This is a genomic window from Gilliamella sp. B3172, from assembly GCF_026536465.1.
In the GTDB taxonomy this organism is placed as follows: Bacteria; Pseudomonadota; Gammaproteobacteria; order Enterobacterales; family Orbaceae; genus Gilliamella.
The window spans coordinates 230,687-346,029 of sequence record NZ_JAFNOA010000001.1 but is presented as its reverse complement, the minus strand read 5'-3'; the positions used below and the strand labels follow the sequence as shown (position 1 = coordinate 346,029).

Here is a 115,343-nt window from a genome sequence, read left to right as displayed (position 1 = left end):
TCAAAAGTCTTAGCATACACGGCATTTAATAAGCCAGCCAGTGAAAATAATATCGAAGTAAGCAACAAGGTAAAAATAACAAAAAGCCATGAATAGACTTGATAACTAACAAAAAAGAGTGAAACGATTGTCACTAAAACGCCAGTTAAAATACCTCGCATTACTCCCCCACCCACATAGCCACAAATAATGATATGAGTCGGTACGGGCGCAACCAGTAATTCTTCAATATTACGCTGAAATTTAGCACTAAAAAAGGATGAACAAACATTGGTGTAAGAGTTAGTAATAACAGACATCATTATCAACCCCGGCACGATAAACGCCATATAACTAAAACCGCCCATATCACCAACGCGAGAACCAATTAAGTTACCAAAAATAATAAAATACAGTGACATGGTGATAACTGGTGGAATCAATGTTTGGATCCAGATCCGCAAAAAACGCGTTACTTCTTTACGCCAAATACTTTTTAAGGCGATCCAATATAAACTATTCATCCATGTCTCCTTTCTGTTTATTATCATTATGTAATAGATCAACAAATAGCTCTTCTAAACGGTTAGCTTTATTACGCACACTGATCACTTTAATATTTTGTTGATTCAATTGTTCAAATAATTGATTTAATCCATGTTGCTTATCAACTTTCACCTCTAACATACCGGATTCGACATCATGGTAACTATAACCTTGTAACTGGATTGGGTTAGAAGTTGGCACATAATCAATGATAATCGTCTCTGATTGGCTTTTGGCTAACAGATCACGCATTGAAGAGTTAGCAATTAATTGACCATGTTGAATAATACCAATATGCCGACATAACATTTCGGCCTCTTCTAAATAGTGAGTGGTTAAGATTATCGTGATTCCCTGACGATTAATTTCTCGCAAAAAATCCCACATAGAACGTCTTAACTCAATGTCTACCCCAGCAGTCGGCTCATCAAGAATTAACAATTTAGGCTCATGCACCAACGCTCGTGCAATCATTAATCGTCTTTTCATACCACCGGATAACATACAAGCCCGGCTATGGCGTTTATCCCATAAATCCAAAATTCGCAAATATTTTTCCGCTCGCTGTAACGCTAGTTTACGGGGTAAGCCATAATATCCACCTTGATTTGTCACAATTTGTAACACTTCTTCAAACTGATTAAAATTGAACTCTTGCGGAACAAGCCCTAATTGTCTTTTAGCATTAACAACATCGGTATCTAAGTCATAACCAAAGATTTTAACTTGCCCCGATGTTTTGGTCACTAACGAGCTGATAATACCGATTGTTGTTGATTTACCGGCACCATTTGGCCCAAGTAACGCATAAAAATCCCCAGCCTCAACGGTCAAATTAATACCTTTTAACGCTTCTACACCCGTTTTATAGATTTTTTTGAGTGCAATTAACTCAAGTGCAGGAATTGATGACATGAAATATCCTAAGTAAATAAATGGCTGATTAAGTGATATGATATCATGTTTAGCCAATCGACAATATTGGTAATATAATGAGCGGTTGTAAAGATAACTTTTAATACCAGTGGAATGTAAATTAGATCCTTCGCTATTATAGCCTTTATCGGGTTTAACTTTATGGGGTTTAAATAGTTTAGGTGTTTTTATTAAGGAATAATTATTATGATTAAAATTGGGTTAGTTTCGGTATCTGATAGAGCATCAAATGGCATTTATCAAGACGAAGGTATTCCATCTTTAATATCATGGTTACAATTGGCATTAAAAACGCCTTTTGCAACCGAAAGCCGAGTTATTCCGGATGAACAACCAATTATTGAGCAAACACTATGTGAACTGGTCGATAATTTGCATTGTGATCTCATTTTTACAACTGGTGGTACCGGCCCTGCTTTACGTGATCTCACGCCGGATGCAACTTTAGCAATTGCTGATCGGGTCATGCCCGGATTTGGTGAACAGATGCGACAAATCAGTTTGCACTTTGTGCCTACCGCTATTTTATCAAGACAAGTTGGGGTTATCCGTAAAAAATGCCTAATTTTAAATCTACCCGGTAGACCAAAATCAATCCAAGAAACCTTAGAAGGGGTAAAAGATAGTGAAGGAAATACGCTTGTTCATGGTATCTTTGCCAGTGTGCCCTATTGTATTGATCTGTTAGAAGGCCCCTATATAGAAACCCATGAACATATTGTTAAAGCATTTCGTCCGAAGCATGCAATAAAGTCTAACCTTTAATCTTATGCAAATTTCATGCATAATTATCACCATTACTTAGCAGTTTGAATTGCATCAAATCGATATTAGGTATTTTAAATTGCATAAAAAATGCATAAAATTCTAAAGGCAAGCTTAGCTTTAAAGAAAATATATGCTTTTATTTGGTATTCACACAGGGTGAAAAAATAAATATCAAGGAACAGTATGAAACAAAAAGATCTGACTAAAGCCTTTAAAGAGATGCTTTTACAAGAAAAATTCAGTTCACAAATTGAAATTGTACAAGCATTACAAGAACTGGGATTTGAAAATATTAATCAATCTAAAGTATCCCGAATGTTAAGCAAATTTGGGGCGGTGAGAACACGTAATGCAAAAGCGGAAATGGTTTACTGTTTGCCAGCTGAAATGAGTGTACCAACCACTAGTAGCCCATTAAAAAATTTAGTGATTGATATTGATTACAACAGTTCAATGGTGGTGATTCGAACCAGTCCGGGGGCTGCGCAACTTATTGCCCGACTGCTGGACTCAATTGGTAAATCAGAAGGGATTTTAGGTTCGATTGCCGGCGATGATACCATTTTTAGTACCCCTACCAAAGAATGCAGCGTAAAAAAACTTTATCAAACTATTATCGAACTGTTTGAACGAACGTTATAACGCAATCAATCTAAAAGGGTTAAAATTAGATAATTTTTAATGTTTAACCTATTGACACATTTGATTAAATCGTTAATTCTATATAACACTGATTTTGTAACCTATGTTACAAAAACGAAGAGGCGCATTACTCAGGTAGATCATTTTAGGGACTGGAACTGCTAACAAATGATTAAGGGGATGTAATGCCGAGGTTTGGTAACGTTCCAGAAAGTTATCAAATCGACTGCAAGGGCTGAATCCCTTGGGTTGTCACCTTAACAGGTGGAGCGCTTCGCGGTGTGTATTTGTTTAACGGTAAATAGAACATACCCCGCTCTATCTCTGTTAAAAATAATAAAATTTTTAATATGAGGAATCCATGGAAACATCATTTGTAATAGCTAAATTCGGTGGAACAAGTGTTGCAAACTATAGCGCAATGGTAAATAGCGCAAATATTGTTATCGCCAATCCCAGTGTTAGGGTTGTTGTATTATCGGCATCAGCAGGTATCACAAATTTACTGGTCGCACTCTCTGAAGGTCGTGATGCAGAAGTTAGAGCGCAACATATCGCAAAAATCCAATCTATTCAGTACGAAATTTTAGAACAACTACCGGAAAATCCTTCATTACGAGCTGAAATAGATCAAATTATCACAAATATTGCTTCATTATCTGAAGCAGCCAGTTTAGCCACTTCGCCGGCATTAACTGATGAGCTAGTCAGTCATGGCGAAATAATGTCATCTAAACTATTTGTCGAAATATTAAAACAAAAACAAAAAAATGCCTTATGGTTTGATGTACGTAAAGTGATGCGTACCGATGACAAGTTTGGTAAAGCCGTACCAAAAATTGAAGAGATTAAACAGCTATGCTGTGCGCATTTAAAATCATTAAATAGTAACAATGTTATTGTAACACAGGGCTTTATCGGTAGTGAAAGCACTGGTAAAACCACAACTTTAGGTCGAGGCGGTAGCGATTATACCGCGGCATTACTTGGCGAAGCATTAAATGCGACACAAATTGATATTTGGACAGATGTAGCTGGAATTTATACAACTGATCCACGGATCACTGACGGCGCTAAACGGATTGACGAAATCTCATTTGCTGAAGCGGCCGAAATGGCAACCTTTGGCGCAAAAGTTTTACACCCAGCCACATTAGTTCCGGCCGTTAGAAGTAATATTCCGGTATTTGTCGGATCGAGCAAAGCACCACAAGACGGTGGCACCATTGTGTATAATACCCATAGCATCAAATCCGAGCTGCCGTCTTTTAGAGCGTTAGCGCTTCGCCGTAGGCAGACATTGCTTACATTAACTAGCTTAAATATGTTACATGCTCAAGGCTTTTTAGCTAATGTATTTACGATTTTGGCCAAACATAATATTTCAGTGGATTTAGTCACAACTTCTGAAGTGAGCATTGCCTTAACTATCGATACGACCGGCACCAATACCAATGGCAATAGTTTATTAACCAAAGCACTGTTTGATGAACTCTCAACCCTGTGTCATGTCGATGTTGAAGAAGATTTAGCTTTAATTGCCATTATTGGTAACAATTTAACAACAACCAAAGGCATCGCAAAAGAGGTATTTGGTGCTTTAGATGATTTTGTTATCAGACTATGCTGTTATGGTGCAAGTACGCATAATCTATGTTTGTTAGCTAAAAGCCATGATGCAGAAAACATTGTAAAAATTCTTCATAAAACAATTTTTGAATAATCACACAGAGGCGAATGCCTCTTGTGCGCATTTAAACACTTTTAAACGCTAGCGCTAAATAAATTGCCTTATAAAAAATCTGGCATCTTGTCAAAAATAAAGGTAGACTTAGCGCTATATGCAACTATGCATATTGTTGTATGTCTAACTTAAAATGATTGTTAGTTTAATCATTCGATAAAATCATTATCTTCTTATTTGTTATTTTTCAAATGTCATAAATAGTTTATAGCTAAGTATTTTACGTTTTAGTAAATCGGTTACATCTATTACAGTCAATACTATCACTATCATCTGTTAATTTTTTAAAAACTTTGCAAGTAAAATAAATTTAAACTTAATCAAACAAAGGAAATCATTATGGGTATTTTGAGTTGGATTATTTTAGGATTAATCGCCGGTTGGATTGCCAAGTTTTTTATGCCATTAGGTCGTGTAGGTGTAATTAAAACCATGTTACTTGGTATTGCTGGTGCGTTAGTAGGTGGTTATATCAGTACTTTTTTCCATTGGGGAAGTGGTGTAACCGGTTTTAACTTTCCAAGTCTGTTAGTTTCAGTATTAGGCGCTATTTTACTTATCTATCTTTATCGCCTTATTAAGTAACTTTCCAAAAGGTGGGCAAGTGCTCACCTTTTTTAACTTCTCTCCTAACCTCACCACTTTTAAAATCAGCCTTAAGCTTTATCGATCTTGATGAATGCCTAGGTTAAAATCTTTAAGCTTAAAGGTTATAATAAATCATTCCGCCCTATCTTAATTTTTGCTATATTAACAGGCAAAGTTTAATTGAAAATACTGTAGAACATAATGCTAAAAATATTCAATACATTAACCAGAGAAAAAGAACCCTTTCAATCAATCACGCCAAATAAAATTGGTCTTTATGTTTGTGGTGTTACCATTTATGACCTATGTCACATTGGTCACGGGCGCACTTTTGTGGCGTTTGATGTTGTCACCCGTTACTTACGCTTTTTAGGTTATGATTTAACTTATGTTCGTAATATTACCGATGTTGACGATAAAATCATCAAAAGAGCACTTGAAAACGGTGAAACTTGTGAAGAGTTAACCGAACGAATGTTACAAGAGATGTATGCAGATTTTGATGCTCTGAATATTAAACGTCCGGACGTTGAGCCTAGAGCCACCCGCCACATGCCGCAAATTATTGCGCTGGTAGAAGAGTTAATTAAAAAAGATCATGCTTATATCGCCGATAATGGCGATGTGATGTTTTCGGTCGATAGCGATCCAAATTACGGTATTTTATCTCGCCAAAATTTAGAACAACTTCAAGCCGGAGCCCGTGTTGATGTGGTCGATGTGAAACGTAACCCAATGGACTTTGTACTATGGAAAATGTCAAAACCCAATGAGCCAAGTTGGGATTCACCATGGGGCAAAGGTCGACCGGGCTGGCATATTGAGTGTTCGGCAATGAATAGCTATCAATTAGGTCACCATTTTGATATTCATGGTGGTGGGTCGGATCTTATGTTCCCACATCACGAAAACGAAATTGCCCAATCAACTTGCGCCCATAATGGACAATATGTCAATTATTGGATGCATTCGGGTATGGTGATGATTGATCAGGAGAAAATGTCTAAATCACTGAATAATTTTTTCACTATTCGTGATGTATTAAAACATTATGATGCTGAAACAGTGCGTTACTTTTTACTTTCGGGTCACTATCGTAGTCAACTCAATTATAGTGAAGAAAACCTAAAACAGGCTAGAGTAGCGCTTGAGCGTTTATATACAGCACTGCGTGACACCGATCCTAATCATCCCCACACTACGCCTGACAGCAATTATTATCGCCAATTCTGTCAAGCAATGAATGATGATTTTAATACGCCGGAAGCCTATTCCACACTCTTTGATCTGGCGCGAGAAATCAATAAAGCAAAAGCAGAAAATGATATGGCACAAGCCAATGAGTTAGCTGCCGAATTGCGTTATTTATCATCAGTGTTAGGGCTATTAGAGCAAGATCCGGTTAAATTTTTACAGGGCGAACACCAAGATGACGTTGACAGTGAATTAATTGAATCTTTAATTAAACAACGTAATGAAGCAAGAGCAAGTAAAAACTGGGCGCTAGCCGACCAAGCTCGTGATCAACTGAGTGCAATGAATATTGTGCTTGAAGATAGCGCCAATGGCACCACGTGGCGTAAAAAGAGCTAAATACATCGTTAATCATCAAAAAAGGCATCGCTACATCGATGCCTTTTTTAGTCTTTATCCCAATTTTTTATCTATTGAGGTTAAAATACCGCGTAAAATATTCAACTCTTGTTGCTCGATACGCGCACGGGTAAATAACCGACGTAATCTTCCCATAATTTGACCGGGATGATTGGAATTAATAAAGCCAGTTTTAAGTAACGTTTGCTCTAGATGCTGATAAAAACGTTCAATATCTTCATCTTTTGGGAAGGTGATAGCGTCATCATTTTCCACAGGGTTTGATAAATCCGTTGGCAAATTTAACAGCGACATTCGAATCTCATAACACAGCACCTGCACCGACATTGCCAAATTTAACGAACTATAATCAGGATTAGCTGGGATACCGACATGATAATGACATTTTTGCAGTTCATCATTGGTTAGCCCGACCCGTTCACGCCCAAAAACTAACGCAACTTTCTCCGTTGCGGCTTCCTGGATAATTTTATCACCGCACTCTTTAGGGGTTAAGTTTGGCCACTGTAAACTGCGTGGTCTTGCACTGGTGCCAATAACCAAATGACAATCGGCGATCGCCTGTTCCAGCGAGGATAAAATCTGTGCATTTTTAATAATATCACTCGCCCCTGCGGCTAATGAAATCGATTGCGAATCGGGTTTGATAACTGGGTTAACTAAACAAAGATTCGTTAATCCCATGGTTTTCATTGCTCTAGCCACTGACCCCATATTGCCGGTATGGGAGGTTTCAACCAAAACAATTTTTATATTATCTAAATAACTCACAGCTTCCTCATTAAACTTTTGTGTTACATTTATCTTATAACTTAATGATAAACAGTATATCGTAAAAATGTATCTAAATGCAGTTTCAATGTCAGTTAACCAACAAATACAGACATCAGATTATTTTAGACAAAGCGCACAAAAATTAAGTTCATTACAAATAAGTTATTGACGAAACAAAAATAATTTGCCAATGTATTTATGGAAACACTCAATTGTGTTAGCTTTTTTTGTTAGTAAACATAATGGAGGTCATATATGACTTTAAGCATTACCAGTAAACAAATGGATATTACACCAGCCATCCGTAGCTATCTTGAAGATAAGTTTTCGAAATTAGACAAATGGAGAGCTCTGCTGATTAATCCACATTTTATTTTATCTAAAGAGCCTGACGGATTTATTGTTGATGCCACCATTGCCACCAAAGGAAGCCCATTAGTTGCCTCAGCTAAACACATTGATATGTATGCCGCAATCAATGATCTTGTGGCAAAACTGGAAAGACAGCTCAATAAAATACAACATAAAGGCGAGTCAAGACGAGCGTTTGACAGTATTAAAGGGACAGTAACTGAAGAAATTTAATAATTAATTTACGTTATTCATCTAATAAAAAAGGCACATTAATGGTGCCTTTATTTTTTTGCTTGCTATAATATTGTTCAAATTTTTTAAAAAAATATAATTGAAATGACTGTAAATCCTTTGTTGCCCTTACGTAATAAAATTAACCAACTAGATAGTAAAATACTAGAAATCCTCGCTGAGCGACGTGAAGTTTCAACTCAAATCATTGAAGCTAAAATAGAAGCTAACATACCTGTGCGTGATTTAGAGCGAGAGCGTTCACTAATAAAATCATTAATTGAGCAAGGTAAAAGTTATCATCTTGACGATATTTTTATTAAGCGGTTATATCAAATAATTTTTGAAGACTCAGTACTTTTACAACAAAAAATTCTGCAAGAAAAACTTAATTTGGGCACGATTACAACGGCTAAAGTAGCATTTTTAGGTCCGATAGGCTCATACTCGCATTCTGCAGCAAGACGCTATGCAAGCGCTCACCTTGAAAAAATGATCGAATCAAGCTGTAAAACATTCAAAGATGTTTTTGAACAGATCGAAAAAGAGGTTGTCGACTACGGTATTTTACCAATAGAGAACTCAAGTTCAGGCTCGATTAATGAAGTTTACGATCTATTGCAAAAAACCAATTTACACATTATAGGTGAGCTGTCACTACCGATTGATCACTGTGTGCTTGCCATTGCCGATGCCAAACTAGACCAAATCGATACGATCTATAGTCACCCGCAACCATTCCAGCAGTGCAGTAATTTTTTAGAGCGCTACCCTCATTGGAAGATTGTTTACTGTGATAGCACTTCATCAGCGATCGAAACCGTGGCTAAACTCAATAAGCCAAATATTGCCGCAATGGGCAACAAAGATGGCGGCGAACTTTATGGGCTACAAGTACTGGATCATGATTTTGCCAATCAAAAACAGAACATTACTCGCTTCATAGTCTTGTCTCGAAAACCGATTGATGTTTCATATCAAATCCCGGCTAAAACCACGATATTAATGAAAACAGGTCAACAAGCAGGTGCATTAGTTGATGCTTTATCGGTGCTACGTAACCATAATATAGTGATGACAAAACTCGAATCTCGACCAATACACGGCACCCCGTGGGAAGAGATGTTTTACATTGATTTGCAAGGTAATATCCATTCAGATGAAATGCAAACTGCGCTTAAAGAATTAGCGTCTATTACTTTGTATAGTAAAGTATTAGGTTGTTATCCAAGTGATTCCATTACAGCAGTAATGTAAATTTATCAATATGCAAAAATTTTCAACTGCCGTACTTAATTGGTATGAACAGTACGGCAGAAAAACACTACCATGGCAGATCGAAAAAAGCCCTTATCACGTTTGGTTGTCCGAAGTTATGTTACAGCAAACACAAGTGGCAACAGTTATTCCCTATTTTAAACGTTTTATCGAGCATTTTCCTCAGATCACAGATTTAGCGCTCGCCCCAATCGATGATGTATTACATCTTTGGACTGGCCTGGGCTACTATGCCCGTGCACGCAATTTACACAAAGCTGCGCAAGTAGTCAGTGAGAAATTCCATGGACAGTTTCCCACTCAATTTGATGATGTGGTTGCTTTACCGGGCGTTGGTCGATCGACAGCTGGAGCTATCTTGTCACTGTCACAAAACCAACACTATGCCATTTTAGACGGAAATGTTAAACGAGTATTAACCCGCTATTTTGCGATCGAAGGTTGGCCCGGCAATAAAGCAGTAGAAAACAAACTATGGCAACTGAGCGAGCAAGTCACACCCAAACAAGATGTGGCAAAGTTCAATCAAGCCATGATGGATATTGGTGCAATGGTGTGTACTCGCTCAAAACCTAAATGCAGTTTATGCCCATTACACCGTGATTGTATCGCTTACCAAACCGATAGTTGGCAACAATATCCAACTAAAAAATCCAAAACAACCATACCTGAAAAATCAGCCTATTTTTTAATGCTTGAAAATAATCATGCCATTTGGCTGGAAAAAAGACCGCCTTCGGGAATTTGGGGAGGGTTATACTGTTTACCCCAATTTGCAACCGAACAAGCTTTAGTCGATTGGCTTGTGGCACGAGGTATCACAACCACCCCGTTAAAACAGTTGGTGGCATTTCGGCACACCTTTAGCCATTTTCATCTCGATATTATCCCTATTTACGGCAAGATAACCAATATAACCTCATGTTTTGATGACGGCGCCGGCTATTGGTACAATCTTAAGGCTGAAAATAGTAAAATAGGTTTAGCAACGCCGATTTATAATTTATTACAACAAGCAAGGTAATAAAAACCGGTATATATCGATTATTTATTTTCTATAACATTGCTCATCATTTTAGATATTTAGATTTATGAACAGCACACATTCTCAAGGCTTATCTTTCTGGCTAGTTTTTCTAATGGCTTTTGCAATTGGCGTGACTATCGCCAGTAACTATTATGCGCAACCCTTATTACACTCAATCACCCATGATCTGCATATCGCTGTTGAACACGCCGGCTCAATTATCATGACCGCACAACTCAGTTATGCTGTTGGTTTACTGTTTATTACGCCGCTAGGCGATATGATAGAGCGTAAGCGGTTAATCCTAATTTTAATGCTGCTATCCACCTGCGGATTAGTCATCAGCGCCTCATCGCAAAATTTATGGATGCTTATTGTCGGAACGGCTATGACCGGACTATTTTCGACCGTTGCACAAGTATTGATTCCCTTTGCCGCCACCTTAGCCAAACCTGAGCACCGTGGCAAAATTGTTGGCACATTAATGAGTGGTATGCTACTTGGCATTTTATTAGGTCGAACTTTTGCCGGTGCCATTTCAACCATTGCTGATTGGCACTATGTTTATTGGATTGCAACCGGCATTATGCTTATTGTTACTTTCCTGCTTTGGTTATCTCTGCCTCGCTATTGTAATCATATCAGTATCAATTATCTGCAACTGCTATTATCAATTGGTGCGCTATACAGACAAGAGCCAGTATTAAAAATACGCTCTTTACTTGCCATTACCTCATTTTCACTATTTTCACTACTATGGACACCGCTAGCCTTTTTATTAACCGATGCGCCTTACCACTATTCAGATTTTATTATTGGGTTATTTGGATTAGCCGGTGCAGCAGGTGCTTTAGGCTCACCTATAGTCGGTAAATTATCTGATAAAGGAAAAGGCAAAACCGCAACCACTATCGGGTTAGCGCTTTTGTTAGCTTCATGGTTACCACTTTCATTGGCACAATATTCGATTATTGCTTTGATATTAGGTGTCATTTTATTAGACTTTGCGGTACAAGTGACGCACGTATCAAATATGAGCGCAATCTACCAAATCAGACCCGAAGCCAGAAGTCGAATCAATACCGGATATATGGTGAGTTACTTTACCGGAGGCATGCTGGGATCGGTTGGCTCAACTTATCTTTTTAGCCATTATGGTTGGATCGCCATTGTTATAGCCGGCACTATTTTAGGCATTTTAGGACTCATTATTTGGTATTTTTATACTAAAACATATACAATTTCTGAAACTTCTTGACAAGAATTAACCAAAGCGGGCTGATTTATTTCTCTTTTGCCGATCAAAATATAGGCATTTAGCTATTTAAAATAGCCAAACTCAGTGTACTATATCGATAGCAAGATTAAATAAGTTTTAGACAAAAAGATTAGAGAAGGAGTCAAAAATGGCTAAAATATCGTATCTTAATACTCCATTTACTATCAAAAATTTATCATTAAAAAACCGCATTGTCATGCCACCAATGTGCCAATATCAAGCAACCGACGGCCTACCTAATGATTGGCACTATGTCCACTACGTTTCCCGAGCTGTTGGTGGTGTGGGATTAATCATTGTTGAAATGACCAATGTTGCGCCTAATGGGCGAATCTCACCTTACTGCCTCGGTTTATGGAATGATGAGCAGCGTGATCAATTTAAACGGATTGTCGATGCAGTGCATGCACAAAATGGTAAAATTGCGATACAAATTGCCCATGCGGGTCGTAAAGCGCTGGGGAGTGATGATGTTGTTTCATGCTCAGCGGTGCGCTATGACGGCGCCAACGAAGCGCATAAACAGTGGGAATATCAAATGCCAAGAGAGCTTTCAAAGGATGAAATTATCGACATTATCGAAAAATTCAAACAGTCAACCAAACGCGCAGTTGAAGCTGGCTTTGATGCAATTGAAATCCACGGCGCTCACGGTTATTTGATTCATCAATTTAGCTCACCAAAAACCAACTTAAGAACCGATGAATATGGTCAAGACAAATTATTATTTGGTGAGCAAGTCATCAAAGCGGCCAAATCGGTGATGCCAAAAGATATGCCATTAATTATTCGCTTTTCGGCGCAGGAATATGGAAAAAATGGCTATGGTGTAGATTATGGATGCCAGATCGCCAAACGATTTTCGGAAGCCGGCGCTGATGTGCTCGATGTCAGTGGTGGTGGCGACGGACAGCTTGATCCGGCAAATACGCCAGATTTTCATGCCGGTTATCAAGTCTATTTAGCTCACGCAGTTCGACAAACCACAAATTTACCGATTATCTGCGTGGGAATGCTTGAAGATCCTTACTTAGCTGATTACGTATTAAGTACCGGCGATGCTGATCTGGTGGCAATTGGCCGGGGATTACTACGTGATCCTTATTGGCCATTACGAATCCCCGCATCACCATTTATTCCGTCATCTTATCAAGTGGCTTTTAAATAGTTTGATTTACCCCTGTAGCTTGCTAACTATGCTGCTTAGTATTATTTAGTTATAGACTACTAAGCTTAATAGTTGGCTACAGGATGTTAATTTTGAGACGATATTAAATATGCATTGCATATTTAATTAACTGTTTTTTCAGCGGTAAGCAGTTATCAATAGCATTCATTCCAACTGTTCTTAAAGCCTTTTTCAATAAATTATCGCCATTAAACATATCTTGAATGGTGCGCATTGCAGTTAACATAATCAACGTATCTTTACGGCGCTTGAACTGGAAAGCTTTTAAATTAGCGACTAAGCCAATATCTTGCCGGGCATCTTGCAATTGTTTAATGGTGGAAACTAATAACGCAGAATCTTGAAAACCTAAATTAACGCCCTGCCCGGCTAAAGGATGAATAGTATGCGCAGCATCACCAATTAACACTAATCGATGTTTAATAAATTGCTTAGCAAACCTTGCTCTTAATGGGAAAATCATTCTTGGATTAACCAACTGACATCTTCCAACCTTATCACCGGTTAAGCGAAACAGTTCATCAGCAAACACCGATTCTTGCATTGATTTCAATATTTCGGCATTTTCAGGTTTTGTTGACCAAACTAAACAACTTTTATTAGATTGCCACAATGGTAAAAAAGCAACAATGCCATTAGGGTAGAAAATTTGCCTTGCACACAATTGGTGTGGATATTCGGTTTCAACGGTTGTAATCAAAGCATGATGAAGATAATCCCGTTCAATTAATGAAATCTTCTCTTGTTTTCGAATCCATGAGTGCGCCCCGTCAGCTCCCACTACCAGTTTAGCTTGTATAACACTATTATCAGCTAATGTTAATAACGCATTATCCTGCTCAAAAACGCTGGCAACAGCTTCATCGGTATAAATTGCAATATTCGGGCAAGCTTTAGCATATTGATAAAGATAGTGACACATAACATGATTTTCGATGATGTAACCCAAATTAGGATAACCATAATCACTCGCATGCGCAGATAAGTGAGCTTGACCGTTTTTTTCCCATACGCCAATTTCAATAAATTCTTGAACACGATTACTGGCATACAACTGATCCCATATACCAATTTGAGCAAAATAGCGTTGGCTTGCACCATTAATAGCTGAAGCTCGAACACCCAAATTATCGGCAACCAGATGTTGGTATTGCTCAATTTTGCTATCAACGATAGCAATAGTTAAATCATAGTGGCTAAGGGCGCAAGCGGTGGCTAAACCAACTAAACCGCCACCGACAATAGCGACATCAAATTGTCTGTTCATAAACGGCAATATCGTTATTTATTATCAAGTTTATCATTACTTTTTACTTCGGTTTCATCATCATTTAATGCCTTTTTAAAGCCTTTTAATGCCGAACCTAAGTCAGTTCCTAAATTACGTAATTTTTTGGTACCAAAGATTAATACCACTACAGCAAGGAACACTAAAAGATGTGGGATACTAAATGACATAATAAAAACCTCTTATAAAGATATATCACTATTTTGCTTGAGTTTAGATTAGAAAAATAGATCTTCAATGAAGTGAATGATTATACTCTTTTTAGGGCAGGATTTCAGGAATAGTTAACACAGAATAAAAAAAAGACCTGTATAAAACTATACAGGCCAACATGAAATATAAGGAATATAAGGAAAGAAAACAATGAAAAATCCTTACCCTGCTTATTATCCATTTTTTTTCGCTTAAGTCAACGTTTTTTCTTTGATGTTTGTTATATTTAATAAAAACAGCCAAAATTCAAAATAAATTATTTAAAAACATATAGTTGCAAATATTTGATTTGATGTTTTATTCACCCAATATTATTTGATCAATGTCAAATAAATAGCAAAAATAGAATAAAAACCAATACAGTAACTTGAAAAGCACAGAAAAACACAATTTTATAAACGGAAAAAAATAATTCGATTTTTTTCTAAAAATACTCGGCACTTTTTATTTTTAAACGAAAATCACACCAAAACTCACAATATAAAACGAATTAATCACAGAAATTTAAGAAAAAACAGCGTATCTTTTAATTATTAATATAATCAAATATGTAAAAGTTCTAAAATTTGCACTATAATTAACGAACGGATGAGAAAAGAAAAACGAGATAGAAGTGAGTATGATTAAAAATAACAATGTCAAAACATTTAAAGATAGATTACACAGCTCAATGCAAGGTTTATCCGTTTCTGCCTTCGCAAAAAAATGTGATATGTCAGAAACTGTCATACGTGATTATTTATCTGGTAAAACCTACCCTTCGCTTACCCGTTTAGAGGTGATTGCTGAAAAATGCAATGTATCTTTTAACTGGCTTGCAACTGGCTATAAATTTGATTTATTAGATCCTAAACATGATGAAGATGTTCACAACGAAAATATCTATCGCATTCCAGTTTATAAAAAACAGTTACCCACCAAAGAAGAGGCTCAAAGTCAGCGCTATGTGCGTGAAACACCACCAGTTATGAATTATCCGGTTCTTGAAGGTTGGGCTTCTCACCGTGGCTTAGATATTAAAAAATTAATTATCTATTGGGCTAAAGGTGATTTAATGGCACCGGATATAGAAAATAACAATGGCTTGATTATTAATACTGAACTGACCGAAATTATTGACGGCGCCATTTATTTAATCGAGTATGAAAATTTTACTCTATTAAGAAAAATACGTTTAACCCTCGGAAAGTGGATTTTAATTTGTAATAACGATCAATATCCAACAATTGAAGTACCTAAAGCGCTTTTTGAAAAATATCATATCGTTGGTCGTGTGGTACAAATAATTAAAGACGTATATTAATAGAATAATTAGCAATCTATCGCCTTTGAATATATAATCAATTAAAGGGGAAAAATTAAACATTTTTCCTCGCTTAGCCATTAATTTTTCTTAATTTCAGTAATGATAGGTGTGTACTCAATTGATTTTTTTATTTAATTCATAATATTCATTAGTGCAAAAGTAAATTAGAAAAATATCTGCACTTTTCTCACGTTTTTATTTTATTGATGCTCTCATCAATATCTAACCTTTTTACTCATTAGGTCTTATATGTATCGATTTTTTGAAAAATTGGTGTCACCTTATCCAAAAGATGAACCGCAACCGACAGCTAACAGCTTTTTTAGTTTTATTTGGCAATCGACTAAAGGTATACGCCTTTTTATGCTGCTATTAATTATACTTAGCGGGTTAAGTGGCGCATTTGAAGCCTTTTTATTTGCCGTTCTGGGTAAAGTTGTTGACTGGTTATCTGAAATTGATCCAAGCCAATTTTGGCAACAAGAAAAAGCAACCTTGATATTAATTAGCTTAATCATTCTAGCCAGTACCGTCATAGTTGCATTACAAACCATTATTAAACATCAATCTTTAGCCGGTAACTTTCCGATGAGAATGCGCTGGAAGTTACACCGCTTAGTCCTTAACCAAAGTATGCGCTTTTTTCAGGATGAATTTGCCGGACGAATATCAGCAAAAGTGATGCAAACAGCGCTTGCAGTTAGGGATACCTGCTTTTTAGTTGCAGATATATTTGTCTACGTGCTGATCTCATTTATCACCATGGCCGCTATCATCGGTCAATTAGATCCGTGGCTATTGCTACCATTTTTAGTTTGGTGTGTGCTTTATGGTATTTCGATGTATTACTTTATTCCACGCTTAAGCAAAGTCGCCAGTATGCAAGCTGATGCACGCTCAACGATGACCGGGCGAGTAACTGATGCTTATACAAACATTATGACAGTAAAATTATTTTCCCACGCTGGCAATGAAGCCAAATATGCTCAAGAGTCAATGGATGAATTTCTCGTCACTGTCAATAAACAGATGCGACTGGTTAGCAGTTTTGAAATCGTCAACCATTTACTCTCAGTATTATTAATACTTGGCACAACAGGCGTGGCGCTTTGGCTTTGGACAAATCAAATTGTCGGCATTGGCGCAATCGCCATAACCACAGCCGTTGCACTGCGATTAAATGGCTTTTCACACTGGATCATGTGGGAAATGGCTTCACTATTTGAAAATATTGGCGTAGTGAAAGACGGCATTAACACCTTTTCAGCAGCGAAAACAGTGGTGGATGAGCCTAATGCCAAAGCACTTAAAGTCACTGAAGGTAAAATCGAATTTAAAGATATCTACTTTGCGTATGATAGCAAAGCTCAAAACTCCATTATTGATGATCTTAATTTGACAATCAGGTCCGGTGAAAAGATTGGCTTAGTCGGTCGTTCAGGTGCCGGTAAATCAACACTGATTAACTTATTGTTGCGTTTTTACGATCTACAAAAGGGACAAATTACCATTGACGGGCAAGATATCGCTTCGGTCACTCAAGAGAGCTTACGCTCACAAATTGGTATGGTTACCCAAGATACGTCATTACTACATCGCTCAGTGAGAGAAAATTTGCTATATGGCAATAATCAAGCCAGCGAAGAAGAGATGATCATCGCCGCGAAAAAAGCCCATGCCGATGACTTTATTCAAACCTTAGTCGATGCGAATGGCAGAACCGGTTATGATGCCTTTGTTGGAGAACGGGGGATCAAATTATCCGGTGGACAACGACAACGAATTGCCATAGCTCGGGTGATCTTAAAAAATGCGCCGATCTTACTTCTTGATGAAGCAACCAGTGCATTAGATTCAGAAATTGAACAAGCCATTCAAGAATCTCTATACACTTTAATGGAAGGGAAAACCGTGATTGCCATTGCTCATCGATTATCGACAATTGCGGCAATGGATAGATTGGTTGTACTTGATCAAGGTAAGATTATTGAACAAGGTACACATCAACAATTGCTCGATAAAAACGGACTTTATGCGCAACTTTGGAAACATCAAAGTGGTGGATTTTTAGCAGACAACATTTAATCATCTGCTTGACAAGAAGTTTCAGAAAACATATACGTTTTAGTAAAAAACAACTATGTTTTCTGAGTTATTCGCTAAGATTACTTGATAAAGTTTTTATAAAAATCTGACTCAAACTTCATAATCGCACCATTTTTAGGCTCACCTTTAGTATCAGCTTGATAGCCGGTTAGCAGTTGCACAAAAGCGACATATTTACCGTCTGATTTTTTAATAAATCCAGCTAAATTATAGCTCCCTTGTATATAACCGGTTTTAGCCATAATCGCCTCTTTGAAAGGTGACTGGTTAAAACTTTTACGATTTTGCAATGTGCCGTCAACGCCTGCAATTGGTAGTTTTTCAATCAAACCTAAGCTACTATTTTTCGCTAAAGTATATTGCAATACTTCCATTAATTTATCAGCGCTTACCAAATTGAGGCGTGATAAGCCCGAACCGTCGGCAAGAACCAGATTTTCCAGATCAATACCCGCTTTTTTGTGTAAGATTTGTTTCACCGCATCACCACCATTGCGCCATGTACCCGGCACATTATAGTAATGAGCGCCTAATGTTCTAAAAATAGTATCAGCATATAAGTTATTAGACTTTTTAAGCATCACGGTTAACAGTTCAGATAGCGGCGCTGATTGGCTTGAAGCTAATAAGGTAAGTTTTGCATTACTCTTTTGGTTTCTTTCAATGATTTGCCCGCTGTAGCTTATTTTTTGCTTTTGAAGCTCGCTTTTTAAAACAGCGCTAAAGTAATCAACTGTATCGATGACAGCAAACTTTAACGCGGTTTTATCAGAGCTTGAAGCAATACATCCTTTTAAATGATAGCGATTTTTATCAGCATATTTTACGTCAAGCTCACAATATTTATCTTGTAAATCTTTACTTTTTGCCGCAATGGTTTTAACTTCACTTGTCACAATAACCGGAATACCTGACGATACCGAAACCGAAGCTGTCGCACCGACTTTATTTGGCGTGACAGTTGCATAAAAACAGTTATCATCGATTATCGCCGCTGAAGGCGGTGCATTAAAGCAAGCGGTTAAATTGTTCCACGACCAACCTTCTGCTTTATCGTGACTGGTAAAGATTGATGTGTCTAAAATCACTTTCCCTGAAATTTTTTCAATTCCCTTTTGACGTAATTGCCCAATCATTGCTTTCAATCTTTCTCGGTTAAACGTTGGATCACCACTTAATTGCACAATCAGATCGCCGTTAAGTTGCTTATTGCTAATACTGCCGGCCGTTTGCATTTTAGTCACAAAACGATAATCGTTGCCTAATTCAAGTACAGCAGCTAAAGCGGTTATCACTTTTTGGGTGCTTGCCGGTTGCTTAAATTGGTCGCTTTTATATTTTGCCAATGTTTTAGGTTTGCTATCCACTGTTTGCACTAAGATTGACAGATCACTTCCCTTAGGTAATGTGGAAATATACGGCTCGACTGATTGAGCCAGGCAGAGATTAGAAAAGAATAAAACCAGGAATAAAATAAAGACTTTGAAATTTGTCATTACAATATGCTCGAATAGTTTATTAAATGAAACAATGGAATAGGGACAATAAATATATCTTTTTTTGATATGCCTATCAATATATACTCAACCACTTTTAAAATTATATTTAATTAAATATTATCCGTTACCTCAACGTGCTAAATTATTACAAAAAAGAATTCAAAATTAGGTGATAAAACTATGATTCTACACTCATTAGGGTTTCCAATAGAAACGGTTGTTATATTTATTGTGCTTGCCTTAACTGCAATCATTATTGATTTATATGCTCACCATAAAGACAAACCGATCAGCTTAAGCAATGCGATTTTATGGTCACTATTTTGGGTAGCGGTTGCTTTCGTGTTTGCGCTTTATTTATATCTTCATCATGGCGGTGAAGTGGCAAGTCTATTTATCACAGGCTACGTACTTGAAAAAGCCCTTTCGGTGGATAATCTTTTTGTGATCATGGCGCTTTTTTCATGGTTTACTGTGCCAACTAATTATCGCCACCGTTTACTTTACTGGGGGGTGATTGGTGCAATTATCTTCCGTGCTATTTTGGTTATAATCGGTACCGGTTTATTATCATTAGGGCCATGGATGGAAATTGTGTTTTCTGTCATTGTCGCTTTCACGGGCTTTATGATGCTGAAAAATCAAGGCAATGATGAACAGATAAAAGATTACTCCAACCATTTTGCTTATCGCATTGCCAAACGCCTGTTCCCTGCTTTTCCTAAAATTGTTGGGCATCACTTTTTTTTAACACGCGAGCAAGTCAAGGTTGAACTGGCAAAACCTGAAAATAGCCAATTAAAAGATAAACTGCCGAAAAGCCGTTTTTATGCAACGCCTCTATTTCTCTGTATTGTGGTTATCGAACTGAGCGATGTCATGTTTGCCTTTGATTCGGTACCTGCCGTTATAGCCGTTAGCCAAGAACCTTTAATTGTTTACAGTGCCATGATATTTGCTATTTTAGGGCTTAGAACGATGTATTTTGTTCTCGAAGCAATGCAGCAATATTTAGTGCATTTGGGTAAAGCGGTTGTCTGTCTACTGTTTTTTATTGCAATTAAATTAGCGCTAAATGCCAGCAATCATCTTTTCGGATATGGTATAGATATTAGCCCAACTGTCAGCCTTTATGTTGTATTGGCAATATTAGCCATGGGTATTGTTGCAAGCTTTATCTTTCCACAAAAAACACATAAAACAGATAAATGATAATTGATAACTTATTGAAGGCGATCGGCAGCTAAGCTGCCGATACAAAAGAGGCTTATTGACGTTTCAATGAACGAATAAAGTAACTTACCCCAAGAATAACAAACCAAATAGGGGTTGCAATTAGCGCATGGCGAGTATCCGCTTCTAACGTCAGTAACACAATAACAAATGCAAAAAATGCCAGACAGATAAGACACATCAAAATCCCACCGGGCATCTTAAACGATGACTGTTGATGCAAATCGGCTTTTTTGCGGCGATAAGCAATATAAGAAATAAGAATCATCGACCAAATAAACATAAACAATATAGCTGAAATAGTGGTCACAATAGTGAACGCTTCCATTACATTCGGTACCAGATAGATAAGTACGACGCCACCTAATAAGCACATGCACGAGAATAGCAATCCATTTGCCGGTACTGAACGACGTGATAACTTACCAAAAGGCTCAGGCGCATCTTGTTTTTTAGCCAATCCAAACAGCATCCGACTAGTTGAATAAATACCACTATTTGCTGAGGAGGCGGCTGATGTGAGCACAACAAAATTGATAATACTTGCCGCAGCAGGTAGACCGATCAACGTAAATAACTCAACAAATGGGCTTTTATTTGGTGAAATAAATGTCCACGGCGTTACGCTCATTATAATAATTAATGCAAAAACATAGAAAAAGATGATACGTGCCGGAACAGAATTAATAGCACGAGGAAGATTCTTGTTAGGATCTACGGTTTCAGCAGCAGTAGTACCAACCAATTCAATTCCAACAAATGCAAAAATGGCTATTTGGAAGCCGGCAAAAAAGCCCATAGTGCCGTGAGGAAAAAATCCACCATAATCCCAAAGATTAGAAAACGCCGCTGTCGTATTGGTCTGTTCTGAATGATAAGCGGTAATAATTAAAACCAAACCAATTGCAATCAACGCTAAGATCGCCACAATTTTAATCATCGAGAACCAAAATTCCGTTTCGCCAAACATTTTTACTGTTAATAAATTCAAGGTTAATAATAAAATAACCGTTAACAGCATCGGGATCCAAGATTGTAATTGCGGGAACCAATGTTGAGCATAGCCAGCGATGGCAACCACATCGGCAATGCCGGTAATCACCCAGCAAAACCAGTAAGTCCATCCAGTAAAAAATCCAGCCCATGGCCCTAATAGATCATTGGCAAAATCACTGAATGATTTATATTTTAAGTTAGATAGAAGAATCTCTCCCATAGCCCGCATAACAAAAAATAGAATAAAGCCGATAATCATATAGACAAAAATAATCGATGGCCCCGCTAAGCTAATGGTCTTACCAGAACCCATAAACAAGCCGGTACCAATTGCACCACTAATTGCGATCAGCTGAATATGCCGATTAGAGAGATTACGCTTAAGATCATTGTTTGTGGATGTGATACTCATTGCTTTGATTACCTTTCGTTTTACAATTTTCGAATTTTTGGGAGTATAGGACTATAAAGTCTATGGCGCCAGATCGCAAGCTGAAATGTTATGAAAACTTTTTATGGATCAATGATAATTATTGGTAGTTTCTTATAATGGAATTGTGTAGCATAGCTAACTATGATTAATAACTGACTAAAAATAATGGCTAAGATGAAAGAAAACAACCACTATTACCGTATTTATACCGTATGTCTTTTACTTGTATTATCACTTCTGACCGGTTGCCAAAGCGGTTCAGGTAAACAAACAAAGCAGTATCAAGACGGTCAATTACCGTTAGCTTTGAACATTAGTCATCCCAAATTAGATACGCCAGTTAATATTTCCGATTATATTATTCAAGTTGAAAAAATAAAGTTAACCTCGCCTTCTTTATACCGAAAAAATGAACATATTTATAAAGCGGTTGATGCATGGATTAACCGATCATTAGGTGCACATGAATTTGATAAAATTGGGCTAAACAGTTACGAAATGGGCGGACAAGACGGCTATGGGAATGTTCATTTAACCGGCTATTACACACCGGTTATCAAAGCCCGACACAAACCTACAGGCAGATTTAAATACCCAATCTATAAAATGCCAGCCAGCACTAGTTTTAAAGGACAATTACCTAGCCGTGAGCAGATCTATAATGGTGCTTTAAATGGCAAAGGATTAGAAATTGCCTACAGCGACTCGCTAATGGATAACTTTATTATGGAAGTGCAAGGCAGTGCTTATATTGATTTTGAAGATGGCACACCTTTAGTATTTTTCTGCTTTGGTGGCAAAAATGGGCATGGCTACTCAAGTATTGGGCGATTACTGGTTGAACAAGGCGAAATTGATAAAGATAAGATGTCAATTCAAGCAATTAAAAATTGGGCAAAAACCAAAAATGAAAAACAGCTTAAGGCGCTATTAATTCAAAACCGATCTTTTGTGTTCTTTAAACCACAATACAACGCCGAAGTTAAAGGGGCTGCTGCTGTGCCTTTAATTGCTAATGCGTCAGTTGCATCAGATAAATCATTAATTCCAACTGGATCTGTGGTGTTAGTCGATGTACCGTTACTCGATAGCGACGGGCAATATCGTGGAAGACGTGAAGTGCGTTTAATGGTGGCACTGGATGTCGGCGGAGCGATTAAAGGACACCATTTTGATCTCTATCTAGGAATTGGCGACAAAGCAGGCAAACTTGCAGGATTTTATAACCATTATGGTCGTGCATGGGTAATAAAACCTTAAACTATCGGCATCGACGCCAATTAAAGAACCTGCTAAAATAGACCAAAAAGTAGATTTAAGGATAATTCATGAGATTATGCGATCGAGATATCGAAGCGTATTTACAAAGTGGTAAATTAAAAATTACGCCACAACCAGCTGCAAGCTGTATAAATGGTGCAACGGTTGATGTGCGCTTAGGCAATCAATTTCGTACTTTTAGGGAACATACCACCCCTTTTATCGATTTAAGTGGTCCAAAGGAGGAAGTATCCGCCGTACTAGAACGTGTAATGAGCGAAGAAATGATATTACCGGAAGGTGATGCCTTTTATCTTCACCCCGGTGAACTTGCATTAGCGGTAACTTTAGAATCGGTGACGATCCCCGATGATTTAGTCGGTTGGCTCGACGGCCGTTCATCATTGGCAAGATTAGGATTAATGGTGCACGTCACGGCTCATCGGATCGATCCCGGTTGGCAAGGACAAATCGTATTAGAGTTTTACAATTCAGGAAAATTACCATTAGCGCTAAGACCCGGCATGACCATTGGCGCATTAAGTTTTGAAACATTAACAGGCCCCTCAGCAAGACCATACAATCGTAGAGAAGATGCAAAATATAAAGACCAACATGGCGCAGTCGCCAGTCGTATTGATAAAGACTAATACAGTTTATAACCTTACTATAGGAACATTAATATGATCAAAAAGATATTGGTTATTTTATTAATTTTAATTCTGGTTGTTGTAATCAGTATTGCTTCACTGATAGTTTTTGTTGATCCTAACAATTTCCGTGGGTTTATTTCAAACACAATAAAAGATAAAACAGGTTATGAGTTAACTATTGAAGGCGATCTGCGTTGGCATATCTGGCCTCAAGTAAGTATATTAACCGATTCGGTAAAATTGTCTGATCATGGTGCACAAAAACCTATTTTAACTGCGGATAATATGCGGTTAGATGTTGAACTCATGCCGCTTTTTTCTAAGAAATTAGAAATTAAAAACGTTTTTATTAAATCAGCAATGATCAACATTACCGATGAAAGTAAAGGCGATATGGCCAAAAATCGTGAGCAAAGCACATCGAATAATTCAACCGATCAATCATCAACAACTAATAACGAAAAAAGTGCGTCAAACTGGAAATTTGCCTTTAATAAATTTGAAGTTGCAGATAGTACAATCGCGCTCCAACGCAATGATGATTTGATAAACTTTAGAAATATCAATCTTACAGTTGAGCAATCCAACGATAAGAATATTTCAATAGATTTAACCGGGAACGTTGATAAAAATCAACAAGATTTATATTATTCCATTAACGCTAACGTGGAGATGAGCCAATTTCCACAAAAGGCAACGATTAAATTAAATCGATTTGATTACACCTATAAAGGCGTAACCAGCTCAGACCAAGTGTTTAAAGGTAATTTGAATGCGGTTATCAATTATCAAAAAGAGCCTATGCAACTGAGCAGTCAAAATATTGCTTTTTCTGTCAATGACAACCATTTTGCCGGAGCACTAATCGCAAAATTAGAGAGTAAACCTTATATCGATTTACAACTCAATTCTAACAAGCTCGATGTCGCTTCCTTTTCACAGCAAAAACAAAAATCGAAGGATAATGTAGCCGTCCAACAAACCCCACCGGTTGTATCGCAAGTTACAAAATCCAGTAATGAGTTAGACTTTCTTAATAGTTTTAATGCCAAAGCACAACTTAATATTAAGCAAGTTATCGCTGATAAGATTACACTAAATAATCTTAAAGTTGATATGGTAAATAACGACGGGATTGCAACTATTAAAGATATCGATTTCGACTTTGCCAAAGGTCATGTTTCGGCAAATGGTGTTGCTAACGGTAAACAGAAAAATACGTTGATCAAACTCAACACTAAAGCGACTAATATTGATCTCAATACCTTTTTTAATCAAATTCAAACCGCTTATGATCTTGAAGGTTCAGTCAACGCTAATGGGGTATTAGAAGCCAGCACACTTTCAAGCGCAAAAGTACTCAGCTCTTTAGCAGGTAATATTGATATTAGTGTTAACAATGCTCGGCTTAATAATCTTAATATCCAAAGCATTATCGAAAATGCCGCAGCGGCATATAATAAAGATGCAATCACGCCTGAAAATCAGAAAAAATATACTGAGTTTCATAATATTTCAACCAGCGCATCGATAAGCAATGGTAATATTCAACTAAATACCGTCAATGCAAATTCTGAAACACTTGATATCGTTAATGGATCGGGTCGAATTGGCATTATGGCAAAAGATTTAGATGTGAATTTAAATATCAAAATGTTAGGTGGCTGGAACAGTAAAAGTGATACGATAGCCAAGCTACAAAAAATAACAATACCATTACGTATTTATGGTCAATTTGCTAATTTACGTTATCAACTCGATATCGCCAAAGTGCTTACTGAGGTATTTAGCGATAAATTACAAGATCGTTTAGAAAAACTACGCAATAAAATTGAGAATGGTGGATCTAAAGATAAATCAAATACAAAATCAAAAGCGCTTGATATTTTAGGTGGTTTACTTAAAAAGTAACGTTTTGATATAACCAAGTAAACGTTGAAGATAATATTAAATAGACGTTTATCAGATATAAAAAAAGGTGAGTTTAACTCACCTTTTTTATGACTGACAAATCAGGTTTTATAGAATAAATTTGCTTAGATCTTCATCCGCAACAAGTTTATCTAAGTGATCACTGACGTACTTAGCATCAATGGTAATTGTTTGCCCACCAAGTTCACTGGCGTCAAAAGAGACCTCTTCCATTAAACGCTCTAATACAGTATGTAATCGACGTGCCCCAATGTTTTCATTTTGTTCATTAACCTGCCATGCTGATTCAGCGATTTTTGCAATACCATCTGCAGTAAACTCAATATTAACACCTTCAGTGGCTAACAATGCTTTGTATTGCGCAGTAAGTGAGGCATTTGGCTCAGTTAAAATTCGCTCAAAGTCTTTACTGGTTAATGCTTGCAATTCTACCCGAATCGGTAAACGACCTTGCAACTCAGGAATCAGATCCGACGGACTGGCAGTTTGGAAAGCACCGGAAGCAATAAATAAAATATGATCAGTTTTTACCGAACCATGTTTAGTTGAAACAGTACAACCCTCAACTAAAGGCAGTAAATCACGTTGTACCCCTTCACGTGATACATCCGGCCCAGATGAGTTGCCACGTTTACAAACTTTGTCGATCTCATCAATAAAGACAATACCGTTTTGCTCAACCGCTTCAATCGCTTCATGTTTAAGATCGTCAGGATTAACCAATTTAGCAGCTTCTTCTTCAATCAATTGCTTAAATGCATCTTTAATTTTCATTTTACGTGGTTTAGTTTTTTGTCCACCTAAATTTTGAAACATTGATTGTAATTGGTTAGTCATCTCTTCCATTCCCGGAGGCGCCATAATTTCTACGCCAATATTCACGCCGGCAACTTCAATTTCAATCTCTTTATCATCAAGCGCACCTTCACGTAATTTTTTACGGAACGCTTGTCTTGCAGTTGAATCGTTATTGTTTTCAACTTGTCCCCAACCATCTTTAGCCGGTGGCACTAAGACATCTAAAATACGATCTTCAGCTAATTCTTCAGCTCGGTTACGATTTTTTTCAATCGCATCTTGTCGAATCATTTTGACTGCTGAATCAGTTAGATCACGAATAATAGAATCAACTTCCTTACCGACATAGCCAACTTCGGTAAATTTTGTTGCTTCAACTTTTATAAATGGTGCATGGGCTAATTTTGCCAATCTTCTTGCTATTTCAGTTTTACCAACACCTGTTGGACCAATCATTAATATATTCTTTGGTGTCACTTCATGGCGTAATGCTTCATCAAGTTGCATACGGCGCCAACGATTACGCAGTGCAATAGCGACAGAGCGTTTAGCTTTATCTTGTCCAATAATATGTTGGTTTAATTCGCTTACAATTTCGCGAGGAGTCATTTCAGACATAATAGTAGTTCTCTTAAATCAGATTAATTAATAATTGAGTTCTTCAATAGTTTGGAAATTATTAGTATAAACACAAATATCACCAGCTATCGATAATGATTTTTGCACAATATCATGCGCTGAAAGTGAAGTGTTATCCAATAATGCGCGTGCTGCGGCTTGTGCATAAGGACCGCCAGAACCAATTGCGATTAAATCATCTTCCGGTTGAATAACATCACCCGTACCGGTAATAATTAATGATGCAGTTTCATCAGCAACGGCAAGTAAAGCTTCTAATTTGCGTAACATTCTATCTGTTCGCCAATCCTTCGCTAACTCAACGGCAGCTTTAGTTAAGTGCCCTTGGTGCATCTCTAATTTGCGTTCAAATAGTTCAAATAGTGTAAAAGCATCGGCAGTCCCACCAGCAAATCCTGCAATTACTTTGTTATTGTATAAACGACGAACTTTTCTGGCATTACCTTTCATGATAATACGTTCACCTAATGTTACCTGCCCATCGCCACCAATAACTACTTGCCCATTACGACGAACACTGACAATTGTTGTCATATTCTGCTCCTTCTTTTACATAAAAACTTAATTTGGAATGAATAGCGTATATATTGGGATGATTAATCGTTTTTCAACATCTGTTAATCAAGATGTTGAATTTTATTGTTTGACAAGAACTTTCAGAAATACTCTACGTTTAAGTAAAAAATCACAACTATTTAGGTTGGAAATCGATTGTCATTGTTTTTACTTGATTATATAGCGCACTGGTTGGTTTGGGGATCACGGCTAATTTTGTTGCTGTCAATGCTTCCCGACAAAGGGCATCATCTCCACCTTTAGCATTGACATTAAGAAGTAAGCCGTCAGGGGCAATTTGAATTTCTAAAATACAATTTTTACCGCTATAGAGCCCATTAGGATTATTAAAATTATTACGGATAGCAGTTTGTACTAACGATATATACTTACCTAATTCCCCGTTCGAAACCCCTCTACGATTAGGCGTTCCACTGGACGAGTTTGAAGATCCCGAAGTTAGGCCGCCTAAAAGTTGATTAAGCTCCTTATCTCTTTTAGCTTGTTCTGCTCTTGCTCTGGCCGCTTTTTCTTTGGCTGCCTTTTCTGCTGCCTCTTTAGCGGCCTTTTCTTTTGCTTCTTTTTCGGCCTTTTCTTTCGCTTCTTTTTCGGCTTTTTCTTTTGCTTCTTTTTCAGCCCTTTCTTTCGCTTCTTTTTCGGCCCTTTCTTTCGCTTCTTTTTCAGCCCTTTCTTTCGCTTCTTTTTCAGCCCTTTCTTTCGCTTCTTTTTCGGCCTTTTCTTTTGCTTCTTGAGCGATTCTTTCTGCTTCTCTGGCAGCCCTTTCTTTTGCTTCTTGAACTGCTTTTTCTGCTTCTTTGACGGCTCTTTCCGCTTCTTTGGCGGCCTCATTGGCAGCGATTTGTTCAAGCCTTTGTTTCTCAGCAAGCTCTTGACGCTCTTTTTCTAACTGTTTCAGCTGCTCTTGCTGTTCGAATTGTTTTTGCAAAAATTCGTCAGTCTGACTATTAATTTGTTCTTGTCGTTGATTATGAGCGCTTTGCTGATTAATCTGTGATTGTAATTGCCTTTGATATTGCTCATTTAAGACCGAAGGATCGACCATAATTGCATCAATAGAATTTCCATTAATGCTACCAAAGTTAGCATCGCTGTCTTGCATAAAACGGTAACCTAAAATAACAATGATAATTCCATGCAAAATAATCGATATTAAAACCGGCACACTTAATTTTGAGTTTAACTTATTAGACATCGCTGACACTTTTTATATGTTTGTGTTTATTTAAATTGGGTTAGTCATCAATCCAACAGATTTGACACCAGCAGATTGCAATAGATTCAACGCTTTGATGATCTCTTCATAAGGAACATTTTTAGCCCCACCAACTAAAAAAACAGCTTTGTCATTAAGTGACATTTGTTGTTTAACTTCAGCAACAATCTGTTCTTCCGGTAGGTTTGATAGCCGATCTTGATCAATGATTAATGTGTAAATCCCAACACCTGACACTTCGATAATAATCGGTTTATTCTCAGTAGGTGAAACTGTTTTAGATTCAGATGCTTCCGGTAGATCAACTTCAACACTTTGGCTGATAATTGGGGCAGTTGCCATAAAAATAAGTACTAAAACTAATAATACATCCAATAGCGGAACAATATTAATTTCAGACTTAGTTGTATAACGTGAACGTCTACTCATAATTATTTCCTAACTGCCACTGCTTGGCGTTGCAAAATTGCTGAAAACTCATCGATAAAGTTAAGATAATTTTGTTCCATTCGACTAACGCTAAGTGATAATCGATTATAAGCTAAAACAGCAGGAATTGCGGCAAATAAACCGATAGCGGTGGCAATTAGCGCCTCAGCAATACCTGGTGCAACCATTTGTAACGTTGCTTGTTTTACTGCACCAAGAGAGATAAACGCATGCATAATCCCCCAAACGGTACCAAATAAACCGATATATGGGCTGATAGAACCAACCGTTCCTAAGAAAGGAATATGTAACTCTAAATTATCCAATTCTCTGTTCATTGCTAAACGCATTGAACGTGATGCGCCATCTAAAGCGGCTTCCGGCATATTAGGATTAATTTGATATAAACGAGAAAACTCTTTAAAGCCTGAATAAAAGATATGTTCTGTACCACAAATATCTTCTTTGTGTAATTTTGCTCTGTCAAATAAAACATTTAGATCATCAGCAGACCAAAAGCTATTATCAAATTGCTCTACTTGTTTTTTAGCTTTGTTTAATATTTTACTTCGCTGAAAAATAATAGCCCAAGACATTACCGAGAACAGAAGCAACAGTAACATTACACATTGTACTAATAAACCTGCTTGTAAAAATAGATCAATAATATTAAGATTTTCCACTTATATAAACTCCAAAACTAATGACTTAGGAAGCGCACATGGCTTCATTTTTGTCATGTCGACACAAGCAATAACCACATCAGCGGTGCTGATAGCCTGCTTATTTTGATTAAAAATAGTCTGCTTAAAAATAATAGACGCCTTGCGAATTAGCTCAACTTTACTGCTGATAGTTAGCATGTCATCTAAACGAGCTGGAAAGTCGTAGCTAATATCCAACTTTTTAACCACAAAAGCAATACCTTCTTGTAATAACTTTTGCTGACTGATACCGATCGCTCTTAACATTTCTGTTCTGGCGCGTTCAAAAAAAGCGAGATATCGAGCATGATAAACCACGCCCCCCGCATCGGTATCTTCATAATAGACTCTTGCATTCCAGTCGAACTGTTTCATATTTAATATTTGAACCCGTAAAATTTAGCGCTCATTATATATGAATATAAAATTTGCTGCACTATGATATAAAAATAGTTAAATGAAAACAATTATCATTTATAACTTATTCTCATCTTACCTCAGTTAAAAATTAAAAAGGTGACAAAATGCCACCTTTCAACTGATTAATGAATGTTTATTTATCGTCAGCTTCTTTTTCATTACTATTGCGTTCAACCCACAGGCCGGTTACAACAGCAAGCATACAAGCAGCAATAAGACCTACAAACCATAATACATAATACATAATTGCTCCTTAATAAAGTGAATGCTTGTTATTTTCAATATGATTTTTATCAAGTCGTCCAAACATCTTGATATAACACCAAGTGGTATAGAGCAGAATTATTGGTAAAAATATTAAAACAACAACTAACATAATATTAAGTGTTAACTGACTTGATGAAGCATCCCAAATCGTTAAACTAGCATTTGGCATGATGCTCGATGGCATGATAAACGGAAACGTTGCAATACCATAAGTAAATAACACACAAGCGATAGTTAATGCTGATAATAAAAACACTAAACCATTTTTATTTAATCCGGAGCATAAAATCGTTAATAATGGTAAAACAATACCTAAAATAGGCACGATCCATAAGATCGGATAATTCATATAGTTGGTTAACCATGAACCATCGGTCGATACGGTTTTACTTAAAGGATGAGAAGTGCCATTGTAATCAATCACACTGGTAATTTCATAACCATTGATACCAAATATTACCCATACCCCAGCTAATATAAATGCCACTATCATAATAAGGCTGGCAATTTGTGTAGCTTTACGTGCTCTTAAATAGAGCTCACCGGATGTTTTCATTTGTAACCATGCACCACCATGAGCAACAAATAGCATTAAGCTGACAATACCGGTCAAGATAGCAAATGGATTAAGTAAACCGAAGAAATTGCCGTCATAAAATACTCGATAAGAGTTATCAAATCTAAACGGCACACCTTCTAATAAATTACCAAAAGCCACACCAAAAACTAATGCCGGTACAAAGCTACCAAGAAAAATAGCAATGTCCCACATGTTTCGCCACTTCGAATTTTCTAATTTACTGCGATAATCAAAACCAATTGGTCTGAAAAATAACGCACAAAGCACTAATATCATCGCAATATAAAAACCAGAAAACGAAGCCGCATATGCCATTGGCCAAGCGGCAAAAATGCCGGCACCAGCGGTGATCAACCACACTTGGTTACCGTCCCAATGGGGAGCAATAGCATTTATCATAATTCGGCGTTCAGTATCCGTTTTACCGATAAAAGGTAATAAGATACCCACGCCCATATCAAATCCATCTGTGATAACAAAACCGATTAAAACAACACTAATCAGCACCCACCAGATGACGCGTACAATTTCGTAATCAATCATTGTGTATACTCCTATGTCCTATTCTGTTACTGATTGTGTTTTTTCATAATGATAGTTACCCGTTCCTAAAGAGCTAGGCCCTAAACGAGCAAACTTAAACATTAAGAACATTTCAGCAACTAAAAATAGCGTGTAAAGTCCACAAATAAGTACCATAGTAAATAACACTTCACCCGGTGTTAAGGATGAATTTGCCACCCCAGTTGGTAAAATATCTTGAATTGCCCATGGTTGACGACCGTATTCAGCCACAAACCAACCGCATTCACAAGCTAACCATGGTAATGGTAAAAATAGTACTAACATACGAGATAACCAACGTTTTTCGCCAATCTTGTTTTTATACGTTGTCCATAATGCCAGACCTGTTCCTAAAATCATCAGCAAGCCAAAGCCAACCATTCCTCTAAATGCCCAGAATAAAGGCCAAACGGTCGGAATTGAGTCTTCAGTAGCCGCTTTAATATGCGCTTCGGTTGCTTGCGGAATGGTTAAGTTATCACGATCGGTAAATCGCTTGACTAAGTAACCATAACCTAAGTCAGCTTTATAAGTTTCAAATGCTTTTAAAACCTCAGGATCTTGGCTACCTTGTTGGATTTTCTCCAGATTGGTATAAGCTAAAATACCATTACGAATTCTTGTTTCATTACTTGCTAAGATATCTTTTAAACCAATAACTTGCGTATCTACTGAACGTGTCGTCATTAAGCCCATTACATATGGGATCTCAATAGCAAATAAATTTTCTTTATTTTTTTGTGAAGGAAAAGCAATCACATTAAATGATGCTGGTGCGGGTTGAGTTTCCCATTCAGCTTCAATTGCAGCTAGTTTTGCTGGCTGAACGGTCGTCATTTCGTGACCGGCTTCATCGCCCATAACAGCAACAACAATTGAGGTGATAAAACCAAATGTGGCGGCCACAGCAAACGAACGCTTAGCAAATCCAACATCCCGTTTTTTCAATAAATAATAGGCGCTAATACTTAATACAAAAATAGCCCCTGTTAAGTAACCGGCTGCCACAGTATGAACGAATTTATATTGCGCAACTGAATTGGTAATGAGCTCATAAAAGTTCGCCATTTCCATACGAGAGTTGATCGGGTTGAAATCTGAACCGATTGGAAATTGCATCCAACCATTTGCAACCAAAATCCAAAGTGCAGATAAATTTGAGCCAAATGCCACACACCAAGTGACCATAAGATGTTTACCACGGCTTAATCTGTCCCAACCAAAAAAGAACAAACCAACCATAGTTGACTCTAGGAAAAATGCCATTAAACCTTCGATAGCTAATGGTGCGCCAAAAATATCCCCAACGTAGTGTGAATAATAAGACCAATTGGTACCAAACTGAAATTCCATGGTTAAACCGGTTGCCACACCAACAGCAAAGTTGATAGCAAAAAGTTTACCCCAGAATTTAGTCATATCTTTCCAGACTTGCTTTCCACTAACAACGTAGACGGTTTCCATAATTGCAAGCATAAACGCTAGACCTAGCGTCAATGGTACAAAAATAAAATGATACATTGCTGTGAGTGCAAACTGAAGGCGTGATAGTTCTACGATATCTAACATAGGTGCTCCCTAATCCTTTAAATGCCCACAAAATTTATAACGTTATTTACGCTTATTGTACAACAATATTTAGAGAATAAAAATTGATAAATATCAAAAATTGATCATTTAATACGTTTTTTTACTGCTTCACCAATATCTGCTAGACTACTAACAACCGTGATACCTGCTGCTTGTAATGCTTTCGTTTTTTCTTCTGCCGTGCCTTTGTTACCCGATATAATAGCGCCTGCATGTCCCATACGTTTACCGGCAGGTGCCGATACGCCAGCAATGTATGCAACAACAGGTTTAGTAACATTGTGTTTGATATATTGCGCCGCTTCTTCTTCAGCGCTACCACCAATCTCACCAATCATGACAATTGCTTGAGTTTTAGGGTCTTGTTCAAGTAATTTTAAAATAGAAATAAAATCACTTCCCGGGATTGGGTCTCCACCGATGCCAACGCAAACCGATTGCCCTAATCCAATATCTGTTGTTTGTTTAACTGCTTCATACGTTAACGTTCCGGAGCGAGAAACAATGCCAACTTTACCGGCTAAATGAATATGTCCCGGCATGATGCCAATTTTACACTCATCCGGAACAATAATGCCCGGGCAGTTTGGACCAATCATTGTGACATTTTTTTGAATGAGTTTTTCTTTTACCACTAGCATATCTAAAGTAGGAATGCCTTCGGTAATACAGACTATCAACTCAATGCCGGCATCAATTGCTTCTAAAATAGAATCTTTACCAAATGCCGCAGGAACATAAATAACACTAGCAGTTGCGCCGGTCGCTAAAACGGCTTCTTTAACGGTATTAAACACTGGCAAACCTAAATGCGTGGTTCCACCTTTACCTGGTGTAACACCACCAACTAATTTTGTTCCATAAGCTAACGCTTGCTCTGAATGAAAAGTGCCTTGACTGCCGGTAAAACCCTGACAAATAACTTTGGTATCTTTATTGATTAAAATTGACATAATTATTGTTCTCCACTCTTCCTTTATTGTGCAACCGTCACGATTTTTTGTGCCGCATCGGTTAAGCTTTCTGCGGTAATAACATTTAATTTGCTATCAGCTAAAATCTCTCTGGCAAGCTGCGCATTATTACCCTCAAGCCGAACAACAACAGGAACAGTCAGACCAATTTCTTTAATTGCACTGATAATACCGTCAGCAATTAAATCACAACGAACAATACCACCAAAAATATTGACTAAAATAGCCTTCACATTTTGGTCAGATAAAATCAGTTTAAAGGCTTCAGCAACACGCTCTTTAGTGGTGCCGCCACCAACATCAAGAAAATTAGCCGGTGCACCGCCATACAGTTTGATCATGTCCATAGTCGCCATTGCCAAACCCGCACCGTTCACCATACAGCCAATATTGCCGTCAAGTGATACATAGCTAATGCCTTGCTTTGCCGCAATCGATTCACGTTCATCTTCTTGAGTCGTATCACGTAAAATGCTTAAATCGGGGTGTCTGTACATAGCATTATCATCTAAGACCACTTTAGCATCTAAACAAATTAACTGCTCACAACCAGTAATCACCAGCGGATTAACTTCGGCCAGTGAAACATCATTTTCTAAAAATAGATTAGCAAAATTGACAAAAAGTTTAGCAAATTGGTTAATAAGTTTACCTCTTAAGCCCAATTTAAAAGCCAACTCACGACCTTGAAAAGCGTTTGCGCCAGTGAGTGGATCGAGGGAGACTTTATGAATTAAATGCGGGGATTTTTCAGCAACACTTTCAATATCAACCCCGCCTTCAGTTGATGCCATAATCACAACTCGTTTGGTACTACGATCAATAACGGCACCTAAATAGAGTTCTTTCACAATTTCAGACGCTTTTTCAATTAAGATTTTATTTACCGGTTGCCCTTTTGCGGTTGTTTGATAAGTTACCAAATGTTGGCCTAACCATTTTTCAGCAAAAATTCTGATTTGGTTAAAATCTTCGGTACATATTACGCCACCGGATTTACCTCTTCCCCCGGCATGAACCTGACATTTAGCCACCCAAGCACCTTTCTGCGTTTGTGATGACAATTCAGCTAATGTATCTTGAATTTCATCAATTGAGTTACAAACGTACCCTTCAGGTACAGGTAAATTGTATTGTTTAAAAAGATGTTTGGATTGATACTCATGCAAGTTCATAAATAAATTCCGCAACTTAGATTGATATAAAATTGTAATAATTCTAATCCAAGATGAATAAATTGTGTAGTAAATAATAACTCTTGTTTATTGTAATTGAGAATTATTGCTGATAAGAAGTGACAATGATATACTCAAAAGCATATTTTCATAGCGTAATAAAAGTAAAGGTAAAAATATGGCAAAAGTAGGTATTTTTTTTGGTAGTGATACTGGCAATACAGAAAAGGTAGCTCAGCGAATTCAAGAAATATTAGGTAGTGATAACGCAGATCTTTTCGATATTGCAAAAACCACTAAAGAACATATTGAAAAATACGATTATCTATTTTTTGGCATCCCGACTTGGTATTATGGTGAGTCACAAGCTGATTGGGATGATTTTTTTCCGAGTTTAGAACAAATTGATTTTAAGGGTAAAACTGTTGCTATCTTTGGTTGTGGTGATCAAGAAGATTACGCCGAATATTTCTGTGATGCAATGGGTACTATCCGTGATGTTATTGAACCGAAAGAAGCTAAAATTGTCGGTCACTGGCCTACTGAAGGCTACAGTTTTGAAGCGTCTAAAAGTCTTGTTGATGATAACCACTTTATTGGGTTAGCTATCGATGAAGATCGTCAACCAGAATTAACTCAAGACCGTATTAATAATTGGGTAAATCAAGTTAAAACTGAAATGAATATTTAATCTATTGCAATGATTTCTTTTATTTCCTGTACATATACTTATAATGTGTCCCTTTAATTAACAAAACTGGAATGTAATATGACAAATCATGATAATGATAATAATGCTGCGTTAAAAAGCGCAGGTTTAAAGGTTACGTTACCGCGATTAAAAATTTTAGAATTATTACGTGATCCTTCATGCCAACATATCACGGTCGAAGATCTTTATAAAAAGTTACTGGATATGGGTGAAGAAATCGGGCTTGCGACCGTTTACCGTGTATTAAATCAGTTTGATGATGCCGGGATCGTAACTCGCCATAACTTCGAAGGCGGAAGAGCAGTTTTTGAGCTTGCAACACAACAACATCATGATCATTTAATTTGTCTTGATTGTGGTGAAGTATTTGAATTTCGTGATGAGATTATCAATAAAAGACAAAAAGAGATAGCTGAACAATATGGTGTTAAATTAACTTTCCACAGTTTATATCTTTATGGTCACTGTCAATCTGGTAATTGTAAAGCACACCCTGAACTTCATCAAAAAAAATAAGCCTATTTTAATAGGCTTTTTATTTATATAAATATCGTGATTTCTCTGTTAGGTTAATTAACATAATGAAACAACTTCTCAATTTTATACCGCTAGTTATCTTTTTTATTTTTTTATCGATATATGATATTTTCGTCGGCGTTCAAGCTTTGATGATCGCTTCAACGGTAAGTTTTCTTACCATACTGATAATGTATAGAAAAATTGATAAAATTGAACTTATCTCTTATTTAATGGTTATGGTTTTTGGTGGTTTTACGCTCTTTACCCGAGAGCCAAATATCATTAAGTGGAAAGTGACAATCATCAACTTTTTATTCGCATCAGCACTACTAGTTAGCCAATATTTTTTCAAAAAAAATCTATTGCAAAAAATGTTAGGTAAAGAGTTACAACTCGATAACCATATTTGGAATAGACTAAATTTATTATGGATAAGCTTTTTTGTAGTTTTCGGTATCATAAGCTTAGTAGCAACTTACTATGCGACAGATTATGTCTTCTGGATTTTTAAAGTATTTGTCTTACCCGGCGCATCATTACTCTTATCCTTAATTTCAGGTATTTACATTTATAAAAATATGAATAAAAATGCAGATAGTGAGTAAAAGTTATTAGCAGGAGTACGTACAAATGAAACAAGACGCAACCAAACCTAATGGACAACTAGTTCTAAGAACCCTTGCAATGCCTGCTGATACAAACCCTCATGGTCATATTTTCGGGGGGTGGATAATGTCGCAAATGGATCTTGCTGGCGGTATTTTAGCCAAAGAGATAGCCAAAAGAAGAGTTGTTACAGTTAATGCTAGTAGTATCACTTTTCATAAACCCGCTATGGTTGGGGATGTGGTTTGCTGTTATGCTCGTTGCCTTAAAACGGGTAAAACGTCAATTACCATCGCAATTGAAGTTTGGATAAAAAAACTGACCGATTCTGATGATGCAACGCAGCGATTTTGTATTACTGATGCAACATTCACTTATGTGTCAGTAGATAAACACAACAACCCAAAACCATTGCCTGAAATATTTCAGCATTATGACTGTAACAAAGATCCGATTAGCAAATTAAACTTGAGTCACAGTTAACAACTATGCAATTTACTTCATTTCATGCATTAATTAGCACAATGATCTTACTTGGTTATTGGTTGATAATTGTTGCGACAACATTACGTATCGTCTTTAAACGTAGACCGACGACGTATGTCGTTGCATGGATGTTAGTTATCTATATCTTACCTATCCTGGGCGTCATTCTCTATTTTGCGCTCGGTGAAGCGCATCTAGGGCAGCAACGGGTCAAACGAGCGCAAAAAATGCGCCCAACCATTGCTAACTTTATTAATAAGATTAGTGAATTGCAAGGCATTTTCACTGGCAATGTCAGTCAAGTCAGTAAACCAATTTTTCAACTTTGCAAACATCAAACCGGACTTGAAGGAATTAACGGCAATCATATAGAACTATTGAGCGATACCGATGCCATTTTTGATCGCCTTATCGAAGATATTAATCAAGCCACCTCTAATATTGAAATGGTCTTTTATATCTGGAATGAAGGTGGAAGAGCCGATGATGTTGAAGCGGCATTAATTCAAGCAACCAAACGTGGGGTAGTATGCCGTTTGATGCTCGATTCAGCCGGTAGCCGACACTTTATTAGGACAGATGCCAGCAAAAGGATGCGTGAAGCTGGCATTATTATTGTTGAAGCTCTGAAAGTAAACCTACTAAGATTCATGTTCAGACGACTTGATTTACGTCAACACCGAAAAGTCGCCATAATTGATAATTACATCTCTTATACTGGCAGTATGAATATTGTCGATCCAAGATTCTTCAAACAAAATAAGCATGTTGGGGAATGGGTTGATGTTATGGTAAGAATGCGAGGACCTGTCACAACCTTAATGGGCGCTATTTATGCCAGTGATTGGGAACTTGAAACCGGCGATTACCTTGCTTTACCAAAAATTACCGATTTTGCCGAACCACCGGAAGAGAAAAAGCACATTATGCAGCTTATTGCTTCAGGTCCGGGTTATATGGAAAATATGATCCACCAAGTACTACTTACCGCTATCTATTCTGCACAAGAACAGATAATTTTCACAACGCCTTACTTAGTCCCTAGTGATGATATCTTGCATGCAGTATGTACTGCTGCGCAGCGTGGCGTGGAAGTGATTATTATCATTCCGAAGAAAAATGATTCACTAATGGTAAAATGGGCAAGCCGGGCTTTCTTTTCTGAATTATTAGACGGCGGTGTGAAACTTTATCAATTCAATGATAATTTGCTACACACGAAAAGCGTTTTAATCGACAACCAATTGAGTTTAGTCGGTACCGTAAACTTAGATATGCGGAGTTTATGGCTTAACTTTGAAATTACAACGGTTATTGACGATGCTGAATTTGCTAAGTCCTTATCGTTGCTATTACAACAATATTTATCTCAATCAGAAGAAGTTAATGTTGAAGAATGGAAAAAACGCCCATTTTGGCAACATGTATTTGAACGGCTATTTTACTTCTTCGCCCCGTTGTTATAAAACAACGCAATCAAAATCACTTATTATCTAAAATCGGTAAAAGATGATATGTCATCGATAACAGCTAGGATTAATAGCCATTTTGTGACAAATCGGGGGCAAATGGATTATTGGCTAATCGATAAACTTCGGTTGTGAGACTACCGTCAAGGTGTAACGTTATTTCTCGCCAACCGGGTGCATCGTCATTCGATAATTGAAAATCATAACAAGCCGGTTTAAATTGAAAACAGGTCGACGGCGTTGAAAACGCTAAACAATGGTGCCAACGATGATCTTGCTGCTGATGAATATGTCCCCAACCTACTGCCTTTATCTGAGTATGGCGCTGAATAATTTTCTCCAGCGCTTCACTATTTTTTAAAGTATGTTGATCGAGCCAATGACAACCGGACTGAATCGGATGATGATGCAAAAAGACCAAGGCATGTCTGTCAGCGTGCTGCAACAAAGCATGTTGTAAAAATGTCAGTTCTGACTCAGGTAAAAAACCATGAGCATGACCCACAACTTGACTATTTAATAAAACGATAAGCCACTTGTCGCCAAACAAAACAATTTTGTTATCGGCAAGCTGATAATGGGCAAACACATCTTGCATAAAAGTATAATTATCGTGATTTCCGGCTAACCAAACACATGGAGTATTAAACTTAATTATTTGCTCAGCAAAACGAGCGTAAGCTTTTTGGGAGCCATCTTGTACAAAATCACCAGTAGCCACAATCAAATCAAACTTTTTCTTACTTTTTTTAATTTCGTCGATGACCGATAAAAAACTTTTGTTTGAGTTTATGCCAAGTAGGCAACCTTCCTCATCCGAAAAAAGATGAGTATCGGTAATATGCAAAATTTTTCCGTAATTTTTTCTACTTACTTGAAGCTTCAAATGTGACTCCAAAATTTACCTCAATAATTTATAAGTCTATAATTATGCTCAATAATGTTGGCAGATGAAATATCATTGTAACTATTGCTGCAATTTTTATTTTAAATCATAGCGTTATATTAAATTGTAAAGTAGATCACATTTTTATGAAAGAAATAAAATAGTAATGTTCGTGAAAATAAACTATTTCCATTCATTCTTTAACTTTATATGATTTAATTGTAACCACTGAAGTGCAATAATCGATGCGGCATTATTAATTATACCCTTCTCCACCCAATCATACGCTTGTTCACGGCTAACCACATGAACCTTAATATCTTCGTTCTCGTCCGCTAGTCCATGCACGCCTTTTGCGGTTGATGCATCGACTTCACCGACTAGAATATGCAGTTGCTCGGTTAATCCGCCCGGTGAAGCTAAATAACTGATAATGGGTTTACATCGACCGATACTTATTCCAGCTTCTTCCATAGCTTCACGCCGTGCGACTTGTTCAAAAGACTCATTTTCGTGATCCATCATACCTGCAATCAACTCAAGTATCCATGGGCTATCTTGCGTTTCAATGGCTGCAATTCGAATCTGTTCAATAAGTACCACTTCATCACGTTTTGCATCAAAAGCCAATAATACCACCGCATGCCCACGCTCCAAAATTTCACGGGTTACCTCTTGGCTAATTGAACCGTCAAATTTTCGATATTTAAAACGATATTCAAGTAACGAAAAAAAACCTTTATACAACACTTTTTTGGTTAAATTAAAGACATCTTTTTTACCAAACTCTACTGGCGTATTTTTAAATTTCATATCAAATCCCAATTTTAAGCTAAATTTTAATAAAAAGTGCGAATAACAAACTTGAATACTTACTATATGCTAATTATCTGTTAAAATTATGCAATTGAAAATAATATTATATTTTAATGCTTTTAAAGAGAAGATTGATGAAAAAAACTTTAACCTTTTTAATCGGCTTAGCATTAAGCCAATCTGTCTTTGCTGAAAATTTAATTCAAGTTTATGAACAAGCAAAACAAACCAATCCGGATCTACGGAGCTCTCTTGCTGAAAGAGATAAAGCATATTCAGCAATTTCTGGCTCTCGTGCAAGTTTATTACCACAAATTGGTTTAAATGCTTCTTATGGTGTGACTCATGGTCGCAGAGATACTAGCGGTGTAAAACAAAAAAGTGGTAACTTATACCAAGTTTCACTATCACAAAGTATTTTTAATTTCTCCAATTGGAAAGCTTTAGATATTACTAAAAAACAAGCGACTATTGCTGATATTGCTTATCAATATCAAGGTCAAACCTTAATTTTAAATACATCGGTTGCTTATTTTAATGTGCTTAAATCACTTGATGCACTAAGTTTTATTGAAGCGCAGAAAAAGGCTATTGGTCGTCAATTAGAACAAACTCGCCAACAAGTTAATGCCGGTATAAAAGCGCCTGTTGATATTGAAAATGCAAAAGCTAACTACGACTCAACTGTCGCTCAAGAAGTTAGCGCTTTAAATGATTTAAATAATGCTATCGAAAATCTACGTCAGGTCAGTGGACGTTTTTACTCTAATTTAGCTAGCATTGATACTAAAAATTTCAAAACTGAAATGCCAGCTCAAGTGAATCTTTTAGTAAAACAATCTGAGCAATCAAATCTCAATTTGTTAACAATGAAATTAAACCAAGAAATCGCCCGTGATCAGATTAAACTATCACAAGCCGGACATTTACCAACTGCAAGTTTAGATGCTTCAACCAATCTTAATAAAACCGATAGATATGGTAATAATTATGCGGCAAACGGCGGTCATGGCAAAACTTATTCAGGTAGTAATTATGTTGGGGTAAGTGTTAACCTCCCTATCTTCTCCGGTGGTGCGACTCAATCTAAAGTCAATCAGGCACAACATAACTATGTCAGCTTTAGCGAAAAATTAGAGAGCACTAATCGCAGCGTGAATAATCAAGTTCGTTCATCGTACAATAATATTTCATCATCAATCAGCGCAATCAAAGCTTATCAACAAGCAGTTGTATCAGCTCAAACTTCGTTAGAAGCAACAACTACAGGCTATGATGTAGGTATGCGAACTGTTGTGGACGTATTAAATGCCACCACTCAGCTTTACAGCTCTAAACGCAATTTATCGGATGCTAAATATAACTACTTAATCAGTTTATTACAGTTAAAATACGCTGTTGGTACCTTAACGGCTGATGATTTAGTTTACCTTAACAATATGTTAGGTAAAGAAGTGAGCACATTAGCCACAATAAAATAATAGATGATATAACGATATCCAAATAAATAAGGCGATTTTATTATCGCCTTATTTATTTAAAAATAGCCCACCCTGTCATTTCTCAGTTACATCACCAATAAACTTTGATTTTCACATCGTTATCAAATTAAGACATCGCATTAACCACAAATTCAATAAACATCTTCATTTTAGGTAACCGCTGCCTATCGGCAGTATAAAGCATATGCACCGGTCTAGCCGGTGGTAAAAAGTTTTGTAATATCGGTAATAGCTTATTTTGTTTGATAGACTCCGCTAACATCGATTGCGGTAACATTGTTATCCCTACCCCCTCAACAGCAGCAACCGCTAAAGCAGCAGTATCATTGGTTTGTAAGGAGCCGGATATCGAGATATTAATAACCTTGCCATTTACCGTAAATGGCCAAACATAATCGTTTTTACTTCGATTAACATACTGATAGATCAAACACTGGTGATGTTTCAAGTCTTCCGGTACCGCAGGAATACCATTTTGCGCCAAATAAGCGGGGGAAGCGGCAAAAATAAGTTGATAGTCATTGAGTTTTCGCCCTATCAAACCAGAATCATTTAACTGACCAATACGAAACACCATATCAAAATCTTCTTTTACCATATCAACGTAACGATCATTTAATTGAAGATCGATATTAATTTTAGGATAGCGTTTCATAAAACGGCTAATTACCGGAATCAAATTATAGTGTCCAAAGCTAACCGGAGCACTTATCCTTAATCGCCCGTTTGGTTCGTCAATAAACTGTTGGGCTAATATTTTAGTCTCATTTATTTCAGATAGAATTAACAAGCAGCGTTGATAATACTGTTTGCCAAACTCAGTAAGATGTTGTGAACGTGTTGTTCGATTAAGAAGTTTTAAGCCTAAATGCTTCTCTAAAAAAGCGATATATTTGGTCACCATTTGTGGAGAGGTATTTAATGAAACCGACGTAGCCACAAAAGATCCGGTCTTCACAGCCAAGACAAATGCTTCCATACATTTTAGCAGATCCAAATTATCAACCCCCAGTTGTTAATCAATTAATTTTTATACCATTTATTATCCTTTATTTTATAAAGATAATAAAACGAATTTATTAAGAGTAAGGAAATAGTCATATGAAAAAGATAGGGATTATCGGCGCAGGATTTATTGGTCAAGCTTGTGCTAAATTATTTTTACAAGCTGGATATCAAGTGATGATAAGCAATTCAAGGGATAAAAAAACACTCTATAGTGTGGCAAGCCAATTAGGTTGCCAAATCGGCAACCAGCAAGAAGCTATCGCATTTAGTGATATGATATTAGTCGCTATTCCACTGGCTAATTACCAACAGTTACCAGCAGACCTATTAGGTAGCAAAATAATTATCGACACAATGAATTACTATCCGGATAGGGACGGAAATTTTCAGCAATTAGACAATCATCAAATCACCACCAGTGAACTTATCGCACAGCACCTTAATCAATCTAAAATAGTAAAAGCGTTTAATGCTATTTTAGCCAAAGATATCGTAAAAGATGCCAAACCGCATGACAAAGCTAATCGACGAGCGCTTCCGGTCGCAGGTAATGACATGGCAAGCAAACAGCAAATTTTCAACTTACTTAAGCTCATTGGATATGATTATGTTGATGTTGGCAATTTAGCTCAAAGCTGGCGATTTGAGCGAGCTAAGCCCGCTTATTGCGTCTATCTGAATCGAAGCCAGTTAATTGACGCATTAACCAACACATCAATAGACCAACAATTACCCCATAACTCATGGAAAAACTAACCTAATAATCATCGTGTAAAAAAATAAAAGGAGCTAAAATGGATAATCATGATAAAAAATACACAGCGATAACCGGCGCCAGCTCAGGTATTGGTTATGCAACCGCAATTGAATTTGCTAAGCGCAATAAAAACCTTATCTTAATTGCCAGAAGAGAAGCGCAATTGCAATCATTAAAACAAAAAATTGCCGAATTAAATCCTCATCTTGATATTGTTATCAAAGTGTGTGATTTATCCCAAGCCGCAGGTGTATATACGCTGTTTGCCGAGCTTGAGAGCTATAATATAGAAACATGGATAAACAATGCCGGTTTTGGTCATTACGGTAGTGTACAGGATCAGGATTTAACCAAAATACAAACCATGCTCCATGTAAATATTGAAGCATTAACCATTTTATCCACGCTTTATGTTCAGAAATATCAAAACCAATCTGGCGCACAACTTATTAATATTTCGTCAAGAGGTGGATATACCATTGTGCCTAATTCGGTAACCTATTGCGCCACTAAATTTTATGTAAGCGCTTTTACCGAAGGATTAGCACAGGAATTAAAACAAGCTAATGCCAAATTAACCGCAAAAGTATTGGCACCCGCGGCAACGCAAACGGAGTTTGGACAAAAAGCTAATAATGTCACCGAATATGACTATGATAAAAGTTTCAACCAATACCATAGCGCAACTCAAATGGCCGAATTTTTAATTGCACTATATGATAGTGACAAAATCATAGGTGAAATAAGCACTAAAGATTTTTCGTTTACACTAAAAGATAATATTTTACCTTATTCCGGTAATCCGGCAGAAAACCAAAAGAGGTGAATGAATAACATCTTATATCACTCTATAATCGTTGAGGTTTTTCGCTCAAAAGCAATCCACTAAAGCACAAGTAAGCAAAGATAAAGCATTAGCAATAACGCTCAGCTTTCTTGAAACTGATGCTCCGGATTGACTAAAAAACGATAAGAATAATTGGATAGATACCCATGATGAAGAGATTATCGTTGAGGGAAAAAAATGAATTTAACCGGTGTGAAAGTAAAATGCCGTGATCTAAACACCGGTCTTTACTTCTGGACAATTATTGCCCCCGATGAGACTATCATGGTGTTTGAATGAGATGTTGAACGGGGCTTTATTCGTGCTGGACGTCAAACGCAAAAGTGGTTGCATGATAGCGGGTTAAGTCAACATCTCTAATGAAACTGACCAAATTAGCTAAACACGAAAGCCAGTTTTATATTCAAATATCATCTTAAATACATCTTAACAAGTGTTTAACTTGTTAAGATGTCAATAATTTAGAGGAAAACCGATTACGAAATTCGCATGCCCGGTTTTGCCCCGCTATCTGGCGATAATAGGTAAACACCTTCACTATCATCTTTACCGCTTGCACAAAGCACCATACCTTCTGAGATACCAAAGCGCATTTTACGAGGCGCTAAGTTAGCGATCATAATAGTTAATTTACCCACTAAAACCGCAGGATCAGGATAGAACTGTTTGATACCGGAAAATACGTTGCGAATCTCATCACCAATATCAAGTGTTAACTGCAATAACTTATCCGACCCTTCAACCACCGTTGCATTTTTGATTAACGCAACTCGCATATCAACTTTGGCAAAGTCATCAAAATTGATAGTGTCAACAATTGGCTCTGCAACTTTTTCTTTGGCAGGGGTTGTTAAAGCGGCTTGTTGTTTAGTCTCTTCAATCATAGCAGTAATTTTATCCATATCAATACGGTTAAACAGGGCTTTAAATTGGTTAATCGTGTGCCCGGTTAATGGTTTATCAATCGTGTCCCAGGTTAATTGGCTGTTTAAAAACGCCTCACTGCGCTGCGCTAATGACGGCACGACAGGTTTTAAATAGGTCATTAAAATGCGGAAAAGATGAATGCCCATAGAACAAATATCTTGTAATGCTTGATCTTGTCCCTCTTGTTTAGCCACAACCCATGGCGCTTTTTCATCGATATAGCGATTCGCTTCATCAGCCAACGCCATAATTTCACGAATCGCTTTACCCGATTCACGTTGTTCAAAATAATCAGCAATTATTTTTGATTTTTCAACAAATGAAGCATAAAGTTCCGGCTCTGCGAGATTGTCGGATAATTTACCGCCAAAACGTTTACTGATAAAACCAGCCGAACGGGAAGCAATATTCACTACTTTATTAACTAAATCACTATTCACCCGTTGAACAAAATCTTCTAAATTTAAATCGATATCATCGATATGTGTCGAGAGTTTGGCTGCATAATAGTAACGCAAACAATCCGGATCTAAATGTTTCAAATAGGTACTTGCTTGAATAAAGGTGCCACGTGATTTTGACATCTTCGCCCCGTCGACAGTGACATAACCATGCACAAAAATATTAGAAGGTTTACGATGTTCGCTACCGTCTAACATTGCCGGCCAAAACAGGCTATGGAAGTAGACAATATCTTTACCAATAAAATGGTAAAGTTCAGTGGTTGAATCTTTATTCCAAAATTGATCAAAAATCGGTTTATTGTGTTTATTACAGTAATTAAGGAAAGACCCCATATAACCGATTGGCGCATCTAACCAAACATAAAAATATTTACCCGGTGCATCGGGAATTTCAAAACCAAAATATGGCGCATCACGGCTAATATCCCATGGTTGTAAGCCTGCTTCGAACCACTCCTGCATTTTATTGGCAACTTGATCTTGCAATGTTCCAGATCGGATCCACGCTTGTAACATATCGGAAAACGCAGGCAAGTCAAAAAAGAAGTGCTCTGAATCTTTCATGATCGGCGTTGCACCCGATACCACCGATTGCGGATTAATTAAATCAATCGGATTATAAGTTGCACCACAAACTTCACAGTTATCGCCATATTGGTCTGGTGATTTACAACGAGGGCAAGTCCCTTTAACAAAACGATCCGGTAAAAACATCTTTTTTTCGGGATCGAATAGCTGTGATATCACTTTGGTTTTAATATAGCCATTAGCCTTTAATCGTTTGTAGATCTTTTCAGATATTTCACGATTTTCGGGGCTATGGGTTGAGTGGTAATTATCATAACTAATATTGAAACCGGCAAAATCACGTTGATGCTCAATTTTAACTTCATCTATCATCTGTTCCGGGGTGATGCCTAATTGCTGCGCTTTGAGCATAATTGGCGTACCATGTGCATCATCAGCGCAAATAAAATAGATCTCATTGCCACGCATACGTTGATAGCGTACCCATACATCTGCTTGAATATGTTCGAGCATATGACCTAAGTGAATTGCACCATTTGCATAAGGAAGCGCACAAGTTACCAATATTTTGCGTTGAGTTGTCATATCGAATTAATACCTTTTATTACATAATGGCGGAAATAGTACATCAATCGTGGGATTATCGCCAGATTTATGCCATAATTTGATAAAAATTCTTTATAGACTTTGAGCGATATTGTGCACAGAATCGTTATCATTTTATCAGAGAGAAGAATCACTCTGACCAATAACAACCTAACACAATATCGATAATCATATCTATTTGATGCACTATGAGTATAAAACTCGTTAATAAAAGTTAAGGCTAATAACCATGGAAGCAAAAAAAATTCTAGAGAATTTTACTCATCCTACTTTATCTAAAAATTTGATTGAACTTGGCGCTGTAAAACGTTGTGAAATTGATAATCAGGTTTTATCGATTCATTTAACTTTACCGTTTGCCTGGCAAACGGCTTTTGATGCACTAAAACACCAAACAACGCCAATGCTCCTTAAACTTGACGGCGTTAACGAGGTTAAATGGCAAATTGACTATAATATCGCCACCTTAAAACGAGCAAACAACCAACATGCGATCAAAAATATTAAAAACATCATTGCCATTAGTTCCGGTAAAGGCGGCGTGGGTAAATCTTCAACCGCAATTAATCTAGCACTGGCCTTACAAACACAAGGAGCAAAAGTGGGGATTTTAGATGCTGATATTTATGGTCCGTCTATCCCGACCATGTTAGGCACTCAAAACGCACAGCCCTTGACGCCGGATAATAAGCATATGTCGCCAATTATGGCACATGGGCTTGCCAGCAACTCGATCGGCTATCTGGTTGAAGCCGACGGCGCCATGGTTTGGCGAGGACCTATGGCTAGTAAAGCGCTGTTGCAAATACTACAAGATACCCTTTGGCCGGAACTTGATTATTTAGTGATTGATATGCCACCGGGAACCGGCGATATTCAGCTAACGTTGGCGCAAAGTATCCCGGTAACCGCCGCGGTGATTGTCACCACCCCACAAGATATCGCCTTAATTGATGCTAAAAAAGGGATCGCTATGTTTAATAAAGTCAATGTGCCAACACTGGGTATTGTTGAAAATATGAGTTACCACATCTGCGAGAACTGCGGGCATCACGAAGCTATTTTTGGTGAAGGGGGAGCTAAGCAGTTAGCGCAGCAATATCACACTAAATTGTTAGGGCAAATACCACTACATAAAATGCTACGTCAGGATCTCGATACCGGTCAACCAACGGTTATCAGTCATCCCGACAGCGAATTTAGCCAGCTTTACCAACAAATAGCCGGACAGATTGCCAGCGAACTCTATTGGCAAAGCGAGGTGATTTTACCCGATATTTCATTCAAAGCGTTATAATAAGCAACATCAATATTGGCTGTTATAAACAGCCAATATGGTTAAATAATAATTCACGCATTTACGCTAATAACAGCAATACAAATTACATTTTTATCGGCAATAACAAGCTATTTTAACTGACTAAATTCAACTTTAGCTTTGGCTAATTGCGCCGTAAATTGAGCATTAGTGTGTAATTTGGCAACCACCGCAGCAGCCATGACTTTTGCTGCATCAACATCACTTTGCCAATGATAACCACAAATTACCCGACTTTCGCCAATATCATAACCTCGTTTTAAGATCTCATTTTGTCGTTCGGGGTTGATTTCTGCCAAAACCAGTGCGATCGCAAAGCCGATTGTGGTGTGACCGGAAGGATAAGAACCATTGGTGGATAACTCTTTTTCATCTTCTGGTCGGCAAGTTGATTCATTGAAAAAAGAAAATGGTCTAACTCGATTATAGTATTTTTTAGCTGAACGGGTTGCCAGATCGCCGGCATCTTCTTTCATGGTTGTGATAAGTTTATAAATTTCTGGTGTGCTGGTTGCTGAAATATCATGACCAAACGACGGTGAAAATTGCTTAGTGACATTATCCTTACTTGAATCAGCATCCAAATAAGCTTGATGTCCCCGTTCGGTTGAACGCATCGATTTACCCCAATCATACATTGCTTTGTCTCGCAAAAAATCGACGCTGGTAAAGTCGGGCGGTGCCGGTAATAGTTGTAAACTATTCGGCGCTTCGCTCTCTTTAAGGTAAAAACTTGTCGGATCTGTTGTCACATCTAGCACATCACTGGCATAAGCTTGAGCACAAAATAGACTACAAATAATAATACGCTTAACAAAATGTATAGGCATAATAACCTCCTTAAGAAAAGTAAATGAGTGAGCGCTTATTAGGTTTACGGCACTAAAACCGATAGCGTGAAAAATTTTCTAAGGAATCGTGGTGTTATTATAGGTTTATCTAGATCAATTTTTCATTTTTGCTGCAATAATACAATGATAATCATAAAGGATATAGCGCAATAAACAAACAATATATTGATTTAGCTGTGACTAGCGTCACATTAAAATTAAAGAATAAAGATTTACAATAAGATTTAAAAATAAGGTTTATAAATATAGCTTATCACAGAAAATATTCACAATTTGATTAATCGGTAAAATCATTGGCATCACGGCCCATTGTGCATTGCAGTATAATAAAACTCAGTCTATAGTAAAAAAACCTATTAACCGTAGCACAAGATTTATTTTACCTTAACTATTGCTAGCGATATTTGGGAGGGTCATATGCAAAAAATTACCAACCAAGTCACCATGCGAGGTGTACCGGTTACACTATTGGGCACGCATATTAAAGTGGGTGATAAGGCGCCAGATTTTACTGTTCAAGATTCAGCCATGAAGCCGGTTAAATTATCCGATTTTAAAGGTAAAGTGAGAATAATTAATTCCGTTCCCTCAATCGATACCTCGGTCTGTAGTGCCCAAGTTCATCGATTTAATACCCAAGCGGCGAAATTAAAAGATGTGGTGATATTTTCAGTCAGTGTCGATCTGCCTTTTGCACTTAATCGCTACTGTGCAGCAGAAGGTATTGATGCAGTTAAAGTAACGTCAGACCATAAAGACCTCGATTTCGGTTTAAAATATGGGGTAGTGATAGAACAGTTGCGATTACTTACGCGCGCCGTTTTTGTGGTGGATAAAAATGATAACATTGTTTATGTCCAATACGTTAAAGAGACATCCGAAGAGCCTGATTATGATAAAGTGTTAGCGGTGATAAACACCTTAAAATAAATCAGTCAAATCAATGCCGACTTTGCTGTTTAAGTTGGCATTTTAACTCTCGCTTGTAGTGGCAAACCATTTAACAACCCGAAATATTCAGTTATAATTATTTAATCATTTATCCCCACTTAATATAAATCATGAATACTGCCAATAAACGTTCCCGGATCTGGTCATCGATTCTTTGTCTGGCTTTTGCCGGATTTATTTTTAATACGACCGAATTTGTGCCAGTTGGATTACTTCCCAACATTGCCGAGAGCTTTTCAATGGATGTGGCACACACCGGATTGCTATTAACTATCTACGCCTGGGCGGTCTCGTTATTGTCACTTCCATTAACGGTTTTAACATCGAAAATGGAACGGCGAAAATTACTGATTTTTCTGTTCTGTTTATTTATTTCCAGCCATATTTTAGCTGGCTTTGCGTGGGATTTTTACAGTTTGATGACCGCCCGCATTGGTATTGCTTGTGCTCACGCCGTGTTTTGGGCCATTACCACGCCATTGGCGGTACGATTAGCCCCCAACGGTAAACGAGCGAAAGCCATGGGCTTTATTGTTGTCGGCACGTCAATGGCGACAGTATTAGGCATTCCAATTGGCACCATGATAGGACAATTAGTTGGCTGGCGAATCACCTTTTTATGTATTGCGGTACTGGCGTTTTGTATTATGGTTTTACTGCTCTATTTACTACCGAGCGTACCAAGCATGAACACCATTTCCCTTAAAGATATTCCAAAGGTGTTAAAGCGCCCGGTTTTAATTAATATCTATCTGTTAACGGCGATTATTATCACGGGTCATTTCACCGCCTACACCTATATCACCCCTTTTATGCTTAAAGTGGGCGGTTTTAGCCAACATATGGTGGTTATCTTATTACTGGCTGTCGGCTTTTCGGGCATGATTGGTAGTGTTATCTTTGCCAAATATGCTGAAAAACACCCGACCGCCATTTTAGTCATCCCAATGATACTTTTAATGCTGTGCTTATTATCGCTTTATGTTTGTGCGCTAAGCTTTTATACCGCAATTATTCAAGGCATGGTGTGGGGACTGGCGATCACGATTATTGGTATGGTGATGCAAAGCAAAGTGATTGATGTTGCGCCGGATGCGGCAGATATTGCTACATCGGTCTATTCAGGGATCTATAATATTGGAATAGGAGGCGGCGCCTTTGTGGGTAGTCAAGTTTTAGTGGTATTATCAACTCACTATATTGGCTTTATTGGCGCAATCTTTGTTGTCATCGCCCTACTGCTGTTTTTCGTTTTGACCAGAAAATCCTGGATAAAGCCATTATAAGCGCTGCTTAGCAAGCGCTTATTTGCTTAACGATTCAAGTTGTTCCCAACGTTCGAATACCGCTTCTAATTCGGCTTCCTTGTCAGTTAACGCTTGTAAAATGGGTCCGGTTACTTCGTGCGGTTGATTAAAAAAGTCACTTTGGCCAATTTGTGTTTGCAACTGATCAATCGCCGTTTCAAGCGCTTCAATCTTTTCCGGTAATTGCGCCAGTTCTCGTTGCTCATTATAACTAAGCTTCACTTTCTTTTTCGCAACCGATTCGCTGGCCGATACCCCGCCGTTGGATGCCGTTTTTTTAGCAGCATCACTATTATTTGCCGGTGTTGGTGCTGGAGCATTAACCGGTTTTGCCTGTTGCTGTTGTTGCAAAGCATCGCTATAACCGCCAGCATAAATACCAATTTTGCCGTTATCTTCAAAAAACCAACATTGGGTAACGACGTTATCGACAAATTGCCGATCGTGACTAACCAGCAATACCGTACCTTGATAATCATTAACCAACTCTTCTAACAGTTCTAGCGTTTCAATATCAAGATCATTGGTTGGCTCATCGAGCACTAATAAATTACTTGGCTTTAAAAATAGTTTAGCTAATAAAAGACGATTTCGCTCACCACCGGAGAGCGCTCTTACCGGCGTTCTTGCCCGTTTAGGCGGAAATAGAAAGTCTTGCAAATAACCCAGTACATGCCGAGACCTGCCATTGACCATGACTTCTTGCTTACCTTCCGCCAAATTATCCATGACTGTTTTTTCCGGATCGAGCTCTAAACGGTACTGATCAAAATAGGCGACTTCCAATTTGGTACCACAGTGAACGGTGCCAGAAGTTGGCGTTAAATTGCCTAGCATCAATTTTAATAACGTGGTTTTACCAATTCCGTTCGGCCCAATTAAAGCGATTTTATCACCCCGTAACACTTGCACGGAAAATTGATTAACCAGTAATTTATCTTCAATTTGATATGTCACATTATCGAGTTCAAAGACAATTTTTCCTGAACGTAGCGCCTCTTCAATTTGCATTTTAGCGCTTCCCATGACTTGACGACGCTGTGAATACTCTTGCCTCATCGCTTTTAGCGCTCGAACTCGTCCTTCATTTCGTGTTCGGCGGGCTTTAATGCCTTGACGGATCCAAACTTCTTCTTGTGCTAATTTTTTATCAAATTCAGCGTTTTGTAGCTCTTCGACCCGTAATGCTTCTTCTTTACCAAGCAAATAACTATCATAATCACCACCCCACGAAGCGACTTTGCCTCGATCGAGATCGATAATCCGTGTCGCCATTTGACGAATGAACGAACGGTCATGCGAAATAAATACAATACTGCCGTTAAAGCTTTTTAAAAACTCTTCTAACCATTTAATCGTCTGGATATCCAAATGGTTGGTCGGTTCATCAAGTAATAGCACTGTTGGTTGGCAAACGAGAGCTTTCGCTAAAGCCGCTTTACGTAACCAGCCACCTGACAGCGATGATAATAAATCATCGCCGTTTAAGGAAAGGGATGAAATGACATTTCGCACTCGATTATCGAGTTGCCAACCATTTTGTTGATCAAGCTGTTCTTGCATTTTAGCCAATTTGGCTAAGTTACTCTCACTCGGATCACGCTCAACTTGATGTGATAGCTCATAATAATCTTTTAATAACTGAGCTTGCTGTTGTAAACCTTCTGCAACAAAATCAAACACAGTGCCTTTAATATCTCGAGGTGGATCTTGTTGCAGGCGAGAAACGACAACATTATTTTCATAAATAATTTGCCCTTCGTCTAAAGGCACTTCTTTATTTAAAACTTTCAATAAGGTCGATTTACCGGCACCATTACGCCCAACAAGACAGACTCGCTCATTAGCTTCAATCGACATATCGATATGGTCAAGCAGTGGGGCATCACTAAATGATAGATAAGCGTTAGTAAGATTAATTAATGACATATTTGTGGTTTTTATTTGGATATTCAATCATAAGGCGTTATTCTATCACAAAGTTGTCGTAAGCAACTAAGATCAATTATCAAAGATACACTTTAAGTCCTCACAGAAGTGAGAATCCATTTTCTCTTCTTTTTAATAAAAAACATATACAGCTATATTGATTAATCTTTGAAAATATTAATAATATTTGGGTATGGAGGTTATTATGAGTCATATGTGGACATTTCAACGTGTCGGCGGATTAGATCAAGTTGTATTTAAAAATGCCGACGATATTATCAATTTACCTAATTTAGATCCCAAATTATGGGTAGCATTAAGTTGCCCAACAACCGGACTGGATTTTGATGAAAGAACGTTGGCACTATTGGACAGTGATAAGGACGGTCGGATCCGAATTCCCGATATATTAGATGCGATAAGTTGGACACAACAACGCATCGTCTCATTTAAAAGTATTTTAGCATCATCGCAAACCTTACCGATATCGCAAATCGATACATCGAGCGAACAAGGTAAAAAGCTATCGGTTACCGCACACAGTATTTTAGCCAGCTTAGGCAAAAGCCAATCTGACTATTTAACGCAAGAAGATGTGCAACAATCGATCAAGATCAATGCTGGTAAACTGTATAATGGTGATTTAATTTTCCCCCCTTCTGCCGAATTGTCATCAGAGATGCAAACGTTTATCCAAACAGCGATAAACACCACCGGTGCCAAAAAAGATATGAGCGGGCAAGACGGCATTGATTTGGACATCGCTAAAACGTTTGTTGAAAATTTAAAAACATGGCAAAAGTGGCAAACCGATATTAGTCACACACAAACGCCATTTGGTGAAAATCAAGCTGAAATATGGAAATTAGTCCAAACCTTAAAACCGAAAATCGATGACTATTTTCTTCGTGTAGCCTTGGCACAATACGCACCACAAGCACAAGGTGCTTTAAACGTGGATGAAAAATATATTGTCCCAACCGAAAACGGCTTATTATCTGATGAAGCCCTTGCTGAGTTACCTTTATCGAAGATTGATACCGTCAGCGCTCTCGATTTAGTGAACGGGCTTAATCCACTTTGGAAAGCAAAAATTAGCCGATTTAAAACGCTTGTTGCATCTGAGTTAGCAAATCCTGATCAGCTTACCCAACAAGAGTGGTTAAATATTCAAAACAGTCTTGAAGCTTACACCAGCTTAATTACCGCTAAACCGGAAATGGCGCAAGCGGATGTTACAACCAAACCAACTTCAAGTTTAGAAGATATCCCAAATAAGTTAATTAACTCTTTGGCATCAAGCGATTTATTAACTGCTTTTGAGCAAATGGTTGAACAAGATAATAAAACCCCTATTTCAGCATCCGATGTGCTTGTTTTAGAAAAGTTAGTGCTTTTTCACAAACACCTTTATCGCTTACTGGTTAACTTTGCCTCTTTTGCTGATTTCTTTTCGTTAGAAAAAAGAGCGGCTTTCCAACTAGGAAAACTTTATATCGACGGACGCTGTGCAACGCTTTGCGTAGCAGTTGATAATATTGCTAAACATTCCAATATGGCAAATTATTCAGAACTTTGCTTACTCTATTGTGAATGTACCCGACATGATCAAAAACAGCTCATTGCAGCTGCGATGACTGCCGGTCAAGGCGATTTATTAATTGAAGGACGTAATGGCGTATTTATCGATAATAACGGCAATGACTGGGATGCCAATGTTGTGAAGATGATCACTAAACCTATTAGTATTCAACAAGCTATTTGGGCACCTTATCAGCGTATTGGTCGCTTAATTACCGAACAAATTAATAAATGGGCAACCAGTAAAGATGCGGATATCGAAAAATCCAGCGCACAGGTACTACAATCGCCTGAAAATAAATTTGATATTGGTAAAAGCGTGGGTATTTTTGCGGCTATTGGCTTAGCCATTGGGGCAATTGGTACCGCCTTAGCAACACTGTTTCAAGCGATATTTTCCTTGTCATGGTGGCAATTCCCACTGGTCTTTATCGGGTTATTTCTGATTATTTCGGGGCCTTCGGTTATTTTGGCATGGTTGAAATTAAGACGAAGAACACTTGGTCCACTGCTTGAAGCTTCGGGTTGGGCGATTAACGGACAAGTTAAAATCAACTTCTTACTCGGTAAACTACTGACCAGTAAAGCTGAGCTACCGAAAAATGCTAAACGGAATTTACGTGATCCGTTAAAAAGCCAGAATAAAAAATCGATGATGATACTTTTATGTGCAATCGTATTTGGGATTGGCATTACTGCCGGTTGGTTATGGTATCAAGGTGATTTTCAGCGTTACTTTGAGCAGCCACAAGCACAATCAACCCAAAATGGCCAGCAGGAAGAAAATAATCAATATCGATAATGGTTTATACCTCACTTTCGCCGACCTTGCCGGCGAAAGTGATTAACATCAATGTTGATAAACCGGAAAACGATGACAAATCGCTAACACCTTTTGTTTAACTGATTGAATCGCTTGTTCATCATCAATATTATCTAATACATCACAAATCCAATTAGCCACTTCACGTGCCTGCTCTTCTTTAAATCCTCGGCGAGTGATAGCCGGTGTACCGATACGCACGCCGGATGTGACAAACGGGCTTTGTGGATCTTTAGGCACACTATTTTTATTAACCGTAATATTGGCACTGCCTAAAGCGGCGTCGGCCTCTTTACCGGTAATTTTTTTATCCACTAAATCAATTAAAAATAGATGATTATGTGTCTCGCCGGAAACCACTTTATAACCACGTTTTAAAATCACATCAACCATAGCTTGAGCATTTTTAACCACTTGCTGTTGATAAGCTTGATAAGCTGGCTCCATTGCTTCTTTTAATGCGACCGCTTTGGCAGCAATCACATGCATTAACGGCCCACCTTGAGCGCCTGGGAAGACCGCTGAATTTAATTTCTTATAAAGCTCATCACTGCCACCTTTCGCCAAAATCAGACCACCTCGTGGACCACCAAGCGTTTTATGCGTTGTGGTTGTTACCACATGTGCATGTGGAACAGGGTTAGGATAAACGCCCGCAGCCACTAAACCGGCAACATGCGCCATATCAACAAAAAAATAGGCGCCGACACTATCGGCAATTTCACGCATTCGTTTCCAATCGACGATGCCCGAATAAGCCGAAAATCCACCAATAATCATTTTGGGTTTTGACTCAGTTGCTATTTTCGCTAATTGGTCATAATCAATATGCCCTGTTTCATCCACGCCATAAGCGACAATATTATAAAACTTGCCGGAAAAACTAACCGGAGCACCGTGAGTCAAATGCCCGCCTTCGGATAAATTCATTCCAAGTACGGTATCACCAATATTTAATAATGCACTATAGACAGCAAAATTAGCCTGCGATCCGGAATGGGGTTGCACATTCGCATAATCGGCGCCAAATAGCGCTTTGGCTCGTTCAATAGCAAGTTGCTCAACAATATCAACATATTCACAACCACCGTAATAGCGCTTACCTGGATAGCCTTCAGCATATTTGTTAGTTAATTGAGTACCCTGTGCCTGCATCACTCTTGGGCTGGTATAGTTTTCGGAGGCAATTAATTCGAGATGATCTTCTTGACGTTGCTCTTCACCCTTAATGGCGTCCCATAATTCCTTATCATAATCGGCAATAGTCATTTCTTTACTAAACATATTGACTCCTTGTTTTTGGATTACATTGACTTTTTGACTTAATTATTGTTTTCAAGTATGGAAAACAGCATAACGAATATCCTTACTTAATCAGCCAACGATTTCAATCCTTTTTTTGAATTATAAAAAATATTTATAGTAAAGCAGAAGATCGCAATTATTGTTTTTTAGCCAGTTAATAAAAAATCAAACGACTAGTAAAAGTATCAGGACTAGACAAAAAAACGCTTTTTTTTTAATTAAATTTTTTGAATAATATTGAAAATTTGTCTTACCGAGTCTATTAACGTTATGAAAACGATTTGCCGCGTAATAAGTTTTATTATTTGTATTTTATTCAGTCAGATAGCTACTGCCTCTTTCCAAAATCTCTGTTTGCTAACCGGGACATTATTAGAAGATCCACAACACGGTATTTTTTCTATTGGCGAAGGCGAACAGGAACATGAAATAAGTGTATTTGATATCAAGGTGTTAATTACCAAATCGGAAAAGAGGGGGCGCGCAGATCATGGTTGTTTTTTACCCAATGATAAACCTTACGAGTTAGAAGTAGGATTAGAAAAAGCCTTTCAATTACGCAATTATAAAAAAGGTGATCAGGTCGAATTAATACAATATGAAAGAGATATCGAAGATTGGAAAGATGATAGTAAGGTAGAAACTGAAACATCTTATTTTCTAGCTACAGAAAAATAAAAAGATTAGATTACTCGTATAATTTTCTCAGTATTAAGCTTTGAAAATATTGCGATTCTAAAAATCATCAATAAAACTTATTACGGCATAATATGTTACACCACAGTGTTCGTTTCAAAACATCTTAAAGAAAAGCCGACTAAAGTTACGTCAATTGTATATAAAAATTTATCATCGGTTGAATTTAACTCATTCGCTTCGTAAAATAGGCAAAATTTTATTTTTGGCTGATTATGCAACTTCATTTAGTGGTCAATACGTTTGGTGCTGACCTGCAACGCCGTTATGGCGAAAAAATCTATAAACTCACCTTACATGGCGGTTTTAGCTGTCCTAATCGGGACGGAACTATCGGTGTAGGCGGTTGCACCTTTTGTAATGTCGCATCGATTATTGATGAGTCCATTCAAGTCAAAACCATTACACAGCAGCTTGCCCAACAAGCCAACCAGATGAAAAAATCCAAACGCTATCTTGCTTATTTTCAAGCCTATACCAGCACTTATGCCGAGGTTGAAATACTTAAAAATATGTATGAAGAAGCGCTCAATAGCGCCGATATTGTCGGGCTTTGTGTGGGTACTCGTCCGGATTGTGTGCCGGATGAAGCGTTGGATTTACTTGCCAGTTATCATGCCAAAGGCTTCGAAGTTTGGCTTGAGCTTGGCTTACAAACCGCTCACGATAAAACCTTACACGATATTAATCGTGGACATACGTTTGCTGCCTATCATCAAACTGTGCAAAAAGCGCGTAGGCTAGGCATAAAAGTTTGTACTCACTTAATTCTAGGCCTGCCTAAAGAAACCAAACAGGATAATTTAATTACGCTTGATAGCGTATTAAACAGCGGAGTAGATGGTTTAAAACTGCACCCGTTACATATCGTAGAAGGCAGCATCATGGCGAAGGCATGGCGTGCAGGCCGACTTGATATACTTTCTTTAGAGCAGTATGTCGATATCGCTGGCGATATAATCAGACAAACACCCGCCAATATTTTATACCACCGCATCTCCGCCAATGCCCGCAAACCCACCCTACTTGCCCCTGATTGGTGCGAAAACCATTGGCAATCAATGAATGCGGTCGATCACAATTTAAGACAATTTGGTGCGCAAGGTAGTGCAATCAATGATACTTATCACTTCCAATTATAATAACGTATTGAAATAGCTAAACTTAGCTATCAATCATTTATTAACAACTCGCTATCATCATTTAAAATAATGTAGATAATTAACAATCAAGATACCACCATTTTGTAGTGTATAAGCATTGACGTTGATAATTGATAAAACAATGCAAAGTCAATCGATTTGCTAAATCAAAAAATCAGTTACAACTTACCTTTTGTTAAAGTAACGATTTATTGATTATCTCTATTTTTATCGCTCTTTACCCACTTTTTAAAAACATTGACAGGTAATTTTGTTATAGCAAAACCACACAACATAATGATTGTACAAATAATGAAATTAGTTGAAATGATTTTATGCTCATAAATCGATGAAATAAAAATAGCGACAACTGGGAAAATAATGAAAATAAATGACAATACTACCGGACTCATTCGTTTTAATAAAAAGAAATAAGCAATAAAGCCAAATACTGAGGCAAAAATACCGAGATAAATTAATGCTAACCAGCTATTTAACGAGATAGTTTGAAAATTATTCTCTTCAAAAGAAAAACTCAACAAACAAAGTGCGATACCCGCAACGCCTATTGGCAGTGTGTTGAAGGTAAAGACATTTATACCTTCGCCAGCTTTTTTGGAGTAAACATATAAAAAACCATGCATCAATGCCGCTAAAAGTATTGATATTACGCCCCAAAAATCGCTATAGGAAAGAATAAAACCTTCAGAGATTAAAATGTACATCAAACATAAAAATCCCACTATAATACCTATAACCTGATTTATATATATTTTATCTTTTAAGATTATCTTAGCGAAAATAATTGAAAAAATCGGCATTGTGCTAAATAACAATGACGTTAAACCTGACGATACATATTGTTCACCAAAACTAATCAAATAATAAGGAATGGTAAAATAAAATAACGTTAAAAGTAGAAAAAAATGGAATGATTTTCGAGGAAACAATATTGGTGATTTAGCAACAATTGTAATTAATACTAAAAAAGGAAATGCAATAACAAAACGCAAACCAGCAGCTAAAAGTGGATTAACCGTTTCAACAGCAATTTTTATCCCAATCCATGTTGTTCCCCATGTAAAACACACAACCAGAAAGAGAAATAAAATAACATATTTGCTATTAAAAAAAATTTCCTTATTCATACTAATCTTCACTTATCCATTAATAAACACTAAGCTCGATAATATAATATAAAATAGATGTTTATGTCAGCTTATAAACATATTGAATAGTTGAATTATATCCGTAATGATAATCTTAGCGATGAATTAAGTTTGTAGTAAAACGCTTTGTAAGGTACTGCGTGGGGGGGTATAGGAAGATTTCGCTCAATATACACCTATTCGGACTCTGACATCGTAATGAAAAAACCACCAAACCCACAGCGCTCGAAACCTGCGGACTAAAAACCTACAACTTTCAATTAAGGTATAAAACCTTGTCAAGAAGTTTCAGAAAATATAGACGTTTAAGCAAAAAAATAAAGTTTTAACAAAAACTTTCAGAAAACACCTACGTTTTAGTATAAAAACAAAAGTTTAGGATATTTTAAAAATATCCTAAACCTTTCTGCAGCTGTAAATATGTTAGATAAAGCTTTTGGTAAAGGTTCTGATTTCTTAACGGCCTATGCGGCTGCAAAGTTAGTATGTTTGAGGCGTTATCTAATTTATTTTTTCTAAACAGCCTATGCGGCTGCAAAGATTTTAATCTTAATGTGGGTGGGTTAGTCGCGTTTCTAAACAGCCTATGCGGCTGCAAAGATCAGAATAAGCTAGGGCTACGGCCCTAATAATTTCTAAACAGCCTATGCGGCTGCAAAGTCCATTGCTAAACATATGTCCTTCTGTAAAGATTTCTAAACAGCCTATGCGGCTGCAAAGTAGAATCTTACATACTATAAACATCGTTTATAAAAACATAAAGGGCAATTTTAGGTTTAAAAACCCTTTTTTTTAACGCTTTTGCAATATATTGATTTTTAATGGTTTTATTTTTAGCTTAAAAAAAGGGTTAAAAAGTTTGTATTTTAAACTCCATTGCTATTTCTAAACGACTTACCATTAACTTTCTCAAAAACAAACAAGTGCACCAGATTGCGCCTTCACAAAGCGCCGACAACTGAGAGAGGTTAGCACGCCAAACAGGGATGTTTGGCGAGGCGCTGCTTTGTCCGGAACAAATCAGCGCAGGTGCGTTAAGACCGAACGAAGGCGGAGGGCAGTCGAAGACCGCTTTGGGTGGTGCTGCAAGGGGGTATAGGGGGATTTCGCATAAAATCCCCCTAATTCGGACGCTAACACCGAAAAGAAAATATCAACCAATTAACAGCGTCCGAAACCTGCGGATTAAAAACCCGCAACTTACAAAGAAAGTAAAAACCTTGTCAAAAACTTTCAGAAAATATAGGTGTTTAAGCAAAAACACAAACTCTTGCCAAAAACTTTCAGAAAACACCTACGTTTTAGTATAAAAACAAAAGTTTTGGATATTTAAAAATATCCTAAACCCTTTATGAAGCTGTAAAGTGATCATGATGTCTATGTGTTCGGCTTGACTATTTCTAAACAACTTATACAGCTTTAAAGGAAGAGAAAGATATTATTGTGAGAATAAGATATTTCTAAACAGCTTATGCAGCTTTAAAGACTCATCATTTAATCTTTGTTTAGGAAAATGTTTTCTAAACAGCCTATGCGGCTGCAAAGGTTGGATATTCAACAGTAGCAGCATTTGATTCATTTCTAAACAGCCTATGCGGCTGCAAAGTGATATTTGTAGTATTTATTTGTTCAACCCACTTTCTAAACAGCCTATGCGGCTGCAAAGCCCTGATTTATTACTGTATTTTCCGGTCCAGTTTTCTAAACAGCCTATGCGGCTGCAAAGTTGCTAAATGCTAGATTAGTAGAATCCATTAATTTCTAAACAGCCTATGCGGCTGCAAAGATAGCAATGAATAGAGTTAAAGATAGCGACAATTTCTAAACAGCCTATGCGGCTGCAAAGTGTATAAATGATATTGAGTCGAAGGAGATTTATTTCTAAACAGCCTATGCGGCTGCAAAGTAGAATCTTATATACTATAAACATCGTTTATAAAAACACAAAGGGCAATTTTAGGTTTAAAAACCCTTTTTTCTAACACTTTCGCAATATATTGATTTTTAATGGTTTTATTTTTAGCTAAAAAAAAGGGTTTAAAAAGTTTGTATTTTGAACTTCATTACTAATTCTAAACGATTAACCATTACCTCCCCACAAAAACAAACAAATGCACCAGACCGCACCTTCACAAAGCGCCGACAACTGAGAGAGGTCAGCACGCCAAACAGGGATGTTTGGCGTGGCGCTGCTTTGTCCGGAACAAATCAGCGCCGGTGCGTTAAAACCGAACGAAGGCGGAGGGCAGTCGAAGACCGCTTTGGGTGGTGCTGCGAGGGGGTTATTAGGGGGATTACGCACAAAATCCCCCTAATTCGGACGCTAACACCGTATTGAAAATATCGACTAATTCACAGCGTCCGAAACTTGCAGACAAAAAACCTACAACTTACAAAGAAAATAAAAAACCTTGTCAAAAAGTTTCAGAAAATATAGGTGTTTAAGTAAAAAACACAAACCCTTGCCAAAAACTTTCAGAAAATATAGGTGTTTAAGCAAAAACACAAAACCCCGACAAGAACTTTCAGAAAATCCCCATGTTTCAGTATAAAAACAAAAATTTAAGATATTTTTAAAATATCCAAATCCCCCTAATTCAGACGCAGACACCAAAATGAAAATATCAATTAATTAACAGTGTCCGAAACCTACAAACCAAAAACCTACAACTTCCAGTATAAGATCAAATCTATTTTTTGTACCTTGCGCAGCAACAAGTATATAATACTCCTTTCACACTTGAGGCAATGTGCATGCAACTAGCTTTTTGTATCTATAAATATTTTCCTTACGGCGGTTTGCAACGTGATTTCTTGCAAATTGCCCGAGCTTGTCACGCTAAAGGGCATAAAGTTCGTGTTTATGTTATGCAGTGGCAAGGCGATAAACCGACAGAGTTTGACATTATTTTAGTCCCGAAAAAGGGGCTATCAAATCATAGCCGGAATCTAGCTTATTACCATTGGATCAAAGATCATTTACAGACACATCCGGTTGATTGTGTCGTTGGCTTTAATAAAATGCCAGGATTAGATGTCTATTTTGCCGGCGATACGTGTTTTGCCGAGAAAGTCTCCCACAAAGGCTTTTTTTATAGATTGTCTAAACGCTGTAAACACTATCTGGCATTTGAAGATGCGGTATTTAATCCGCAGCATGACACCAAAATTATGGTGCTAACAAAGCAACAAATTACCGATTTTGAAAAATATTACCATACTCAAGCATCAAGATTTGTTTTACTGCCACCCGGTATTGCAAAAGATCGGCAATATCATATTGATTCACCCATTAAACGCCAGCAATTTAGGCAAGCCAATCACATTGCGCAAGATGCTTTTGTGATTGTACAAATTGGTTCTGACTTTAAACGAAAAGGCGTTGATCGCACATTAATTGCGATTGCCGCTTTGCCCGAAGCGTTAAAAAAACAGGTGTGCTATTTGGTTGTCGGGCAAGATAAACCCGACAATTACCAAAAAATGGCGAAACAGCTGGGTATTTTTAATCAAGTCCGTTTTTTCTCTGGGCGGGATGATATCCCCGATTTTCTCTTTAGCGCTGATCTACTACTGCACCCAGCTCGACAAGAAGCCGCTGGTATGGTTTTAATCGAGGCTCTAGCTGCTGGTGTGCCGGTGATTGTAACCGGGATAGCCGGTTATGCTTATCATATTACAGATGCAAATGCTGGTGTGGTACTTAGTGAGCCTTTTGATCAATCAGAATTAAATAGCACACTGGAAAATGCTATCACTAATCAAGCACAGCGAGCTGCATGGCATCATAATGCGATTGAATATGGGCAAAACGCCGATTTATATCACCTTGCTGAGCGTGCTGCCGATATTATATTAGGTTGTCATCATTATGAATGAAATTATACTCAAATCGCCTTTTGAGAATTTATGGAAAGGCAAAGATCCGTTTAGCGAAGTTGAGCAGATTTCCGGTGAAGTTTATCGGGCGGTTAAACAGCGAAAAACGTTAAATTTTAAACTTGATGATGAATCTTACTTTATTAAAATTCACCGTGGCATAACGGTAAAAGAGATCGTCAAAAATTTATTGTCCTTGAGATTACCGGTGTTAGACGCCAAACAAGAATGGACAGCCATTCACCGTTTAGCGCAAGTGGGAGTAAATACCATGGACGGGCGTGCTTTTGGTCGTAAGGGGTTAAACCCACTAACACGGCACTCGTTTATTATTACCAAAGATCTTAACCCGACAGTAAGTTTAGAGGATTTTACTCGCTCTTGGTTAACCACGCCACCTAGCTATCATCTGAAACGTTCTTTAATCATCTATCTGGCAAAAATGACCGCCAAAATGCATGCCGCTGGGGTCAATCACCGTGATTGTTATTTATGCCATTTTTTATTGGATTTACCGTTATTTGAACATCATCAGCAAATTAAATTATCCGTCATTGATCTGCATCGAGCGCAAACCCGAAAACGAGTGCCAACCCGTTGGCGTGATAAAGATTTGATTGGGCTATATTTTTCATCGACCAAAATCGGGTTAACTAAACGTGATATTTGGCTATTTTTAAAAACTTATTTCAATAAACCATTAAAAACGATTTTGCATGATGAACATAAACTGTTAACAACCGCGGAAAAAAAATCAGCGCGGATTGCAAAACGAACTGAAAAATATCAGCTTTAATAATAAGGAAATCCTATGTTTATTGAACAAATTGAGATTACCGGATTTAGAGGGATTAGTCAGTTATCTTTAACATTTAATCCGGAATCAAGTGTGCTTATTGGTGAAAACCGTTGGGGAAGATCGAGCTTAATTAGCGCTTTAAAGTTGTTATCACTCGATAACAAATTTTATCAATTTGTCGATAGCGATTTTTATCATGATAGAGATGAAAATTATGGCGATAAGATAAATATCGTCGTCACTTATTGCGAATCATATTCAACTGAGCTCGACAGTGAAGTGTATGCCCGCTTACGCCCAATGGCTTCGCCAAACGAATCGGATCATTTGTACCGTCTTTGTTACCAAATTAGCGCTGATAAACAAGATAATGGTATTTTCACTCAGCATCGATTAATCGACCCACACGGCAAGGCATTATCAACTGAACAATCGCAACCATTAATTGCGATTTTAATTAGCCTTAATCCGGTCATGGCGCTAAAAAACTCGATAAATACGGATAATTTACCGATCACCAATCAACCTTTGTCACAATACTATATCGACCAACTGTCCAATCAGTTAAAAACCCATAGTGCGCAATTGAGTCAAGATGAATTAAGTCGTGGGCTTAATGCTGCTCGTGCGTTATTAGAGTACTATTTTGCCGATTATCAGCATCGTTATCATTACAAACAAGCCAATAAACAAGCCAGTCCACGTATTGAGGACTGGAACTCGCTTGAGCGGATCAACAATATTTTAGATGATCTTGATAACAGCTATTTGCGTAGTGCGTTGTTAGGCATATTTGGCTCGATTATTGATGCCAAAGGCAATAATCCTTTGTCACAAAGTGCTGTGCCGATTTTGATACTGGAAGAGCCGGAAAGCCAACTTCATCCGATTATTTTAGCGGTCGGGTTTCGTTTGCTTAAAAACTTACCGACGCAAAAGATTATTACCTCTAATTCAAGTGATTTAGTCGCATTATTCCCACTGGAAAATATTTATCGATTGATTCGTATGCCCGATCAAATCGTGACAAAATATATTCCACCTAAATCATTGAGTGTTGATGATAGCCGACGAATTATGTTCCATATTTTTTATCGTCGAGCCAGTGCTATATTTGCTCGTAGTTGGTTATTAGTTGAAGGCGAAACCGAAGTTTGGTTGTTGCGAGAATTAGCCGAGCAAAGTGGCTATCACTTAAGCTCTGAAGGGGTACAATTTATTGAGTTTGCTCAGTGTGGCTTAAAACCGCTGATTAAATATGCCAATAAAATGGGCATCCATTGGTATGTCATCACCGACGGCGATATGGCGGGTAAAAAGTATGCCGATATTGTTAAATCACTGGCACCGCCTGATAAAGATCCGAGTGAGTACCTCACGGTCTTACCGGCACGGGATATTGAGAATTTTCTATTTAAACATGGCTTTAGTCATGTTTATAAACTCGCCGCTTACAATACTGTGCAACATATTGATATGTCAGTACCAAAAATCATTCAAAAAGCAATCCATCGACGTTCAAAACCCGATTTAGCCATTGCGGTTTGTGATGATGCTAAGTCACGGGGAGTGGGCGCCATTCCTCGGTTATTGATTGATACTTTTGCTAAAATTGTAAAATCTTCAATGCAATTAGTATCAAAATAAGGCAGGATTAATCGGAAATTTAACCTTAATCGGTTAGGTTTGAATTGAGTTTATAAGTTATCTTAACTCAATGTAAAATAGCTTGAACATGCAGGAGTTCCCGCCGTCTGTCACGGCGGGAATTATTATCATCAGCGCTATTTTGTGATTCTTTTGTATTTGGCACGCTTCGGCTCTACTGCTTCTGCGCCTAAAGTGCGTTTTTTCCACTCTTCATATTCGGTAAAGTTACCTTCAAAGAACTCAACATGTCCTTCGTCTTGATAATCGAGAATATGGGTTGCAATGCGGTCTAAGAACCAACGGTCATGCGAAATAACTAATGCACAGCCCGGGAACTCTAATAACGCATTTTCCAGCGCACGTAAGGTTTCGACATCAAGGTCATTGGTCGGTTCATCGAGTAATAGTACATTACCACCAACTTGAAGTAATTTAGCTAAATGCACCCGACCACGTTCACCACCAGACAATTCACCAACTCTTTTTTGTTGATCGACGCCTTTAAAATTAAAGCGACCAACATAGGCACGGCTTGGGATTTCAAAATTACCAATACGCATAATATCTTGTCCGTTGGATATTTCGTCCCACACGGTCTTTTTATCATCCATACTGTCACGGAACTGATCGACCGATGCCAATTGCACGGTATCTCCTAACGTAATCGTACCGCTATCGGGTTGCTCTTTGCCGGATAACATTCTAAATAGTGTTGATTTACCGGCACCATTTGGACCAATAATCCCGACAATTGCGCCTTTAGGAATACTAAATGAGAGATTATCGATCAACACCCGATCACCATATGACTTAGTTAAGTTATTCACTTCGATCACTTTATCGCCTAAACGTGGTCCAGGTGGAATAAATAGTTCATTGGTCTCATTACGTTTTTGGTAATCGTTGCTATTAAGCTCTTCAAAACGGGCTAAACGAGCTTTGCTTTTTGCTTGACGCCCTTTCGGATTTTGACGCACCCATTCAAGCTCTTTTTCAATCGACTTACGGCGAGCGGATTCGGTTGCCGCTTCTTGCGCTAATCGCTGATCTTTCTGTTCAAGCCAAGAAGAGTAATTACCTTCCCATGGAATACCTTCACCACGGTCTAGCTCTAAAATCCAACCAGCAACATTGTCTAAGAAGTAACGGTCATGGGTTACAGCGACCACCGTGCCTTCATAGTCATGTAAAAAGCGTTCTAACCATGCGACAGATTCAGCATCTAAATGGTTAGTTGGTTCGTCAATTAATAACATGTCCGGTTTTTCCAGCAATAACTGACAAATAGCAACACGACGGCGTTCACCACCGGATAAATTTTCGATTTTTGCATCCCAATCCGGTAGACGCAAGGCGTCAGCTGCTCGCTCTAGTTGGTTATCTAAATTATGCGCATCTTGCGATTGTATGATTGCTTCAAGTTCAGCTTGTTCTTTGGCTAATTTGTCAAAATCAGCATCTGGATCAGCATAAGCCGCATACACTTCATCTAAACGAGCCAATGCTTTTTTGGCATCACCAACGGCTTGCTCAATAGCTTCACGTACAGTTTGCTTAGGATCAAGTTTAGGTTCTTGCGGTAAATAACCTATTTTAATGTCCGGCTGTGGACGAGCTTCACCTTCAATTTCGGTATCCACTCCAGCCATAATTCGTAGTAATGTCGATTTACCTGCCCCATTTAAGCCAAGAACACCAATTTTGGCACCGGGGAAAAAACTTAATGAGATATCTTTTAAAATATAACGTTTAGGAGGAACAATCTTCCCAACACGATTCATGGTATAAACATATTGCGCCATAAAACATCATCCGTTTGTTAAATTAATCATAGCCAAGTTAATTTTACTTGCTATAAAAGTCATGCCGTATATTGTAACGTTTCTGTCAATGGGGTCTAGGGTTATTTGCCGAATTGATTAGATTTATTCACTGTCGGTTTTGTTTTTTACATGTAATTTAATCGGTTTCATATATAATCAATAACCTATTAAATTGACAGTATGAGTGATAAAGACCATTTTAGGAGCAAGTATGAATAACATCACCGTTCATTGCCATATTGATCGACAATATTTAGTCGATACTTATTACGCGCTGCAAGGTTGTTTGGATGATAATTTTACACAAAAATTAGATGATTCAATTGCTGATAATATGCGTAATTTTACCTTCACCTTCGATAATGAAAAACGTGTATATGCGTTTATTTGTCATCAATTTCGAAATTCAAGAAAAAGGATGTTTATTTTATCTACTATCCTTTTATTTTTGAGTTTGTTGCTATTTCCAAAAAATCCTACTTTATCAGTACTAATTTTCATACTGCCTATTTTATTACTTACCTTATTTTTGGCTAATTTTAAAAAACAATCAAAAAAGCAGGTTTTAACATTGAATGAACGCTTTGGCAGTATGACCTGTATTTTTTATGATGATCATCTAACCTTCAGTTACATAAAAAAAGTGGGAGTTTCTAATATCAACTATGCTGAATTTTATAAAATAGAGAAAACATCAAAAGGTTATGTGTTTTTCATACAAGAGAGTTCGGGGTATTACTTTTTTTATAACGAGTTTAGTTTAGAACAACAACAAGCGCTGGAAGAGAAACTGAAACACTATAGCAATTATTCACAGAAGTAATACCATACCCTTATTACTCATCCCACCTAATACGAGGTGGGATGTTAATCAGATTATAAAAAGGTGAAGATTTGATCTTTCGGCAGACGTGATTTTGGACGATGCGCATTACCATCATCTTGAGCACGATAACCTAACGTTGCAACCACAATGCTTTTCAATCCTTTGCTTTTAAGATCTAAGATTTCATCCATTTTAGCAGAATCGTAACCCTCTATTGCGGTAGAATCAACACCAATTGCCGCAGCGGCAAAAAGCAATTGCCCTAATGCAATATAGGCTTGTTTACCTTCCCAGCACTGTTGTGATTCAGGTGTTTTGCTGTTTAAATTTACAAAATAACGTCGTCCCTGATCTTGAGACGCCTTTAATTCCGCCGAAGGCAAACGGCCATCTTTCTCTTCTTGATTAAGGAGATTAACTAAATGGGCTTCATCCAATGGGGTTTTAATACAAAAAACAATAGTATGTGATGAGCCGGTGACACGTGGTTGATTAAAATCAGCTATTGCCGGCAAAATTTTATTTTTGGCTGCTTCATTATCAATGACATAAAAATGCCACGGTTGAGAGTTAACCGATGATGGACTGTTTCTTAGTACGGTTAACAGTTGTTCTATCACATCTGCCGGGATTTTTTTAGTTGGATCATAATGTTTAGTTGTATAGCGTTTTTGCGAAATATCAACAATATTCATCGTTATGCCCTCGTTAGCATTGATAAGTTATCGATTAATTATAGTAAGAATATACCTTAGCTCAACTTATTAATCTAATAGATTTACTATTACTCATAATAGTCAACTGAAAAAGCAGTTTTACACTAATGGCATCTCTTTTTTATTATTCATGATTTTAACAAAATAGCGACAACATGAGTAAATAATCGTTGACATAACAAACATCATTTGGTAAAAATATCAACAATTAAATCTGTAGTGTTAACTGGAATTAGAGTTTTTATGTTTACTAAATTTTTATCTCTCGACCTCAGCCTCCTCCTCGCATCAATTTGCGCGGATAGCTTGTGTGTGGAGTAAATAAGTAATTTAGTAAACAACTCGACAAAATAAACAAGAACCCGCGCAAAAGTGCGGGTTTTTTGTTTTCATAACTTGAAATACCGAGATAGCGCCAAAATATTAATAAGGAATAAACAATGAGCGATCAAGTCATTATTTTTGATACCACATTACGTGATGGTGAACAAGCTTTACAAGCAAGTTTAAGTGTCAAAGAAAAACTACAAATAGCGCTAGCTTTAGAAAGAATGCGTGTGGATGTAATGGAAGTTGGTTTTCCAATCTCATCACCGGGCGATTTCGAATCAGTCCAAACGATTGCTAAAACGATTAAAGATAGCCGGGTTTGTGCGTTATCTCGCTGTATAGATAAAGATATTGATGTTGCAGCTGAAGCGTTAAAGGTTGCTGACCAATTTCGTATTCATACTTTTATGGCAACATCAACCTTACATGTACAAGATAAATTAAAAATGACATTTGATGATGTCGTTGATAGGGCTGTGCACTGTATTAAACGTGCACGTAATTATACTAATGATGTGGAGTTTTCTTGTGAAGATGCAGGCCGTACCCCAATTGATAACCTATGTCGAATTGTTGAAGCAGCGATTAAAGCCGGGGCAAGTACGATCAATATCCCGGATACTGTCGGTTATACTGTTCCTTATCAATTTGGTGGCATTATTCATACCTTATTTGAACGTGTCCCGAACATTGATAAAGCGATTATCTCTGTTCATTGTCATGATGACTTGGGCATGTCGGTGGCTAACTCGATTAGCGCGATTCAAGAAGGTGCTCGTCAAATTGAAGGGGCGATGAATGGATTAGGTGAACGTGCAGGAAATACCGCTTTAGAAGAAGTGATTATGGCGATCAAAGTGCGCCAAAATATCTTAAATGTTCACACCAATATCAATCATCAGGAAATTTATCGTACCAGTCAAATTGTCAGCCAAATTACCAATATGCCAATACCGGCAAATAAAGCCGTTATTGGCAGTAACGCATTTGCCCACTCCTCTGGGATCCATCAAGACGGCATCCTAAAAAATCGTGAAACTTATGAAATTATGACGCCCGAGTCGATCGGTTTAAATCAGATCCAATTAAACCTAACTTCCCGCTCCGGTCGAGCAGCGGTAAAACATCGCTTAGAAGAGTTAGGTTATCAGGATAATGATTATAACTTAGATCAAGTCTATGAAGCGTTTTTAGCGCTGGCAGACAAAAAAGGGCAAGTGTTTGATTACGATCTAGAAGCCTTAATTTTTATTAATCAAATAAAAGATGAAAAAGAGCATTATGTTTTAGACTATTTTAATGTTCAATCCGGCTCAACGGTCGTTTCGACCGCATCGGTCAGTTTAATCATCGGCGATCAAAAATTTTCAGATGCAGCTACCGGTAATGGCCCGGTTGATGCAGTGTATCAAGCCATTAACCGTATCACTGGCGAGCCAATTTCAATTATTAAATATCAATTAGCTTCAAAAGGTCAAGGCGAGAACGCTTTAGGTCAAGTTGATATTGTGGCTGATTATAAAGGCCGTAAATTTCATGGTGTGGGGCTGGCAACCGATATTGTTCATTCATCAGCGTTAGCATTAATCAATGTATTAAATAATGTCTATAGAGCAAATCAAGTTGCGCAAGAAAAACAAAAATTACATCATGATTAAAAACCGAATATTGTTTTGTTCATCGGGAACAAAATAGCAAAATTAAATTAGATTGTTAAGGAATAAGAATATGTCACAAAACTACCATATTGCAGTATTACCGGGGGATGGGATTGGACCAGAAGTGATGAAACAAGCCTATAAAGTGCTTGAAGTGATTCGCCAAAAATATCAGCTTGCTATCACCACCAGTGAGTATGATGTCGGCGGTGCAGCTATCGATGTTCATGGTTGCCCGTTACCTAAAGAGACGCTCGAAGGTTGTGAAAAGGCTGATGCGATTCTATTTGGCTCTGTGGGTGGTCCAAAATGGAGCCACTTACCACCCGATGCGCAACCGGAACGAGGCGCACTATTACCACTTCGCAAACACTTTAAATTATTCGCCAACTTGCGCCCTGCTCGCTTATATCAAGGTTTAGAAGAGCTTTGCCCATTGCGTGCAGATATTGCCTCGCATGGTTTTGATATCTTATGTATGCGTGAATTAACCGGCGGTATCTATTTTGGCTTGCCAAAAGGTCGAGAAGGTAGCGGTGCACAAGAGCGAGCATTTGACACTGAAGTGTATCACCGTTTTGAAATCGAACGTATTGCCAAAATGGGCTTTGAAGCCGCTCGTTTGCGTCGCAAAAAAGTGACCTCAGTTGATAAAGCTAATGTGTTGCAAACCTCAATTTTATGGCGTGAAGTAGTTAGTCAAGTCGCAAAAGATTATCCGGATGTAGCGCTTGAACATATGTATATTGATAATGCCACTATGCAACTGGTTAAAGATCCTTCCCAATTTGATGTCATTTTATGTTCAAATTTATTCGGCGATATTTTATCTGATGAATGTGCCATGATCACCGGTTCAATGGGAATGTTACCTTCGGCAAGCCTTAACGAACAAGGCTTTGGTCTTTATGAGCCGGCTGGCGGCAGTGCACCGGATATCGCCGGTAAAAATATCGCAAATCCAGCAGCGCAAATTTTATCTTTGGCGTTATTAGTTCGTTATAGTTTAAAACGAGACGATATTGCTAACGCTATTGAAACAGCAGTAAATCAGGCATTAGAAAAGGGTTATCGTACAGCAGATCTTGCCCGTAATGTGCAACCTATATCGACTGATGAAATGGGCGATATTATCTGTAAATTTATTTCGTAAACCGTTTTATGTGACCAAGTTGTGTAGTTTTGATAGTTGGCAATCAGCCTTAAATACGCAATGTTGGTCACCTTAATCTAAGTAAATTAATACGATAAAACTATGTTTTAAGTACCGGTAGTGACAATAACAAGGAATATGCAATGTCGAAAACACTGTATCAAAAAATATATGATGCACACGTCGTTTATCAAGCGCCGAACGAAACACCGATTTTATATATCGATCGTCATTTAGTGCATGAAGTGACGTCTCCACAAGCTTTTGACGGTTTACGTGCCATGAATCGTAAAGTACGTCAGCCTCACAAAACGTTTGCCACCATGGATCATAATACTTCAACCAAAAGTAATGATTTAAATGCCTGTAGCGAAATGGCTCGCATTCAGTTAACCGAATTGGCAAAAAATGCCGAAGAGTTTGGCGTCTCCCTATATGGATTACAAAGCCCATTACGTGGTATTGTGCATGTGGTAGGACCAGAACAAGGTATGACTTTACCCGGTATGACAATTGTTTGTGGCGATTCACATACTGCAACTCATGGCGCATTTGGCGCACTTGCATTTGGTATCGGCACATCGGAAGTGGAACATGTATTAGCCACCCAAACGTTAAAACAGGGGCGAGCTAAAACCATGAAAATTGAAGTTAAAGGTCAGGTTGCCAACGGCATTACCGCTAAGGATATTATTTTAGCGATTATTGGTAAAACAACCAGTGCTGGCGGTACCGGACATGTGGTTGAGTTTTGCGGTGAAGCTATTAAATCTTTATCAATGGAAGGCCGTATGACATTATGTAATATGGCAATTGAAATGGGCGCTAAAGCCGGTTTGATTGCACCGGATGAAGTCACATTTGAATACTTAAAAGGTCGCCAATTCTCACCAAAAGGGGAGGATTTTGATAAAGCGGTGGCTTATTGGAAAACCTTAAAAACCGATGAGGGAGCGCATTTTGACAGTGTTGTGACCCTTGAGGGCAAAGACATTGCCCCACAAGTGACATGGGGAACGAATCCCGGTCAAGTTACATCGATTGATGCAACGGTACCAAATCCTGATGATTTTGCTGACCCAATTGAAAAACATTCGGCGCAGCGTGCTTTAACCTATATGGGATTATCTGCCGGTACTAAAATGAGTGATATTAAGATCAATAAAGTCTTTATTGGATCATGTACCAATTCACGTATAGAAGATTTGCGTGCAGCAGCCAAAATTGCTAAGGGGCGTAAAGTCGCCGAAGGCGTACAAGCACTAGTCGTTCCGGGTTCCGGCCCAGTAAAACAACAAGCGGAAGCGGAAGGGTTAGATAAAATTTTTATTGATGCCGGTTTTGAATGGCGATTACCGGGCTGCTCAATGTGCCTGGCGATGAATGATGACAAATTAGCACCGGGCGATCGCTGTGCCTCTACCAGTAATCGTAATTTTGAAGGACGACAAGGTCGTGATGCTCGCACCCATTTAGTCAGTCCGGCCATGGCTGCCGCTGCTGCCATTACCGGGCATTTTACTGATATTCGCAAACCATTTTAAGGAGACTGGTCATGGCTAAATTTACAAAACATACAGGACTGGTCGTTCCTTTAGATGCGGCTAATGTGGATACCGATGCCATTATCCCAAAACAATTTTTACAAAAAGTAACTCGCACCGGCTTTGGTAAACATGCTTTTCATGAATGGCGTTTTTTAGATGACCTAGGCGAACAACCTAATCCCGATTTCGTTTTAAATAAGCCACGTTATAAAGGCGCCAGTATTTTATTAGCACGTGAAAATTTTGGTTGCGGTTCATCTCGTGAGCATGCACCATGGGCGTTAGCAGATTATGGGTTTAAAACGATTATAGGATCGAGTTTTGCCGATATTTTTTATAACAACTCGTTTAACAATCAATTATTGTTAGTCAATCTTTCAGAGGAAGACATTGATGAACTTTTCAAAATTGTTGAAGCCAATGAAGGAATCGAATTTACAATCGATCTGGTTAACGAAGTTGTCATTGCAGGCGATAAGCAATATCCATTTAAAATTGATGCATTTAAACGCCATTGTTTGTTAAATGGATTAGATAATATTGGTTTAACGCTACAACATGAAGATGCCATTAGTGCATTTGAACATAACATCCCCTCTTTTTTAGCATAAGTGCTTAATTAAGATATCATCGCTTACTATTATTTAAGCGATGATATCTCACCTTTTTTCCACATCAGTTCTTCAGTTTAACTTCTATCAGATAACCACTTCAAGGTATACTACCACCACTGGCTTTTAGATCAGAAAAATACCAATATTAACTGTTTATAAGGAATAAGGAACATGCTACAAACTTTACAATTTCTATGGAATGATATCCAATACATATCAATTCCTATTGTTCTTCTGTTTCTCATTATTTTCATTATCTATTTGATACAGCGAAAAGGAAAAGAGGAATACAAAACGCAACTTGTTGAAATTCCGTCGTTAAACCAAAAAGTCATTATTGCCCAATCAAAATTCTTTCAGAAACAAACGAATAAACAAGATTCAATTTTTAAAAAACATTTTTGTATCGGTAAAACGCTTAATATTGAAGGCGAAATGCTGACAATCAGTAGAGTAAACAAGATTGCTCTGTTGCAAGAAAACAAGATAGTGTATAAATACATTGTCTACTTTAAAAAATATGAGAATATTGAGTGTCAAAATACAATTCACATTCAACGTCATCCAATCATTAGTAAAGTTGTTATTGACAATCAAACAATTCAACTAATGAAGCATGATCAGAGCATTGAAAATATTACTTTGTGTAATATTGAATATAATCATACTTATAACAGCATTTGCTTAATACAAAAAACAATCAATCAAGAATCAGATCGCTATAAATTAACTAAAGAGTGTTTTGATCATTTAGCTGATTATCAATATATTGAAGCAATGTTAGATAAGTATGCCAAACGGAATGAATCTGTTGATTTAGAACCAAAGAAAAAAGGGTGGGCAGATTTAGATGACAATGGCGGTCTTTATTTTATGAGGAATTGGCCAGCCTGGATAAGGTGGTTATGTGTTTTACCTGGTTTTATAATTGGCTGTGTAATCGGTTTTTTGAGCGTTTCAATATTCTTTTATATCTTTGCTAACCTAACACATACGCTAAGTAACCCAATAACAATATCTTTAAAAGCCATTTTAGGCTTAATGTTATCCTGTGGATTAGCTGTTTCAGTAGCGTCTTGTGTCGCTCCTGGTTATCGTTATTTAACCAGTATCCTATTCTCTTATTTGATAATGATATTACTGCTAATCTCAATCTATATACTTATTAATTTATTTGAAGCGGAATATGATATAGGTTTGATAATAGTTGGGGTTATATCGGCGATATTTGCTCTACTAATAGTAATAAATAATTACAAAAAATATAACAATAAAATATCACGATGACTGAATTTGATTAAACAATCTAGCGATCATTTTAAATGGTTTATAGGTTGTACTTATCACTTGCAAGTATAGCTATCACTCATAAAGTGATAGCTAAAAATAAATGATATCATTAAAGTTGTTTACGTTGACTGGACGGTGGAATGGATAATGCTTCACGATATTTGGCAACAGTTCGGCGTGCAATAATAATACCCTGCTCTTGAAGAATCGAGACCAGTTTACTATCGCTCAATGGTTTTTTACTATCTTCTGCCGAAATGTATTTTTTTATTAAAGCCCGAATTGCCGTTGATGAGGCTTCCCCACCTGATTGCGTATTAACATGGCTGGAAAAAAAGAATTTAAGTTCAAATATTCCGCTTGGACATTGCAAATATTTTTGCGTAGTAACACGGGAAATTGTCGATTCATGCATATCAATAGCTAACGCCACATCCGATAAAATCATCGGTTTCATATATTCCTGTCCATATTCAAAAAAAGCTTGTTGATGCTCAACAATAAATTGGCTGACTTTTAATAAAGTTTCATTACGATTTTCAATACTTTTTATAAACCAATTAGCATCTTGCAAATGTGACCGTATATATTGACTATCACTTTCACTGCTTACTTTTTCCATTGCGGCATATTGCTGGTTTATGCGTAAAGACGGTATGGTTTCGTTGTTTAAATCAACAACCCATTTACCTTCACTTTTTTTCACTATCACATCCGGTATAACATAATCGGGCGGCGTCGTGTTGACCGAATCACCGGGATAAGGGTGTAAGTGTTGAATAAAATTCACCGCTTCTTTTAATTGCTCATCACTGGCATTTAACACTTTTTTAAGGGTTCGATAATCCCGTGTGGCTAACAAGTCCAAATAGTTATCAATGATTTGTTTTACTAATGGTGGGGTCTCTAAATGCTGAATTTGAATGGCTAAGCATTCTTGTAAAGTTCTGGCGCCAACGCCAATAGGATCGAAATTCCAAATCCGCTTTAGCACAGCCTCAACTTCATCAAGTTCAATCTCGTCGTTGCCTTGCTCTTCTAAAATTTCTTCAGCGGAAACCGTTAAATATCCTCGGTCATCAATCGCTTCAATAATCGAGGTTGCAATAGCTCTATCTGTGTCACTAAATGGGGTTAAATCAAGTTGCCAATTCAAATAGTCATGTAATGTTTCGTGAGTTTCACCTTGGTATATCGGTAATTCATCGCTACGATAATCAGAGTTAGTGCCGGAGGGCGTTCCGGCAGTATAAATATCCTCGTAGGAAGCATCAAGCGGAATATCTTCCGGGATTTGTTCACTATCTAAAGCTTCTCTGGTATCGATATTTTCATTTAACTCTGCTGACTCTACATTAATTTCATCATATTGATCATCAACTTCAAGTAATGGATTATTTTCAAGTGCAGTTTGAATCTCTTGCCTTAATTCTAAAGTTGACAACTGTAACATCCGAATTGCTAATTGCAACTGTGGGGTCATCGATAATTGTTGAGAGACTTTCAGTTGTAAACCAGTTTTCATCATAATCTAAATTCATGCCCTAAGTATACGCGTTTGACATACTCGTTACTTAAAATACTATCTGGCGTACCTTCAGCAATCAAATGTCCTTTATTGACAATATAAGCTCGTTCACAAACATCAAGTGTTTCACGTACGTTATGATCAGTAATTAACACTCCTAAGCCGCGATCACGCAAATGCTTAATAATATTTTTAATATCGATAACTGAAATCGGATCAACGCCGGCAAAAGGCTCGTCAAGCAAGATAAATTTTGGGTTAGCTGCTAACGCTCGAGCAATTTCAACCCGGCGACGTTCACCACCGGATAAGGATTGTCCGATACTGTCTCGAATGTGGGTGATATGAAACTCTTCAAGTAACTCTTCTGCCCGATCGATTTTTTCATTTTTATCGATATCATTGCGGGTTTCCAAAATGGCCATGATATTGTCTATAACTGAGAGTTTTCTAAATATGGAGGCTTCTTGAGGCAAGTAGCCAATTCCTTTTTTAGCTCGTTCATGCAAAGGTAAAATACTAATATCATGGTCATCAAGATAAATTTTACCTGCATTTAACGTCACGATCCCCACTACCATGTAAAAAGTGGTGGTTTTACCGGCACCATTTGGCCCTAATAAGCCAACAATTTCACCTGAATTAACTGTCAGACTCACATCTTCGACAACACGTCGTTTTTTATAAACTTTTGCTAGATTAACTGCTCTTAATATTGACATATTATTTATTCATCCCTTTTACTTGGCTTGGGATTATAGTAGTTTTTACTCTATTATTTTTACCGGGCTCAGCTACTATCACTTGTTTGTTAACATCATAGGAAATAATAGAACTTTTTATATGATTGTCTTGCTGAATAATTTCGGCATCACCTTGTAAAACAACACTATTTTCTTTTACATTATAGATAATTTGATTAGAATGCCCGGTAACAATTCGGTTATTTTTCGGTAATATTTGTTTAAAGTTAACCGGATTACCGTAACCGGTAATTTTTTGTTTTGAGGTATCTTGCATATCAGTAATGGTGACTCTGTCGGCATTTATGGTTAAACCGTCTTGAACAATGCGAACATTACCACTAAATGTCAGAATATTTTTTTCAATATCAATTTGCTGATTATCAGCATCAATCGTTATAGGTTTGTTGGCAACAAATACTTTTTGATCATCTTTATTAACAGACGTTTGATTTTCGGATTCAACAGCCATAGATCCAAAAGAAACAAATAAAATTAAAAATAGTGAAGAAATAATCTGTTTTTGCGATCTCATGTTTTATTCGGCCTCAGTATGGTAATAGGTTTTGACATTCTCAAGTATTTTAGCTGTTTTTGCCTGCAAATCACCAGCCAACCCTAGCCCGGTTGAATAATATCCAACCCCTTTGATCGTTATTGGGTCTTTTGAGGTGACAAGTTGAGTTGTTAAATCAATAACAGCATTATCAGTTAGTACTTTCTGTAATTGCGCATCAGGTGTTAAGTTAGTTAATTGAACATCGCTATACAGATAGATTTTTTTATCATTAGTTAATGCTGCTCTTTGAGCAGTAATATGCCATGTAGCAGAATTTTCTTGATCATAAAGCGTAACATTGGGCAAATCAAATTCTGTCACTTCAGATGAGTCAAAGTGTTTAACCTTACCCGATTCTATTTTATAGACAATTTCACCCTCTAAATTGTAAACATTGGTTACCATGTTATCACTCTGATAAATTGGCGTGTCAGATAAATTTGCAGTAGATTGCAAAACTTTAGTTTCATCACCTTTCTGGTAATTATAATAAACTCCGATAACCACAATCAGAAGCAATAAACAGATTATATTTTTTTTATTCATGGCATAAGTTAATCACACAAAGAAGATAAATCAGTTTTTCGAAACATCTACAATTGGCTTATTTTACTTTATTTTTCACTAAATTAATATCGGACATTAAAAGAAGTTAAATCATTGAGTGATATTAATTCATCTATATTTATATTCCCTATCCGTGCAGAACGTGGTCCGCCACAGTTAAGCCATTGTATTAACTTTGCTATCTGGGTGGTATCCCCTTGCGCAATAATTTCGACATCACCATTATCTAGATTTTTAACATAACCGACTAAACCAAGTTTTTTGGCTTGTTGATAGGTACAGAATCGAAATCCGACGCCTTGAACTCTACCGCTTACTTGTAATTTAATTTGTTTTATCATGATATCGCCACTGCATCTACGTTTAATAAAAAGTTAACCACTGTTAGGTAGATTGTAAAACTAAAATCAATTTCAATCTAATAAAATAGTGCTAGTGTTTGAAGGTGAGATTATTGAAAAGTTAGTTTCGTTAAATGGATAAAAAAGATCCTAGTTTATTGCATTATGGTTCATGCAAACAGACTAGGATCTTACGATTATTTAATTAAAATTACTAAATAAAAATCTATTAAAATTAATTAGTTGGATTAGATAAATAAACGATATTACCTTTTATTTCACCTTTATTTGTATACTTTTTCACGTTAGCTGTAACAGTCTCTGTATCAACTTTACCTGGCTCTCGGTTAAAAAAACTGCCACCAGATACCCTTAAATGTTTATCAGATTTTAACAAGCCATCATTAATAATATCATCAGCATCGATATCGATTGCATGACCGGTTTGAATTAAACCATCATTTTGGATGATACCACCTGAAAAATCAGCTTGCCAACCTGCCGTAATTATACCTCGCTTCGCATTTTTGAATTTATTTGACTTAACAGTTAATAGGTAGTCAGAATTAAGTTTACCAATATTTACTGCCTCTGTTTCGTCAATTAGTAGCTCATTTTTAGCATTAGCTGAGCCATAATTCATGAATTTATTACCTGAAAGTTTGATATCATAACTTTCTAGATTACCAAACCAGTTATTAATAAAGTAATCGCTCTTCACTATAATTCTATCATAACCAGCCATTTTACCGTCATTACTTGCTCTATCAGTTTCAATATCAATCACTTTACTCTCCATAACACCATCAACTATCTTTTCTCGACCTCTGTTATAGAATTCTTTGCGAGCTTTGATTTTAATCAAATTAGGCGCCTCCATTACTCCAAAATTATCGACAAGATCTGCATCAATGTTAATTGTATTATCGGTTTCAATCTTCGAACCATATCCATTTTCAAAGTTGATGCCTTTTAGATTGAATGAGCCATTAGTGGAGACCAGAGACTTCCAATTTACAACCTGCTTAGTGTTAATTGTCAGATCATTTTTAACATTTATTGCTCCTTCATTATGCAAACTTTCTCCGGTGAAAGTGGCATGTTTATCTATTACCATTCTCCCATCTGCACCATTGTTAACATCAAATGCTTCAGATTCAAAATAGCCTTTAGATTTAATCAAACCGTAATTAATAAAGCTGATCCCTTTGATTATTTCACCTGTTAAGGAGTTATGTTTACCAACATTTTTTACCTGAGAAACATCAATGTTAATAAGATCACCCAGCACATTACCGTCTATTTCATTATTAAAAATATGACCTTCCAGATTCAATTTACCTTCGGTATATATCATTGCAATATTTGTCAGTTTTTCAAACTTCATATTTATACTGTCTGTTGCTTTGATGTTTTTATAATTTTCAATTGAATCAGCTAAAATGTCTAAATCCTTAGCAAATATTTGCCCATTTTCCCAACGATTGACAAATTTTTCTGAAGTGATTGACATCTTATTGCCACTTGTTAGCCCGCTAAGGTTTAACACATCCGTAATATTGATGTTTAAATTATTTTTCGCTATAACCTGACCTTGGTTATTGAACTCGTGGCCTTCTAAGTCAACATTCTCTCCTTCTATAATACCATGAGAGATAACAGCTAAATAATCAGAAAGAATATTTACTTTATCGGTTGCTTTAACTTTAAAATAGTTTTTAAATTCATTGGTCTTAATATCGATATCTTTTGCAAGTATATTACCGTTTTCCCAACGATTGATTAAACGATTTGCAACTATAGATACCTTATTGCCGGCAAATAATTGTCTATAATTTTCTGCATCATCGAACTTAATAGTTAATTGGTTTTTAGCATTAACACTGCCTTCATTTCGGAAAGTTACACCTTGTAAAAGAATATTTTCACTTTCGACTAAAGCAGGTTCGAAACTATTAAAAAACTCTTTGGCTAAGATAGAGACTTGTTTACCGGCAATGATTTTACCTTGGCTTGATAATGTATCAACATCAAATTTAATCTCATTATCAGCATACAAATCACCAGTATTTCTTGAAGTTACTGTTTTAACTTGAATATTTTTGGCTTTAGCTGTACCACCCAAACCGTTAGTAAAATTGTAACCTTGTGATGAAATTGTTTGTCCCGCTTCGATTAAACCATCGTTACCAGTCCATTCACCTGAGTTAAAATTAATATTCTCTCTTGCTTTAATTACTCCCTGAACATTATTTTTAATCTCTTCACTACTAGCAAAAGAAGCGCTGCCTTTTCGGCTACTGATATAATTTTGGTTTTCAACACCACTACTTACACTTTTTATAACTATATCGCCAGCTGCGTCAATTGAGCCTTGATTAAGTATTTGTCCTTCTGCAGAAATATTGACTTCACCAGCATTAGTCCAAATTTTTCCATTATTACGCACACCAACACCAAGCTCAGTACCTACCATTTTGATTTTATTGGCATACATTCCACCTAGCGCTGAGACATCAACGCCGAATTCTGGCTTACCGGAAACCGAATCAGCACCTTGTTTTTCGATTTTGCTTAAATCAGCACTGACTTTATTTTTACCAGTGACAACATTTAACTGATTATCAGTCCATAACTCAGCATTAATCGATACACTACGAGAGATAAGATCGGTATAATCTTGCCCAGATGCTCGGTAACCTTTACCATTGATTTCAATTTTACCACCTTGAACATCATAACCTTTCAGACTACCATTTTCGATTATTGGTTTACCAGTAGTTAACGTAGCACGGTCAGCGTTGATGAAACCACAACCATTACAGGTGATACCTGCTGTATTTGCGATAACAACTTGTGCTTTTTGACCGGCAACTTCAACATAACCTTGTAATTGAGACGGATTTTTAGAGTTAACTTCATTAAGAATAATTTTTGCACTATTGGTTAATGATTGGTTACCATTTATTGCTCCGCCTAATTGAGTATTTGAACCATTACGAGAGTTATTAAGGATTACCCCTTCTTTTGAAACATCAAATTGGTTAAATTTGTTATGCGATACACCACCACTAGTTGGTGAGGCAATATCAATTTGTGTAGCGCCATTACCTAATTGATGAACGTTTGGACGTTGATTTTGGCTTGCATTTTTATCCACCACAATATTTGACGCATAGCTTGTTCCGGCTACACTCACCAGACCTAAAGCAACATACGATAAGAATACTAATGGCTTTAATGCACTTGTTTTACTCTTACCAGCTAAGTCATTTTGTGAACTGATTGATTTTGTTTTTTTAGCACTTCCCGAAACCGCTTGGTGTGATTTGACAATTTCAGACACAACCACAAACAAGCCACGAGCTTGATTAAAAACAATTCGATATAAATTTTTATTCATAGTATTTTCACCTTTCATCTATTTTATATTGCTCAAATTATGAATTAAAAGAGCAATTTGTTTTAGTAAAACCATTTCCAAACACAAATGACTTAACTGAGTAACTAAAATCAGTTACATCATTTATTCAACGCAATAAAAAACACTATAACTAATTGATATAACAACTAATTATCGTATAAGTACAATTAATCAAATGAATTTTATTCTATTAACTGCCAACTCAATAACTGAATAAGTATCAATGCATTATTGTTGCCATTTAATCCAAATTTATTAGTGAAGTTAACAACGTTAACTATGAAGTAAATTAGAGCATAATTAATTGTTAACTATTCTCTTTAATTCGCTGCTTAAAAAAGGTATTAAAGCCCTACGGACTTATCATTAAAAACTGATTTGTTACTAATTTATGATGTTATAAATTGATATAAAACATATTCACTTTTTAATACTGTTTTACCAAAATCAAACTACTTGTATTTATTCTTATATTTTTAACCATACTGCACTAATAAATCATCAAACCTTTTACATCAATTTGATAGCCATTCTCATATAATAATCTTTATATGAATAACGGGTCAAAAGGTTTTATGTAAAGTTTCTTTTGCATGTTTCGCATGCTAATATCCATTGATTAAAAATAACAATCTTTGTCAAAAAAATGATAACTCATTATTTTATATACTGTTATTTTTAAGTTTAATTATTTCCTTTTAAAAACACTTACTAACTAATTAATAAGTCCAATTCAAGTAAAACCCTAAAGTTAAATGGTTGGTTTTGAATTTATTCGGTTTGTAAAGTGGTACACCAACAAACAGATCATAATAGATATCAAACTGACGTCCTCTTACACCAACCACTGAGCCAACCAATCGTTTTCCGACCAAATCTTCAGAATTCGCTCCGGACACTTGGCCAGCGTCGAGTCCAAAATAGAGTTGCTGATTGGTAGGCATTTGCCAATCTAACTCATTACGGATATATATCCCATTATCCGCTGTTAACATACGCTCGCCGTCAAACCCACGAACAGTCCAACGACTACCAATTGAAAAACGGTCTGGCGGTGTGAGTTTATTGCGCCTAGTCATTTGCCCACGAGTTTCAAAAATATAAGCAAAATTTTGATTGCCTAAGCTAAAGGGCTTATATAAAGACAAATCGAATTTAAAAATATCGGTCAAAGCACTGGCAATACCCACTTCTTCTTCATGCGCTTTTTGCGCACCAAACCAGCGCACCCCTTTTTGGTACCAAAGCCCCAAATCCAATGTCATATTATCGATATAATGACGATGTTGTAGCCCGATTTTCCAATTGGTTGTTTTTCGGCGTTGAATCTCTAGCTCCAAATCTTCCATATAGTTATGTGACTCTCGTAAATTGATGCCATAACTTAATGTTGTTTTTTGGGTTGAGTTACGATGAATGATCCGGCTAATTTGGAAGTTATAGTTTTTACTTCTTCCTTTATATTGATAATCGACAATCCCGGGAATATTTTGATGATAGGTGTTGCCATATATAGTGGCATCAAACATCCAATAACCATATGGAACAGAATAAGAAAATAGATAATCACGTGTTCCATATTTGTGTTTATTTTCCAGATCATGATCACCAGACACATAAAAAGTGTCACTGAGTCCTAACGGATTATCCAGATAAAGAGTTAGACCACCCAAATAACGCCCGGTATCTTTAGTACCTGAGTTATCTAAAGAAACACCTAATCGCCAATACTTATCTTGGGTACGTTTAATAACAATGTCGGTTTGCCCCTGTTCTTTACTAGGGATTAATTCAATATTGGCAATCGATGTAGGGACGCGTTGTAAATTTTCTAATCCTTGCTCTAATGCACGCAAATTGAGCAAATCCCCGGTTTTTAAAGGAATACTAGTATATAAGCTTGAATGGCTATCACTATCTGAAGTGTAGCTAATATTGCCAACCGTACCTTTTAAGATTAATAGGGTGAATGTACCACTGGTGATATCTTGTTGAGGCGCCACCACGCGAGTTGTTATATAACCATAACTTATAAGCTGATTTTGCAGTTCAGTCATCAATAAATTAAGTCCATTGCTACCTAAACAACGTCCTTCGGCTTGCTGAGCTAAACGATTAAGAGGAATATAAAAAGGTAAGGCATCACGTTCTAATAACTTAACATGATCAATACGAAAACACACCTTTTCTTCTGGAAAGTCAATGCTTTGAACTTTCTTCATGGGAGATTGTAAATTGATATCCGGTGTTTTGGTGGATAAAGCTTCTTCCGTTGCTTTTTGTCTCTCTTGTTGGTAAATGAGTTGTTGATCGCTGACTTTTTGATTTTGTGCCGTTGGTTGAGATACAGCTACCGCATTAAATGACACAAAAAAACCTGCTAAAATAAGTGATAACTTCCTGATATCTACCATTTTATTTACCATTATTAATATATTGTACTTTTGAGCGTGCCTATGTTAATTCGATTAAATCATTTAGTCTATAAAAAAAAAGTAAAGAATCGAAATCCTCATTAATAGTACGAAAAAGTATAACGTTAATATATGTATTAATAAAAATATGTTATATCGATAAGTTAAATACTTATATTTATGATTTTATTTATATCAACTAATCGACAAACCATTCATTTTTTTGCTGCGAGATAATTTTAATTGTCTGTAATATTGCCGATAAATGCTCATGTTGGGCTTGCGCTGCAAGCTCCGGATCATGATTTTTTAACGCAACAAAAATTTTCTCATGCTGTTTAACCAGATCTTCCGGCTGGGAAATATCGCCTAAAGTTAAAAATCTTGCTCTATCCATCATCGCTTTGATATTTTCAACCGTTTCCCATGCCATTTGGCAATCAATGACATTCATTAAAATTTGATGAAATTCATCATCTTTTTCCAAGAAAAAACGAATATCCTTACGTGCATTCGCCTCTTTTTGCTCATCAAGATTTTTCTGTAACAAAGCGATATCTAAATCGCTAATTTCCTGTGCCACTCGTTTAATAATGGCACATTCCACCGCTTCACGAATAAATTGCCCGTCAACCACTTTTTTAATCGATATCTTTGTTACATACGTGCCTCTTTGAGGCAAGATCTGCACTAAACCCGCTTCAGCCAATTTTATAAAAGCTTCACGAACTGGTTGCCGTGAAACATTAAATTGCCCCGAAATCTCTTTTTCTGATAATAAAACGCCGGGTAATACCTGACAAGTGATAATAGCTCTTCTTAACGTGCGATAAATTTGTTGATTAACAGGTTCAGAAATATTTAAGTCAATAGATTTAAACATATACCATTCTTATATAAGCGATTAGATAACCGAGAATAGTAGGGGATTTTTAAATATAAGAAAAGTTTTTTTAAACAATAGCGTTAAATATTGGAAGATAAATCATGATCCATTTACATCGAAATAAAAAGTGTAATGTCTTGCGAGCATTACACTGTCATTATTTGAAATGAAATTAGGCACTAGGAGAAATTTTGTGCTAATTTTTCAACCGTTTGTTTAGCGCCAATATTACGTAAAGAAATGTAAGCGTCTGTCACTTGCTCAATGAATTTTGAGTTATTAGTTAAATCCTCACCAAACACATGAGTTAATGAAAGCAGTGCCTTAACCCGTTCTTGATTATCAGCGCTATTGGCAACTAATGCTTTTATTTTATCAACTGAAGGGTCACATACTTCAATTAAATGACCTGCATCGTCTATGCCACTGACGTAACGCATCCAAGCTGCCACACCCAAAGCTAAGCAATCAAAAGCGGTATTATGCGCCAGATGATAGCGGATCGAATCAAGCATACGTTGAGGTAACTTCAATGTACCATCCATTGCAATTTGCCAAGTACGATGTTTCAATCCGGTATTGCGATAACGGTCAAGCAAGGAATCAGCATATGCCTGTAAATCGACACCTTTAACTTTTAATGTCGGTGCTTGCTCTTGCAACATAAGATGACGAGCGGCTTTGACATAATTTGCATCTTGCATACATTCATCGATATGTCGATATCCACCCAAATAGCCAAGGTAAGCCAAAAAGGAGTGGCTACCATTTAACATACGTAGTTTCATCTCTTCATAAGGTAAAACGTCATTGACCAGCTCAGCCCCTGCTTTTTGCCATTGAGGACGACCGGCGACAAAATTATCTTCAATAACCCATTGTTTAAATGGTTCGCCCGCAATACCCGCAGGATCGTCAATGCCGCCAAGTTGCTGTTGGATTTTTTCCATAGTTTGACTGGTCGCAGCCGGCACAATGCGATCAACCATAGTGGATGGGAAACTGACATTTTCTTCAATCCATTGTGCCAATTTTGCATCACGCATTTTGGCTAATGCTAACACCACATTTCGTGTGACATGCCCGTTTTCAGGCATATTGTCACAAGACATAACCGTAAAAGCAGGCAAGCCTTTTTCTTGACGTAAACGTAGCGCCTCGACAATTACGCCCGGCACGGTTTTCGGTTTGGTAGGATTGGCTATGTCATACTTGATAAGTTCGTTATGCGTATCGATTGATGCAGTAGTCGGTAAGTAACAGTAGCCTTTTTCAGTAACGGTTATGGAGACAATGGCGATCTCTGGGCGCGTCATCACCTCTAAAACTTTACTGATACCGTCGACATCGGCATGTAGCGCTTGTTTAACCACGCCAACCACCCGAGTTGACCAATCATCATAGGACATCTCGCACACGCTAAATAGATAATCTTGCTGTTTTAGATCTTCAATCTGCTTTTCACCACCAATCAGATTGACTTCACTATAGCCCCAGTCACTACCCTGCTCACTTGCAAGGATATCAGCGTAAACAGCTTGATGAGCCCGATGAAAAGCGCCAAAGCCGAGATGAACAATTTTTGTTTTCAGCTTGTTTCTGTCATAGTTAGGTACCACAACTTGTTGTGGCAGTTGTGATAATGTTTGATTTGATAATCTCATTGTTATTTTCCACCAAAATTGACTTTATTACGCTGCATCATTTAAGTCAGCTAGATTACGATCTTTTACTTCCGGCATACAGATAGCCGAGATAAGACCAATACACGAGTAAACAATAATCATGACAACAATTGGCCACCAGTCTTGAACTATATTGCAAAAAATACCGGCTAAAATTGGACCAAATCCCACCGCAATAAGGCCACCGGCTTCTTTGGAAATCGCCATTTGCGTAAATCGATTTCTAGCGCCAAAAATTTCAGCCATGGTAATGTTTTCTAAAGCAAATAACCCTAATACTGCAATATTATGAATAAGAATCAAACATAGCGTAATTGTATTAACTGAATTATCTTTATCAACAATTATCGATAACATCGGATAAGCAAGCAATATCGCTGACAGCGTCATAATAATATAGGGAATACGGCGACCAATTTTATCGGATAACCAACCTAATAAAGGAATGGTAAAAAAGCCAACAATCGAGCTTATCATCAACGCATCTGTTGGGATGCTTTTATTAAATAATAGTGCTTGCACTAAATAACCGGCTAAAAAAGTTTGAATCAATCCGGAATTGCCGGCTTGACCAAAACGCAGTCCGGTGGCCAACCAGAACGATTTGCTTTTAAACATTTCAAGCAAAGAAATAGGTTTAACTGGTTGTTTATCGACTTGTTGATGGCTCTGTTTATCATTTACTTCATCAAATACCGGGCTTTCTTTTAAATTCAAGCGTAACCAAATGGCAAAAATCATCACCACAACACTGGCAATAAACGGCACTCGCCAGCCCCAAGCCACTAACTGATCTTTGTCTAATAAAAAGAACATCAACGCCCATATTGCGGTTGCACTTAATGTACCGCAGTTAGTTCCCATTGCCACCAATGAAGAGACGATTCCTCTTTTCCCCTTTGGTGCATATTCAGCTAACATGGTGCCGGCGCCGGAAATTTCAGCCCCAGCCCCTAAGCCCTGAACAATACGTAAAATAACCAGCATCAACGGGGCAAAAATACCGACTTGCGCATAGGTTGGTAAAACCCCAATTAACGTTGTGCACACGCCCATCATGGTAATAGTAATAAACAGAACTTTTTTTCGACCAATGGCATCCCCCATTCGACCGAACACAAAAGCCCCAATAATTCTAGCCACATAACCGGCACCATAAGTGCCCATTGCCAAAATCAACGCCATGATTGCTGAATGTTCAGGGAAGAATATTTCATGAAAAACCAGTGCTGCCCCTAAAGAGTACAACTGAAAGTCCATAAACTCTAATGCCGTACCAAGCCAACCAGAAACCGCTGCTTTAACCAGATCCGAAGTGTTTCTTTCACTTTTATTATTTCCTATATTACTCATATTCTACTCACTTATAATTTATCTATATAACAAAGTCACGCTTTAGGCTTTGTTTAAAATCACTCAAAAGGTTAATAACACCTTGCAACACGATTTTTGATCTTTCTCGAAAGTCTCTATAGCTTCTGCCACGTTGGTATAATCAAATCGATGCGTGATTAATTTTTGCGGATCGATCAATTTCTTCTTCAACCAATCAATCACAATCGGGAATTTATTGGCATTTAAGCGAGAAGAAAAAACAGATAGCTCTTTACTGGTGATCCCTTGTTGAGTGATTTGGCAAGGATCACTTGAAAAGCCCATAATTAAAATTCTTGCAGCAGGCGAAGCAATGGTGATAGCTTCTTGTAAAATTGATGGATGACAAGCGGCATCAATAATCAGTGTTGGTTTGATATTGCATTTATCGAGTTCATCTTTTAATGCTAAATTGCTGTTATTGATTATGCGATCAGCGCCAGATAATTGCGCCATGTTTAAACGCTCATCGATGCGATCAACAACAATCACTTGTTTAACCTTGTATACGCCTTTAAGTGCTTGCAATGAAGTTAACCCCATTGGACCTGCACCATAAATTAATGCCACATCGTGTTCGGTGGGATGCAACTGTCCGGTTGCATTAGCCGCAATAGTAAACGGTTCAATCATGACCGCAAATTCATCACTTATTTCATCAGGAATTGTGTAGGCGTTAGCACTAGGTACCGTTGCATACTGACTAAATCCTCCGTCACGATGAACACCCAGTACTGTTAAGCTTGTGCAAACATTAGGACGACCGACCGAGCACGGATAACAATGTCCACAACTGATAACCGGATCGACCGAAACTCGCTCACCAATTCGGCTACTATCTACATCTTCACCGACCGCATCGATCACACCAAAAAATTCATGCCCAATCACTCTTGGATATTTAGCAAAAGGGTTATGACCACGATAGATATGGCTATCAGAACCGCATATCCCGGCTAATTTGATTTTTACTCTCACCTCACCTTTCGCCGGTTTTGGCAGCTCTCGCTCTTCAATCACCAACTCGTTAGGTTGTTTAATCACTACGCTTTTCATATTTGCTCCTGTTAAATTACCAATTCCATAAAGTGCCGTCTTCTAAACGAGCAATCGGTAAATAAGCGGGGTTATACGGATATTTAGCAGCAAGTTTTTCATCGAAATCGATACCCAATCCCGGTTTGTCACTTGGATGCATATAACCGTCGTTAAACGTCCAATTTGGCGAGAACACCTCGAGCATCTGCTCGGAATATCCCATAAATTCTTGTACGCCAAAGTTCGGTACCCACATATCAAAATGTAGCGCCGCAGCATGACAAATAGGCGATAAATCTGACGGCCCATGTGAGCCAGTTCTGACTTGATAAAGTGCAGCAAAATCAGCAATGCGTCGCATATGGGTGATACCGCCGGCATGAGTTATGGTGGTTCGGATATAGTCAATCAGTTGCTCTTCAATCAACTGTTTGCAGTCCCAAATACTGTTGAATACTTCACCAACAGCGATTGGCGTAACAGTATGTTGACGAATCAAGCGAAAACATTCTTGATTTTCTGCCGGTGTGGGATCTTCCATCCAAAATAGTCGGTAATCTTCAACACTTTTACCGAAACGAGCGGCTTCAATCGGCGTTAAGCGGTGGTGCATGTCATGTAATAAATGCTCGTTAAAGCCAAATTTATTGCGAACGGCTTCAAACAATTTAGGGGTAAAATCAAGATATTTATCCGTTGCCCAGAACTGCTCTTCCGGATAATTGCCACGTGTTGCCGGTTCATAGGCCAAATTTTTACCTTTACTTTGACCATATGTTGTTTTCATACCCGGTATACCGCACTGCACCCGAATAGCTTTAAAGCCCATTTCTTTGTGTTTGGCATAATCGTCGAGCGCTTCATCAATACTGGCGCCAGTTGTGTGGCAATAAACCATAACGCCCGTGCGTGAAGCACCGCCCAATAATTGATAGAGTGGCATATTGGCAAGTTTGCCCTTAATATCCCACAGCGCCATATCAATGGCAGATATTGCCGACATCGTAACCGGTCCACGGCGCCAGTAAGCCCCTTTATAAAAGTACTGAAAAATATCCTCAATTTGCTGCGGGTCACGCCCTATGAGTTGCGGACATAGGTGGTCTTTAAGATAAGATGCAACCGATAGCTCACGCCCGTTAAGCGTAGCATCACCAACACCATACACACCTTCATCGGTGGTGATTTTTAGGGTGACAAAGTTCCTTCCCGGACTACATACAAAAACTTCTGCTTTAACTATTTTCATTTCAAACCTCTTTTTTTTGGATTTCTGTGCGATAAAAATAAACACATAAATACTACCATACAAGTAGAGTTGTATGTTTTTGTGAGAGGCATCACAAAAAACAAGTAAATCTTGTCAAGAAGTTTCAGAAAATATATATGTTTAAGTAAAAAAATAGAGGAATATGTCAATAATGGATCTTTTTAATAAAAAATTTCATCCACAAGCTAATTAAATTAGTCGTTATTTTTTGGTCTTCTGCAAGGAGTATACTCGAATAGCGCTATGTTTAAGCGAGATATATCGCAATAAATAGATTGCCGCTAAAGCAAGCTTGATTGTTTTGATTGCGTAAAACACTTTTCAAACAACAAGCGAAGCTTGTCAAGAAGTTTCAGAAAATATATACGTTTAAGTAAAAAAAGAAGAATGCGCTAAAAATGGATCTTTTTAATGGAAAAATTCATCAATAAGCTATTTAAATTGTTCGATAGTTTAGGTTTCTAGTAAATAGCGTATCGGTATAGCGGTACGCTTAGACAAGATCTGTCGCAATTAATAGGTTGGGCACTAAAGCAAGCTTGATTGTTTTGATTGCGTAAAACGCACTTCAAACAACAAGCAAACCTTGACAAGAAGTTTCAGAAAATATATACGTTTAAGTAAAAAAACAGAGGAATGCGCTGATAATGGATCTTTTTAATAAAAATGTTATCAATAAATTAATTAAATTGTTCGATAGTTTAGGTTTCCAGTAAATAGCGTATCGGTATAGCGATACGCTTAAACAAGATATGTCGCAATTAATAGGTTGGGCGCAAGAGCAAGCTTGATTGTTTTGATTGCGTAAAACACTTTTCAAACAACAAGCAAATCTTGTCAAGAAGTTTCAGAAAATATAGACGTTTAAGTAAAAAACAGAGGAATGCGCTGATAATGGATCTTTTTAATGAAAAAATTCATCAATAAGTTAATTAAATTGTTCGATAGTTTAGGTTTTCAGTAAATAGCGTATCGGTATAGCGATACGCTAAAGCAAGTTTAATAAGTTAATGGTTAAAACTTTCTTGCACTATTTAACAGCTCGCCAAACATTTTCATATTCGTGACCGGTCAGATCTTCAACCACTTTTCGGGTTTCTTCAGTCACTTCCTGCTTTGCACCACCGTTTTTTAGTCTGTCGATCTCATGCACTAATATGGTATGAGTCTGTTTATTGAGTCTGAAGGTAAGGGCAAAGATTAGGGCGATCAATAATAATCCGCCTGTTCCACCTAAAAACAGTAAACCAATGGTGGTGATGGCTTGATCACTTTGTACAGCACTACCTTGAACAAATCCGCCATGCTGTAAAATCAGCCCGACAATAAAGGTTGCAATCGCCACGGTGGTTTTTCGACCGAATGTCATTACAGCGGCATATAATCCTTCCCGTCGTTGTCGGGTTAATATTTCATCGACATCCGGAATAAATGGAAACACGTTCCAAGGGGTAAACTCAAGAACGGCTCGACCTGCTTGATAACAAACCGCAAACACATAAAGCAGTAATATTTTTGAGTCCGGGTTAAAGATATAAACCCCATAAAAACCGATGAGACAAATAATCATTGTCGAGTAAGAGAATGTATATAATTTACCCGGCCCATATTTTACCATGGCAAAACCGGCAATTAAGGTAATGGGTAAGCCGATAATACTGAGCGAAAGTAGACTGGCGGCTAAAGATGAAGGGACAGCTAAACAATATACGCAAAAAAATACGAAGACGGTATTAAACACATCTTTTGCGGTAAATGAACAAAGATAAATCGCTAAATGACGACGAAATGCTTTGATATTTAACGTTGAAAAGTATTGGGAAAATAGTTTTTTTAACAAATCCAATCTTTCTGCCCAGCTTTTTTTGACAGGCGCTTTATTCAATTGTGCTAACATTTCGGCGGTTGGCTCTCTTTCCCATGTCACTTTATATGAGATAAAGACGCATACGGCAAAAATAATCGCAAATAATAATCCATTGATAAAATAGGCATAGGCATTATTTTCACCCAAATAGTGAATCAATACCCCCGGAACAAATGTAGCTAAAAACGTACCGCAGGCAGATAAAAACATTCTGCCGGTAGATAATTTTGTTCGGTCATTATAATCTTTGGTCATCTCTGAAGGGAGTGTTTCCCACGGGATAAGTACAATTGCTGCTACAATTTCAAACACGAGATAGGCAGTAAGATAAAACCAAAAGTTCATGCCCACTATCCAAAGTAATGCATAAAGTAACATCAATGGCGAGCCAATTAATAAGAAAAACCGCCGACGTCCAAACTTTTGCCCCAATTTATATTGATAAAAGTGATCGGTAAAACTCCCCATAAATAAGCTAATTATTGCATCAACAATCCTTGCTATTGCCACAATCGATGCCGCTTGAAGTGGCGTTAATCCAACGAAGGTTGTGTAGAAAAACAGTAGCCATGCACCAATAATGGTAAATGCGCCCCCGCCCATGATATCAGTAAGACCATAACCAATTGCTATAGGAAGCGTTACTTTCCTATTTTTAATCATTTTAGTGTCCATTGTTAATTCCTTCCGTTTATTAAAAACATTGTGACTATTTATCTCTTCTCATCGCTTTGCTTGCTCTAGCCACTCAAAATGTAAAACCAGCTTGAGTATTTCCAGGCAATCGGTCAGGGTAAGCAATGCGGTAATCGCAAGCCAATTGACCAACAAAGTTATCTAAAAAAGTTATCTAAAATTGAGTGAGAATATTGAACAGCACCACCAACACTTAATCGTTCTAACACTGTTCGCATGCGAACATATGGCATCGATAGTTTAGGAACAGTAAGTAGGGTGAAATGCGTTTGCGCAGTTGTTTGAGTATCAATAAAGCTCCGCAGTGAACGGTTGAGTCTGTTCGATCTGGCTATTTTGATTTTTTGAAAATCAGCCATAGGGGTTGTGTAACAATTAACGCTCCGATCAAAACCGCAATCTAACAGAAGTAAAGGTCGGTGGAATGGCAGACATGGTTTTTGATCTACTTGATTGTTTAATCGAAAAGTTTGATGAATAAAAGCCATAACCTACTCCTTTAACACCTTCACCATTTTCTTTAACTCAATGTGAAATGAATAAACCGCCTCTATTTTTCATTCTGCGCTTTGGTTGATTCGTCAGAATGATGAGTTAATTGTCAAATAATCCTGATTAATCATTTTAATATTTAGACAGCAGTTATTTGGGGATAAACGCAGGTAACTTAGCGATGCCATAGTAGTCAAATCTTTCAGATGCGCTATTAGCGTTGATCCGTTTCATTTCAAACCGTTCGTGTCAATTTCAGCAATGACAAAATAACTACGTAGATACTACCATACAAGTAGAGTTGTATATTTTTGTGAAAGCAATCACAAAAAAGGCGCTAATCTTGTCAAAAACTTTCAGAAAATATAGGTGTTTAAGTAAAAAAACCATAAAACACATATTTATTATTGGTCGTCTCTCTTTTTTTAGTGGCGTTATTTGTATAATGAAAGCTATCTGGTTAATTTTGGAGTAAATAAAATTAATCATCGCTAACGCGTTAATTTGCTATTTTCAACGGATAAAACTTTGATACTACTTATTGATAACTACGATTCTTTTACCTTTAATATTTATGATTACCTATGCCGAGCGGGTGCCAATGTTGGGGTTATCAAAAATGATGAAAAAACCATTGAACAGTTAAAACAGCTCGCGTTTTCTAAAATTGTTATTTCACCGGGACCGGGCGAGCCAAATAGTGCTGGCATCTCGCTGGCTGTAGTTGATGAGTTTGCCGGAAAATGCCCAATACTTGGGATTTGTTTAGGTCATCAAGTCATTGCGCAATATTATGGTTATTCAATTATCAAAGCGCCGATGCCAATGCATGGCAAGATTGATACCATTGTCCATGATGAGCAAGGACTATTTAAAGGGCTTAAAAATCCATTGTCAGTGGTGCGCTATCATTCACTGATAGCGGATAATCAGGCACCCCCTCATCAGTCACCTTTAATGGTCACCGCCCAAAATAAGCAAGGGTTAATTATGGGATTGCGCCATAAAACACAGCCGATTGAATCGGTACAATTTCACCCCGAAGCGATCAAAACTGAGTTTGGTTTACAAATGATCCACAATTTTGTTAATGAGCAACCGTAATATGAAAATTTATATCGATTTTGAAGGCGAGCGTCGTTATTTTTGCGATCCGATCAAAATAGTTAAAACCGATAATCCCAACGCTATCAAACAACAGATTGATGAGATCGAAAAGTTTACCGATCAAGGTTATTATGCGGTTGGCTATCTGGCTTATGAAAGTGCGACAGGTTTTAATTTGGCAATGAAAACCAAATCCCCTTGTAAGCATGATGCCCCTCTTGTGCTATTTGGTATTTTTGACGGCTATAGTACCCAACAACCACCCTATTTTGATGACTATACCCCGCCTACGTTTGACTTAGTCAGTGATACCACGATTGATCAATATCAGCAAAAAATAGATTATATTCGACAGCAAATCGCCTCCGGCAATACTTATCAAACTAACTATACGATTAAATTAACTGCTCCGTTTAATGATAACCCTATTGATTATTATCATTTTTTGCAAAAAAATAACCATGCCGGTTATTGTGCTTATATCGAATTTGATAATTATTGTATTTTATCCATTTCGCCGGAGCTTTTTTTTAAATTAGATAAGCAAACTATCACTACCAAACCGATGAAAGGAACAACCCCGAGAGGCATGAGTTATCAACACGATGAGCAACAATTAGCGCTGTTAATGTCAGATAAAAATCAAGCTGAAAATATGATGATAGTTGATTTACTGCGCAATGATTTAAGCCAAATTTCCAGGCCCGGTACTGTTCATGTACCTAAGCTGTTTACCGCCGAGAAATATCCAACGGTTTGGCAGCTAACCTCTACCGTTGAAGGCCAATTAAAGCCGCAGACCAATTTATATCAAATCTTTCAAGCGCTATTTCCTTGTGGCTCAATTACCGGCGCCCCCAAAACCAGCACCATGCAAATTATTGCTAATATTGAAAACTCAGCACGAGGTGTTTACTGTGGCACTATTGGGTATATTGAACCGTTAAAAAATAAAGCCATATTTAATATTCCTATTCGCACCTTAACCATACATGATGGGCAGTTACATTATGGCGTCGGCGGTGGGATCACCTGGGATTCAACATCACAAGATGAATATGACGAGGTTTTGGCTAAAAGCGCCATTTTAACTCGCACCGCTTGCACACCGGACGCGATTATCGAGTCATTATTGCTTGAAAACGGACAAATTTGGTTGCCCGATGAGCATTTAACCCGCTTAACTCAGTCTGCGCATTATTTCGACTTTAACTGTGATATTACCAATATCAAACAGCAACTGGCTCAGATTGCTAATAGTTATGCTCAAGGTCGCTATAAATTGCGCATCGAGCAACCTGCACAAGGCAATGCTTTGATCACTATCGATGCTATATCGGCGCCAATGCAGATCAATAAGCTGGCTTTTGCACCACAGTGTGTCAATAGCAATAATGTTTATCTTTATCATAAAACCAGCAATCGCCACCATTTCCCGACGTTAACAACAGGAAAAGAGTACATTAATTTCAACCAAAACGACGAGATAACCGAATTTGTCAATGGCAATATTGTTGTACTAATCAATCAACAATGGTTTACCCCTAAAATCAGTAGCGGGCTGTTGCCGGGTACTATGCGGCAATACTATTTAGACAACCAAAAAATATTGGAAAAAACCATTAGTAAAAACGAACTATTGCAAGCCGAAAAAATCGCCTTTATTAATAGTGTCAGAAAGTGGGTCGAGATTGATAACAGCGTGTTTGAAGAGTTTAAAAAAGCGTACCGATAACAATTGAATGGATATTGATTAGGTAGCACATTCCGTCAATAACTTGACGGAATGTTTAGAGCTAGCTTATTGTCTAATCGAATTAGCAAAATCGAACTCGATATCTTGCCAACCTCTTGATAGGGCTTTAACTAATGCATCATAACCATTTCTCGTCAGTGGAACATGGCGCTCAAAAGCTTTAGTATAGAGTCTATCTCTGCTATCACCCACTACCCAGCGACCTTTTATCACTGCATCACCGGTATAACTACCGTAAAAAGCATCAATATAGAGTTTTACTCTAAGTGTTGGCGTTGCGATAGCTTGATTTGATACCAAATAATTTGGCAACAATCGCATTAAGTCTTGTTCTAAACGATCGCGTAATTGTTGCGAAAGTGTTGATACCCATAAATGGTTATTGGCAGTAACATAATTTATGTCTCTTGTTTGCAAAACAATGCCCGGTTTATTGAGAAAATCAGCAACCTCAACCGACTCAATCCACATAAAGTTTTTCTTGGTTTGCATAGTTTGGGTAAGCACATTACTAATGTTACTGGAAAGTTGATAATAACTCTTACCAATCGATTTCGATGAACAGCCGGCTAATAACCCGGTTGTCGTTAAACATGCCGTGACAACTAACGTCTTGATAAATTTATTCATTGTTTATTCCTCTTGCTTTAGGTTCTTCGTCTTTTTTATTTGGGGCTGAAAAAATCAACGCATTACTTTTACTGTTGAGCGTCTTAAGTAACGGTGTTAATTCATCCATAACCTGTTGAGCTTTTTGTAAACTCTCTTTCATCTGGTTATTCAGTTCTGAACCCGGTTGCAATCCTTTCATGGTTTCATTTAAAGACCGTATTGTCTTTTGTAACTCTTTTGGCATATTTTGCATCTCTTTACTCGCCATAATTTTATTTAATGAATCCATTAAACGCTGGCTTGACGCTAAGGATTGATTAAACTCAGTCATGGTGTTATTGAGTGGTAAATTATTAAAATTATCCAATAGATGCAATATTTTAGCTTGTATTTGAGCAAATCCGGTCGACGTTGCTTCAATGGTATCATAACCATATTGATGCGCTAAATTTGGATCGTATTTATCTTTTAAGTCAGGATAAAAATCCAAATCAATATACAGCGCACCAGTGAACATGTTTGAAGTTTTCAATGAAGCTCTTAAACCATTTTTTTGCTCTTCAATAATCAAATTGGCAATGTCAATTTTATCATCGACTAATTCCGATAAACGATCCGGCTCTATTCTAATTAACACTGGCACTTTTTGATTTAAAATTGACGTGCTTTTCAACATATCCGGGGTATAAAACGGAACTTTGCTCACGGTACCAAGTCTTATACCATGATACTCAACGGATGTTCCTTCAGATAATCCCGATATTGAATCATTAAGCATGATAAGAAACTCTTTATAATTGGTATATTGAGAATCTTGAATTGATTTTTTACCTTCATACAATTTATACACATCGTACTGCTTAGCCGGGTTGCCTAATTTTGCGCCGTCAGGTAAGTCAAAACTAATACCACCGGACATAAGGACATCTAAAGAAGGTAAATCAAGGCTGGCACCTTGAGAAGATAACGAGAAATTAACGCCCCCTTCTTTCCAAAATCTGACATTTTCGGTTACTAATGAGTCATAAGGTGTAGTGATAAAAACTTGATATTTCATTCTTCGGTTTTCGACATCAAATTCAGAGGTTTCGACATTACCAACACGATAACCTTTAAACATCACCGAAGCACCACGAGGAACAACCCCATTTTGATCGCTCTCTAAATATAATCGAATACCTTTTATACTTGGGTCAGATAATGGCGGGTTATCAGATAGGGTAAAAGGATTATTTTTGAAACTATGTGTATCATTGCCGGCGGCTAATTCAATATAGACGCCCGATAAAATAGTACCTAAGCCGGTCACACCATCGCGACCAATTTCGGGTTTAACCACCCAAAAGATAGAATCATTTTTTAACAAAGGTTCCATATCATTATAGATACGACCTTTGATGACAACTTGTTTAAAATCGTCAGACAGGGTAACTTCATCGACAATACCCACATCGACACTCCGATTTTTTATCACCGTTTTACCGGCCACAATGCCACTTGCATCTTTTGCCAGTAAAGTAAAAGAGGTGCCTCGGTCAGCAAAATGAGAATAGATAATCCAAAGCCCAACAATGGCTGTAACAATAGGAATAATCCATATTGCTGAAATGGCTCTAATTTTAATAATTTTTGCTGATTTACTTGTTGTTACCATATTGTTCCTATTATTTTATTTTTTTATCGGTGTGATCCCAAATTAAACGAGGATCAAACTTTTGCGATGCGATCATAGTAATAATGACCACCGTTGCAAAAAAAGTCACACCAATATCGGGATAAACGCCCATCATTTGTTGGCTTCTGACTAATGAGCAGACGACTGATACAACAAAAATGTCAATCATTGACCATTTACCAATAAATTCAACCGCATTATATAATTTCTTCATTTTTAGGCAATCGTGTTTATTTTTATGTTTCACTGCTAAAGCAAAATAACAAAGCCAGCTTAATGATATGATCTTTAAAATGGGAATCACCACACTGGCGGTAAAAATCACCAAAGCAACAGGAATATCGCCCGCTTGCCACATATATATCACCCCATCCATAATGGTCGATGAAGATGACGAGCCAAACACGACAGTTATCATAATCCCAAATACATTCGCCGGGATGTAAATAATTAAAGAGGTAACCAATAGCGCTATTGTCCACTGTATTTTGCTTCGCCCTCTTAGTTCACTCTTTTGTTTACATCTTGGGCATTTAACATAATGCGCCGGCAAAATAGCCTGACAACAGGTACAAAGTTTTAAATGTTGGCTAATACCGGTTTTGCCTGTCTTTAAGGTATTAGATGCAAAATTATTGGTAAGAATCTCATTCCAAATCGTTTCGGGCGTAAAAATAACCGTGGCTTTAATATAAAAAAAGACAAATAAACAAAACGCCCAAAAAGTCCCGGTTACACCGATATTGCCATAACTCATCAATTTAACAAAACTCACCAACACACCAGTCAGAAAAATTTCCGGCATACACCAGTGTTGAAATTTTTCATAAACGATTAGAAAATCCCGTTTACGATACTTTGTTAAAGTTAACTTCGAGCAGAGTAAAATAATAATTAATAAGTTTAATACAGGAAAAACTAATACGAAAAAAATAAACAGCGCTGAAATATAACTATATTTGTCTACATATAAGATCTGAGGAATGTCTAAAACACTCACGCCATTAAAATTACCGACTAATCGTATATCAATAAAGATAAAGCCGCAGGCGATAATAATCATAATTAAAGAACAAATTGCATACATGCTTGCTCGTAATTTCATCTGAATATTATTTTTAGCTAAGGTGGTATGACATCGCGGGCAAATGGCTTTGTGCCCCATACCAACATTTGTCAGTTCAATGACTAAATCACAATGCGAACATAAAGCATAATGTTGTTTATCAAAGACCATTATTTAATTTCATCTCTTAGATTGATATTTATATGTAAAGATATTTCAGAATAGTATAACGTTTATGTAGAAAACTGAATAATTAAATTTTATACAGCAATGAAGAGTGATCACCACTTTAATCGATTATAAATGATTAAAACTTATCCACTCATCATATCAAATGGTGTTTTTTAAAGAAAGTGTTAACGGTAAAAATCGTCAAAATTGATTATTTTAGCTTGGTGATTATCGACCTTTTAGCTCATCCAATCTCAATACCAATAAAAGGTGACGGTTAAATGGCGTGTTGATAAATATTGTTACAATCACGGCCGTTCAAATTGTGGTAAAATGGTTCGATTTTCTACACGTAATATCCGTTAGCTTGTCAGATCACATATAGCCTGTCTCTCTATTAATCCCCTACTTTACCAATAAGCATTAACTAAATGATTAATGTGTATAAAAAAAGCTTGATACTGTATAACAATACAGTATAATATGCCTCATATCCTTACTCATTGGAATTTTATAATATGAATGAAAACAAACAACGTGCACTTTCAGCTGCATTAAGTCAAATCGAAAAACAATTTGGTAAAGGTTCAATTATGCGTTTAGGTGATACCCAAACGCTAGATGTTGATGCGGTTTCTACTGGCTCCTTAGGACTCGATATAGCACTAGGTATCGGTGGTTTGCCAATGGGTAGAATCGTTGAAATCTTTGGGCCAGAATCTTCCGGTAAAACAACACTAACCTTATCGGTTATTGCGCAAGCCCAAAAAGAAGGGAAAACATGTGCATTTATTGATGCTGAACATGCATTAGATCCAATTTATGCTGCTAAATTAGGCGTGCAAGTTGATGATCTATTAGTTTCACAACCTGATACTGGCGAACAAGCGCTAGAAATTTGTGATGCACTGGTTCGCTCTGGTGCTGTTGATGTCATTATTGTTGACTCCGTTGCTGCATTAACACCAAAAGCCGAAATCGAAGGCGAAATGGGTGACTCTCATATGGGCTTACAAGCAAGATTGATGTCTCAAGCATTACGAAAATTAACCGCCAATATTAAAAACGCCAACTGCTTAGTTGTTTTCATTAACCAAATTCGTATGAAAATCGGCGTTATGTTCGGTAATCCGGAAACAACAACGGGTGGTAATGCCCTAAAATTCTACGCCTCTGTGCGTTTAGATATCCGTCGTACCGGTGCTGTTAAAGAAGGCGAAGATGTGATTGGTAGTGATACCCGTGTCAAAGTCGTTAAAAATAAAGTGGCGGCGCCATTTAGACAAGCTGAATTCCAAATTCTTTATGGTTGTGGTATCTCCAAAGAAGGCGAATTAATTGATTTAGGTGTTAAACATAAATTAGTGGATAAAGCTGGTGCTTGGTACAGCTATAACGGTGAAAAAGTTGGTCAAGGTAAAGCTAATTCCATTAAGTTTTTACAAGAACACCCTGAAGTTGCTAACGAACTAGAAGCCAAACTTCGTGACTTATTACTCAACAGCCCAGCGGTATTTTCTGCTGACGACCAAGAGACAATAACCGAGGAAGAAAGCTTTTAATAATGGACCAAAAGCTCGATAAATCAATTTTAAATAAAGCTGTGCAATTACTTGCACAGCGTGATCACTCATCCTACGAATTAACCCAAAAACTTGTCTTGTTTTTTTCCCGAAAATTAAATCGTGATGATGAAGATTATCCGGAACTTAAACAGCAATTAAAACAAGAGATTAGCCACACAATTGAATATTGCATTTGTCAAAATTGGATAAATGATACACAATATATCGAAAAATACATTACCATGCGCGCTAACAAAGGTTATGGCAGACAAAAAATCGCAGTTGAGTTAAAACAACGTGGTTTACCAGAACAGGTGAGTCGTCAGCTTTTGAATGCATCGGATATTGATTGGGCAGCGCTGGCTTATCAACAATTACAGAAAAAGTTTAAACAAATCGATCTTAAAAATAATCTGCAAAAACAAAAAAGTATTCAGTTTTTAATTTACCGAGGTTATACACAAAGTGATGTAAAAACTATGTATACTTTATTGACTTAAATAAGTATAGTCCCTACAATACAACACATAAAACTAAGCCGTACCCATTACGAATAAAGCTCGCTAGATCATTTAATTTTATTCCTTATTTACTTATAAAAGTAACTAGATCAACCGCTGTAATAAGAATATTTACTTTTCAACTTAAGTTGTAACGGGTATATTACTATGTTTAAAAATTTATCGTTTAATATGGAAGCATAAATGAAAAGTACTGCAGAAATTCGTCAAAGTTTTCTTGACTTTTTCCATAGCAAAGGACACGAAATTGTCGCAAGTAGTTCCCTTGTTCCACACAATGATCCAACTCTTTTATTTACAAATGCGGGAATGAATCAATTTAAAGATGTTTTTCTCGGTATTGATAAACGCCCTTATACCAGAGCAACGACATCACAACGTTGTGTTCGTGCAGGCGGTAAACATAATGATTTAGATAACGTTGGTTATACAGCTCGTCACCATACATTTTTTGAAATGCTTGGAAATTTTAGTTTCGGTGACTATTTTAAACGTGACGCAATCCATTTTGCCTGGGAATTATTAACCAGCAAACAGTGGTTTAATTTACCGAAAGAAAAACTAACCGTCACTGTTTATGCTACCGATGATGAAGCTTACGATATCTGGCAAAATGAGATTGGTGTACCACAAGAGCGCATAATTCGCATCGGCGATAACAAAGGTGCGCCGTATGCATCAGATAACTTCTGGCAAATGGGTGATACCGGCCCTTGTGGTCCTTGTACTGAAATTTTCTATGACCATGGCGATCATATTTATGGTGGCCCACCGGGTAGTGCCGATGAAGACGGTGACAGATTTATCGAAATTTGGAATCTGGTGTTTATGCAATTCAATCGCTTACCAGATGGCACCATGGAGCCACTACCTAAACCGTCGGTTGATACCGGCATGGGCTTAGAACGTATTGCCGCCGTTTTACAGCATGTCAATTCTAATTACGATATTGACCTGTTTAAAAAGTTAATTAAAGATGCTGCTGAAATTATTCAGACCAACGACTTAGAAAGTAAATCATTACGTGTTATTGCCGACCATATTCGCTCTTGCGCGTTTTTAGTATCTGACGGTGTGGTGCCGTCTAATGAAGGTCGTGGTTACGTTTTACGTCGCATTATTCGCCGAGCAGTACGCCACGGGCATATGCTAGGTGCTAAAGATATATTCTTCTATAAATTAGTGAAATCACTAATTGAAGTTATGGGTAGTGCTGCGGTTGAGTTAGCCAAAAACCAAAAATTGGTTGAAGACACCCTTAAAATTGAAGAAGAACAGTTCTTAAAAACGCTTGAACGCGGTTTATTGATGTTAGATCAAGAACTAGGTAAAATCTCAGATTCTGTCTTACCTGGCGATGTGGCGTTTAAACTTTATGATACTTATGGATTCCCATTAGATTTAACGGCTGATGTTTGTCGAGAAAAAAATATCACTATCGATGAAGACGGATTTAATCGATGCATGGAAGAGCAACGTAAACGAGCTCGTGAATCAAGTTCTTTTAGTGTTGATTATAGTAACGTCATTAAGCTCGACGACCAAACAGAGTTTTTAGGTTACCAAGCCACAGAAGCATCCGGCAAAGTGATCGCAATTTTCCAAAATGGCCAAAAAGTTCAAAGTATTGATAGCGGCGAACAAGCCATTGTTGTTTTAGACAAAACGCCATTTTATGGCGAATCAGGCGGCCAAGTGGGTGATAAAGGCTTACTAACGGCTGCAAACCTTGAGTTTAAAGTTACCGACAGTCAAAAATATGGTAAAAGCATTGGCCATATAGGTAAGATCGTTAAAGGATCTTTAAAAGTTGGTGATATAGTGACTGCAGCTATTGATATTGAAATACGTGATCGTATTCGTCGTAATCATTCAGCAACACATTTACTGCAAGCAGCACTACAACAAATTTTAGGTAATCATGTTCATCAGAAAGGTTCATTAGTTAATGACAGCTATCTGCGTTTTGACTTTTCACATAATCAAGCCATTACGCCGGAGCAGATCACTGAAATTGAAAACCTTGTCAATCAACAAATACGTCGTAATTTGATAGTAGATATTGAATTAATGCCAATTCAAGATGCTAAAGATAGAGGTGCTATGGCGTTATTTGGTGAAAAGTATGAGGATATAGTTAGGGTTCTGACAATGGGTGATTTCTCAATTGAACTTTGTGGAGGAACACACGTAGATAGAACTGGAGATATAGGATTATTTAAAATAACTTCTGAATCAAGCATTGCATCAGGAGTACGTCGTATTGAGGCTACAACCGGTCAAAATGCGATGGATTATATTCACCATGAATCTCATTTGTTAACGCAAATTGGACAATTGGTAAAAAGTGATAAAGCAGCCTTATTATCACGAATTGAGCAAATGCTCGAACAAACAAAACTGTTAGAAAAAACCATTGAACAGTTAAAAGCACAAAAAGCTAGCCAACAAAGTGCGCAATTACTGGATCAATGCATAACAGTTAATAATAAAAATATACTAATTGCTAAACTTGATAACGTCGAAGCTAAATTATTACGCTCAATGATTGATGATCTTAAAAATCAATTAAAAACCGGTGTTATTATTTTAGCGGCTGTTAACGACGGTAAAATCAATTTAGCGGCTGGTGTTACCAATGACTTAATCGGTATTGTTAAAGCTGGCGAATTAGTTTCTCAATTAGCATTAAAAGTAGGTGGTAAGGGCGGTGGGCGGCCTGATTTCGCCCAAGCAGGTGGAATGGATCTTTCGGCGTTACCAGAAGCGTTATCTTCTGTAAAAAAGGAAATCAGTAATAAATTACAAGCAAGTTAGCCAGATATACTCAAGTGATTGTTAATTAAACATTGGGTATATTCTGTAAAATTCCGTCTTTCTGTCTTATTGATGGAAGGCTGACGAAGCTATATCTTAAAATTGTTTGGATATATACTTAACTGATATTAGGAGATCTAATGTTAATTTTAACTAGGAGAGTAGGTGAAACACTTATCATTGGTGACGATGTTGTTATTACCATTTTAGGCGTGAAGGGTAATCAGGTCAGAATTGGTATTAACGCACCTAAAGAAGTTTCTATTCATAGAGAAGAAATCTACAATAGAATTCATCAATCGCAAGACAAAAATGATGAATCTACTGAGCCCAAAGAGTAATATTGGGCAGGAAATAAACAACTAGCGCGCATAAGCGAAAAAATGTTTGACTTATTTTTTCTAGAACGTAATATGTGCGCCACACATTATGATTTTGTTCAAACATAATCGTAGTTGTTTTGGTGAGATGGCCGAGAGGCTGAAGGCGCTCCCCTGCTAAGGGAGTATGCGGTCAAAAGCTGCATCGAGGGTTCGAATCCCTCTCTCACCGCCATTTTTAAAAAATTAAAATATGCATCCGTAGCTCAGCTGGATAGAGTACCCGGCTACGAACCGGGCGGTCAGGGGTTCGAATCCCTTCGGATGCACCATTTTAAAAAATTCAAAACGCATCCGTAGCTCAGCTGGATAGAGTACCCGGCTACGAACCGGGCGGTCAGGGGTTCGAATCCCTTCGGATGCACCATTTTTTTACGAACTTGCACGCATCCGTAGCTCAGCTGGATAGAGCACTCGGCTTCGAACCGAGCGGTCAGGGGTTCGAATCCCTTCGGGTGCGCCATTTAAGCATCCTAAAAACCTTCTTCAATTTATAATGCCAATTAAACGTTATATTGAATATCATAAAAGGTTATACTCATTAACAATGCTATTTACTTTTTATAGCTTATTAGGACTACAAACTATTTTAAAAACGTTGAATGCTATAAATCACTATACAAAGCTTTTTCTGTTTTACCTTAAATATTACCCTACCCGCTCTTAAAAAGCTTCGTACAAGCTTAAATTTTAAATTGGCAATAATAAAATTAAAGTACATCGACTTAAAAAAATAAAGTTATAAAAAGAACATCAAGGACAAACTAAAATAATTACTTAAAAGCTTTGTTTATACTTTCAATGATGAAATTAAAGAATTAAATATTGAGAAGCCAATATATTGAATATTTGATATGAAATGCATTTATCACTGAAACTGTTGGGTATTTATTAGAATACAATCTTGTATTTATAATAAACTGACGTTGTCAGCTTTTAATTCACCGTAACTTTATTCTTTATGCATGAGAAGAAATAACTGAAAGCATTACACTGCCTATTGCCAGAATGAACAAAAACCAAAATACAAGGGTAATGACTCCACAAACTATTCCTACCGTTGCAAAACTGGAACCCCTTTTATTACTAGCTTTTATATCACTCTTAGCAACTGCACTTAATACTATAGCTATAACAGCTAATATAATGCTTATATGACCGAGAGGAATTAGTGATATAATTCCACAAGTCATCCCAGCTATAGCTAAACCACTTATTACTTGATATTGTCGTTGATTCACTTATCTTTTGCTCCGTAAAGGTTTCGAAAAGTAAGACAAAATGTGACTAAGTATATTATTATCGGTTTAGCAGATCAATTCAAGATAGATTCCACTTTACCAATGCAAATGATAATAATTTATTTTTTCCATTAAATATTTTTATAAGATTTGGATCAGCAAAAGTATACATATAACATTAAATAAATGGGTTAAAAGTTGATTTACACTTTGAAATACAGAAAAATAGACTTCAACTACAGAATGTAGCATTGGTATTATAAATTTTACTAAAAAATGATTGTTAATAACTTGTATTTGTTTTTTCTTTTATGAATAATAGTCAAGATAAAATATTCAGCAGTATAAGTAAGAAAAAATAGTTTTATAAAAATTATTTTTATCCAATTGAACTACATAGATTGACGAACATCAGTTAGATTTTTTTGGGTGTACCGCTTCGGTTGAATCCCGATATAAATCGAGTATACTAAGCTCACATTTTAAATATTTATATTTAGTCTGCTTTTTTTATTTTAAATATACTCGTTGCTATAATAAAATAACCATTAAAGTAGATAGATACCTTTAATTAATCATAATGGACTTTTTTTATGTTGGACCCAAATTTACTTCGAAATGAATTGGATCTTGTCGCTAAAAAATTAGCACGTCGTGGATTTAAGTTAGATGTTGATACCCTAGGTCAACTAGAAGAGAAACGCAAAGTATTACAAGTTGAAACTGAAAGCTTACAAGCAGAGCGTAATGCTCGTTCTAAAGCTATTGGTGAAGCTAAAGCACGTGGCGAGGATATTACCGCCGTACGTGAAGAAGTGAATAAACTCGGCGATAAACTCAATACCGCTAAAGCAGAGCTTGAAATCCTGCTTAACCAAATCAAAGATATTGCCGCAAACATACCAAATATCCCTGATGATTCTGTGCCGGACGGTAAAGACGAAAATGATAACGTTGAGATCTCACGTTTTGGTACGCCAAGAACTTTCGACTTTCCTGTTCAAGACCATGTCGCATTAGGCGAGCGTTTTGGCGGTCTCGACTTTGCAGCAGGGGTTAAGCTTACCGGCGCACGCTTTGTTGTAATGCGTTCGCAAATTGCCCGTTTACATCGTGCGATTACACAGTTCATGTTAGATCTGCACACTGAGCAACATGGTTACGCTGAAATCTATGTACCTTACCTTGTTAACAAAGCAACCCTATTTGGTACTGGTCAATTACCGAAATTTGCCGGTGATTTGTTCCATACGAAACCTTTAGATGAAGAGGCCGATAGCAGTAATTATGCATTAATTCCGACCGCAGAAGTGCCGGTAACTAACTTAGTGCGTGATGAGATACTTGATGAAAGCCAGCTTCCGATGAAAATGACTGCTCATACACCTTGTTTCCGTTCTGAAGCAGGCTCTTATGGCAAAGATACCCGTGGCTTAATTCGTATGCATCAGTTTGATAAAGTCGAACTTGTGCAAATTGTTAAACCGGAAGAATCAATGAAAGCTTTAGAAGAGCTGACAGCGCATGCGGAAAAGGTTTTACAGCTACTTGAATTGCCATACCGTAAAATCGTATTGTGTACTGGCGATATGGGCTTTGGTTCATGCAAAACTTACGATCTTGAAGTTTGGGTACCGGCTCAAAACACTTATCGAGAAATATCGTCTTGTTCTAATATGTGGGATTTCCAAGCTCGCCGAATGCAAGCTCGATATCGCAATAAAGCGGATAACAAAACCTATTTAGTCCATACCTTAAATGGCTCTGGATTAGCTGTTGGGCGTACATTAGTGGCAATCATGGAAAACTACCAACAGGCAGACGGAAGCATTAAAGTTCCTTCTGTTTTAGTGCCATATATGAATGGTGTTGAAGTGATAGGTTAACCCTGTTATTTACTAAAAGTTTGCTTACTTCATTTTAGCGCTATTAATTAGCGCTATTTTTTTATGAAAGGTGAAAAAATGATTAAAGGTGTTGTTCTTTCAATACTCGCATCATGCCTTTTTGGCTTACTTTACTACTATCCGGTTTTGCTACAGCCTCTTCCTGTGGTTGACATCTTTTGCTGGCGTTTATTAACCTCGTTTCCAGCCATAGTAGTGTTAGTCTTTATTGAACACCAGTGGCCTGCAATTGGAGCTCTATTTAAGCGTATTAGAGAGCAACCGATGATTTTAGCCGGATTGATATTTTCCTCCCTATTGTTAACTATTCAGATGTTAATTTTCATTTGGGCACCGCTTAATGGGCATGGATTATCGGCTTCTTTAGGTTATTTCTTATTACCATTAACCATGGTGATTTCAGGTCAGATTTTTTACCAGGAAAAACTCAGCTTTTTGCAAAAAATTGCTGTTTGCCTTGCTGCTATCGGCGTAGCCGTTGAAATCTATACCACAGGCGCATTTTCGTGGGAAACAGCAGTGGTTGCATTGGGTTACCCCATTTACTTTATTACACGCCGTAAATTGCAAATAGAAGGGATTTGTGGCACCTTTTCCGACTTCTTTTTTATATTTATTGGCTGCGTGATTTATTTCGCCTTTAATTACCCATTTAGCCAGATTGTGAGAGATATTACGCACTTTCACATTTTTATCCCAATGCTGGGGATCATTACTGCTATCGCTTTTGCTATGTACTTTTTAGCTAGACGACTATTACCTTTGGGATTATTTGGTTTGCTTGGATATGTTGAACCCGTTTTATTAACGCTTGTGTCAGTCCTATTTTTGCATGAATCGATCTCGGCACAACATATTATCTCTTACGGCTTTATTTGGTTGTCAGTATGTGTACTTGCGTTGGAGGGAACGATTTTTGTTTTGCGGGCAATAAAGCGTAAAAGAATTAAATAAAAAAGATAGCAACTAAAAAGGCACCCTAGCTGGTACCTTTTTTATTATCATGTTATTTACTAAATGTAACCGATTGACCATAACTTTCTATGATCTGTTGTATTCTGTCTAAGGTTTCTCGTGGTGGCGCCTCTACCCCTTCTAACTGATATTTATCCCCTATTGTATCCCATTTGTAAGCGCCCATTTTATGATAGGGTAATAACTCTACTCGCTCAATATTCTCCATACCTTGAATAAATTGCCCTAAAAGATGTGCTGAATTATCATCATCAGTCCACCCCGGAACGACCACATATCGTATCCATGTTCGCTTATTAATTTTTTGTAGATATTTAGCAAACTCGAGCACACGTTTATTAGGTACGCCAACTAGTTTCTGATGTATTTCATCATTGATTTGTTTAAGATCTAACATGACTAAGTCTGTCACTTCCATAAGTGCTTCAACTGTATGATCTAACTGTCTTGCATAACCATTGGTATCTAAGCATGTATGAATACCTTCTTGATGACAAGCTTTAAACCATTCAGTAATAAACTCAGATTGTAGTGTCGCTTCGCCGCCAGAAGCGGTTACGCCCCCGCCATTAGGCATAATAAAACTTTTGTAAGTAACGATCTCTTTCATCAGTTCGTCAACAGTGACTTCACGGCCAGCTTTTAAATCCCAGGTATCTCGGTTGTGGCAGTATAAGCAACGCATCAAGCAACCCTGAAAAAAAACAATGAAACGTATACCCGGCCCATCTACAGTACCAAATGACTCATAGGAGTGGATGCGACCTTTGATTGGTTGCTTTGTTGTCATAATAATATTTTGTTCCATAAAAGTTCTCTAGTAATTGCTCATATTACTTTTTTTATCGTTTTAGGTATTTTAACTCATATGATACTTTCTTACACCAATTGTATTAATCGGATAATCGCTTATTAAAACCAATGATGAAAATAACGCTCAATATCGGTTAAAAAACGCTATTTTTTTATAGCGTTGTTATGGTGTTTGCAAAGCTTAAGCTTATGCTGATAAAAAAATAGCGCCTTAATGAGGCGCTATTTCAAGTCAGTATCAGTTAACTAAATTACATTGACTGAGTAAAAGTACGTGTAATAACGTCTTTTTGTTGTTCTTTAGTTAATGAGTTAAAACGTACTGCATATCCAGAAACACGAATAGTTAATTGTGGATATTTTTCAGGATGTTCCATTGCATCTAATAATGTTTCACGGTTTAAAACGTTAACATTTAAGTGCTGACCACCTTCAACAGTTGCTTCGTGGTGGAAGTAACCATCCATTAAACCAGCTAAGTTACGTTTACGTGCACTATCATCTTTACCTAACGCATTTGGTACGATAGAGAATGTATAAGAAATACCGTCTTTAGCATAAGCAAATGGTAGTTTAGCAACAGATGTTAATGAAGCAACCGCACCTTTTTGGTCACGTCCGTGCATTGGGTTAGCACCTGGTCCAAATGGTGCACCAGCACGACGACCGTCTGGAGTGTTACCTGTTTTCTTACCATAAACAACGTTTGAAGTAATGGTTAAAACAGATTGTGTAGGAATTGCATTACGATAAGTTTTAAGTTTTTGGATTTTCTTCATGAAACGTTCAACTAAATCAACTGCGATATCGTCTACACGTGGATCATTGTTACCGAATTGTGGGTATTCACCTTCGATTTCAAAATCTACAGCTAAACCGTCTTCATCACGAATTGTTTTCACTTTTGCATATTTAATAGCAGATAATGAGTCAGCAGCAACCGATAGACCAGCAATACCACATGCCATTGTACGAATAACGTCACGATCGTGTAGTGCCATTAATGATGCTTCGTAGCTGTATTTGTCATGCATATAGTGAATTGCATTTAGTGCAGTTACGTATTGTTTTGCTAACCAATCCATAAAGTGATCTAAACGAGCAAATACTTTGTCAAAATCAAGGTATTCGTCAGTGATTGGATCTTCTTTTGGTCCAACTTGCATTTTAAGTTTTTCGTCCACACCGCCATTGATTGCGTATAGAAGAGTTTTAGCAAGGTTGGCACGTGCGCCGAAGAATTGCATTTGTTTACCAACAATCATCGGGCTTACACAACATGCGATTGCATAGTCATCGTTATTAAAGTCAGGACGCATTAAATCATCATTTTCATATTGTAATGATGAGGTATCAATAGATACTTTAGATGCGAACTCTTTAAATCCACTTGGTAACTGTTCTGACCAAAGAATAGTCATGTTAGGCTCAGGTGAAGGACCCATTGTATATAGTGTATTTAAGAAACGGAATGAAGTTTTAGTAACTAAAGTACGTCCGTCAACACCCATACCTGCGATTGATTCAGTTGCCCAAATTGGGTCACCAGAGAATAATTCATCATATTCAGGCGTACGTAAGAAACGAACCATACGTAATTTCATAACGAAATGGTCAACAATTTCTTGAGCGTCTTGTTCAGTAATTAAGCCTGCTTCAAGGTCACGTTGGAAGTAGATATCAAAGAATGTAGAAGTACGACCAAGAGACATTGCCGCACCGTTTTGAGATTTAACTGCCGCTAAGTAACCGAAGTATGTCCATTGCACCGCTTCTTGAGCTGTTTTAGCTGGACCAGAGATGTCGTAGCCATATTTAGCTGCCATTTCTTTGATTTGACCAAGAGCACGATGTTGTTCAGCGATTTCTTCACGACGTTGCATAGTCATAGCTAAGTCAACACCATTTTCGAAATCAGCTTGTAGTGAGTTGAATTGTGCAAATTTATCTTGCATTAAAAAGTCGATACCGTAAAGCGCAACACGACGGTAGTCACCAATGATACGACCACGACCATAAGCATCTGGAAGACCAGTGATAACACCTGATTTACGACAACGAAGGATATCCGGAGTATAGATGTCAAACACACCTTGGTTATGTGTTTTACGATAGTCAGTAAAGATTTTTTTGACTAATGGATCAAGCGTTCTGTTGTATGCTTTACAAGAATTCTCGATCATTTTGATTCCACCAAACGGGATAATCGCACGTTTTAATGGTTTTTCAGTTTGTAAGCCAACAATCTTTTCTAAATCTTTTTCAATGTAACCTGCATCATGAGCAGTAATTGTCGAAATAACACTTGTATCAAAATCCACAGGAGCATGGGTAGCATTTTCAACTTTAATGCCTTCCATTACCTTAGCCCATAACTTAGTTGTCGCATCCGTTGCGCCCGCTAAGAAAGACTCATCACCTTCATATGGCGTGTAGTTCTTTTGAATGAAATCGCGGACATTAACATTATTTTGCCAATCACCATCTTTAAATCCTTTCCAAGCAGTTGCTTGTACTTCGTTTAAATTACTCATAGTTTTTCACCTCAGGTTTACAAAAATATCTA

Annotated in this window: 96 protein-coding genes, 4 tRNA genes, 2 CRISPR repeat arrays and 1 riboswitch (1 of these 103 cut by a window edge); of the genes, 52 read left to right on the top strand and 48 right to left on the bottom strand. The window is 37.3% G+C overall.

Annotation, left to right across the window (positions count from 1 at the left end; all coding sequences use genetic code 11):
• Together J3U37_RS01535 and J3U37_RS01530 are read right to left on the bottom strand one after the other, a co-directional pair.
• On the bottom strand, positions 1–503 hold the 5' portion of the coding sequence (locus tag J3U37_RS01535) for an ABC transporter permease (protein ID WP_267329562.1). The gene continues 268 nt to the left of window position 1, outside the view; the window shows 503 of its 771 coding nt (coding positions 1–503); it begins with the start codon at positions 501–503; its stop codon lies off the left edge, out of view.
• Positions 496–1,440 carry an ABC transporter ATP-binding protein gene (locus J3U37_RS01530; protein WP_267373038.1) on the bottom strand — a complete coding sequence of 315 codons (945 nt, stop codon included), beginning with the start codon at positions 1,438–1,440 and terminating at the stop codon, positions 496–498. The genes J3U37_RS01535 and J3U37_RS01530 overlap by 8 nt, the downstream gene beginning before the upstream one ends.
• A gap of 207 nt (positions 1,441–1,647) precedes the next feature.
• Between J3U37_RS01530 and mog the strand changes: the two genes are divergently transcribed.
• From mog to cysS, 5 genes are all read left to right on the top strand, one after another.
• Positions 1,648–2,226, top strand: coding sequence for a molybdopterin adenylyltransferase (gene mog / locus J3U37_RS01525; protein WP_267329563.1), 579 nt, complete (start codon positions 1,648–1,650; stop codon positions 2,224–2,226).
• 186 nt (positions 2,227–2,412) lie between these two features.
• Complete coding sequence (gene argR / locus J3U37_RS01520; RefSeq protein ID WP_220217898.1) at positions 2,413–2,871, top strand: transcriptional regulator ArgR; 459 nt, start codon at positions 2,413–2,415, stop codon at positions 2,869–2,871.
• A 109-nt stretch (positions 2,872–2,980) separates the two neighbouring features.
• Positions 2,981–3,154, top strand: a riboswitch (Lysine riboswitch).
• 78 nt (positions 3,155–3,232) lie between these two features.
• The gene (gene lysC, locus J3U37_RS01515) at positions 3,233–4,594 is read left to right on the top strand and encodes a lysine-sensitive aspartokinase 3 (RefSeq protein ID WP_267329564.1); all 1,362 of its coding nucleotides are present in this window, start codon (positions 3,233–3,235) and stop codon (positions 4,592–4,594) included.
• 360 nt (positions 4,595–4,954) lie between these two features.
• Positions 4,955–5,200 (top strand): GlsB/YeaQ/YmgE family stress response membrane protein, encoded by a 246-nt coding sequence (locus J3U37_RS01510; RefSeq protein ID WP_220217900.1) that lies wholly within the window; start codon positions 4,955–4,957, stop codon positions 5,198–5,200.
• 204 nt (positions 5,201–5,404) lie between these two features.
• The gene (gene cysS, locus J3U37_RS01505; protein WP_267329565.1) at positions 5,405–6,796 is read left to right on the top strand and encodes a cysteine--tRNA ligase; all 1,392 of its coding nucleotides are present in this window, start codon (positions 5,405–5,407) and stop codon (positions 6,794–6,796) included.
• A gap of 54 nt (positions 6,797–6,850) precedes the next feature.
• On the opposite strand, the gene trmJ is transcribed toward cysS, so the two are convergent.
• Positions 6,851–7,531 carry a tRNA (cytosine(32)/uridine(32)-2'-O)-methyltransferase TrmJ gene (gene trmJ, locus J3U37_RS01500; protein WP_416379972.1) on the bottom strand — a complete coding sequence of 227 codons (681 nt, stop codon included), beginning with the start codon at positions 7,529–7,531 and terminating at the stop codon, positions 6,851–6,853.
• 315 nt (positions 7,532–7,846) lie between these two features.
• Here trmJ and raiA point away from each other — a divergent pair, with 315 nt between their 5' ends.
• The 5 genes from raiA (at position 7,847) to J3U37_RS01475 (ending at position 12,928) form a co-directional block, all read left to right on the top strand.
• Positions 7,847–8,176, top strand: coding sequence for a ribosome-associated translation inhibitor RaiA (raiA, locus tag J3U37_RS01495; RefSeq protein WP_220217903.1), 330 nt, complete (start codon positions 7,847–7,849; stop codon positions 8,174–8,176).
• Between the two features lie 105 nt (positions 8,177–8,281).
• Positions 8,282–9,433, top strand: coding sequence for a bifunctional chorismate mutase/prephenate dehydratase (gene pheA / locus J3U37_RS01490; RefSeq protein ID WP_220217904.1), 1,152 nt, complete (start codon positions 8,282–8,284; stop codon positions 9,431–9,433).
• 4 nt (positions 9,434–9,437) lie between these two features.
• Positions 9,438–10,478: an A/G-specific adenine glycosylase gene (gene mutY / locus J3U37_RS01485; protein WP_416379971.1), complete on the top strand. Its 1,041-nt coding sequence runs from the start codon at positions 9,438–9,440 to the stop codon at positions 10,476–10,478.
• A 67-nt stretch (positions 10,479–10,545) separates the two neighbouring features.
• The gene (locus J3U37_RS01480; RefSeq protein WP_267373035.1) at positions 10,546–11,739 is read left to right on the top strand and encodes an MFS transporter; all 1,194 of its coding nucleotides are present in this window, start codon (positions 10,546–10,548) and stop codon (positions 11,737–11,739) included.
• 148 nt (positions 11,740–11,887) lie between these two features.
• The gene (locus J3U37_RS01475; protein WP_267335127.1) at positions 11,888–12,928 is read left to right on the top strand and encodes an NADH:flavin oxidoreductase/NADH oxidase; all 1,041 of its coding nucleotides are present in this window, start codon (positions 11,888–11,890) and stop codon (positions 12,926–12,928) included.
• A gap of 103 nt (positions 12,929–13,031) precedes the next feature.
• Here the strand turns inward: J3U37_RS01475 and J3U37_RS01470 are convergent, their stop codons facing one another.
• Positions 13,032–14,216, bottom strand: a complete 1,185-nt coding sequence (locus J3U37_RS01470; RefSeq protein WP_267373034.1) for an FAD-dependent monooxygenase — start codon at positions 14,214–14,216, stop codon at positions 13,032–13,034.
• A gap of 14 nt (positions 14,217–14,230) precedes the next feature.
• Entirely contained in the window at positions 14,231–14,407 is a 177-nt protein-coding gene (gene tatA / locus J3U37_RS01465; RefSeq protein WP_294952091.1) for a twin-arginine translocase TatA/TatE family subunit, read from the bottom strand.
• Positions 14,408–15,069: 662 nt separating this feature from the next.
• Here tatA and J3U37_RS01460 point away from each other — a divergent pair.
• Together J3U37_RS01460 and J3U37_RS01455 are read left to right on the top strand one after the other, a co-directional pair.
• Positions 15,070–15,753 carry a LexA family transcriptional regulator gene (locus tag J3U37_RS01460; RefSeq protein WP_220217909.1) on the top strand — a complete coding sequence of 228 codons (684 nt, stop codon included), beginning with the start codon at positions 15,070–15,072 and terminating at the stop codon, positions 15,751–15,753.
• A gap of 252 nt (positions 15,754–16,005) precedes the next feature.
• Positions 16,006–17,841, top strand: a complete 1,836-nt coding sequence (locus J3U37_RS01455; RefSeq protein WP_267373033.1) for an ABC transporter ATP-binding protein — start codon at positions 16,006–16,008, stop codon at positions 17,839–17,841.
• An 80-nt stretch (positions 17,842–17,921) separates the two neighbouring features.
• On the opposite strand, the gene dacB is transcribed toward J3U37_RS01455, so the two are convergent.
• Positions 17,922–19,358, bottom strand: coding sequence for a serine-type D-Ala-D-Ala carboxypeptidase (gene dacB / locus J3U37_RS01450; RefSeq protein ID WP_267373032.1), 1,437 nt, complete (start codon positions 19,356–19,358; stop codon positions 17,922–17,924).
• Between the two features lie 183 nt (positions 19,359–19,541).
• Here dacB and J3U37_RS01445 point away from each other — a divergent pair, with 183 nt between their 5' ends.
• Positions 19,542–20,573 (top strand): TerC/Alx family metal homeostasis membrane protein, encoded by a 1,032-nt coding sequence (locus J3U37_RS01445; RefSeq protein ID WP_267373031.1) that lies wholly within the window; start codon positions 19,542–19,544, stop codon positions 20,571–20,573.
• A 55-nt stretch (positions 20,574–20,628) separates the two neighbouring features.
• Here the strand turns inward: J3U37_RS01445 and cycA are convergent, their stop codons facing one another.
• Complete coding sequence (gene cycA, locus J3U37_RS01440; protein WP_324099764.1) at positions 20,629–22,029, bottom strand: D-serine/D-alanine/glycine transporter; 1,401 nt, start codon at positions 22,027–22,029, stop codon at positions 20,629–20,631.
• Positions 22,030–22,188: 159 nt separating this feature from the next.
• Here cycA and mltA point away from each other — a divergent pair, with 159 nt between their 5' ends.
• From mltA to asmA, 3 genes are all read left to right on the top strand, one after another.
• The gene (gene mltA, locus J3U37_RS01435) at positions 22,189–23,283 is read left to right on the top strand and encodes a murein transglycosylase A (RefSeq protein ID WP_267373030.1); all 1,095 of its coding nucleotides are present in this window, start codon (positions 22,189–22,191) and stop codon (positions 23,281–23,283) included.
• Positions 23,284–23,351: 68 nt separating this feature from the next.
• Positions 23,352–23,933, top strand: coding sequence for a dCTP deaminase (gene dcd / locus J3U37_RS01430; RefSeq protein ID WP_220217914.1), 582 nt, complete (start codon positions 23,352–23,354; stop codon positions 23,931–23,933).
• A 33-nt stretch (positions 23,934–23,966) separates the two neighbouring features.
• On the top strand, positions 23,967–25,847 hold the full coding sequence (asmA, locus tag J3U37_RS01425; protein WP_267373029.1) for an outer membrane assembly protein AsmA: 1,881 nt from the start codon (positions 23,967–23,969) through the stop codon (positions 25,845–25,847).
• A 108-nt stretch (positions 25,848–25,955) separates the two neighbouring features.
• On the opposite strand, the gene hslU is transcribed toward asmA, so the two are convergent.
• From hslU to sucC, 11 genes are all read right to left on the bottom strand, one after another.
• Positions 25,956–27,284: an HslU--HslV peptidase ATPase subunit gene (gene hslU / locus J3U37_RS01420; protein WP_255556123.1), complete on the bottom strand. Its 1,329-nt coding sequence runs from the start codon at positions 27,282–27,284 to the stop codon at positions 25,956–25,958.
• A gap of 27 nt (positions 27,285–27,311) precedes the next feature.
• A complete protein-coding gene (hslV, locus tag J3U37_RS01415) occupies positions 27,312–27,839 on the bottom strand; it encodes an ATP-dependent protease subunit HslV (protein ID WP_220217916.1) in 528 nt (175 codons plus the stop codon).
• Between the two features lie 157 nt (positions 27,840–27,996).
• Entirely contained in the window at positions 27,997–29,073 is a 1,077-nt protein-coding gene (tolA, locus tag J3U37_RS01410; RefSeq protein WP_267373028.1) for a cell envelope integrity protein TolA, read from the bottom strand.
• A gap of 30 nt (positions 29,074–29,103) precedes the next feature.
• Positions 29,104–29,523, bottom strand: a complete 420-nt coding sequence (gene tolR, locus J3U37_RS01405) for a colicin uptake protein TolR (protein ID WP_220217918.1) — start codon at positions 29,521–29,523, stop codon at positions 29,104–29,106.
• Between the two features lie 2 nt (positions 29,524–29,525).
• Positions 29,526–30,206, bottom strand: a complete 681-nt coding sequence (tolQ, locus tag J3U37_RS01400) for a protein TolQ (protein ID WP_267335116.1) — start codon at positions 30,204–30,206, stop codon at positions 29,526–29,528.
• Entirely contained in the window at positions 30,207–30,602 is a 396-nt protein-coding gene (gene ybgC, locus J3U37_RS01395) for a tol-pal system-associated acyl-CoA thioesterase (protein ID WP_220217919.1), read from the bottom strand.
• A 178-nt stretch (positions 30,603–30,780) separates the two neighbouring features.
• Positions 30,781–30,891 (bottom strand): cytochrome bd oxidase small subunit, CydX/CbdX family, encoded by a 111-nt coding sequence (locus tag J3U37_RS01390; RefSeq protein ID WP_220217920.1) that lies wholly within the window; start codon positions 30,889–30,891, stop codon positions 30,781–30,783.
• A gap of 9 nt (positions 30,892–30,900) precedes the next feature.
• Positions 30,901–32,037, bottom strand: a complete 1,137-nt coding sequence (cydB, locus tag J3U37_RS01385) for a cytochrome d ubiquinol oxidase subunit II (RefSeq protein WP_220217921.1) — start codon at positions 32,035–32,037, stop codon at positions 30,901–30,903.
• An 18-nt stretch (positions 32,038–32,055) separates the two neighbouring features.
• Positions 32,056–33,627 (bottom strand): cytochrome ubiquinol oxidase subunit I, encoded by a 1,572-nt coding sequence (locus J3U37_RS01380; RefSeq protein ID WP_267329578.1) that lies wholly within the window; start codon positions 33,625–33,627, stop codon positions 32,056–32,058.
• 104 nt (positions 33,628–33,731) lie between these two features.
• The gene (gene sucD / locus J3U37_RS01375; protein ID WP_220217923.1) at positions 33,732–34,601 is read right to left on the bottom strand and encodes a succinate--CoA ligase subunit alpha; all 870 of its coding nucleotides are present in this window, start codon (positions 34,599–34,601) and stop codon (positions 33,732–33,734) included.
• A gap of 23 nt (positions 34,602–34,624) precedes the next feature.
• Entirely contained in the window at positions 34,625–35,797 is a 1,173-nt protein-coding gene (gene sucC, locus J3U37_RS01370; RefSeq protein ID WP_267373027.1) for an ADP-forming succinate--CoA ligase subunit beta, read from the bottom strand.
• Between the two features lie 178 nt (positions 35,798–35,975).
• Here sucC and fldA point away from each other — a divergent pair, with 178 nt between their 5' ends.
• The 5 genes from fldA (at position 35,976) to cls (ending at position 39,586) form a co-directional block, all read left to right on the top strand.
• Positions 35,976–36,488, top strand: a complete 513-nt coding sequence (gene fldA, locus J3U37_RS01365; protein ID WP_220217925.1) for a flavodoxin FldA — start codon at positions 35,976–35,978, stop codon at positions 36,486–36,488.
• A gap of 78 nt (positions 36,489–36,566) precedes the next feature.
• Positions 36,567–37,025, top strand: a complete 459-nt coding sequence (gene fur, locus J3U37_RS01360; RefSeq protein WP_220217926.1) for a ferric iron uptake transcriptional regulator — start codon at positions 36,567–36,569, stop codon at positions 37,023–37,025.
• A gap of 65 nt (positions 37,026–37,090) precedes the next feature.
• Positions 37,091–37,633 (top strand): inner membrane-spanning protein YciB, encoded by a 543-nt coding sequence (locus J3U37_RS01355; protein WP_220217927.1) that lies wholly within the window; start codon positions 37,091–37,093, stop codon positions 37,631–37,633.
• Positions 37,634–37,658: 25 nt separating this feature from the next.
• Positions 37,659–38,117, top strand: coding sequence for an acyl-CoA thioester hydrolase YciA (yciA, locus tag J3U37_RS01350; RefSeq protein WP_267329581.1), 459 nt, complete (start codon positions 37,659–37,661; stop codon positions 38,115–38,117).
• Between the two features lie 5 nt (positions 38,118–38,122).
• Positions 38,123–39,586, top strand: coding sequence for a cardiolipin synthase (gene cls / locus J3U37_RS01345; protein ID WP_220217929.1), 1,464 nt, complete (start codon positions 38,123–38,125; stop codon positions 39,584–39,586).
• A 70-nt stretch (positions 39,587–39,656) separates the two neighbouring features.
• On the opposite strand, the gene cpdA is transcribed toward cls, so the two are convergent.
• Positions 39,657–40,475, bottom strand: coding sequence for a 3',5'-cyclic-AMP phosphodiesterase (gene cpdA / locus J3U37_RS01340; protein WP_267329583.1), 819 nt, complete (start codon positions 40,473–40,475; stop codon positions 39,657–39,659).
• Positions 40,476–40,658: 183 nt separating this feature from the next.
• Positions 40,659–41,288, bottom strand: coding sequence for an ADP-ribose diphosphatase (gene nudF, locus J3U37_RS01335; protein WP_267335107.1), 630 nt, complete (start codon positions 41,286–41,288; stop codon positions 40,659–40,661).
• 137 nt (positions 41,289–41,425) lie between these two features.
• Between nudF and tolC the strand changes: the two genes are divergently transcribed.
• Positions 41,426–42,772 carry an outer membrane channel protein TolC gene (gene tolC / locus J3U37_RS01330; RefSeq protein WP_220217932.1) on the top strand — a complete coding sequence of 449 codons (1,347 nt, stop codon included), beginning with the start codon at positions 41,426–41,428 and terminating at the stop codon, positions 42,770–42,772.
• A gap of 127 nt (positions 42,773–42,899) precedes the next feature.
• Here the strand turns inward: tolC and J3U37_RS01325 are convergent, their stop codons facing one another.
• Positions 42,900–43,772, bottom strand: a complete 873-nt coding sequence (locus J3U37_RS01325) for a LysR substrate-binding domain-containing protein (protein ID WP_267373026.1) — start codon at positions 43,770–43,772, stop codon at positions 42,900–42,902.
• A gap of 122 nt (positions 43,773–43,894) precedes the next feature.
• Here J3U37_RS01325 and J3U37_RS01320 point away from each other — a divergent pair, with 122 nt between their 5' ends.
• Positions 43,895–44,557 carry an NADPH-dependent F420 reductase gene (locus tag J3U37_RS01320; protein WP_267373025.1) on the top strand — a complete coding sequence of 221 codons (663 nt, stop codon included), beginning with the start codon at positions 43,895–43,897 and terminating at the stop codon, positions 44,555–44,557.
• A 38-nt stretch (positions 44,558–44,595) separates the two neighbouring features.
• On the top strand, positions 44,596–45,384 hold the full coding sequence (locus J3U37_RS01315) for an SDR family NAD(P)-dependent oxidoreductase (RefSeq protein ID WP_267373024.1): 789 nt from the start codon (positions 44,596–44,598) through the stop codon (positions 45,382–45,384).
• Between the two features lie 497 nt (positions 45,385–45,881).
• Here J3U37_RS01315 and metG read toward each other — a convergent pair whose 3' ends face one another.
• Entirely contained in the window at positions 45,882–47,909 is a 2,028-nt protein-coding gene (gene metG, locus J3U37_RS01310) for a methionine--tRNA ligase (protein ID WP_267373023.1), read from the bottom strand.
• Between the two features lie 250 nt (positions 47,910–48,159).
• On the opposite strand from metG, the gene apbC reads away from it, so the two are divergent.
• Positions 48,160–49,227, top strand: a complete 1,068-nt coding sequence (gene apbC, locus J3U37_RS01305; protein ID WP_267373022.1) for an iron-sulfur cluster carrier protein ApbC — start codon at positions 48,160–48,162, stop codon at positions 49,225–49,227.
• A 110-nt stretch (positions 49,228–49,337) separates the two neighbouring features.
• Here the strand turns inward: apbC and J3U37_RS01300 are convergent, their stop codons facing one another.
• Positions 49,338–50,078 carry an acid phosphatase gene (locus J3U37_RS01300; protein ID WP_267329589.1) on the bottom strand — a complete coding sequence of 247 codons (741 nt, stop codon included), beginning with the start codon at positions 50,076–50,078 and terminating at the stop codon, positions 49,338–49,340.
• 438 nt (positions 50,079–50,516) lie between these two features.
• Here J3U37_RS01300 and tpx point away from each other — a divergent pair, with 438 nt between their 5' ends.
• Together tpx and J3U37_RS01290 are read left to right on the top strand one after the other, a co-directional pair.
• Entirely contained in the window at positions 50,517–51,029 is a 513-nt protein-coding gene (tpx, locus tag J3U37_RS01295) for a thiol peroxidase (RefSeq protein WP_267329590.1), read from the top strand.
• 131 nt (positions 51,030–51,160) lie between these two features.
• A complete protein-coding gene (locus tag J3U37_RS01290; RefSeq protein ID WP_220217940.1) occupies positions 51,161–52,336 on the top strand; it encodes a sugar transporter in 1,176 nt (391 codons plus the stop codon).
• Positions 52,337–52,354: 18 nt separating this feature from the next.
• Here the strand turns inward: J3U37_RS01290 and J3U37_RS01285 are convergent, their stop codons facing one another.
• Positions 52,355–54,286, bottom strand: a complete 1,932-nt coding sequence (locus tag J3U37_RS01285) for an ABC transporter ATP-binding protein (protein WP_267373021.1) — start codon at positions 54,284–54,286, stop codon at positions 52,355–52,357.
• A gap of 205 nt (positions 54,287–54,491) precedes the next feature.
• On the opposite strand from J3U37_RS01285, the gene J3U37_RS01280 reads away from it, so the two are divergent.
• Complete coding sequence (locus J3U37_RS01280; RefSeq protein WP_267373020.1) at positions 54,492–56,669, top strand: phage holin family protein; 2,178 nt, start codon at positions 54,492–54,494, stop codon at positions 56,667–56,669.
• Between the two features lie 48 nt (positions 56,670–56,717).
• On the opposite strand, the gene glyA is transcribed toward J3U37_RS01280, so the two are convergent.
• Positions 56,718–57,974: a serine hydroxymethyltransferase gene (gene glyA / locus J3U37_RS01275; RefSeq protein ID WP_220217943.1), complete on the bottom strand. Its 1,257-nt coding sequence runs from the start codon at positions 57,972–57,974 to the stop codon at positions 56,718–56,720.
• A 291-nt stretch (positions 57,975–58,265) separates the two neighbouring features.
• Between glyA and J3U37_RS01270 the strand changes: the two genes are divergently transcribed.
• Both J3U37_RS01270 and J3U37_RS01265 read left to right on the top strand, forming a co-directional pair.
• The gene (locus J3U37_RS01270; protein ID WP_267373019.1) at positions 58,266–58,673 is read left to right on the top strand and encodes a hypothetical protein; all 408 of its coding nucleotides are present in this window, start codon (positions 58,266–58,268) and stop codon (positions 58,671–58,673) included.
• A gap of 233 nt (positions 58,674–58,906) precedes the next feature.
• Entirely contained in the window at positions 58,907–59,833 is a 927-nt protein-coding gene (locus J3U37_RS01265; RefSeq protein ID WP_220217945.1) for a TIGR01212 family radical SAM protein, read from the top strand.
• Between the two features lie 209 nt (positions 59,834–60,042).
• Here J3U37_RS01265 and J3U37_RS01260 read toward each other — a convergent pair whose 3' ends face one another.
• Positions 60,043–60,981, bottom strand: a complete 939-nt coding sequence (locus J3U37_RS01260) for a DMT family transporter (protein WP_267373018.1) — start codon at positions 60,979–60,981, stop codon at positions 60,043–60,045.
• Between the two features lie 473 nt (positions 60,982–61,454).
• Positions 61,455–61,722: direct repeats of the CRISPR family, unit length 28 nt; unit sequence TTTCTAAACAGCCTATGCGGCTGCAAAG.
• Between the two features lie 736 nt (positions 61,723–62,458).
• A CRISPR array of direct repeats spans positions 62,459–62,908; the repeat unit is 28 nt; unit sequence TTTCTAAACAGCCTATGCGGCTGCAAAG.
• A 277-nt stretch (positions 62,909–63,185) separates the two neighbouring features.
• Between J3U37_RS01260 and J3U37_RS01255 the strand changes: the two genes are divergently transcribed.
• The 4 genes from J3U37_RS01255 to J3U37_RS01240 all read left to right on the top strand — a co-directional run bounded on the left by J3U37_RS01255 (position 63,186) and on the right by J3U37_RS01240 (position 67,327).
• Positions 63,186–63,317 carry a hypothetical protein gene (locus J3U37_RS01255; protein ID WP_267373017.1) on the top strand — a complete coding sequence of 44 codons (132 nt, stop codon included), beginning with the start codon at positions 63,186–63,188 and terminating at the stop codon, positions 63,315–63,317.
• Positions 63,318–63,756: 439 nt separating this feature from the next.
• Entirely contained in the window at positions 63,757–64,881 is a 1,125-nt protein-coding gene (locus J3U37_RS01250; RefSeq protein ID WP_267373016.1) for a glycosyltransferase family 4 protein, read from the top strand.
• Positions 64,874–65,677, top strand: coding sequence for a lipopolysaccharide core heptose(I) kinase RfaP (gene rfaP / locus J3U37_RS01245; protein WP_267373015.1), 804 nt, complete (start codon positions 64,874–64,876; stop codon positions 65,675–65,677). Before J3U37_RS01250 ends, rfaP begins: the two co-directional genes overlap by 8 nt.
• Positions 65,678–65,692: 15 nt before the next feature.
• Complete coding sequence (locus J3U37_RS01240) at positions 65,693–67,327, top strand: DUF2813 domain-containing protein (RefSeq protein ID WP_267373014.1); 1,635 nt, start codon at positions 65,693–65,695, stop codon at positions 67,325–67,327.
• Between the two features lie 137 nt (positions 67,328–67,464).
• Here the strand turns inward: J3U37_RS01240 and ettA are convergent, their stop codons facing one another.
• On the bottom strand, positions 67,465–69,132 hold the full coding sequence (ettA, locus tag J3U37_RS01235; protein ID WP_267329972.1) for an energy-dependent translational throttle protein EttA: 1,668 nt from the start codon (positions 69,130–69,132) through the stop codon (positions 67,465–67,467).
• A 232-nt stretch (positions 69,133–69,364) separates the two neighbouring features.
• Here ettA and J3U37_RS01230 point away from each other — a divergent pair, with 232 nt between their 5' ends.
• Entirely contained in the window at positions 69,365–69,976 is a 612-nt protein-coding gene (locus tag J3U37_RS01230) for a YcxB family protein (RefSeq protein ID WP_267373013.1), read from the top strand.
• Positions 69,977–70,029: 53 nt separating this feature from the next.
• Here J3U37_RS01230 and nfsB read toward each other — a convergent pair whose 3' ends face one another.
• Positions 70,030–70,674, bottom strand: coding sequence for an oxygen-insensitive NAD(P)H nitroreductase (gene nfsB, locus J3U37_RS01225; protein ID WP_220217952.1), 645 nt, complete (start codon positions 70,672–70,674; stop codon positions 70,030–70,032).
• A gap of 461 nt (positions 70,675–71,135) precedes the next feature.
• On the opposite strand from nfsB, the gene leuA reads away from it, so the two are divergent.
• From leuA to J3U37_RS01200, 5 genes are all read left to right on the top strand, one after another.
• Positions 71,136–72,683 carry a 2-isopropylmalate synthase gene (gene leuA, locus J3U37_RS01220; RefSeq protein ID WP_220217953.1) on the top strand — a complete coding sequence of 516 codons (1,548 nt, stop codon included), beginning with the start codon at positions 71,136–71,138 and terminating at the stop codon, positions 72,681–72,683.
• 70 nt (positions 72,684–72,753) lie between these two features.
• Entirely contained in the window at positions 72,754–73,836 is a 1,083-nt protein-coding gene (gene leuB / locus J3U37_RS01215) for a 3-isopropylmalate dehydrogenase (RefSeq protein ID WP_267373012.1), read from the top strand.
• Positions 73,837–73,979: 143 nt separating this feature from the next.
• Positions 73,980–75,380: a 3-isopropylmalate dehydratase large subunit gene (gene leuC, locus J3U37_RS01210; RefSeq protein ID WP_267373011.1), complete on the top strand. Its 1,401-nt coding sequence runs from the start codon at positions 73,980–73,982 to the stop codon at positions 75,378–75,380.
• Between the two features lie 11 nt (positions 75,381–75,391).
• The gene (gene leuD / locus J3U37_RS01205; protein WP_220217956.1) at positions 75,392–75,994 is read left to right on the top strand and encodes a 3-isopropylmalate dehydratase small subunit; all 603 of its coding nucleotides are present in this window, start codon (positions 75,392–75,394) and stop codon (positions 75,992–75,994) included.
• Between the two features lie 174 nt (positions 75,995–76,168).
• Positions 76,169–77,284 carry a hypothetical protein gene (locus J3U37_RS01200; RefSeq protein ID WP_267373010.1) on the top strand — a complete coding sequence of 372 codons (1,116 nt, stop codon included), beginning with the start codon at positions 76,169–76,171 and terminating at the stop codon, positions 77,282–77,284.
• A gap of 112 nt (positions 77,285–77,396) precedes the next feature.
• On the opposite strand, the gene J3U37_RS01195 is transcribed toward J3U37_RS01200, so the two are convergent.
• The 14 genes from J3U37_RS01195 to J3U37_RS01130 form a co-directional block, all read right to left on the bottom strand.
• Positions 77,397–78,812 carry an RNA polymerase factor sigma-54 gene (locus tag J3U37_RS01195; RefSeq protein ID WP_416379970.1) on the bottom strand — a complete coding sequence of 472 codons (1,416 nt, stop codon included), beginning with the start codon at positions 78,810–78,812 and terminating at the stop codon, positions 77,397–77,399.
• Complete coding sequence (lptB, locus tag J3U37_RS01190; RefSeq protein ID WP_220217959.1) at positions 78,812–79,537, bottom strand: LPS export ABC transporter ATP-binding protein; 726 nt, start codon at positions 79,535–79,537, stop codon at positions 78,812–78,814. Before lptB ends, J3U37_RS01195 begins: the two co-directional genes overlap by 1 nt.
• 1 nt (position 79,538) lies before the next feature.
• Positions 79,539–80,093 (bottom strand): lipopolysaccharide transport periplasmic protein LptA, encoded by a 555-nt coding sequence (gene lptA / locus J3U37_RS01185; RefSeq protein WP_267329965.1) that lies wholly within the window; start codon positions 80,091–80,093, stop codon positions 79,539–79,541.
• A 3-nt stretch (positions 80,094–80,096) separates the two neighbouring features.
• Complete coding sequence (lptC, locus tag J3U37_RS01180) at positions 80,097–80,663, bottom strand: LPS export ABC transporter periplasmic protein LptC (protein ID WP_267335071.1); 567 nt, start codon at positions 80,661–80,663, stop codon at positions 80,097–80,099.
• Between the two features lie 83 nt (positions 80,664–80,746).
• Positions 80,747–81,025, bottom strand: coding sequence for an acylphosphatase (yccX, locus tag J3U37_RS01175; RefSeq protein ID WP_220217962.1), 279 nt, complete (start codon positions 81,023–81,025; stop codon positions 80,747–80,749).
• Between the two features lie 235 nt (positions 81,026–81,260).
• Complete coding sequence (locus J3U37_RS01170) at positions 81,261–84,428, bottom strand: filamentous hemagglutinin N-terminal domain-containing protein (protein ID WP_267373008.1); 3,168 nt, start codon at positions 84,426–84,428, stop codon at positions 81,261–81,263.
• Positions 84,429–85,168: 740 nt separating this feature from the next.
• Positions 85,169–86,863: a ShlB/FhaC/HecB family hemolysin secretion/activation protein gene (locus J3U37_RS01165; RefSeq protein WP_267335067.1), complete on the bottom strand. Its 1,695-nt coding sequence runs from the start codon at positions 86,861–86,863 to the stop codon at positions 85,169–85,171.
• Between the two features lie 199 nt (positions 86,864–87,062).
• Positions 87,063–87,746: a GntR family transcriptional regulator gene (locus J3U37_RS01160; protein ID WP_267373007.1), complete on the bottom strand. Its 684-nt coding sequence runs from the start codon at positions 87,744–87,746 to the stop codon at positions 87,063–87,065.
• 182 nt (positions 87,747–87,928) lie between these two features.
• The gene (locus tag J3U37_RS01155; protein ID WP_267373006.1) at positions 87,929–89,413 is read right to left on the bottom strand and encodes a mannitol dehydrogenase family protein; all 1,485 of its coding nucleotides are present in this window, start codon (positions 89,411–89,413) and stop codon (positions 87,929–87,931) included.
• 27 nt (positions 89,414–89,440) lie between these two features.
• A complete protein-coding gene (locus J3U37_RS01150) occupies positions 89,441–90,787 on the bottom strand; it encodes an MFS transporter (RefSeq protein WP_220217967.1) in 1,347 nt (448 codons plus the stop codon).
• A gap of 63 nt (positions 90,788–90,850) precedes the next feature.
• Complete coding sequence (locus J3U37_RS01145) at positions 90,851–91,864, bottom strand: Zn-dependent oxidoreductase (RefSeq protein WP_267373005.1); 1,014 nt, start codon at positions 91,862–91,864, stop codon at positions 90,851–90,853.
• A 16-nt stretch (positions 91,865–91,880) separates the two neighbouring features.
• Complete coding sequence (gene manD / locus J3U37_RS01140; RefSeq protein ID WP_220217969.1) at positions 91,881–93,095, bottom strand: D-mannonate dehydratase ManD; 1,215 nt, start codon at positions 93,093–93,095, stop codon at positions 91,881–91,883.
• Between the two features lie 1,051 nt (positions 93,096–94,146).
• Positions 94,147–95,658, bottom strand: a complete 1,512-nt coding sequence (locus J3U37_RS01135; RefSeq protein ID WP_267373004.1) for an MFS transporter — start codon at positions 95,656–95,658, stop codon at positions 94,147–94,149.
• Positions 95,659–95,816: 158 nt separating this feature from the next.
• Positions 95,817–96,167, bottom strand: coding sequence for a hypothetical protein (locus tag J3U37_RS01130; protein WP_267373003.1), 351 nt, complete (start codon positions 96,165–96,167; stop codon positions 95,817–95,819).
• Positions 96,168–96,699: 532 nt separating this feature from the next.
• Between J3U37_RS01130 and J3U37_RS01125 the strand changes: the two genes are divergently transcribed.
• Positions 96,700–97,275, top strand: coding sequence for an anthranilate synthase component II (locus J3U37_RS01125; RefSeq protein ID WP_267373002.1), 576 nt, complete (start codon positions 96,700–96,702; stop codon positions 97,273–97,275).
• Position 97,276: 1 nt separating this feature from the next.
• Positions 97,277–99,013 (top strand): aminodeoxychorismate synthase component I, encoded by a 1,737-nt coding sequence (pabB, locus tag J3U37_RS01120; protein WP_267373001.1) that lies wholly within the window; start codon positions 97,277–97,279, stop codon positions 99,011–99,013.
• Positions 99,014–99,079: 66 nt separating this feature from the next.
• On the opposite strand, the gene J3U37_RS01115 is transcribed toward pabB, so the two are convergent.
• The 3 genes from J3U37_RS01115 to J3U37_RS01105 are packed head-to-tail and all read right to left on the bottom strand — an operon-like array spanning position 99,080 to position 102,558.
• Positions 99,080–99,664, bottom strand: a complete 585-nt coding sequence (locus J3U37_RS01115; protein WP_220217974.1) for a PqiC family protein — start codon at positions 99,662–99,664, stop codon at positions 99,080–99,082.
• Complete coding sequence (pqiB, locus tag J3U37_RS01110; protein ID WP_267335055.1) at positions 99,657–101,300, bottom strand: intermembrane transport protein PqiB; 1,644 nt, start codon at positions 101,298–101,300, stop codon at positions 99,657–99,659. The genes J3U37_RS01115 and pqiB overlap by 8 nt, the downstream gene beginning before the upstream one ends.
• Positions 101,301–101,310: 10 nt before the next feature.
• The gene (locus J3U37_RS01105; protein ID WP_267373000.1) at positions 101,311–102,558 is read right to left on the bottom strand and encodes a PqiA/YebS family transporter subunit; all 1,248 of its coding nucleotides are present in this window, start codon (positions 102,556–102,558) and stop codon (positions 101,311–101,313) included.
• 518 nt (positions 102,559–103,076) lie between these two features.
• On the opposite strand from J3U37_RS01105, the gene recA reads away from it, so the two are divergent.
• The 8 genes from recA to J3U37_RS01065 all read left to right on the top strand — a co-directional run bounded on the left by recA (position 103,077) and on the right by J3U37_RS01065 (position 108,304).
• A complete protein-coding gene (gene recA, locus J3U37_RS01100; RefSeq protein ID WP_220217977.1) occupies positions 103,077–104,120 on the top strand; it encodes a recombinase RecA in 1,044 nt (347 codons plus the stop codon).
• 2 nt (positions 104,121–104,122) lie between these two features.
• On the top strand, positions 104,123–104,623 hold the full coding sequence (locus J3U37_RS01095; protein WP_220217978.1) for a regulatory protein RecX: 501 nt from the start codon (positions 104,123–104,125) through the stop codon (positions 104,621–104,623).
• A gap of 204 nt (positions 104,624–104,827) precedes the next feature.
• Positions 104,828–107,461 (top strand): alanine--tRNA ligase, encoded by a 2,634-nt coding sequence (gene alaS / locus J3U37_RS01090; protein WP_220217979.1) that lies wholly within the window; start codon positions 104,828–104,830, stop codon positions 107,459–107,461.
• Between the two features lie 140 nt (positions 107,462–107,601).
• Positions 107,602–107,802, top strand: coding sequence for a carbon storage regulator CsrA (csrA, locus tag J3U37_RS01085; RefSeq protein WP_220217980.1), 201 nt, complete (start codon positions 107,602–107,604; stop codon positions 107,800–107,802).
• 121 nt (positions 107,803–107,923) lie between these two features.
• Positions 107,924–108,016: transfer RNA gene (locus J3U37_RS01080), tRNA-Ser, on the top strand.
• 20 nt (positions 108,017–108,036) lie between these two features.
• A tRNA-Arg gene (locus J3U37_RS01075) sits at positions 108,037–108,113 on the top strand.
• An 18-nt stretch (positions 108,114–108,131) separates the two neighbouring features.
• A tRNA-Arg gene (locus tag J3U37_RS01070) sits at positions 108,132–108,208 on the top strand.
• A 19-nt stretch (positions 108,209–108,227) separates the two neighbouring features.
• Positions 108,228–108,304, top strand: a tRNA-Arg gene (locus tag J3U37_RS01065).
• A 496-nt stretch (positions 108,305–108,800) separates the two neighbouring features.
• Here J3U37_RS01065 and J3U37_RS01060 read toward each other — a convergent pair.
• On the bottom strand, positions 108,801–109,082 hold the full coding sequence (locus tag J3U37_RS01060) for a DUF4190 domain-containing protein (RefSeq protein WP_267372999.1): 282 nt from the start codon (positions 109,080–109,082) through the stop codon (positions 108,801–108,803).
• Between the two features lie 593 nt (positions 109,083–109,675).
• Here J3U37_RS01060 and serS point away from each other — a divergent pair.
• Together serS and rarD are read left to right on the top strand one after the other, a co-directional pair.
• Positions 109,676–110,968, top strand: a complete 1,293-nt coding sequence (serS, locus tag J3U37_RS01055) for a serine--tRNA ligase (protein ID WP_220217982.1) — start codon at positions 109,676–109,678, stop codon at positions 110,966–110,968.
• A 78-nt stretch (positions 110,969–111,046) separates the two neighbouring features.
• Entirely contained in the window at positions 111,047–111,943 is an 897-nt protein-coding gene (rarD, locus tag J3U37_RS01050; protein WP_267372998.1) for an EamA family transporter RarD, read from the top strand.
• 52 nt (positions 111,944–111,995) lie between these two features.
• Here rarD and pflA read toward each other — a convergent pair whose 3' ends face one another.
• Together pflA and pflB are read right to left on the bottom strand one after the other, a co-directional pair.
• Positions 111,996–112,754, bottom strand: coding sequence for a pyruvate formate lyase 1-activating protein (gene pflA / locus J3U37_RS01045; protein ID WP_267329950.1), 759 nt, complete (start codon positions 112,752–112,754; stop codon positions 111,996–111,998).
• 274 nt (positions 112,755–113,028) lie between these two features.
• A complete protein-coding gene (gene pflB / locus J3U37_RS01040) occupies positions 113,029–115,311 on the bottom strand; it encodes a formate C-acetyltransferase (protein ID WP_220217985.1) in 2,283 nt (760 codons plus the stop codon).
• Positions 115,312–115,343: the final 32 nt, after the last annotated feature.

Excerpts from the sequence above, each read along its gene's own strand:
- J3U37_RS01390 (WP_220217920.1), bottom strand. The coding sequence starts at position 30,891 with ATGTATTATGTATTATGGTTTGTAGGTCTTATTGCTGCTTGTATGCTT.
- J3U37_RS01285 (WP_267373021.1), bottom strand. The coding sequence starts at position 54,286 with ATGTCATTAATTAATCTTACTAACGCTTATCTATCATTTAGTGATGCC.
- J3U37_RS01130 (WP_267373003.1), bottom strand. The coding sequence starts at position 96,167 with ATGGCTTTTATTCATCAAACTTTTCGATTAAACAATCAAGTAGATCAA.
- tatA (WP_294952091.1), bottom strand. The coding sequence starts at position 14,407 with ATGTCATTTAGTATCCCACATCTTTTAGTGTTCCTTGCTGTAGTGGTA.
- ybgC (WP_220217919.1), bottom strand. The coding sequence starts at position 30,602 with ATGAAACAGTTCGACTGGAATGCAAGAGTCTATTATGAAGATACCGAT.
- lysC (WP_267329564.1), top strand. The coding sequence starts at position 3,233 with ATGGAAACATCATTTGTAATAGCTAAATTCGGTGGAACAAGTGTTGCA.
- leuA (WP_220217953.1), top strand. The coding sequence starts at position 71,136 with ATGAGCGATCAAGTCATTATTTTTGATACCACATTACGTGATGGTGAA.
- leuD (WP_220217956.1), top strand. The coding sequence starts at position 75,392 with ATGGCTAAATTTACAAAACATACAGGACTGGTCGTTCCTTTAGATGCG.
- tolA (WP_267373028.1), bottom strand. The coding sequence starts at position 29,073 with ATGTCTAATAAGTTAAACTCAAAATTAAGTGTGCCGGTTTTAATATCG.
- J3U37_RS01325 (WP_267373026.1), bottom strand. The coding sequence starts at position 43,772 with ATGGAAGCATTTGTCTTGGCTGTGAAGACCGGATCTTTTGTGGCTACG.
- nfsB (WP_220217952.1), bottom strand. The coding sequence starts at position 70,674 with ATGAATATTGTTGATATTTCGCAAAAACGCTATACAACTAAACATTAT.
- pabB (WP_267373001.1), top strand. The coding sequence starts at position 97,277 with ATGAAAATTTATATCGATTTTGAAGGCGAGCGTCGTTATTTTTGCGAT.
- glyA (WP_220217943.1), bottom strand. The coding sequence starts at position 57,974 with ATGTTTAGTAAAGAAATGACTATTGCCGATTATGATAAGGAATTATGG.
- yciA (WP_267329581.1), top strand. The coding sequence starts at position 37,659 with ATGAAACAAGACGCAACCAAACCTAATGGACAACTAGTTCTAAGAACC.
- J3U37_RS01135 (WP_267373004.1), bottom strand. The coding sequence starts at position 95,658 with ATGGACACTAAAATGATTAAAAATAGGAAAGTAACGCTTCCTATAGCA.
- dacB (WP_267373032.1), bottom strand. The coding sequence starts at position 19,358 with ATGACAAATTTCAAAGTCTTTATTTTATTCCTGGTTTTATTCTTTTCT.
- hslU (WP_255556123.1), bottom strand. The coding sequence starts at position 27,284 with ATGTCTGAAATGACTCCTCGCGAAATTGTAAGCGAATTAAACCAACAT.
- J3U37_RS01195 (WP_416379970.1), bottom strand. The coding sequence starts at position 78,812 with ATGAAAACTGGTTTACAACTGAAAGTCTCTCAACAATTATCGATGACC.
- metG (WP_267373023.1), bottom strand. The coding sequence starts at position 47,909 with ATGACAACTCAACGCAAAATATTGGTAACTTGTGCGCTTCCTTATGCA.
- J3U37_RS01475 (WP_267335127.1), top strand. The coding sequence starts at position 11,888 with ATGGCTAAAATATCGTATCTTAATACTCCATTTACTATCAAAAATTTA.
- J3U37_RS01510 (WP_220217900.1), top strand. The coding sequence starts at position 4,955 with ATGGGTATTTTGAGTTGGATTATTTTAGGATTAATCGCCGGTTGGATT.
- J3U37_RS01095 (WP_220217978.1), top strand. The coding sequence starts at position 104,123 with ATGGACCAAAAGCTCGATAAATCAATTTTAAATAAAGCTGTGCAATTA.
- J3U37_RS01315 (WP_267373024.1), top strand. The coding sequence starts at position 44,596 with ATGGATAATCATGATAAAAAATACACAGCGATAACCGGCGCCAGCTCA.
- rarD (WP_267372998.1), top strand. The coding sequence starts at position 111,047 with ATGATTAAAGGTGTTGTTCTTTCAATACTCGCATCATGCCTTTTTGGC.
- pflB (WP_220217985.1), bottom strand. The coding sequence starts at position 115,311 with ATGAGTAATTTAAACGAAGTACAAGCAACTGCTTGGAAAGGATTTAAA.
- J3U37_RS01355 (WP_220217927.1), top strand. The coding sequence starts at position 37,091 with ATGAAACAACTTCTCAATTTTATACCGCTAGTTATCTTTTTTATTTTT.
- tpx (WP_267329590.1), top strand. The coding sequence starts at position 50,517 with ATGCAAAAAATTACCAACCAAGTCACCATGCGAGGTGTACCGGTTACA.
- leuC (WP_267373011.1), top strand. The coding sequence starts at position 73,980 with ATGTCGAAAACACTGTATCAAAAAATATATGATGCACACGTCGTTTAT.
- J3U37_RS01455 (WP_267373033.1), top strand. The coding sequence starts at position 16,006 with ATGTATCGATTTTTTGAAAAATTGGTGTCACCTTATCCAAAAGATGAA.
- tolR (WP_220217918.1), bottom strand. The coding sequence starts at position 29,523 with ATGAGTAGACGTTCACGTTATACAACTAAGTCTGAAATTAATATTGTT.
- J3U37_RS01200 (WP_267373010.1), top strand. The coding sequence starts at position 76,169 with ATGCTACAAACTTTACAATTTCTATGGAATGATATCCAATACATATCA.
- serS (WP_220217982.1), top strand. The coding sequence starts at position 109,676 with ATGTTGGACCCAAATTTACTTCGAAATGAATTGGATCTTGTCGCTAAA.
- pflA (WP_267329950.1), bottom strand. The coding sequence starts at position 112,754 with ATGACAACAAAGCAACCAATCAAAGGTCGCATCCACTCCTATGAGTCA.
- J3U37_RS01165 (WP_267335067.1), bottom strand. The coding sequence starts at position 86,863 with ATGGTAGATATCAGGAAGTTATCACTTATTTTAGCAGGTTTTTTTGTG.
- hslV (WP_220217916.1), bottom strand. The coding sequence starts at position 27,839 with ATGACAACAATTGTCAGTGTTCGTCGTAATGGGCAAGTAGTTATTGGT.
- J3U37_RS01155 (WP_267373006.1), bottom strand. The coding sequence starts at position 89,413 with ATGAGATTATCAAATCAAACATTATCACAACTGCCACAACAAGTTGTG.
- cydB (WP_220217921.1), bottom strand. The coding sequence starts at position 32,037 with ATGATTGATTACGAAATTGTACGCGTCATCTGGTGGGTGCTGATTAGT.
- nudF (WP_267335107.1), bottom strand. The coding sequence starts at position 41,288 with ATGAAATTTAAAAATACGCCAGTAGAGTTTGGTAAAAAAGATGTCTTT.
- tolC (WP_220217932.1), top strand. The coding sequence starts at position 41,426 with ATGAAAAAAACTTTAACCTTTTTAATCGGCTTAGCATTAAGCCAATCT.
- manD (WP_220217969.1), bottom strand. The coding sequence starts at position 93,095 with ATGAAAATAGTTAAAGCAGAAGTTTTTGTATGTAGTCCGGGAAGGAAC.
- J3U37_RS01115 (WP_220217974.1), bottom strand. The coding sequence starts at position 99,664 with ATGAATAAATTTATCAAGACGTTAGTTGTCACGGCATGTTTAACGACA.
- leuB (WP_267373012.1), top strand. The coding sequence starts at position 72,754 with ATGTCACAAAACTACCATATTGCAGTATTACCGGGGGATGGGATTGGA.
- lptA (WP_267329965.1), bottom strand. The coding sequence starts at position 80,093 with ATGAGATCGCAAAAACAGATTATTTCTTCACTATTTTTAATTTTATTT.
- J3U37_RS01270 (WP_267373019.1), top strand. The coding sequence starts at position 58,266 with ATGAAAACGATTTGCCGCGTAATAAGTTTTATTATTTGTATTTTATTC.
- J3U37_RS01470 (WP_267373034.1), bottom strand. The coding sequence starts at position 14,216 with ATGAACAGACAATTTGATGTCGCTATTGTCGGTGGCGGTTTAGTTGGT.
- recA (WP_220217977.1), top strand. The coding sequence starts at position 103,077 with ATGAATGAAAACAAACAACGTGCACTTTCAGCTGCATTAAGTCAAATC.
- argR (WP_220217898.1), top strand. The coding sequence starts at position 2,413 with ATGAAACAAAAAGATCTGACTAAAGCCTTTAAAGAGATGCTTTTACAA.
- sucC (WP_267373027.1), bottom strand. The coding sequence starts at position 35,797 with ATGAACTTGCATGAGTATCAATCCAAACATCTTTTTAAACAATACAAT.
- trmJ (WP_416379972.1), bottom strand. The coding sequence starts at position 7,531 with ATGGGGTCAGTGGCTAGAGCAATGAAAACCATGGGATTAACGAATCTT.
- J3U37_RS01290 (WP_220217940.1), top strand. The coding sequence starts at position 51,161 with ATGAATACTGCCAATAAACGTTCCCGGATCTGGTCATCGATTCTTTGT.
- J3U37_RS01160 (WP_267373007.1), bottom strand. The coding sequence starts at position 87,746 with ATGTTTAAATCTATTGACTTAAATATTTCTGAACCTGTTAATCAACAA.
- fur (WP_220217926.1), top strand. The coding sequence starts at position 36,567 with ATGACAAATCATGATAATGATAATAATGCTGCGTTAAAAAGCGCAGGT.
- dcd (WP_220217914.1), top strand. The coding sequence starts at position 23,352 with ATGAGATTATGCGATCGAGATATCGAAGCGTATTTACAAAGTGGTAAA.
- J3U37_RS01150 (WP_220217967.1), bottom strand. The coding sequence starts at position 90,787 with ATGAGTAATATAGGAAATAATAAAAGTGAAAGAAACACTTCGGATCTG.
- J3U37_RS01530 (WP_267373038.1), bottom strand. The coding sequence starts at position 1,440 with ATGTCATCAATTCCTGCACTTGAGTTAATTGCACTCAAAAAAATCTAT.
- J3U37_RS01280 (WP_267373020.1), top strand. The coding sequence starts at position 54,492 with ATGAGTCATATGTGGACATTTCAACGTGTCGGCGGATTAGATCAAGTT.
- J3U37_RS01300 (WP_267329589.1), bottom strand. The coding sequence starts at position 50,078 with ATGCCTATACATTTTGTTAAGCGTATTATTATTTGTAGTCTATTTTGT.
- J3U37_RS01240 (WP_267373014.1), top strand. The coding sequence starts at position 65,693 with ATGTTTATTGAACAAATTGAGATTACCGGATTTAGAGGGATTAGTCAG.
- pqiB (WP_267335055.1), bottom strand. The coding sequence starts at position 101,300 with ATGGTAACAACAAGTAAATCAGCAAAAATTATTAAAATTAGAGCCATT.
- fldA (WP_220217925.1), top strand. The coding sequence starts at position 35,976 with ATGGCAAAAGTAGGTATTTTTTTTGGTAGTGATACTGGCAATACAGAA.
- apbC (WP_267373022.1), top strand. The coding sequence starts at position 48,160 with ATGGAAGCAAAAAAAATTCTAGAGAATTTTACTCATCCTACTTTATCT.
- sucD (WP_220217923.1), bottom strand. The coding sequence starts at position 34,601 with ATGTCAATTTTAATCAATAAAGATACCAAAGTTATTTGTCAGGGTTTT.
- ettA (WP_267329972.1), bottom strand. The coding sequence starts at position 69,132 with ATGGCGCAATATGTTTATACCATGAATCGTGTTGGGAAGATTGTTCCT.
- rfaP (WP_267373015.1), top strand. The coding sequence starts at position 64,874 with ATGAATGAAATTATACTCAAATCGCCTTTTGAGAATTTATGGAAAGGC.
- lptC (WP_267335071.1), bottom strand. The coding sequence starts at position 80,663 with ATGAATAAAAAAAATATAATCTGTTTATTGCTTCTGATTGTGGTTATC.
- J3U37_RS01480 (WP_267373035.1), top strand. The coding sequence starts at position 10,546 with ATGAACAGCACACATTCTCAAGGCTTATCTTTCTGGCTAGTTTTTCTA.
- J3U37_RS01380 (WP_267329578.1), bottom strand. The coding sequence starts at position 33,627 with ATGTTAGATATCGTAGAACTATCACGCCTTCAGTTTGCACTCACAGCA.
- J3U37_RS01260 (WP_267373018.1), bottom strand. The coding sequence starts at position 60,981 with ATGAATAAGGAAATTTTTTTTAATAGCAAATATGTTATTTTATTTCTC.
- raiA (WP_220217903.1), top strand. The coding sequence starts at position 7,847 with ATGACTTTAAGCATTACCAGTAAACAAATGGATATTACACCAGCCATC.
- cls (WP_220217929.1), top strand. The coding sequence starts at position 38,123 with ATGCAATTTACTTCATTTCATGCATTAATTAGCACAATGATCTTACTT.
- J3U37_RS01105 (WP_267373000.1), bottom strand. The coding sequence starts at position 102,558 with ATGGTCTTTGATAAACAACATTATGCTTTATGTTCGCATTGTGATTTA.
- csrA (WP_220217980.1), top strand. The coding sequence starts at position 107,602 with ATGTTAATTTTAACTAGGAGAGTAGGTGAAACACTTATCATTGGTGAC.
- yccX (WP_220217962.1), bottom strand. The coding sequence starts at position 81,025 with ATGATAAAACAAATTAAATTACAAGTAAGCGGTAGAGTTCAAGGCGTC.
- J3U37_RS01460 (WP_220217909.1), top strand. The coding sequence starts at position 15,070 with ATGATTAAAAATAACAATGTCAAAACATTTAAAGATAGATTACACAGC.
- cysS (WP_267329565.1), top strand. The coding sequence starts at position 5,405 with ATGCTAAAAATATTCAATACATTAACCAGAGAAAAAGAACCCTTTCAA.
- J3U37_RS01445 (WP_267373031.1), top strand. The coding sequence starts at position 19,542 with ATGATTCTACACTCATTAGGGTTTCCAATAGAAACGGTTGTTATATTT.
- mltA (WP_267373030.1), top strand. The coding sequence starts at position 22,189 with ATGGCTAAGATGAAAGAAAACAACCACTATTACCGTATTTATACCGTA.
- mog (WP_267329563.1), top strand. The coding sequence starts at position 1,648 with ATGATTAAAATTGGGTTAGTTTCGGTATCTGATAGAGCATCAAATGGC.
- J3U37_RS01145 (WP_267373005.1), bottom strand. The coding sequence starts at position 91,864 with ATGAAAAGCGTAGTGATTAAACAACCTAACGAGTTGGTGATTGAAGAG.
- J3U37_RS01170 (WP_267373008.1), bottom strand. The coding sequence starts at position 84,428 with ATGAATAAAAATTTATATCGAATTGTTTTTAATCAAGCTCGTGGCTTG.
- J3U37_RS01250 (WP_267373016.1), top strand. The coding sequence starts at position 63,757 with ATGCAACTAGCTTTTTGTATCTATAAATATTTTCCTTACGGCGGTTTG.
- alaS (WP_220217979.1), top strand. The coding sequence starts at position 104,828 with ATGAAAAGTACTGCAGAAATTCGTCAAAGTTTTCTTGACTTTTTCCAT.
- J3U37_RS01265 (WP_220217945.1), top strand. The coding sequence starts at position 58,907 with ATGCAACTTCATTTAGTGGTCAATACGTTTGGTGCTGACCTGCAACGC.
- pheA (WP_220217904.1), top strand. The coding sequence starts at position 8,282 with ATGACTGTAAATCCTTTGTTGCCCTTACGTAATAAAATTAACCAACTA.
- lptB (WP_220217959.1), bottom strand. The coding sequence starts at position 79,537 with ATGTCAATATTAAGAGCAGTTAATCTAGCAAAAGTTTATAAAAAACGA.
- J3U37_RS01320 (WP_267373025.1), top strand. The coding sequence starts at position 43,895 with ATGAAAAAGATAGGGATTATCGGCGCAGGATTTATTGGTCAAGCTTGT.
- J3U37_RS01230 (WP_267373013.1), top strand. The coding sequence starts at position 69,365 with ATGAATAACATCACCGTTCATTGCCATATTGATCGACAATATTTAGTC.
- asmA (WP_267373029.1), top strand. The coding sequence starts at position 23,967 with ATGATCAAAAAGATATTGGTTATTTTATTAATTTTAATTCTGGTTGTT.